This is a genomic window from Nitrosomonas ureae, from assembly GCF_900108305.1.
GTDB classification, from domain to species: domain Bacteria; phylum Pseudomonadota; class Gammaproteobacteria; order Burkholderiales; family Nitrosomonadaceae; genus Nitrosomonas; species Nitrosomonas ureae_B.
Map to the genome: position 1 here is coordinate 115,344 of NZ_FNUX01000003.1, position 104,428 is coordinate 219,771.

Genomic DNA, 104,428 nt, shown 5'->3' on the forward strand with positions numbered 1-104,428 from the left:
GCGCTCAACAATGCCTCCGGCGGAGAAAAATCGACTGGATCGATAATCGCGCGGATGGCGATAAACGGAATACCGGCGTCAGCCGCTACTTTTGCCACAGCCGCACTTTCCATATCAGCCGCACAAGCACCGACCGCCTCACCCAGCGCAATCTTCTCCTGCCTGGAAGTCAAAGGCGTTTCACTGGATGCGAGAATCCCGCCAGTAACAGTCAAATGCGCTGACAGCAAGCCCTCCAGGTGATTACGCCATTCCAGATCTACCGGCAGACTTTCTCCACCCGCTGCAATGGCCTCAGGCAGCACCAGATCGCCGGGAATCAGTTTGTCATCCAATGCAGCAGCAACGCCAAAGCTCACCAATGCATTAACACCAAACTCGCGCAATTTCAGCGCTGCTCCCCGCGCTGCATTGCTTCCCATGCTGCTGAGGCACAGACGGGCTCTCTCTCCTGCATTCACTACCTGATAAACAGGAATGCGCAAATTCACTATACAAGTTGCCTCTGACTTTAACGCTGAAACAATACCGATTACGTTCAAGCAACCGCCTCCTTTGTTAGAGCACGATAGCGCGCCAGCGCCCAAATCGGAAAGAATTTTGAATACCCGTGATAGCGCAGATAAAAAACCCGCGGAAAACCAGGTGCAGTAAACCAGGGATCTTCCCACAAATGATCATCCGTCTGATTATGCAATAAATAATTGATACCCCTGCGTACCGATTCACTATTGACTTCTCCAGCCGCCAAGAGACCCAGCACTGCCCAGGCGGTTTGAAATGCGGTACTGGTGCCAGGAAATTGTCCGGCCAGCTGTGTATCCAGATAGGAATCATTCGTCTCACCCCAGCCGCCGTCGGCTCTTTGCACGGATTCTAACCACTTAACGGCGCGCCGCGCCGATGTATGCTGCATATCGAAGTTGACCAACTGAAAAGCTTCCAGTACTGACCAAGTGCCATAAATATAATTGGTACCCCAGCGTCCGAACCAAGAGCCGTTTTTCTCCTGTTCCCGCAGCAGAAAACTGATGCCGCGCCAAACCTCGCGTTGATGCTTCCCATATTTTCCCAGCAAGCCGACACAACGCGCCGTCACATCACTCGTAGGAGGATCAATCAATGCACCGTGATCGGCAAAAGGGATTTCATTCAAATAATGATAGGTATTATCAATATCAAAAGCCGCAAAACCGCCATTATCCGATTGCATTCCTGCCAGCCAATTGGCTGCGCGATCCAAGGGTTTCTGGTAACGTTGCGCATCGCTTTGATCCAGTGCCCAGGCTACAGCAGCAGTGTCATCAAGATCAGGATAATGCGGATTCGCATATTGGAATGCCCAGCCGCCTCCTGGCAAATCCGGCCGTTTGTCGCGCCAATCACCCGGCTCATCCAGAACCTGTTGCTCAACCAGCCAATCCAGTGCTTTTAGTACAGGCCCCTGATCCGTTGCCGGATCTTCCTGCAACGCCAGACATGTCAATACCGTATCCCAAACTGGTGAGACACATGGCTGACACCAGGCACGCTCCCCTTCGTCAATTAATAATCCCCGCAGCGCATTACGGCATTGCACCCGACTGGGATGGTCATACGCATAACCCAGCAATGCCAGTGATTCATGCGCGTTGACCATTGCAGGAAAAATAGCACCAATCCCGCACTCGCCATTCAAACGCTCAAGTATCCAGTTTTCCGCTTTACGTATCGAATATTGGCGTATAGCTTGGGGAAGCTTGGGTTCGACACGTGACAAAACTCGTTCGACCAGCATGAAAGCACGCTTCAACCAGGTATCTGCTTGCGGAAAATAATTCTTTTCCTGTTCCGGCGGCACAATAAATAATTCACGGATATCCACATTACGAGGATTGATCGCGCGCGCTTTGATCGTACATAAAATAGACAGCGGAATCATTACGGTACGCGACCAGTAAGAAACCTTACTGATATGAAATGGAAACCAACTGGGCAGCAATATCAATTCCGTAGGCACAACCGGCACCCCACTCCACGGAATCTGCTCATACATGGCTAACAGCAAACGAGTAAAAACATTAGCCTTAGCCGCACCGCCACGCTCCAGAATAGCTTCCCGGGCACGCACCATATGCGCTGCATCGAGAGAATCACCCACCAGCTTCAGGGCGTAGTAAGATTTAATGGTACAACTGATATCAAATGCGCCGCCATAATATAATGGCCATCCGCCATGAGCTGGATCCTGCTTTTCACGAATGAAGCGGGCGATTTTATTTTCCAGAATGACATCGATTTCATCCATGAAATGCATCATCAGAATATATTCTGCCGGAATTGTACAATCTGCCTCCAGCGGGAAACACCAATGTCCATCGGGTTTCTGTAGCGACAATATGGCCGAACGAGCTTGTGTAAACTTATTTTCCAGCTCATCAACATTGATTTCATCCTGATTCAGATTGGATACTGAATACGCTGAAGGTATTTCATCATTCACAGTAAACCCCTCCGGCTGCTGCGATATATCCGATATTCCCTGTGATCCGTCCATATATTCCTAAGCGCTCATATCTATTGTAAATTTAAAATAAAAGTGTATTTGTTAACGAATACCGGCTGTATTGTTGTTCAGATACTCAATACCCTATGAAGTAAGATAAAATCAAGAACAGGAACACTATTTCTTGATTTTTACATTGTTATCAAAGGGATTATCCTGAAAAGGATCATAATAAAGGTCCAGAGGCAGTTTGCCATCATGTACCAGGAACTCACGTTGTTGCAGTGATGCTTCACGTACGAACAAATATGGATCCAATGCCGCTTCATCCCGAATCTGCATCGGACCTATCAACCGGGCCCGCTTATCAATAACACCCAGAATAGTCAACGGCGCAGCAAAATACGTACCCACAGCAAGACCCGCGTAAAAAAGCACATTGGTCACAAGCCCTACCGGTATATTGGTCACATCACGTTCACTACTGGGTCCCAATAGCGGAACAAATAAATAAGAGCCTGTATTAACTCCCCACACACCTAGCGTCTGGCCGAAATCTTCATCGTGCTTTTGTAAACCCATGTGAGTTGCCATATCAAACAATCCAAACAGACCAATCGTCGAATTCACAAGAAAACGCAACGTATCCCCGGCGCCCTGCTTTACTTTTCCTTGCAAAAAAGAATTCAGGACGACATTCGGATAGGCCAGATTATCATAGAAATTTCCAATTGATCGTTGCGCGGCATTGGGCACATAATCAGCATAAACATTTACAATGGGCTCAAGGATTGCTCGATCGACCCGGTCCGTGAAATCATAAGAAGCACGATTAATTTTCTCATGCGGATCAACCGGATCAATATCTTCGTCGCTACTTTTAGGTGTCGTCGCGCATCCTTGCAAGATTGTCAGACAGAGAAAAAATATAATAAAAATCAAATAGCGATAGTTAATATTTCTCAAAATTCCGGAATTCTCATTCATTTACTTGCAATACAGCCCATTTTCATGTTTCTTTCAACAAAACCAATAACATGCAACAGGATCATCAATTCTTGATTCAACAATTATCTAATTTTATCGGATTGGCGGCAAAAGCCTCGCACCCCATTTGCCATACATTCTACCGTTATCTCATCAATCCACCTGCACGGCACAAATTTCCTGCCAAAAAGATTCAGCGGAGTATACACTACTAGCTCAGCATCATGATTTGTTACTTCAATTGGAAATTTCCAGATTCTTCCGAAGCTCACAAGATTGAAGTCACTTTTAATCCGTGCTCATAAATTGGAATTTACCGCGCAACGCGATAAAGTCATAAACATCTTCAAGCGCTTTACAAAGAAAGTGCATGTAAGAAAAATCAACCCTCTCTCTCGCCATGCACAATTTCTACCAATTTTAACGCTTGCAATTCCATCTCTATCACAAAATCATCAACCTTTGCTCTGAAGTGGCGATAAAAAATCATGCTGGGAATGGCGACAAGTATGCCAAATGCAGCATTATACAGCGCAACGGATATCCCATAAGCAAGCTGTGCAGGGTTGCTACCGGTAGGAGAGTTTGATCCGAAGATTTCAATCATACCCACCAGTGTACCAAACAGACCCATCAGAGGACTCAGTGCGGCAATGGTTCCCAGCGTAGTCAGGTAACGGCTTAAATCATGCACAATCACCCGGCCGGATTCTTCAATCGACTCTTTCATCACCTCGCGTGTACTTTTGACATTTCTAAGGCCAACCGCAAGAATTTGCCCCAATGGTGAATGCATCTGCAAGCGCGCCAGCATTTCAGGATTGACGCCATTACGCTTATATTCATTTAACACCCTGGGTAACAGCTCTTTCGGCGCAACAACGCTCAAACGCAATGTCCACATCCGTTCCCCGATAATAGCCAAGGCAACTATGGAAGCAATTATGATCGGCCAAATCGGCCAACCCGCAGCTTGAATTAAAGATAACACGAAACAATCTCCTCACTCACTTTAGATTCAGGTATTTCATCCAGGCATTATTCTGCAACCTGTTATGTTACCTGATTTCCATACAATATTACCAAGCAGTTGATACGGCACGCACTGTATCCGGCTCTTGCAATTTTAACAATTCATTTTCTATCCACAATTTCTGTGGATAAGTCTGTGTGTATATTACAAAAAGGAAAATTAAGTGACCAAATCCAAACATCTTTTCTAACTTGATTATTTATTAATCTCACATCTATTCATTAATAAACATGATGTTAATATTTATTGTGACACTTCGGACCTTAATACATGACTCTTTTACGAGACCGGCAAATCATCTCCGCGACCGAGCATTATCAAAATGAATCGAACGATTACAATTGATAACCTTCCCACAAAACATCATCTTATTTCCATCACATGGTGATGCTTTACTCCACCGATCCGCAGAAAACCCAATCGCTGATAAAACCGGTAAGCGTTCTGGTTCACGCGCAAAACTCTCAATCGCAATGGCAAGAAACATGTGCGCGCTCTGGCAATCAATCGTCCAATCACTTCAGTACCGATGCCCTGATTTTGATAGCGAGGATCAATCTGAATTTCATCCAGCCAAAAATGATCCACATGCGCAATCACGATGAACATACCGACAGGCTTGTCATTCTGCAAAAGAACTTCGATTTTCTTCGATTCCCATGCATTTTTGAACAAACCCAATTCCTCATCACTATCCCAATAACCGAACTCTTGTGTTATCAGGTCACGGTACACGGTATGGTGCAATTCAAGCAACCATTGAAAGTCAGAATCCCGAACGGGCCGTATCCGGATAATCATTGAAAATTCACAGGTATTAGAAGAATGGTTTCAACCGGGAAGGCATGCTGAATCTCGTATGATGATCCTGGTTTGCATTTACAGTCCGGCATCATCACGCCAGCGCGATACCACGTGCGGCATGTTATACAAAATCACTTCAACTTGCCTGTATCTCAAACCAGGCAACCCGAATCCTTCTCGCTTACTATTCAACATCATTTGATACATAAGAATCTAATGCGCAACGGGTTCTTAGAATAATTCAAAAAATCACAACCTATGTTCCAACCAATTGATAATTCTTTGATAGCGCGTGACGCCAAGTATTTCTGGAAACACGAGCATACACGTTTTTCTAGCGATTCCTTGTATGTTATAGTGAAAATGGCATCAAATTGCACCACTCCTACCAATACCCTGAGGAGAATCAAGATGAAAAAAAACAAGCCTGAATTACGCGATGCAATCGTGGATACAGCCGTTGCCCTCGCCGAACGCTCATCCTGGGAAGCGGTGCGTTTGTTTGATGTCGCCACTGAATTAAATATTTCTCTGGATGATATTCGTCTTTATTTCCGTGAAAAAGAAGATTTGGTTGACGCCTGGTTTGACCGGGCCGATGGCCAAATGCTCAAGGCAGCAGAAACCGTGGAATTTCTGTCGTTATCGTCGCGCGAACGCTTGCGGCATCTCATCATGACCTGGCTGGATGCATTGGTTGCACATCGCAAGGTTACGCGGCAAATGATCGGCGCCAAACTGGAACCCGGTCACTTACATATTCAGATTCCCGCCATCATGCGCATCAGCCGTACAGTACAATGGATGCGCGAAGCCGCACAACGCGATGCCACCTTTCTGCGGCGCGCACTGGAAGAAACCGCGCTAACTACAATTTATTTAGCGACATTTACTTACTGGATGCAGGATACATCAGAAAATTCACAGCGCACGCGCGATTTCCTGGAGCACAAACTGCTCGTGGCTGAATCGCTGGATCATAGAATTTATGGTGTTCCGCGCAAAGAAACCGCAACCGATTATGCTGAGCAATCTGTATCTGCCCCCGAAACCTCCACAAAACCCCAACCTTCCTCACTGACAGAACCGATTGCCCCTGAAACTCATGCCAAGTCCGGCTGATAATAAAAAATCATGGATCCGCTCACGCATGCTTTAAGCGGTGCCCTGCTGGCACGGGCTGTAGCGCAATCACCGCCGCAACTGCGGCCAGAACACGATACTGTATTACCATTGCGCGTGCAAATTACAGCGGGCTTTACCGCAGCTGCGTTCCCGGATGTGGATTTTGCGCTCCGTCTGATCGACACGCTCACCTACTTGAATTGGCACCAAGGCCCGACGCACTCGCTGATTTTATTACCGTTGTGGGCATGGCTATTGGCCAGGTTATTTGCATGGCTGACTCAAAGACACGATGCCTGGAAATTGTTTCTTCCTCCCATATGCCTCGGCATTGCCATTCATATCGCGGGAGACTTCGTCACTTCGTATGGATTGATGTTGTTCGCGCCCTTCTCAACCGAACGTTTTTCCCTGCCGCTGGTATTTGTCATCGACCCTTGGTTCAGTCTGATCATCATTGCCGGCCTGATCATTTCATGGCGTTATCCGCGACAACGAATCGCGGCTATGGCGGCTTTAGTATGTTTATGCGGATATGTGATTTTTCTATGGACTTTGCACCGGCAAGCCATCGAAATCGGCATCCGCTATGCCGATTCCCAAGCTATTTCACAAGCGCACATTACCGCATTGCCACAACCGCTGTCACCGTTCCACTGGAAAATCATCATTCGGCACAATGAAACCTATCATCTTGCTGATATGAATTTACAGCAATCCTTAGGACAACACCAAACAACCTCGTTCCTGCCAAAGATGGCGTCTGTCTATCGCCCCATTTCGGAAAATAATTGGCATATTCAGCAACAATTCGGTGATGACTTCACACAGAGAACACTCGTCCGTGAAGCATGGCTCAGCCCTGTTTTTGAGCCTTTTCGCGCCTTTTCCCAATTCCCGGTACTGGAGCGTATTGATACTCTTGAGTCAGATTTGTGCATCTGGTTCTACGATCTGCGCTTCAAATTCCCGGAATTGCCGCCCTCTTTTCGTTACGGTGTATGCCGGCAAGATAAACTTTCTGATTGGGAAATTGTTCGGCGGCATGGATTATTTTATATTGACTGATCTGTCATGTCCTCCGATGCCAGTAATCACTCAAACTTAATCCAGCCATCACCCAACCATCAATGAAAAATTTATAATGATTGAAATTACAGATAGAAATTATCAGGATTATATTTATATCAATAGCTTAAATACATTTAACCATACTTATGAAACACACATAATGCGATGAGCTCCTTTGCCGATAAAACAGAGAATCCAACGACTGACGAATACCTGAAGATTAGTCTGAATGAGGTTCTGGATAGATTAAATAAAAATCCAAACGTCTTACAAAGCGAGGAAGCACTCGTTCATGCTGTCATTACTGTACGCAATGCAATGATTAACGAGAAACTGACCAGGTGGTTGATTGGCTTAACCGCGATAGTCGCAATCGCTACCGCGCTATTAGTGATTGTCCCATTCTTCACCCCTTCATTTGAAACCAGAAAATTAGAAACTGAACTGATTGCAACTAAAACTGCATACAATGACTTAAAAATTGAATTAGCGGTATTAAAAAATCAATTGCTTGAATCACAACAAACCATGTTGATCTTGAAGAGTCAGATTGAGAAACATCATCGTGATAATAATCAGAAGAATCAGGAAGAATAAATACAGCATCATTCATCACGAGCACAGGAAGGTTATGTTCTTCCCGACAAGCTTCGTTCCCTGGGAGATACAACTCCATTCGTTATCTATACCGGCTCAAACTTGCCGGAACGCAAGAAACAGGCAAAAAAGCATGGTGCAATTGAATCAATCGGCCGCGCGGACGAGCTCTTTCAGCTGATTATGGGAATTATAGCGAGCGGCTCATAACGGAGAATCTGCCCTCAGTGCTGGGATAATTCGATATTGACATATGGAATTATCCCCACTAGAGTAAGTACCGCCTACGTACTAAAAAGTGCGAAGCAAGCACCATTATACTAAAACATATAATTTAAGAGGAAATATATACTATGAAAATAACCAAAATCATGTTCGTAAGCTCTGTTCTCGGATTGTTGTTATCAGGCGTCACACACGCCGCTGAGCAAGATTTTAAAGTTGTTATCAATGCTTATGACACCACAATTCCAGAACTCAAAGTCGAAGGTGTAACGGTTAACAATATTCGTGCTTTTAATGTTCTCAATGAACCCGAGACATTAGCTGTCAAGAAAGGAACTACAGTCAAAATCACTGTAGAAAATAAATCACCCATTAGCGAAGGATTTGCCATTGATGAATATGGAATTAAAGAAATAATTAAAGCAGGAGAAACAAAAGTTATTTCTTTAGTAGCCGACAAAGCTGGTGCCTTTACTATCTGGTGTCAACTCCACCCCAAAAATATCCATTTACCAGGCTCTTTGAATGTCATCGAATAAAGAGCTTTGATATATTGTGAAATACTTACTTTCTGTTTCACAATGAAATGAGCTCTAATTGAATTTTGAATTCGACTGAATGATTCTCCTATCCTTAGTTACAAATAACATTTGTTCTTGTGATTTGTAACTAAGGATAGAAACCGGGACCAGAATAATATTTAACTTAACAAAACCCCAGATGAAAAGGCAATTTGCAAGCTTCATTTATCGCACGCAAATTGTCTACATCCTTTAAAATTTTCGTAGCAAATCTATGATAGTCTTTTTTACCCTGACTCATGCAGGTGCTTCTTTATTGTGTCCAATAAAATGAGATGTTCGAAAAAATAAATAAACAAAGGATCAACAAACCTTTTTAAGCGTTCATTGAATGCATTTTTCCAGCAACATCTTGCTTGACATGTCATATGGTCAGCTCGTGCTGCATGGATTTTTCAGCGGCTTGATTTTCAGGAAAGGGGGGTAGACTTTATCGTATATCCGCAAGTAATAGATGTAGAGCAGTTTTTCACTTGCCGATCAGTAGTCTCAAATGAGCCACATTCTCTTCTCCGGCATACTTTACCCCGACCAAACCAGAAAACTAAAAAAGCCCCCGAATAACTGTCATTTCACGTGCGGTAATAAATCCATATGATGATTCTAAAAAATTCCTCACTATATCCGAAATGGCAAACAATGTTATTCAGAGGCTCTCCTATATCACCTCAGGACAAAGCCTGTACACATCATTATTTTTATTTGCCTGGCTTTCCAGCGCGTAATACAGGATAGAATTGGGTAAAGATCATATCGTGCGCGGCATGTTCCTTGTGGCAGGCAGCGCATGCTTCATCGTCCTGGATGATACCTTGCTTGGCTTCATACGATTCAAAACCAAAAAATGCCCAATTGCCGGGTCTTTCAGGATAACGTTTGGAATCTTTCACCATAGCGGCAATGCCATTGAACTCGCCCGGAAAATAACCATGCCCGCTAGGCGCTTCCTTGCCTCCTACGCTGGCTAATTCTTTAACGATAACAGTTCCATCCCGGAACTCACCTGTTTTCTTCCAGTGATCCCAGCTGGTAGGGTCAATATAGACATTATGAAATTCTGGGAAAGCTGCTTTATCATCGTTCAATTCATTAGGTGTCACAGATGCACCAATAAAAACCCATTCACGATAGCTTTTAGGAGTCAGCAATACATGTTCTTTAGTAAAACTACCATAATTAAGCCCTTTGTGTGCATGATGCGCATCAGAAGCAATCACTGGACTTGCCAGCGCAATGAACAACACCATGGGTACAATACTGGTTAATAACGTTTTTTTAAACTGTAACATAATAAGCCCTTAAGTTAGTTAAAGAAGCATACAGAAAACAGCAATAGCTTGCGCCGCCTTCCTTTTTTATGGTAGTTAGACAAAGTGTCTTCGTCAAGGAATTATCATTCACCACTGCAACGAATATAGCTCTTCAAGACTGCTAATAAACATTATTGATTATTTTATTTTTAATTGATGCACAGGAAACTTTCAGTTCGACCGCAACCTCTTTATCGCAGTTTTGCTTAAACGAGTTCTTGGAAAAACATCACAATCAAGTGTCTTTTCTACTGAATTTAAAGAATAAGCCTCTGGGTACTATATTCACGCTTTCATACCCTATATAGCCTGATGAAAAACTATTTTTCTCCGATTCACCTGCTATTTTTCATCGCTCTACTTGGCATCCTGGTGATATTAATCCAGATAGAGTTACTGTCTTTTGCATTCGCAAAACTGGGGCTATTGCCAGAATCTGGACTGATGATACTGCTTCTTTCCTTGCTTGGCAGCGCCGTGAATCTACCCGTCACAAGAATTAAAAGAAATACTTCCCAAGCGTTCACACCGCCTGTTTATAAAAGTTTGCTTGGAAGCTACGCACAACCGCTTCATAATGAAACACAGATTTTCATCAATCTTGGTGGTTGTTTGATACCGGTAACACTATCGATTTACTTATTTTCCAATAACGCACTGAATCTCTCACCCACACTGCTGGGAATCTTTATCATTAGCAGCATCAGCTATGTCTTCAGTCGTCCGATCCAGGGATTTGGCATTGGCATGCCGATTCTGATCGCGCCAATTAGTGCGGCATTAGTGGGATTATCAATCAATCCGGAACAAAGTGCTTCGCTAGCGTATATCAGCGGAACATTGGGAGTATTGATTGGCGCAGATTTATTGCGCATAAAGGATCTTTCCCGGCTCGGCACACCATATGCATCGATCGGCGGTGCAGGTATATTTGATGGAATATTCATCACCGGCATTGTAGCGGCTCTGCTGGCCTGACAGGCCATTGGAAAACATTCTCGAAGCACAAGCTATACAAGGCAAAAACAAGTGAAGGAATGCAGTCTATTCTATAAGACCCCAAACCGAGAGCCGCAGCGTCACCGCATAACCGCCCAGTTGCCATGCTATGGTTCTTGCTCGATATGAATTTCAGGAGAAAATGGATGCTGACAAATCTGTCTTTGATACCTCGCCCTCAGTCGCAGGTAATACTTACCGGCTGGCAACTCGTAATACCAATTCGATCTTTTCGTTGACTGTGGTCTTTTATGACCCAGCGCACCTTCGAAATCAAACTAACCGAATATATGGATACATCCGCAATAAAACATCTTCGCGGCTTGCTGCAGGACGTTTATTTAACCATCAATTTCCTAAATGTAGCCCAGCTTATTTGGGTAACATTTTACTGGGCTTACCGAAGTTATATCCCTGCACTAGATCGATACCCAATTTTTTAACCATCCTAAAAGTATCTTCATCTTCAACGTATTCCGCCACGGTTATTTTTCCTAATCCGTGCGCTACATCCACCATAGCTTTAACAAAAACCTGGTTGTCCCGGTTATTGTGCAAGTCACTGATAAATAAACCATCTATTTTAAGAATCTCCACGCCTAAATACTTAAGATAACCAAAGGTGGAAAAACCGCTGCCAAAATCGTCCAGGCAAACTTTACAGCCTGACTGATGAATGGATTCAATAAAACGTTGAGCATCCTGAATATCAGAAACAGCGGCGGTTTCGGTTAACTCAATAATCAGGCGGCTAGGCTCAACACCTCGTTCCATCAATAATTTTCGAATATAAAGCGGCAAGGAAGGCTCATCGAATGTCCGCCCGGAAATATTGATCGCCAGTGGCGGCATACTAAGATCGTTGGCCAATTTCTCGATACACTGTTTTACAACCCAACGATCAATATCCAGAATTTGGCCGCTTTTCTCGGCAATTGGAATAAATTGACCTGGCATGATCAAGTGACCCGATCGTTCCAGATCACGCATTCTGATCAGTGCCTCAATATGACTGAGCATTTTATCACTGGTTAAATAAACACCTTGAAAATGCAGTTCGAACAGATCCTGTTCCAATGCCTGAGCAATCCTGCTACGCCATGTCATTCGTTGTAACATAGCCTCCGAATCATCACGTGCCGAATCATAAATTGCCCAAGTGTTTTTGCCTTGGGTTTTGGCCTGATACATGGCGGTATCCGCATGCGCAATCAAATCCTCGACTGTTTCGCCGTGCTCTGGGAAGATCGCCACGCCCAGACTACTGGTCAGACGAATATTTCTGCCGTGAAAACGCAATGGAATCGATGAAATGGCGGTGATAATACGGGAGGGTAAAACATTTACATCCTCGTCCGGCTGAATAATGCTTAGTATGGCAAACTCGTCGCCACCGAGCCGGGCGAAAATTTCGATCTGCCGAATTATGCTGGATATTTCCCCAGCGGCTCTGACTAATACCGTATCACCCGCGCTATGCCCATAAGTATCATTGATATATTTAAAATCATCCAGGTCGAAATATAACAAAGCAAATTTGCCCCGACTACGCAGACAGCTTGCGATCAAAGATTCCAGTTGCTCTTGAAAGCGATGCCGGTTGTAAAGGCCGGTTAACGGATCACGCTCGGCTAGATACAATAATTGCTGAGCGGTTTGACGCTCTTGAGTAATATCCTCATAAACCCATAATCGCCCCAGTATCCTCTCTTCTGTATCAGTAACCGGATAGGACAGCTGGGTCAGCATGCGACCGTCGCTTAGCTCCAGCTCGAAGCGCTCGCTGATTTCCTGCGTATGCATGACATTGAGGACAAATTTAGAGGCATGAGCCGGCTGTGCAAAACGTTCCGTCGATCTTTCCAGAACGGTTTTCGTGGGCAATCCTGTCAGGTCGTCATGTTCATTAACTAGCCACATTCGCAGAAAAGCCGGATTCACGTATTCAACCCGGCGTTCGTTATCTTCAAACAAAATACCAATGTTCATGGCCGCAAGCAAGGCACCCATACGGCTTTGTTCGCGTTCCGCCAAAATACGCAGATCACGCTGATGCTTTTCGGATAGCTTTAATTCTTCCAAAGAGTGATTCAGCGCTTCCTCGCTTCTTATTAAGGCAATTTCTCTGGTTTTGCGTTCTTCAATATCGGTGTGTATACCCAGCATACGCAACGGACGATTTTGATCGTCGTATTCCACCAACTTACCGTGTGACAATATCCATTTCCAAGTGCCTTGCTGAGTAAGTTGCCGAAATTCCGCCTGATAATCTTCGCGCAAACCGCTAATGTATTCTTGATAAATTCGACACACCCGTTCCTGATCATCCGGATGCAAGCGCTCCCGCCATTTACTGTTGGTTTCTACAAATGTATCAGGCGCATAACCAAGCATCAATGCATATTCCGGATTTACTAATACTTCGCCCGTTTGCACATTAAGATCCCACAGGCCTTCATTAGCTGCAGTCAGCGCCAAGCGCAGACGCAACTCGCTGCTATGCAGTTCTCGATCAGCGTTCCGGCGCGCAGTCTGAATGCCGGTGATTGAGCATGCGATCAACATATTGGTAGCAACAAAAATGCACAAAATTAAATGATCTAGCGTAAAAGCGCCTTTTATAAAGGGACCTAGCCCCTGGGCGGTACCCCAGGTGGCTATCATGGAAATAGCCGTTGCTGCTAACACCGCATCAAACGCACCTAAACGCAAACTTCCCCAAATCAAAGGAAGAAACACCAGAAAAGCGAGCGATAATTGAAGATCTCCGATTGCTAAAGTACTTCCGAATACCGTCCATGCAATTACAGCGCAGATAATGATAATCAGAACGGATTCAGCGTTCAAAACTTCATGACGACTCGTCTTGTTTTTATAATAAGCTACCCCAATCAAGATTAGCGGAGCAAAAATCAATATACCCACGATATCGCCGAACCACCAACCTAACCAAGCCTGTTGTACCTGATCCGCGACCAGGTCGTCACTAGTAAATAAAGCCAATACGCCGAGACTGGAAGGCAATAACATGCAGCCCGGAACGATGAAGATAAAAGCCAGCAAATCGCGATTGCGTGAAAAGTCATTCTTGAAATTGACCACTTGTTTAAGCAATATTGCACCTGATATCGGCCCCAGAGTGTTACCTAATGCAATAAGGCTAGCAGTGGATAACGCAAGATCACCGGTGGTTAAATTAACTAGCAGTGCACCCAAAAAAATACCCGGCCAACACCAGAATCCCCAAACCATAAGTGCCCCAAGAGCTATTCCCGTGGGAGGCCAAAATAAAGTGATGTTCGATCCCAGATAGGGAAAAATCAAACCCAATTTTCCGGTTACAAAATAGATTGCAGCTAATAAAACAACCCCTAAAACCTGAAATGCCAATGATGCAATTTTCTTTTTTTTCATTTGCTCGGTATCAAATTTTGAGAATAGAATTTACAAATAAGAATCATCACCTTATGCTATCAAGAAATGCCTCCCGGACTTGATCTCGTACTTGTCATTGCGGACTATACAGCTTATGAAGTTACATAAAAATAGTTATCATGTACTGGTGATGTAGGTTATTCTGAAAATTGTGATAAGCAGTCTTTGATATAAGTTCTGAGAACATCAGACGTTGCAAAGACATTAACTTCCCGGACGTCAAACTGGAGCACGATTCACTTCTCACAACCGATCCACCGAGTTGACTGAGCTGTCACAAATCTCTTCTAACTATAAATAAATGCCAAGCCAGTTTACTTGCGCGGATGAATCGAACTGCCGCCGCATATGCCGAGTTTCACGATTCTGAGAAACTCGCTCAAGACCATGGGTATCAGAAAATACCATTCCTCGCGCAACGCTTGCCCCGGTTGCCATCAATTGACGAGCAACCAACGAGTTGCTCAAATAGCGGGAATACAACAGCTCGTGTCAATTATTGCATCTCAATTTTTAGTGTTATTGTTTTGCAGCGATGTATGATATAAAGAATAGGTGTACTATGAGCTATGCGAAAGTACCCAGCAAGTCGGCCCTTTCCATGACAGCTGTCATGTGCAGCCAACTGGCACGATCTTTTAAGGATGTTTAGATATTATTTATCTTCAATATCATAAGGAGTAATAGTCATGAGAACGATATCAAATATAGTTGCAATTGGAATATTGGCGTTTTTCTTAAGTACTCAGGCTACAGCATCGGACGCGCCCGAGAAAATGAAAGCCATGGAACATATTGACGAAGCTATCAAGCACGGGAAAATGGGGCATGCCAAAGAATTGCTCGAGCATGCCAAGGAAAGCAGGGATCAAGCTAATGCTGCATTGGCAGCAGGTGCTGATGCTCATATGGATCAAGCTGTCAAGCATTTAGATGAGGCCATCAAGCACGCAGAAATGGGACATGCCGATGAAGCCACCAAGCATGCCGAAGAAGCCCATAGCCATATGCATCAATCCGGTGGCAGGGCTCATAATTAAATTCTAACTTTGACACATATGATGTACCCTCAGTATCACGGGGATACATCATAGACAAGAAATTAGTCAATAATATCATTAATAATTATTACCTTGCATCCATAATAACTATCGATATTTCGGCAATTCATCCGGATTTTCTGCACGATTCTTGATAGCACGATTGAAGCATGTCACCCGATAGAGCTTCTTCAATACCAGCGCACTATTTACTTTTTCATTACAAGCAGGCATTCATGCGCAATCTCGGCTCATGTAGATTTCTAACCAACAGGACCTGCAATCGCAAAACGGCAGTAATTCCCTTTTTTGACTATGCATTCTTTATGCTCGATATCAGCCTTTAACAATGAAGCCAAGAAACTCAAATCAAGTGCGCAGAACCCCTGATACTCTTCCGCAAGTTTATAAAAAATACAGTTATTAGCGATAATCTCAGCATGCCCCCCCGAAATCTGCTTCACGCTTGCATCATAACCAAGCTCACACATGATGGTCACTACCTCACGCAGTCTATCAGTAGATGACAGCTGTTTTGTCATGCGACTTTCAAATTCTCCGGCCATTTGTTCCCCAAGCGTGCGCAAACACAGCTGTGACTCCTGTTCGCCCAGGTTTTTATCAACCCATGAAAGGAGCAGCTTTGCAATAAACGAATAGTGTCTTTGGAATAACTCCAGGCCGCTCGGAGATAATGAATAAATTTTGCACGGCCTGCCTCCTGTACTTTCCAGCATAGCGCTCTGAATAAAACCGCTGCTGCCAAGACTGGAAAGATGCTGATTCACTGCATTGCGAGAAATGGATAATAAATGCGACAGCTCATCCACTGTAAGTCCATTACGATGGCGAAGTAATGCAGTGACTAATGATTGTTGACTCTGGCCTAGCAATGATAAAGAGGACATTCTAGTTTTTTGTAATGATTGATCTTGAAAGTTTCGGCATATTTTTATTGCAAAAGCTCCAAAATATAAAGTAAAGTACAAGTCCTCATAATATTATAGGAAGAGAGGAGAAATTAATGCTTACATATTTAATCATAGTTTTAGCAATTGCGGCTGTAGGCGGCGTTGTATTAGCCATGAAAATATTTTCCGGGCAGTTAGCGCCATGGCCTTTGTCCATAGTACACGCTTTATTAGGCGCAACAGGCCTGGTCATGTTAATCATGCTGGTTTTGGAAGGCTCGGGAGACGGGCGTTTGACGGCTGCGCTTGGTTTGCTTGTAGTGGCTGCATTAGGTGGATTCTATCTCGCTTCGATCCATGTAAAGGGTAGCGTTGCACCGAAAAATGTCGTGCTCATCCACGCCGGCGTGGCGGTAGCTGGTTTTCTCACATTACTGAGTCTGTTTATTTAGCTAACCAGGAAATAATCCACATGAAACACCCTATCCACCCAATGTTAGTTCATTTTCCAATAGCAACCTGGTTTCTTGCGACGATAGCGGACATTACCAGTCTGTTTACAAATGAACAAGTAGGTTGGGTAGCTGGGGTGTTACTTGTCATTGGAACGATCACCGCATTGCTTGCCATGATGACCGGCCTATTGGAACTTGGAAAAATTGATCAACAGAGCCCTGCACTCAAGATTGCGAATCAGCACATGATACTTATCATGATCAGCTGGTCTTTTTATGCGGTCAGCTTGTTTCTGCGTCTAAATGACACACAGCTTGAGCAACCAGGTTTAATGGCCATTTCTTTTTCGATTATTGGATTCATTTTTCTTTGCAGTGCAGGTTGGATGGGAGGAAAACTCGTGTATGAACACGGCGTAGGTATAAAGAAAGAAAATTTAAATTAATAGCTTTACTGAACACCTTTCTTGTAATTTGATTTATTAACTCTCCATCAGGGTTTAACTGTAATCAATCTGGATAAATTTTCATCCAGTTCTGCTAATTTGGTTAAGTTGAATCAATCAAGATACTGTTTCTCTCAAATAAACAACCCCGTGACAGGACTGCGGGGGAGCCACAAGTTTAACTTTATATCCGGAATTAATTTAGGGAATAATTGGACATGCCGAGAGCGGCAACTATACTAATGAAGTAGTTCCGGGGTCGCACACGCTGACATACAGCCGCGACAATCGATGTTTTAAGGAAAATTGGAATCTCATTGAGTAATACTTACTTACGCAACCACCACATAATTAGTGTCAGCACAACGGAAATCACCAAACCGGTCATCAGCGGAAAATAAAAGTTAAAATTTTCGCGCTCGATATGAATATCGCCGGGTAAGCGTCCTAATGGTAACTGCGATAACCAAGGCCACAACAAACCCAGCACGAGCAAAATGATTCCCAAGGTAATCAGTACCTGTTGCATAGCGTTTTATCTCCAGTCATTATACGAAACTTATCGCTTTCACTAATCCTGCCGCGGAAATATCAGCTTATCCGTTGCAAAACCCAATTCTGCGGCTCGTTGCATGAACTGATCAACTGATAGCATCACTGACCGTAGGTGTTCTTGCCAGCAATCACAGATACGATTTGTCATAGCTGGTCACAAAAACGTATTGATAGTTTTCCCCATCCAATTCAAACACAATATAGGCGTCGACGGCCACTCATCCACTCTCCTTACAGCAATATTCTTACCCGCTTCCTCGCCGATATCACCCATAATGATGCCATGAAGATACGGTTTGGCACAGTCGACATATCCAGCTTTAGTGATGAAAACGACATAGCTGTTGATTGCATTTCTGGAAGTGTAAATGGAATTGAGATGCACAGATAAACAAATATTTATAATTTTAGAATAATCGCCTTTTTCTCCACTTTTTCTTAATTACACTCCAGGGCATCAAGATATAAAATGCAGCTATACAGTTAGTTTGCTTAGTCTCTCAGTCTTTCCGATGCGATTTCTTGCCTTTTGGAACAGGAATTTCTCACAGCGAGTTTGAAGAATCTGGCAGCAAATCATCGCTGAAATTTGTTTATTTCTTATTTTTATAAGTCATTTAGATTTACCAAACAGTTATTATTATCAAATTAAACAATTAATTGCGACATGACAAAGCCAAACTTCCAAACATCTAGAAATAATGTGAATTAAATGTGAAATAAGTGTGAACTTTTTGTGAAGTTATTCGTCGAATGATCAGCAACGTATTTTTAAACAATTTCGATAATTTTTAATCAAGGAGATTCTCATGACTACCAATCAAATTTTTACTATTACAGCATTAGTCATCAGTGGAGTTTTTTTTGGAATTTTATTCATGGTCGGATTGCCACAATCAATTTTAGAGTGGGTAATTACAGATGGCGCGCTTGCCGTCATTCTTTACATAAGTTACCTGGCGATAGGTGTGTTCAAAGGAACATCCACACGAAGAATGCGCTGATTTAAAAAGGCAATAGAAAAAAGCATGTTTATTAAGGTGAGCACCTAATGTGAAGTCCTCTTAGTACACAATCTTAATAAACTTTATTTATAAGGAGATTTTATGAAAACGAATCAAATTTTTGTTATTTCAGCGATAGTCATTACGACCACATTTTTTGGTGCTTTATCAGTGTTTGATTTACCAGAGTCTGTAACAGACTGGCTTATTTCTGATGTCATTCTCGGCGCAATACTGTACATCAATTATCTCGTGATTGCTATGTTAAGTGATTCACCAAAAAGCAGAATGCACTACACGAGAAAAAAAGTTACTGTATAAAACTCTTCTAAGACTCTCCAATTTAATGGGATTAAGGCAATTAGTTCAATTGCCTTAATCCCATTTTTTTATTCAAAAATTAAACTGTGTCGGATCAATCATAGCTGCTTAAATCGTTCAGGTGATTGATCAAGCCAATGAATCAATCCTTGTGCATTCAGACGGATATCCGTGTTCAACAGATCATTTATTTCATTTCGCGGCAATTGACAACCATGCTCTGACAAGTTTTGCAAAAGCAAATTTCTTAACGCCTCAGAAATGATCGACTGTCTCTCAACTCCATCATCTTTTGCGCGTTGCGCAATCGTAACGTGTGCATCAATCAGATCATGCAGAGATTGCGCATGACATGCTAAATTACCAATCCGACTATAGTGCGTCAAATACGCATAGCGTGGTTTATAACTCATGATGCGGTCAATTGAAGTATGTGCCGCAACAGGATCAAATTGAACGGGCGAAGTGGTCGGAAATACAAATTCTTTCCCATTGACATCAAACTCCCGATACGAAACTCCAAAAGTATCACCTGTAAAAAAAGACTGGCTACGCTCGTCATAGATGCAGTTATGGTGACGCGCATGACCAGGCGTATCAAGAAACAATAGCGAACGTCCATTAAGATTAATGCGGCTTTCGTCAGGCGCTTCCACGATACGCTCGATATTAATCGGAATAATCTCACCATATACGCGTTTAAATTCGGCTTCTCCATAAACACTCATTGCACCGGCAACAAGCCGTATCGGATTTGCCATATGGCTCGCGCCACGAGGATGAACAACCAGCTTGGCATTCGGGAAAAATTGCATACACTGGCTTGCACCGCCGGCATGATCAAGATGAATATGCGTCAAAATTACGTAGGCTACGTCTTCAGCAGCAATATTCTTTTGCTCGAGCGCTGCAACTACACCTGGAACGGAAAAGGATGTACCGGTATCCACCAGTGCAGCCACCCCTTTCTCGGCAATCAAGTGTATCGCTGCTCGTCTAGGGCGGTGAAATTGTGCATCAATGGCACTGATACCATATTCATAATCGGTAATAAGCGGTAATGACATATCTCTCCGGTTGTTTAAAAATCTTTAATTCGAAAAATCCTATTTTTCTGGATATTTTAATTGTTCAAGGATAGCCGGATTCTCCAGCGTGGAAACATCCTGGGTGATTTCTTCACCTTTGGCAAGACTGCGCAATAGCCGACGCATAATTTTTCCGGATCGGGTTTTCGGTAAATTTTCTCCAAAACGAATTTCATCAGGCTTGGCAATAGGACCAATTTCTTTCGCCACCCACTCACGCAATGTATGAGTAATTTGCGTAATTTCCTCTGCGTGTGGATATTGGCCTTTTAGCACCACAAAAGCTATTACGGCTTCTCCTTTTATTTCATGTGGCTTACCAACCACGGCAGCCTCTGCAACTGAAGGGTGCGCTACCAGCGCCGATTCAATTTCCATCGTTCCCAACCTGTGTCCGGATACGTTCAGCACATCGTCAGTACGCCCCATGATCCAGAAATAACCTTCTATGTCACGATATGCGGAATCACCTGACACATAATATTTACCGCAACCAATATCCTTTGAAAAATACGCCTCTTTGAAGCGTTCAGAATCACCCCACAGGGTACGAATCTGTGAAGGAAATGGTTTCTTGATTACCAGAAAACCGCCCTTACCGTTTTCGACATCATGCCCAGCTTCATCGACTATCGCTGCCGAAATTCCCGGCAAAGGAAAAGTACATGAACCCGGCTTGAGCGCAATTGCACCCGGCGCCGGTGCAATCATATGGCTGCCTGTTTCCGTTTGCCACCAAGTATCAACGATCGGACAACGTGACCGGCCTACTTTTTCATAAAACCACATCCAAGCCTCCGGATTAATCGGCTCACCTACTGAGCCCAGCAATCGCAATGATGAAAGCTCGTATTGTTCGGGCAAATCCGCACCGAGCTTAATCAAGGAGCGAATTGCGGTGGGTGCCGTGTAAAATGTCGTAACTTTGTGTTTCTGTATAATTTCCCAAAAACGCCCGGCATTAGGATAAGTCGGTATTCCTTCAAAAATCACTTGGGTGGCCCCCATCGCAAGAGGTCCATAAGCCACATAACTGTGACCGGTAATCCAGCCGACATCCGCAGTACACCAAAACACATCGGCAGGCTTGTAGTCAAAAATCCATTGCATGCTTTCTTTGGTTCCAAGCAAATAGCCCGCGCTGGAATGTTGAACACCTTTAGGTTTACCCGTGGATCCAGAAGTATAAAGTGTAAATAATGGGTGTTCGGCACCTACCCATTCAGGTTCACATTGGAGGCCGGCATTTTCCGTAAACTCATGCCACCAAACATCACGCGCGGGATCAAATCGAATATCGGCACCCGTACGTTGATAAACCACGACCAATCGCACGAAAGCCGTATCAGCCTTACTCAAGGCTTCATCAACAATTAATTTGAGTGGATTGCGTTTACCCCCGCGCACCTGTTCATCGGCCGTGATAACTGCTACTGCACCCGCATCTTGGATGCGCTCATGCAAGCTTTTGGCTGAAAATCCGCCAAATACCACTGAATGAATTGCACCAATACGTGCGCAGGCCTGCATTGCAACAACCGCTTCAATACGCATCGGCATGTATATGACGACTCGATCTCCTTTGTTAATGTTTTGTGATTTCAGCGCATTGGCAAGCTTACAAACACGCTGATGAAGATCGTGGTACGTTGAGCGTATTATTTCTCCGTCATCGGATTCAAAAATGATAGCAACCTTATCGGCTTGCGTTTCCAGATGCCGATCAAGGCAATTATAAGAAACATTTAACTCACCATCACTGAACCACTGAAAAAATGGAGCCATCCGATCATTCAACACTTGCGTAAAAGGTTTATGCCATGCGATCTGTTCTTGTGCCCGTTTTGCCCAGAAACTCAGATTGTCGTCCTCCGCCTCCGCACATAAAGCTTGATACGCCTCAAAACTGGGTATGTTGGCTTTGCTGGAAAATTCTTTCGCAGGTGAGAAAATTCGGGTTTCTTTTAATATTGATTCAATGGTCGGCATGCTTGGTCTCCAGTACTTGCAGTTCAATACACTGAATCAGAATTGTATCATTGGCACTCTAATAGATACGGCATTCTTATTTCAAGAGCAGATAAACCGAGCCCATAATCCTACAAAAAAGCTGACAGCAGAGACACGAACAATAAACGTTGAAAATCGCTAAGGCAGTACTCTTTTGCGAAGTTTATATTCCATATTTTATAAATATTTGTTAAAATTGATGTAGTAGATGCGATGGGCTTTTTCAGCCCATTTTTTATTTGTGGTGGAGCTATGGCACTGGAAGAATTACTGGAATCAACTCTGCGTGGTTTAGGTTATGAGTTGGTCGAAGTGGAACGATCAGCACACAACAAATTGCTAAGAATATTTGTAGATAAGGCTGAGGGTATCTGCATTGACGATTGCGTAACGATCAGCAACCACTTAAGCCGATTATTAGCAGTCGAAAATATTGATTATGGCCGATTAGAGGTTTCATCACCAGGATTAGACAGGCCCTTACGGAGAGAAGCGGATTTTCTTCGGTTTAGAGGAGAAACAATAAAATTAAAGTTGCGCATCCCCTTAGAGGGTCAAAAAAATTTTGTAGGGATATTACGAGAAGTGGATAATGGCATAATAAAACTTGAAATCGAAGGAAAGTTATTAGACCTTGAATTAAGTAACGTCGGAAAAGCTCGTTTGGTTCCAAAATTGTAGGATAAGGATTTAACTGGAGGATTATGAGCCGCGAAATTTTACTGTTAGTTGATGCATTAGCGCGTGAAAAATCAGTTGAAAAAGAAATTGTTTTCACAGCCTTGGAGCTTGCATTATCATCCGCCACCAAGAAACGGTTTCAAGAGGATATTGAAACACGCATTTCTATCGATAGAGAAACAGGAGATCATCAATCTTTCCGTCGCTGGTTGGTTGTAAACGACGATTCCGTGGAAGATTCAGCGCGCCAAGTCGTTTTAAGTGATGCAATAAAAATTGATGCTAATATCCAAGTGGGCGATTATCTTGAAAAACCCCTGGAGCCTATCGAATTCGGGCGTATCGGAGCACAAGCGGCAAAGCAAGTGATTTTCCAGAAAATACGTGAAGCAGAACGCGAACAAACTCTGAATGATTTTCTTGAACGAGAAGATTATTTAATTAACGGCACGATTAAGCGCATGGAGCGCGGCAATGCCATTATTGAGTCCGGAAAAATTGAAGCGGAATTGCCACGCGACCAGATGATACCTAAAGAAAACTTGCGCGTCGGTGATCGCGTGCGTGCCTATTTATACAAGGTTGATCGTGCGGCCAGGGGGCCACAACTAAAACTTTCACGCATCTCTCCCGAATTTCTAATGAAGTTATTCGAATTAGAAGTTCCAGAGATTGAAGAAGGTCTATTGGAAATTAAAGCAGCTGCCCGTGACCCAGGATCACGCGCCAAGATCGCCGTTAAATCGAACGATCAACGCATTGACCCTATTGGAACCTGCGTAGGCATGCGCGGATCCCGTGTACAAGCAGTGATTAGCGAGTTGGCGGGTGAGCGCGTTGATATCATTTTGTGGTCCGATGACCCTGCCACTTTCATTATTAATGCATTGGCACCTGCAGAAATCAGCAGCATCATGGTCGATGAAGAAAAACACAGCATGGATATTGTCGTCGACGATGATAATCTCGCGCAGGCTATTGGCCGGGGCGGGCAAAATGTACGTTTAGCTTCCGAGCTAACAGGCTGGGAGCTCAATATCATGACCATTGAGGAATCTAAAACCAAGCAAGAACAGGAAACATCACAAATCTGTCAACTTTTCATGCAAAAATTGGATGTTGATGAAGAAATTGCAGAAATACTTATGCAGGAAGGTTTTGTTTCTCTTGAAGAAGTAGCTTATATCCCATTAAATGAGATGCTGGAAATCGAATCATTAGACGAAGAAACAGTCAATGAGATAAGAAATCGGGCGCGCAATGTATTATTGACAGATGCTATTGCTAATGAAGAAAAAGTCGAGCATGTTGCCGAAGATTTGCTTTCAATCGAAGGAATGGATATTAATATTATTCGAGAGTTGGCAGCAAAGGGTATCATTACCCAATCTGATTTGGCTGATTTAGCTGCTGATGACTTGGTTGAGATAACCGGTATTGATATTAAACTTGCAAGTCAATTAATTATTAAAGCACGTGAACCCTGGTTTACTTAATTTTAATAACTGGTTAGTAATAGATTAGCCGACATGTTTTATTTTAGTGGAACCATCTGTAGTTTTGATTGTTGAAAGGTTATAAATGGCTCAAATGAGTGTGGAACAATTTGCGAATGAACTGGGTTTGCTACCGGCAGTGCTGCTGGAGCAGCTTAAAGCTGCCGGTGTAAAAAAGATGCTGGCAGAAGACAGTTTAACTGAGCAAGATAAAGCTCTACTACTTGATTATCTTAGGAAAACCCACGGCACAACTGAGACCAAAAGCAAAGTTACTCTAACACGCCGACAAACCTCTGAGATTCGAAAATCTGACAGTACCGGCCGAGCACGGACCATTCAAGTAGAAGTTAGAAAAAGACGCGTCCTGACAAAACCAATGATGACTGGAGATGCTGACGCTACACCGGCAATGGCGAGTAAATCGGCGGATGTCACAAAGCAAGCTGCTGCGGGATCCATCATTGATGAAAATCAATTGGCTCTGCGCAATGAAGAAGCAAGAAAACAAGCTGAGCTAATTGCACTTCAAGCTGAGGAAGTAAGACAAAAAAGAGCGCGCAAAAGCACTGAAGCAACTGATCATGCACAAAAGAAAGCTACCAAAGCGGAAATAATTACTGAAACCAGTCCGACAACAATCAATCCGCAGTCTTCAGAAACTGCTCAACCCATTACGGATGTACACCCGCCAATCACCGCCAAGAATAATGAAATTGAACAACAAGGCAATACAGATTCACAATCCAGCCCGACTGGCGGGACATTACATAAACCTATAGTAAAAGCTGAAGAAAAAACGGATAAGAAAAAGAAACAAGCCAAGCAACAAGTCGTTTGGAAAGATGAAAATACCAAAAAACGGGGTGTCAAAACCCATGGCGACCTTACGGGCGGACAAGGATGGAGAACCCGTAGAGATAAGCATAGTAAGCCTACCCATACGGAAGAACAGAATATTCATGGATTCTCCGCTCCGACGGAACCGATTGTGCGCGACGTTATGGTGCCGGAAACCATTTCGGTAGGTGCACTTGCGCAGAAAATGTCGGTTAAGGCTGCTGATGTCATTAAAGTATTGATGAAAATGGGCAGCATGGTGACGATCAATCAAATGTTGGATCAAGATACCGCCATGATCGTTGTGGAAGAAATGGGACATACTGCAAAATATGCCGAATTGGATAACCCGGAAAACTTCCTTGCCGACCGTGAATCTTCAATTACTGAAGTAGAATTGGTTGCGCGCGCTCCTGTAGTTACTGTTATGGGCCATGTTGATCATGGAAAAACTTCATTATTGGACTACATTCGTCGCACGCGTGTTGCTGGCGGAGAGGCTGGCGGCATTACCCAGCATATCGGCGCTTACCATGTAGAAACTGATCACGGCATGATCACCTTCTTAGACACGCCCGGCCATGAAGCATTTACCGCAATGCGTGCACGTGGCACCAAAATTACCGATATCGTTATTCTCGTAGTCGCCGCAGATGATGGTGTTATGCCTCAAACTATTGAAGCGATTCATCATGCAAAAGCGGCAAAACTGCCTATTATTGTGGCAGTCAATAAAATTGATAAGCCTGACGCGAATGCTGAACGCATTAGACAGGAATTGATTGCCCACGAGGTTTTACCTGAAGAATGGGGGGGCGATACAATGTTCGTTGAGGTTTCGGCTAAAACAGGTCAAGGTATTGATACCTTACTGGAAACCATATTACTACAAGCTGAAGTACTGGAACTCAAAGCACCGGTCAATACCCCCGCCAAAGGGATCGTGATTGAATCACGCCTGGATAAAGGCCGCGGTCCCGTCGCTACAATTCTGGTGCAATCAGGAATACTGAAACGCGGCGATGCGCTGCTGGCTGGCGCGGTGTTTGGTAAGGTACGAGCCATGAATGACGAAAATGGTAAAGCAATCAAACAAGCAGGAACATCTATTCCGGTTGAAATCCAGGGTTTATCCGAAGTTCCTGAAGCTGGCGAGACAGTTCTTGCATTGGATGACGAACGAAAAGCACGGGAAATCGCATTATTCCGGCAAGGTAAATACCGGGATGTAAAATTTGCCAAACAACAGGCCGCAAAACTCGAAAACGTTTTTGATCAACAAGAAGATGTGAAAATATTATCATTGATCATTAAAGCGGATGTTCAGGGATCCTGTGGCGCATTGGCATATGCTTTACAGAAACTGGCAACTGATGAAGTTAAGGTCAACATTATCCACAGCGCAGTGGGCGCGATTATTGAATCAGATGTCAATTTGTCGATAGCATCAAAAGCTGTGATTATTGGTTTTAATGTCCGCGCAGATGCAGGCGCGCGCAAATTAATAGCTTCCAACGGCGTCGATGTGCGTTATTACAATATCATTTACGAAGCCGTTGAAGAAATAAAAGCAGCACTCTCAGGATTAATGTCACCTGAACGCAAAGAAAGTATTTTAGGCTTGATTGATATTCGTGAAATCTATCGTATACCTAAGGTAGGTGCAGTAGCCGGATGCTACGTATTGGATGGCATCGTCAAGAGGAATTCGTTAGTCAGAGTATTACGGGATGACTTAGTAATTCACAGCTGCGAGCTTGATTCGCTGAAGCGCTTTAAAGATGATGTTAAAGAAGTCAGAGAAGGCTTTGAATGTGGTTTATCACTCAAGAATTTTAATGATATTCAAGTAGGCGACCAATTGGAAGTCTATGAAATTGTCGAAACTGCACGCTTCCTATAGCAAGTGCTCACACGACATATATAGCACACATGCCCAAAGATTTTTCCCGTAGTTTACGTATAGCTGATCAAATACAGCGTGAATTAGCAGACTTAATACAAAATGAAATCAAGGATCCACGCATCAAACAAATTACCATCACCGCTGTCGAGGTAACGCGCGATTATAGTCACGCCAAGATTTTTTACACTACGCTAGTGCATCAGGATGAAGTTCTTTTGACAGAGAAAGGCTTGGAGCACGCCAAAGGTTTTTTACGCTCAAATTTATCTCACCGCATGAAATTGCGCCTTGTACCACAACTCCATTTTATTTATGATGAGTCAGTTGAGCGCGGTGTTCGCTTGTCAAAATTAATCGACGAAGCCATCGCCCAAGATAAGGCAATCCATCAAACAGATTCAGATAAATAATCAATTTCAGTTGACTCCACATTAGTATTTCACCGAATAATTTGATTAAGTCTAGAAAACGTAATATCAGTGGCGTCTTATTATTGGATAAGCCTTATGGAATTTCTTCCAATAAGGCATTGCAGACTGCAAAACAATTGCTCTTTGCCGCCAAATGTGGACATACCGGCACGCTGGATCCTATGGCCACCGGATTACTGCCGATTTGTTTTGGCGAAGCTACAAAATTCTCATCAATGCTGTTGGGTGCCGACAAAACCTATGAAGCAACATTGAAGCTCGGTTTTATGAGCACTACCGGTGATGCGGAAGGCATAATCAGCCAGGTTGCCGCAACTGTTCAAAACCCGACATTCACAGCGTGTCAGCAAACACTGTCGCAATTTATCGGAAAAATCAAACAAATGCCGCCCATGTTCAGCGCACTCAAACATCACGGCAAACCACTTTATTGTTATGCCAGAAATGGTGAAACCATTGAACGTCAAGCACGCGAAATAACCATCCATGGAATTCAAATTCGATCACTCAACTGCGATGAATTGCAATTAAGCATTCAATGCGGTACCGGCACTTACGTCCGGGTACTCGCTGAAGACATTGGCAAAGCGCTGGGATGCGGCGGAGCCTACTTGACTGGCTTACGACGCACTGCAATTGATCGTTTTAATTTATCACAAGCCTATACTTTATCCGCACTTGAAAATATGAGTGCATCTGAACGCGACAATTCTTTATTACCCATAGATTATTTGCTGCAAGATTACCCTTCAATTACTCTAGATCGTTTGAGCGCATTACATATTCAACAGGGACGCAATATTTTATGCCCATCAGCCATGCATGGCGTTATCAAGAACGGAAGGCAAGTGCGATTGTATACCGAGCAGGATCAGTTCTTAGGACTGGGTGAGATCACAATAGAGCAAACTATTGCAGTAAAACGATTGCTTTCAGATTCCTATTTACTAAAATGCACCGCACAAAATCTCTCCAGTTAATGTCTCCCCTCCAGACCGATCATTGCACCAGGAATCTCGCGCATCAATGCAACAATAATCTTTTCATTAACTCATGAGATTCGTATTGTTTCAACCGAGCATCAAGTTAACGCATTTCTGAATTCAGAGAGCCACCCTGTTGCGAAGGATCGCGATTTAGCATGACGGCAAATAAATCATGCGCATCCGATCCAGTAATTTGCACGTCGATGAACTCACCTGGTTGCAGATGTTCAGCATTTTCCACATAAACCAATCCATCAATCTCCGGCGCATCCGCACTACTTCGCGCAATCACTTGACCCTCAGTTAATTCGTCAATCATAACCGTCATTTTATGACCTACTTTCGCAGCCAATCGTTGGCGGCTGATCTCTTCCTGCCGCTGCATGAAACGCGCTTGACGATCTTGTTTTATTGCTTCGGGGATGTGGTCAGACAATTGATTGGCAGCAGCACCCTCAACAGGAGAGTACGTAAAGCAACCTACGCGATCTAATTGCGCTTCCTGTAAAAAGGCTAGAAGATCTTCAAATTCCGCCTCGGTCTCACCCGGAAAACCAACAATGAAGGTGCTTCGCAATGTAATATCAGGGCAAATTTTCCGCCATTGCTGAATTCGAGCCAAATTATTCTCGGCACTTGCGGGCCGTTTCATCATTCTGAGAATGCGTGGATTTGCATGCTGAAATGGCACGTCCAAGTAGGGCAATATTTTACCTTCAGCCATGAGCGGAATGACTGCATCCACATGCGGATAGGGATAAACATAGTGCAGCCTCACCCACACTCCCAATGACCCCAAAGCATGCGCAAGTTCGGTCAGGCGGGTTTTTACCGGCCTTCCCTGCCAGAAACCGGTACGGTATTTCACATCAACACCGTACGCACTGGTATCCTGCGAAATAATCAACAGCTCTTTCACCCCGGCATTCACCAAGTGTTCGGCCTCCTGCATCACTTGATGAATCGGACGGCTAACCAAATCGCCACGCATTGATGGAATAATACAAAACGTACACCGATGATTACAGCCTTCAGAAATTTTTACATACGCATAATGTTTCGGCGTTAACCGTATTCCTTGCGGCGGTATCAAACTGGTATAAGGATCATGAGGCTGCGGCAAATGCGTATGAATTGCGGACATGACTTCTGGCAGCGCATGCGGTCCGGTAACCGCCAACACCTGTGGATGGGCTTTTTTGACGACGTCTCCATCTTCCCTGGCACCGAGACAACCTGTCACGATCACTTTACCATTCTCTGCCAAAGCTTCGCCAATGGCATCCAGTGATTCTTCAACCGCGCTATCAATAAACCCGCAGGTATTGACCACGACCAAGTCTGCATCCTGGTATGAGGCCGATATTTCATAACCTTCGGCCCGCAACTGGGTCAATATTTGTTCTGAGTCAACCAAGGCTTTGGGACACCCCAGAGAGACAAAGCCAACTTTTTGTGAAAACTGCTTACCTGCTGACATAAATAATTATTTGGAGATAGTTATAGTGAAAACATTTGGATTGTATCTGAATACCGATTCAAACAATTCGTTTCTCTCGATCAGTGACAGAACAATCAAAAGCCCTGCAAATTCGGCAACACCGATAGAAAGTAATTAGCCTCAACTTGTGACTGATTACACGGATCCAGTAAATCGGGCGGCGTCAATAATTGACCAGAGATGAAAAATCCCACCGATGACTGCAGGAATAATCAGCACTGCAAAAAAATAACCTGTGCCACAAATAGCAAAAAACAAAAAAGCCGGCAGCAAACGCCCCTGCACCAGCTGCCCTAATCCCGGTATAAAAAAACTGCATACTGCAGCGATGACATTTCCACCTGATCCTTGTCCTGACATCATTTTCCCTCTTGATATTTTTTTCTACAATCACAGAACTATGTTGCCTTCCCGATGGATGTATCTTCATTCATTGTAGGCTACTCATAATCAATACCTATCATATCACCCGCCATTCTTTTTTCACGAATTTCGTTTAGATTATCTAGTTTAAAAATTCTCTGAGATGCTCTGATTGTTCCCGGAATTCTGGACTGTAATGCGTTCTGGGTAATTTTCTCATCTTTAGCCTCCATTTCATGTTCATCCTTTATGAAACATTGGACTTCATGAAAATCAGCATACCTCAAAGTGCTTGCCGGCTGTACGTACGGGTAGTTTTATGTCGCACCCGTGTGCGATCAGTTACACACCGCAGTACGGCTGCGGATAACTTGCTTCACTACTGTAAATTGAATGTTACAAACCTAGAAAATATATCATGTTAAACATTAAATCACTAAGCTTTTGATAAATATCATATCTTAAGATATTCTTAAATAATATCACAGATATCTGGCGAATCAATTGTACCGATCATAGTACCGTTTTAATCTGGAATAAAAAGCCGCCCATCGCTGAATTGAAAAACCACCGTTTAAACCAGTTTCTTATGCATGCGCGGCGGCAACCTTCGTTTACCTGGCATTAAAGCTATTAAATCAGCTGATTGTGAAACTCTTGATGTCAATCATTCGGCTTGAATTTATTCCTGTTTATGCGCTACGGCAGCGCGAATCAAAAACCCCCAACCTCTAAAGTAAAACATAAAGGCAGGCTACGGGAGCGCTGTAACTTTTTAGTTACAAGTTTAACTGCCCTATCGATAATTTTCTGCTTTTATCCCTACTATTACTATTAAAAATCAACATAATCAGCTACCTATATAACATGGCATGTAAACTGCTAATCGATTATGGACAACCGTCTATTCATTAATCGCCGGGTTGTTTAGGAATTTGAAAAATATGGCAAATAACGGAATCTAAACCAAACTAGTGAGGAAAGCAGAAATGAATGAAATAATCACAACAACAGGTGTAACCATCACGCTTGATGAATCAGCTGGATTGCAGAATTTGACTGCTACTCCTGCACCGGGTGGCGACGCGAACGATAATGACATCGCTAACTCAGCTCTTCCTTCAGTCTTCTCTGCCCGGTTGACAGCGCTTGGACTAGGATCCCCAACAATTGGCACCGCCTTAAGCGGCTATACCGGCGCTGCAGGAAACACGGGCAGCAATATTATCAGCGTCACGCCAGAGCCCGGCGGAACCATTACCGATCTCGGCTTCGTCGGTCCCGGTGGTGCGCCGCTTAATGGGTTAGATAGTGATCTAAACACCCTCACCGGCACTAACATCCTTCTCTATACGGATACGAACAACAACATTGTCCTGGGCCGTGCGGGTGCTGCTGACGGTCCGATCGTGTTCGCTCTTTATTTGGAAGAAACCGGAACGCCGGTGTCGGGCGCCAAAATCTGGTCTGTACAGTACGCCCCCCTCGAGAATATAGACCCCACCAACCCCGACGACTCGCTGAATCTACTGGATAAGGTCTTTGTTGCCGCCAGTCAGGACCTGGAATTCAGTCTTGCCAATGCGCCTTCCGGACAGAACCTGTTCCTGATGTTTACGACGGCGAACCCGACAACCGTAGATGATAACGGTGTTACCCGGATCACAGATCCCGCCATCATAGCCACTGGAAAGGATCCGGCAAACCAATCTACCGGGGCGAATATAACCACTGGCGACACGGTCAATAGCAGCCAAGGGGGTGGTACGACAACCTTCGGCACCAACAGCCAGATGATCGTCGAAGGCGATGGTATCCATTTTTCGTTCGTAACGGGTGCGCGACAGAACGTGACCATTCCCAACCTGGATCAAAACGAGGCGGATGTCGAAGCCAATATTGACTTTACCGATGTTTTCGATGCAAGAGCGGCCACTTTCGACGTTGTCCAGTTACAGAGCGGCAAGAGTGCCGTGGTTAAAGTCAGCGCCTTGAGCACTGATTCGGAACCAGGCGTAGATTTCATTGACGGATATGGGGACGATAACTCAGTTCCCATTACGCACGTCAAAGTCGCCTTGCAAAATGGAACTGTCCTCATCGATACGAGTACCGGTGGAACGGCTAACGGCGTGACGGTAGCTTTCAATACCGGAGTCGCGACAATATCCGGAATAAAAGCCGGTTACAATATTGAATACACCACAACCGCCGATCATAACCGCGTACTCGTCGAGAATGCTGGTTCAGGCAGAGGAAATGCCAGCGCTGATTTTGATATCGGCGGCTTCCAGCTGCTCCAGGTCTCCGCGACAACAGTCGAAGTCGGCTCCAAAGTAAACTTTGAGGATGATGGGCCGAGCATCAATACGACGGGTACAGAGCCCACGCTGACGGTGGACGAAACGGTGCTGGCGACCAACGACACGAAGAACTTTGCTGCCAATTTTACCTCCGCGTTTGGGACGGATGGAGCGGGTACGTTGACCTTTGCGCTAGGCATCAGCGCCTCGGGGGTGGACTCGGAACTGGTGGATACGGCCACCAATAACCCAGTATTTCTGTTCCTGGAATCCGGAGTGGTGGTGGGCCGCGAGGGCACGGACGCCGCCAATGCGGTCGGCGGGGACGTCGTGTTCACGGTGGGTGTGGTCCCCTCGGGGGTCGATGCGGGCGACGTCACGCTCGACCAGCAGCGGGCGGTAGTGCATCCTGATGCGACCAATCCCGATGACGCGAAGAGCCTGTTGGTGGACACTTTGGTGACGCTGACCGGAACCATCATCGACGAGGACGGCGACAGCCAGAGCGCCACGCTCAACATCGGACAGAACTTGGTATTCGAGGACGATGGGCCGACGGTGACGGCGAACAGCCTCGTGAAGCTGGATGACGATGCGCTGGCGGGCAATCCGGGCGGCACGGGCGATGACATCGATGCGGAGAATGTCTCCGGCACGCTGGCGCATAGCTTCGGTGCGGATGGCGCGGGCTCGATCGCCTACCTGACCACGGGCGCGCCGGCGGGCTTCAGCTATGTGGCCGACGGTGACAACCTGCTGGTCCAGCAGGGTGGGGTCACGGTCTTGACGCTGACGCTGAACACCGCGACGGGGGCCTACCTGGTGACACAGAATGCGCCGATCGTGCATGCGGCGGGCCTGGACGAGAACAACCAGGCGTTCACCATCAACTACCGGGTGACCGATGGCGATGGCGACACGGCGGATGGCACGCTGGCGCTCGATGTCGATGACGATACACCGACGGTGGCGGCGAACAGCCTCGTGAAGCTGGATGACGATGCGCTGGCGGGCAATCCGGGCGGCACGGGCGATGACATCGATGCGGAGAATGTCTCCGGTACGCTGGCGCATAGCTTCGGTGCAGATGGCGCGGGCTCGATCGCCTACCTGACCACGGGCGCGCCGGCGGGCTTCAGCTATGTGGCCGACGGTGACAACCTGCTGGTCAAGCAGGGCACGACCACGGTCTTGACGATGACGCTGAACACCGCGACGGGCGCCTACCTGGTGACACAGAACGCGCCGATCGCGCATGCGGCGGGTCTGGACGAGAACAACCAGGCGTTCACCATCAACTACCGCGTGGCCGACGGCGATGGCGACACGGCGGATGGCACGCTGGCGATCGATGTCGACGACGACACGCCGACACTTGATTTTGGCAACCTGGTAGGCACCGGCACCATCGCCCCGCAATACGGGGAATGGAACGGGTCTGTTGGCGCTGATCAACCAGGTAATCTTGACATTTCTTTGAGTCAATTCCAACTTGTTAGACCGGATGGTTCGACGATCGCTGGGTCGAGTTTCACATTCAATGAACTGGCTGGTTCTCCTAACCCCGCCGGTGATTTCCTCTTTGCAGGTTCGCTCACTGCCGACTTCGACAACAATGCAGGCACGGCTGATACGACGGTTGACTTCACGCTTACGGCGCTGCAAAACGGGCGCTATGTATTCGACTTGATACAGGGATTTGGCTCGACGATCACATTCAGCAGTGCCAATGGATCCCTTGATGCGGGCGGTCCGGATGCCGTGCGAACCTTGACTATCCCTCCTGACGAGCAAGTAGTCTTTTTCGGTTTGCAGGCTACAACCTCTGATAGTGACATAGTATCCGCCATTGGGTTGGGAGAACCCGATCTCACCGAGGCTCAAATCGAGGCGGGAGGTTTTTCATTTCTTGGTTCCGCAAACATGAATGTCAGTACTTCCGGCATAGGAATCGGCAATAACAACCTTGATGGGAACGGCACGGCAGGAATAAACGCCGGTGATGAAAGCTTTGTCATCAATCCTGAAACTTTATTAACCGGTGTGAAAGTTTTCATCGACAATTCGGTAGGAGGTTATGATCCAGCGACCGAGGAGTTGTACTACAAGATTTTCTTCGATGACGGCACTAATTCAGGCAGCATAAAAGTGTTGAGTGGTGATTTGACTTCCGAGGCTGGAGGGCAGAAATCCTTTGCCATCGATACACAAGGTGCAAAGCTGATCGACTCTGTTCAACTCACCATGGGCAAGGGCGTTATCAAGGTGCCGGTGATTGAGTTCATCAAGTCGACCGAAAATCTTGCCAGCGACGTTAAACTTGACTTCAGCGCGTCGCTGACGGATGCCGATAGCGACACGGCAACCAGTAATTTTTCGGTTGACCTGTTCGCCAACGACTTGGGTCAGACTTTTGACTTTACACTGGTCGGTGCTTCCAGCGACCTGGACGGCTTCGATGTCGATCTGTCTGCTTCTCAAGTTTCCTACAAGATCGAGGGTTTTGATAAGCCGGCTGACAAACTGTTTCTTCTTGGGGATTCAGGTGCTGGTGTTTCGATTGACAATAGCGGGGCTAACAGCATCGTTTCCGTAACTGAGACGACCGGAGGGCAAACCACTGTTATTACCGTGGTAGGTGTGGACCTTGCTTCATCGGATATTGTTCTTATATAGAGCATCATCCTATTTGACATCATCCGAGGGAACCGGGGATACTCAAGTCCCGGCTTGGATAAGGAAATAATAGTAGATTGTAAAAAACGCTCCCCCGCCAACCACCACTGTAGTTGGCGGAGAGAGTGCAGCTTGGGAAGAAACTTTCCAGGCGATAGTTCGTTGCTTAAAGCGGCTTAAAGTAGAGAGCTTTTCCAGCTTCGTCTCACTCGCCAAGGACATAGGCGTTCAGTGAATAGAGCGCGATGTTGTTAACGACCAGTTAGTCGGTACGGATCCCTTGCACGGCTGAGCGAGAACGATCCGAGTGTGATACCGCCATTGTTTGTCAGACACGGCATTGAGGATCTGTACGCGGATTAGATTTTAATCCCGTATTTTTCTATCAGTCGATAAAGACTGACTCGTGAGATGCCCAGTCTTTCAGCAGCGCGGCTCATGTTGTAGTGGGCGCTTTGAATATTGCTTATGATCGTTTCACGATCGGCTTCGGCGCGGGCTTCCTCGAGGGTTTTTATACTGCGTTCCTTATGCCTCTTATCCAAATTCAGATCGGCTGGCGTCAGCAGGCGATTTTCCGACATGATGACGGCATGACGAATGCAATTCATCAATTCACGGATATTGCCGGGCCAGTCGTGTTGTTGTAATAAATAAAGCGCCTCCGCATTGAAGCCTCTCGGTTTGCGACGGATGTTTCTGGAAAACTCCCGGAAAAAAAACCACACCAAAAGTTCGATATCGGTACCTCTTGTACGTAATGGCGGGATTTCGAGATGAAGCACTCTTATGCGGTAATACAGGTCTTCGCGGAACTTTCCGGCCTGGACGGCCTGAAGCAGATTCACATGGGTTGCGGAAATAATTCGTACATCGATCAGAATTTTTTCCGTGCCGCCAACGCGGACTATCGATCGTTCTTCAAGAAACCGCAACAGATTGACTTGCTGCAGCAATGGCAAGTCGCCAACTTCGTCGAGAAACAAGGTGCCGCCTTGCGCCGCTTCAATGCGGCCGATTCGGCGGCTGTGAGCACCGGTAAATGCGCCTTTTTCCCAGCCGAATAGCTCACCTTGTACCAATTCAGGCGGAAAGGCGCCGCAATTGATGGCGACAAGGGGTTTGCCGCTCCGGCGGGAATGCTTATGAATTGCGTTGGCAATCAGTTCCTTGCCAGTACCGGTTTCACCTTCGATCAGCACCGACAGATCTTCCTTGCTGACTTTTTCTATTTGTTTGTAGAGTTTGTGCATGACCATGCTAGTGCCGATGATGCCCTCAAAACTTTGGCAATTGGTAAATTTCGGGTAACAGCTATAGGCTAATTCGGCCATGCCGTAAGCATGACCGAGCAAAAAATTCAGATGTTCTATATTGATAGGCAGAACGAAGTAATCAAAACAATAGTCAATGATGAAACAGCTACTGTTTGAATAAATCGATGTGTCAATCAGACATTCTTTGGAGAGCCCCATGACCCAATTGATCTTTGGAAATTTGTCACAAAATTTTCTCAGTTCCTGCCAAAATATGTCATCGTGTTGGTTTTCGATCAAACAAAATCCCACCAAGAATTTATTTCTGCTCAACAGAGCAAACGTTTCATCGAAATTGTGGGCAATATAAATTTTCCAATTATTGGCTGTAAGATCTTTGTAGAAATCGGCTTTCGATTGCTGATATTGAAAAATCAGAAGATTGCGTTCCGTGTTGGTCATGATCGTTGCCTTTATTAGATTTTTTTTGAGTTTCACAGTACAACGTAAATAAGACATTTCTAAACAATTGTATGTATCGTGGTGCGAATAATATTTATATCTTGCGATCAGTATTTTTTCAAAACTTAATTTGCTTATCTAATCATTTCATTTCTTTGATTCAAGCATTAATTTCTCGGCTTCTGTTAATAAAAACTCCCTAAATGCATTTGCAACACTGGATAAGCGTTTATTCTTACGATTGACGACATACCAATAACGAACAATGGGAAACCCTTGAACATTAAGAATTTTCAATCGACTCGTTTCCAGCTCCAGTTCCACTGTATGCAACGACATGATACCCAACCCCATGCCCGCCTGCACCGCTTGCTTGATCGCTTCAGTTGTATCTGTTTCCATGCCTTTGTTGATAGCGACCTTATGTGCGGCGAAAAAACGCTCCATGGCACTACGTGTGCCAGAACCGGATTCCCGTACGAGAAAAATTTCCTTGGCCAATCGTTTTACCGGAATAAATCGCTCTTTACACAATGGATGATCCGGCGGTGCCACCACAACCAATGGATTCTCCATAAAAGATTCGCTATCAATATCCAGATTCTCAGGAGGCTGCCCCATAATCGCAAGATCAATCAGATTATCCGCCAGCTGCTTTAACACTGCTTCACGGTTGGAAACATTTAAGCTCACGGTTACACCCTGGTAACGCTGGCAAAATTTCGCTAATAAATGGGGCGCAAAGTAATTCGCCGTGGTGACTACTGAAATATTCAGCTTGCCACGCTCCATCCCTTTTAATTCATCTAAAGCCACTTCCATATCGGATAGCTGTTGAGCAATGGAGCGGCTGTATTGATACAATTCACGTCCCGCTTCGGTCAGATGAGTTCGTTTTCCCAATTGCTCCAATAACGGCAAACCAATATTGTCTTCCAATTGCTTGATTTGCATTGAGACCGCGGGTTGAGTCAAGTGAAGCTCATCGGCTGCGCGCGAATAGCTCAAATGCCGGGCGACTGACTCAAACACTTTCAGTTGGCGTAAGGTAAGGTGCAGCATTTAAGCGATTCAGAAAAATTAAAATATGATATAAGCATAACCTTATTATACATATCAATATTACTTATTTGTTCTTATGTATAAATAGCGCTATAGTGCAATCCATAGGTTTAAATAGTCATGTTTGTTGTTTGTAACACAATCCCCTCTCATTTCTGTCGGGACGGTTGGCTGGAATTGAGCGGAATTTAACTGGAGGAAGAAGCTATGGCAGTAAAAATATATAACGCTGGTGTAAAAGAGTATAGACAAACTTACTGGACTCCTGATTACACCCCATTGGATACTGATATTCTGGCATGTTTTAAAATCACACCACAACCCGGCGTACCTCGCGAAGAAGTAGCGGCTGCGGTAGCTGCGGAATCTTCCACAGGCACATGGACCACGGTATGGACCGATCTGCTGACCGATCTGGACTACTACAAAGGCCGTGCTTACAAGATTGAAGACGTACCTGGAGATGACACCTGTTACTATGCTTTCGTAGCATACCCAATTGATCTTTTTGAAGAAGGCTCTGTCGTTAACGTATTGACCTCGCTGGTAGGTAACGTGTTTGGTTTTAAAGCGCTGCGCGCACTGCGTCTGGAAGATGTCCGTTTCCCGATTGCTTACGTCAAAACCTGCGGCGGACCTCCCGCAGGTATTCAAGTGGAACGCGATCGTTTTAACAAATATGGCCGCGCATTGTTAGGTTGCACCATTAAGCCCAAGCTGGGTCTGTCCGCCAAAAACTATGGCCGTGCCGTATACGAATGTCTGCGTGGCGGCCTGGATCTGACCAAGGACGATGAGAATATTAACAGTCAACCGTTCATGCGTTGGCGCGATCGTTTCCAATTCGTGGTGGAAGCTTGCCAAAAAGCCGAACGTGAAACCGGAGAACGTAAAGGCCACTACCTGAACGTAACAGCGCCAACCCCGGAAGAAATGTACAAACGTGCCGAGTTTGCTAAAGAATTAGGCGCACCGATCATTATGCATGACTACTTGACAGGCGGTTTAACTGCCAATACGGGACTGGCTAACTGGTGCCGCAACAACGGAATGCTGTTGCACATCCATCGTGCTATGCACGCCGTGCTTGATCGCAACCCGCACCATGGCATTCATTTCCGCGTTTTAACCAAAGTACTCCGTCTATCTGGGGGTGATCACCTGCACTCCGGTACCGTGGTCGGCAAACTGGAAGGCGACCGTGCCGCAACCCTCGGCTGGATCGATACCATGCGCGACAAATTCATCAAAGAAGACCGCAGCCGCGGCCTGTTCTTCGATCAGGATTGGGGCTCCATGCCAGGTGTATTCCCGGTCGCATCGGGCGGTATTCACGTTTGGCATATGCCAGCGCTGGTCGCAATCTTCGGTGATGATGCCTGCTTGCAGTTTGGTGGTGGTACCCTGGGTCATCCATGGGGTAACGCTGCGGGTGCTGCCGCTAACCGCGTCGCATTGGAAGCCTGCGTGGAAGCGCGTAATCAAGGCATTGAAATCGAGAAAGAAGGCAAAGCTATTCTGACTAAAGCAGCCAAAAGCAGCCCTGAACTGAAAATCGCCATGGAAACATGGAAAGAGATCAAGTTCGAGTTTGATACGGTTGATAAACTGGACATAGCTCACAAGTAAGAATACATAACTCAAGGAGAATAGTTAATGGTTAACGCTGCTTTTCTCCTTCATCTCTCTAAAGTTTAAGGAATAAATTATGAGCGAAGTAATCGATTACAAATCACGTGTCAGTGATCCGGCAAGCCGCAAATTTGAGACATTCTCTTACCTGCCTGCGATGTCTGACAAAGATATTAAGAAGCAAGTACAGTATTTAGTTAGTAAAGGCTGGAATCCAGCTATCGAACATACAGAACCAGAATATATCATGGACTCCTATTGGTATATGTGGAAGCTGCCCATGTTTGGTGAAACTGATGTAGACCGCGTGCTGGCGGAAGCCGCCGCTTGTCATAAAGCGAATCCGAACAATCATGTCCGTTTGATTGGTTACAACAATTTCAACCAATCGCAAGGCACAGCCATGGTGATATACCGCGGCAAGACTGTCTAGGTAACAGCGGGTTCGTACCCGAGAACCCCCTTTACCTGTAACAGGGTCGGGGGTTTTTTTTGATCAAAATAAAGTACTTATCAGATCGCTATAACAGGAGTTCATCATGAGCAAAATCATTGATCAATACCGTGTGACCGCAGAGCCTTATTACCATCCCGTAGCTGATGAAGTGGAATTATATGAAGCGGCCTATTCCGTGCGCATGCCTATGATGCTGAAAGGTCCTACAGGATGCGGCAAAACCCGTTTTGTTGAACACATGGCGTGGAAACTAAAAAAACCGCTGATTACCGTCGCCTGCAACGAAGATATGACCGCATCCGATTTGGTGGGGCGCTTTCTGCTGGATGCCAATGGCACACGCTGGCAAGATGGTCCGTTGGCTGTCGCCGCACGCTATGGCGCTATCTGCTATCTGGATGAAGTCGTTGAAGCACGCCAGGATACCACCGTGGTAATCCACCCGCTAACCGATAATCGCCGTGTCCTGCCATTGGAGAAAAAAGGCGAACTTGTTCATGCACATGCTGATTTCCAGATTGTCATTTCCTACAATCCGGGTTATCAAAGTTTGATGAAAGACCTCAAGCAATCGACCAAGCAGCGTTTTGGCGCGCTGGATTTCAATTACCCCAGTCATGACATTGAAAGTGAAATTATCGCGCATGAAACCGGCGTATCCACTGAGATTGCAGAAAAACTGGTATCGATTGCCGAACGTGCACGTAATCTGAAAGGGCATGGATTGGATGAGGGCATCTCAACACGTATGCTGATCTACGCCGGCAGTCTCATCGTCAAAAAGGTAAATGCCCATGCTGCTTGCCGCGTTGCCTTGGTGCGCCCCATTACCGATGACCCTGATATGCGTGACGCATTGGATGCCGCTGTATCAACTTTCTTTAATTAAAACTGGACTGATTCATTGCGTACAGTTGCTCAATAATCTTATATAAGAGTGTGTCACGATGAGTATTAATCTGGATGACTACAAAGAATTGCTGGAAGATCTGGAACCGGAATCGGTTGAATTGCTCAGTCATGCCTGGCCTGAGGTAGTGAAAACTTTCTCGGCACGGGGATTGGATAATTATCTGAAAGGCGTCTCGGCACTGGATGGATTGGGCCGCGGACGCAGCCTTGTGGACTGCTGGATTGATGAAATCCCATTGGTCGCCAAAGAAATTGGTGAGGATATCATCAGCGATCTGGCGACTTCCGTGCTTTCACTGGCCTCAAGAACTTCAGGTGCGGTGATCGAACTGGTATTGGCCACCTCCCCGACAGCCGCCAAACGCCTGGGTGATGCCCAGTTATTCCAGAATTACCTGCAATTTCTGAATACCCTGATTGCACAAGCACCGCGCGGCATGCGCCCCATGCTCAACAAACTGGATATCCTGTTCGGGCAACTGACTCTGGGAGGCTTGCGCCGTTGGGCGATGTGGGGAGCCCATGCTCATCGCACGAATTATGAAGAGCAAATGAAGTATTTTGGATTGGAATCCAAGGAATCGCTCGCAGTTCTGCAAAAAGAACGTAAAGGTACGCTGTTTGTCGATGTGCAACGCCGTATCAACATGTATCTGCGCGCACTGTGGGGGCGGGACTTTTTCATGAAACCCACTTCCGGTGATTTTGAATCGCGTGAGGGCTACAAACCTTATATTGAAAATTATTTCATCTACTTACCCGATGCTTATGACAGCCATGGCGATGTCACCGCCACCGAAGTTTATCGAGCCGCCGCCGCACATGCCGCCGCACATCTGGTGGAAACCAGACAGCCCATTTCTGCGGAAGGATTAAATCCGATGCAAATGGCGATAATCTCCGTGATTGAAGATGCACGTATCGAAGAACTTGCCATCCGCCGCTTTCCCGGTCTGCGCAAAACCTGGGCAGCGTTGCATACCGCCACACCGGATATGGCTGCCACGATGGGCGATTATCTCAATCGCCTGGCGCGCGCGCTGCTCGATCCGGATTATCAGGATACGGATCGCTGGATTACGGAAGGCCGCCATCTTTTTGCCGCCACACAGGACAAGCTGGATAGCTATCAAATCTCCTGGGAGATCGGGGTTCAACTGGCCCACAGCTTTAGAGAAAAAAACATTCCCTTTGCCATGCTGACGGATCACCTCACCGCCCCCTATCGCGATGACAACCGCTATTTCTGGGAATTCGAAGAATTTGATTTAAACAAATCATTATCGGCTGGTTATGATGCACCGAAACAAGTGCGCAAATACGTCAACGTGATGGAATTCGCCAACGAAGTCGAAGTGGAATCAGCCGGAGACGATGCGCAGGAAATTTGGGTCATGGGCACCGAATTCTTCCCGTACGAAGACATGGGTGTTTCGTACAACGATATGGAAGGCAAGGAGCCGGTGTCAGCGCCATACCACTACTCCGAATGGGATTACCAGATTCAACTGGAACGCCCTGACTGGGCAACGGTGCAGGAAAAACGCGCCAAGCTGGGCGATATGCAATGTATTGACGACATCGCGCAACAATACAAACGCGAGATTGCGCGCATGAAATTTTTACTGGATGCGATGCAGCCACAAGGAACGCGCCGCATCCGCAAACTGGAAGATGGCGATGAGATCGACATCAACGCAGCGATCCGCTCGATGATCGATATCCGCATGGGCATGCAGCCCGATCCGCGCATCATGATGCGCTCGGTACGCAAAGTGCGTGATATCTCGGTGCTGGTGCTGCTGGATTTATCCGAATCCACCAACGAAAAGGTCGCCGGGCAGGACTACTCGGTGCTGGATCTGACCCGTCAAGCCACCGTATTACTCGCGAACGCCATCAACAAAATCGGCGACCCGTTTGCGATTCACGGCTTCTGCTCGGATGGGCGGCATGACGTGGAATATTACCGTTTCAAGGATTTCGAACAACCCTACAACGAAATCCCCAAGGCCCGCCTTGCCGGCATGACCGGGCAATTATCGACGCGCATGGGCGCCGCCATGCGGCACGCCAGCCATTACCTGAAACTGCAGAAATCCGCAAGAAAACTGCTGCTCGTTATCACCGATGGCGAACCGGCGGACGTTGACGTGCGTGACCCGCAATATCTGCGCCACGATACCAAGAAAGCGGTGGAAGAAGCAGGTCGATCCGGAATCCTTACCTACTGTATGAGCCTGGATCCACGCGCCGATCAATATGTGTCGCGCATCTTCGGCGAACGCAATTATCTGGTAGTGGATCACGTAGAGCGCTTGCCGGAGAAATTACCGGTGTTGTATGCGGGATTAACAAGGTAGATTGCCAAAGTGAATCATATTCCCTGAATCTTATTGAGGTCGAAGCCCCATTTAGCTGAATCTTCGATATTCTCAATACTATCCATCCCCTTTGATAGATCTATAATTTCAATCGGAATATGTGTATTGGCGCGTGTGGAGAAAAAAATTCTAACAATGGGAGTAGTTAATTTTTTTGCCGATTGCTCTATCACTACGCCCAACCGTCCGGACTGGAGCTTTAACAAAGTGCCGGATGGATAAATACCAACCGTCTTAACAAATGCTTGAAAAATCGACTCATCAAAATGCCCTTCTCTCCAAGAAGCCATTTTCCGAATGGACTCAGCTGGCGACCAAGCCGGCTTATAGCAACGATCTGAAGAAATTGCATCATAAACGTCACAAACTGCACCCATGCGCGCAAACAACGTCAATGCATCACCGGATAATTTTTCCGGATAACCTTTTCCATCCACACGCTCATGATGATGCAAGCAAACATCCAAAACCGATTCATGAACCTGGTAACAGGATTTCAGAATTTCCCAGCCGCGTACCGGATGACTTTTCATAATGACAAACTCGTCATCCGTCAGTTTTCCGGGTTTGTTGAGCACCTCATTCGGAATCACCATTTTTCCTATGTCATGCAGCAGTCCGGCAGTACCCGCTTGTTTGATTTGTGCCTCACTTAAGCCTAAGTGCCTCCCCAGCGCAACCATCAGCACGCAAACCGCAACGGAATGCATGTAGGTATATTCGTTAACATTTCTTAACCGGATCAATGTAAGCAATGCATTTGGATTTCGTTCCATTGATTGATTGATTTCATTCACCAATGATTTCGCTTCCTCAATTTCGAGTGCCTTACCCATGCGAACATCGCCAAACATTGCAGCGACCGCTTCTTTAGCTTTATTTTGGATTTTTTTGGCAACATGCAGCTCTTCCTCGACCGAAACCCGTGCAACCGGCTTTTTTATTGACTGTAGCGGCTTAGCGGAAGTCACACCATCAAGGTTCTTCACTTGATTAATTTTAATAACATCCAGGCCTTTACCGGTATCAATCCATATTTCATCCAGATTGCAGCTCACAAGCTTATCCAGATCCTTTTGCTGAACCAGTTTAAAGGACTTTCTCCAGAATGGATGTTCCATCCAATTGCCGCGGATCTCATGAATATACATCCCCAGCCGGACCTCATTGGCTTGCACTTTCTTTATCATCAGGCTCAATATAAAAGTAGAAAATAAATTAATATAATTGATTGATTCAACCCTCAGGCATCAATCACTGATCTGCAAGAAAACAATATATGTACACTTTCTGGTGGAAAAACTAACGACAGGAATGCGGTATTTTATAGATGCATTTATACCGAATACATATTATCTTAATATAATACAGATACTTATACAATGTTAAGTAGAAATCTGCATAATTGGATATTGTTGTATATTAATCAAGCGCATCAATTTTTTTAATTGATTTTTAAATCATGGCGCGTGAATTTGATTCTTCAAATAATACAAACAAAGTTAAAGTTAATGATACTTGACGTGCAACTACTCCAGGCAATCCGCCCCATTTCTTAAAGTACGTCGTGCATAGTATGCAAAAGCCACGGTACTGCGTTGTCCGCGCAGAATCCAGTCGCGTGCTTCGCGCCCTAAATCGGGATCAATCGGCTGAATCTTGCCCGCGCATGCTGCCAGCAAATGCATACGCGCCGCCCGTTCAAAAGCAAGCGCCAGTATACATCCTTCTTCAATACTCGAACTGGCGATCAATAAACCGTGGTGGGCTAACAATAAGGCATGTCTGTTACCGATAGCCTTGGAAATCATTTCGCCTTCATCATTGCCGACCGGAACACCCGGCCACTGGGGCAAGAAAGCCACATCGTCATAGAGCACGCAATTATCCATGTGCGATATTTGCAGCGGCACTTCCAGCATGCTCAACGCAGCGGTATATACGGCGTGCGTATGAATAATGCACTGCACATCGGGCCGTGCGCGATACAGCCAGGAATGGAAGCGATTGGCCGGATTGGCCATGCCATCGCCTTGCAGTACTTCCAAATCTTCATTGACGAGCAATAAATTGCTGGCGCAAATTTCGTCAAAGCCAAACCCCAGCCGTTGCGTCAAATAAGTACCCGATTGCTCACCACGTGCGGTAATTTGTCCGGCTAATCCTGAATCATGCCCGTTATCAAACAAAATCCTGCAGGTCAACGCCAATTTTTGCGCTTGCGTATAATCCGCACCTTGCAAATGTTTATCCATTTGCTTCAGCGATTGCTTGATCAATTGTTCTTTGTTTAGATTGAAAGTGTCATTGCTCATGTGCACTCACTGGATTCTCAAAATTCGCCGGTGTTTGAAGTTAATCGCTCAATCTCCCGCCGGTCGCGCTTGGTTGGGCGTCCTTTGGTAACAAAAGGCTGTGGCTGGGCTTTTAACCGTGCGGCCAGCAGCGCCCGCTGCTCCCGGCTCTCCGCAGTTTCACGATAAAGCTGCTGTGCTTGTGGTGCGGAGCCTCTTTTATTCGACAACTCCAATACTTCAATCGTATATTGATAATTATTAATACGAATTTCCACTTTATCCCCTACTGCAACTGTTTTTGCAGGTTTGACTTTCTGATCATTAAGCGCAATTCGGCCACGATCAATCGCTTCGGCTGCTAATGCACGTGTTTTGAAAAACCGTGCCGCAAACAGCCATTTATCTATACGATATTTCTCACTATTTTCATTGGATTGCATACAATATTAATCTGCAAGATTAGTATTTATTTGAATCTTGTTTTGCAGCGTTTTATGCACCGGGCATTTATTGGCGATCTCCAATAATCGGGCGCGCTGCTGATCGCTCAAATTGCCTGTCAATCGAATGTTCCGGGTTAAGAGTTCAATTTGTGTCTTCTGTTTCTCGCAATCGGCGCAATCTTCGGCATGAATCCGGCTATGCTGCAACTCGACCTGAATATCCTGCACGTCAATTTGCTTGTGATTCGCATACATGCGCAAGGTCATTGAAGTACAACTACCCAACGCAGCAAGCAATAATTCATAAGGATTCAATCCAAGATCAGAACCACCCAATGCAATGGGCTCATCGCTGATCAAACGGTGATGCTGCGTCAAAATCTCACGGGTGAATTTTTTATCGCACTCGCGCACAATCACCATACCCTGCTCGATCGGTGGCCTTGCGGCTTCTTCTTGTCCAACTGATGCTGGATTTGTTTTTAGGTAACGACTGACCCACGCGGATAAGACCTCCGCGACATACTGGGAATCTTGCGGGTTGGATAGCATATGGTCTGCCTGATCCAGCGACACAAAGCTCTTAGGATGCTTGGCCGCAGTAAAGATGCGCGCCGCTTCGTCTATCGAAACGGTGTCATCCAGCGGCGCGTGAAAGATCAGCAGCGCTTTTCTTAACGCGCCAATATGCGCCACAGAATTATATTTTTCCAGATCATCAATGAATTGACGGCGAATGTTCAAACTTCTTCCGCCCAACTTAACCTGCACCGATTGCTGATCTTGTAATTTACGATACGAATTCGCGAACAAATGCTTGACATGCGAGGCGGTTGCCGGCGCTCCGATGGTAATTACCGCCTTAACCGATGACAAATCCTGTGCTGCCGCTAATATGGCGGCGCCACCCAGACTATGCCCGATCAGCAGCTCAGGTGTAGCATAGTGCTGCTCAAGATACTGTGCCGCGGCTAATAAATCCTGCACATTGGAAGAAAAATTGGTATCCGAGAAATCACCTTTGCTCGTACCCAACCCGGTAAAATCAAATCGCAATACTGCGATTCCCCGATCAGCCAGTGCAAAGGCTATCCGTGCTGCCGCCGGATTATCTTTGGAACAAGTAAAACAATGGGCAAATAGTGCATACGATTTAATAGTGCCGGACGGCATTTCCAACAAACCCGTTAATGACTCACCCTGAGAATTCTCAAATACTGCTTTAATACGTGGCATGGACTATCGACCTCTTCACAGCAAGTTAACTTAAATCCTGTTTACCTCCAAGCTATGTCTGAATAGTACCAAAAATGACTGATTAAAACCCGCTCATTTGCATGAATAAAAAACCATTAAATTGCTTAGGGCAGAAATTTAGTGTTCCAAAGGCGTGCTCATGCTCCCAAAACGCCAGGTAAAGCCCTATGACAAGACCAGGGAATTTGCGTGCCACCTGGTCTCAGGCAAATTTTAATTCCTGTACGGAGGATAAAACAGAGCCTTGTTTCTTATTTTTCAACGCCTCATCCAAGTGAAATGTGTTCAAATGTTGAATTCGCATGCAAGAATGATCCTGTAATCTGTCAATTGCGGCTTTTGCGGTCATGATTGTTTCGGAATTCACCGTAACACCGGATAAAATTTGTTGCAAAGTTGCAAGATCTGTAATGATGCCATTCCTATCGATGGAGTGATATTTCGCAACTTCAACTCGATGATTGAATAACTTTGCCGCATTACCCCAAACAGGGTTACTGTGATCGACATTCACTAAGGTTCTGATACCCCACACGATCATTGCGCCGAAAGTTTTTCCAGCCTTCATCTGAGTCAAAATAAATTCGATCACAACGGCTTTGTTTTCAGCAGTAAAGGCATCGCCTAACAAATGATCGACAATTTTTGTGACATTATGGCCATTGTAGTGCAGAGCCGCTTCGCCCCAGTTGGAGTCGGAGATAGAAACCTAGGATAAGACACTGATAAATTACGAAATTAATTCCTCCTGAGAAGATCCGGCTGACATTTTATTAATCATATAATCGCTGATTAGTGCCTTATTTTTATCTGATATTCGATTACCAAACAAATCCTTTATCAGGGCTTCGGAAAAATCGATTGGAGAAAGGTTATCATCATACTGTTTATCAAAAAACAGGATACTTTCCGCCAATGATTGCGCCAAATTTTCCAGCGCTTGACCATTTTTCAGTTGAATGGTGAGATAATTAAGATTGCTTGCGCCTGGAGGCGCGTTGAACATTGCCAATATAAGCTGAAGAATTGAGGTTTGTTGTGTAATAAGCAGTGGCATAGACTGGTATTCCCCGCAAGAATATAAGTACTAAAAAGAATAATGAGATGGATACCACTTTTGGAATTTAAGTTTCATTTTCCTTCCAGTAGTTCCAGAAAATCGACAAATAATTATTCAATGCTCAATTGCAGTTTTTTGGAAATTATCGACAAGCAAATGTAATACACTATCGATAAATCATTACATAGCAGCAGGCGTACTATTGCATTATCGTTTAAGGCGCCCCTATTGGCAATGTGGCATATTGTCGCACTCGAAAACCGACAGGCTTAACATATTCAAGTAAAAAAATTTTTATGACATCGTTCCGAATACTTATTAGAGAATGTATAAGCAATGGCGTTTGGCATGGCCGATGAACTGCAAATGGGCGATAGCATGCGTGGCTTTCCTGCTGTAGCTGCTTTGCAAGAACTGCGTCAAATTGTACTTGAATCAGGCCGAAAACTGGCAAGAGAAGAAACTGATGCGATTACTGGAGAAGAACCGCATACTTTAAAAATTGAACAAGCGGTTAATCGTTGACATCAGCCGAAGAGGATCAATGAATCTTTGCCAGTCTGACACCTAGTGATTTACAGAGTATTCAAAAGAGCACGCAATGTTTTGCAAAAGCTCGTTTGATTAAAAATAACCCAAGGAGAGCAGCGTGTTCTTTACCAAGGATGTTCACAAAATCAGCATCGTAGGGGGTCTATTGTTATTGGGATTGACACTGACAACCGGAATCACAGTTTATAATGCGATGCGCCAGCAGATTGAAACTGTATTGGGCAGGGGGTTGACTGGAGCCCTGGAAGGTAAGGCTTTATTATTTCAAACGAGAGTAGAAAAAGGAATAGAAGACACCCGTGCACTGGCTCTCAGGCCCTTTATTGTTCAGTTTATGCAGGATTTAAATGATAATATCGATAATGAAACCGCCAGTAACAATCTTACTCGTAATGTAAATTCCCTTACACTGATAGGTTTCAGTGCTGCTGCAGTTTATGACCGGAACAACAACGTATTATCCCAGGTTGGCGTATTCAGCTCGAACGAGAATCCCATAATACCCTTGGATAGTGACGAAAACTCCAAGCTTATTTGGGATAATGTTTTTGTACTGCGCGTAACCGTTAACGTCTTTAACCAGGGAAACAGAATTGGAAGGATCACTACGGAAACACGATTGCCTAATTTGACCCGAAGTTTCAGGGACATTCAATCTATTGGAAAGAGCGTGGAATTTCTAATCTGCGCCAAATTGTCAGAAAATCGTCAAGCCATCGCATGTCTTATCAATAGTCCCGGTTCTATCAGATTTACACACTTAGGGATAAGCTATAACAAAGAAGGAGGTGTTTCCCCAAAAGAAATGGCGCTAGAGGGGAAGAGCGGTGTTGCTTCCGCAGTCGATTATAGAAATGTTCCCGTTATTGAGGCATTTACTCCATTACCCGCTTTTGGCATTGTGATGTTGCTGAAATTGGACCAGGATGAATTATTTATGCCGGTTACTGATCGATTAAAAGATATCACTTTCTATTTGGTCGCGTTGATTCTTGCTGAAATTCTATTATTGAACTGGTTTATCAGAAAACTCATAAGCTCTGAAAAGGAAGCGCGTCAATCAAAGGTTAAAGCTGAAGAATATTCTATTGAATTAACCAATAAAGAGAAGGAATTACGTAAAAGGCTAAAGGAAATAACCTGCCTTTATGAGATACGCCAGGAAATGGAACTGGAGGTATCAATCGACGGAGTATGTCAGAAAATTTTCAAGCATCTGATCCCCGCTTTACAATTTCCGCATACCAGCGTAGCCGAAATTTTAATCAATGACAAGCGATATATTTCTCAGAATTATGATAAAAATCAAGATATTGAGTCAAAATCTACTAATCTTATTGAAATAATAAGACCCGTCAGATCAAGCGATAGAAAATCTATTTTTAATTTTTTTATTCATTCCGACATCTATATTAATCATAAGAATCATGGATACTTACGGGTTTACTACACGCAGGATGCGCAAAGCTCCAATACTGAAGAACAAAAACTTATCGATGCTATCGCAAGTGTTCTAGAAGGTTGGATCGAGCTTAGGCAGGTGGAGGAAGCTTTGGTATCCGTTGCTGAAGGCCAGGTTCATAAGATTGGGCAAGAATTGCACGATAATATTGGTCAGCAAATAGCCGCGGTTGCATTTCAAGCAAGCGTACTGGAAGTGCAAACCGGTGATACGAATGTACCGCGCGCGAGAATTTCGGAATTGGCAGCATCCATTGCGCTACAAACTCAAAATCTCGTGGTAAATATTAAGCAACTTTCAAAAGTTCTATTACCTTTCGAATTAGAAACGAATGGATTGATTTCCGCTCTGCAAACACTCGCAACTAGAATAAGCGAGACGTATAATGTCACCTGTAAATTTACCAACAATATTAGCGATGAGGACGTGGGTAGCGTAATAGCGCTGAATATGTATAGAGTTGCCCAAGAAGCGATTAATAATGCAGTAATTCACGGTAAAGCAAGGCATATATCAATTTCTTTAACCATAGAAGAATCAAATGAAAAACTTCTGCACCTCACGATTAGTGATGATGGTCAAGGTTTCGATGAATCCGAGTCTGGTTCAGAAGAAGATTTATTTTCTGGAATGGGAATAAAGATTATGCATTACCGTGCAAAACAATTGGATGGCAAGTTAAAAATCTTAAGACGAAATGTAAGTGGTGTAGAAGTGCATTTCATAGTTCCAGTAAATCAAGGTGACAATTAGTACCAAATCAAAAATAATGTTGGTTGATGATCACGCCATGATTAGACATGGCATGGCAATGCTGATTAACATGGAAGCGGATATGGAAGTCTCCTGTGAAGCCGGAGATGGTCCGGAAGCCATTGAAATTATCAAGAAAAATATCAAGGAAAACATTCCTATTGATATATTGATATTGGATGTTTCGCTTAAATCAGTATCCGGACTTGAAATAATCAAAAGCGTCCAATCCTTGGCCCCTTCATTGCCGGTATTATTTATTTCGATGCATGATGAGTCTGTCTATGCTGAACGTGCATTAAGAGCCGGCGCCCGTGGATATGTTATGAAACAGGAGCCCAGGAATGTTCTGATAGCAGCGATTCGTGAAGTATTGAAAGGTAATATTTTTCTGAGTAAAAGTATGCAAGAACAGGTATTAAAGCGAATTGCAGTGAGAGGCTATGAGCAAGAAGCTACGGTAAGTGCGCTGACTCCCAGTGAATTCGAGGTATTTCACTTAATTGGTCTTGGCTATAACAGCCATGAAATTTCGAACTTATTATCCCGTAGCGTTAAAACGATCGAAACACATCGATTTAATATTCGTACTAAATTGAAATTGAGAGATACGGGGGATTTAATACGCTATGCAACTAAATGGTTTGCGGATAAATAACAAAACCCATGGCTCTGAAATCTCAGCACTGCAGAACGAAGAAAACTGCCGCAAAAGTACCTGCTGGATATTGCTAGACCGCCCGTAAATCTGGTGATCTTTTAGATAAGATGCTGAAAAGGCCGCTTGCTGACATAACAATTAACAGCCAGTAGTCCAATAAGTTATCTGTAGTAATGCAAACCTGATCTGACAGGTTGTTTTATCAAAATGAGCATCTGCCGGATCTGGTTTGCACTACTACAGATTATGTCGCTGTCAGTCTAAAAAAGACTAGATATTTATTTTATGAGACGACGTGACGCTTTTTTTGGATAAAAACTACTCAATAATAAGTAGATAATAAACAGGGCCGATCCCATCAGAACTTCGTCACTTAACAGAGCACTGCCCATATTAACGTTGATCGCAGGATGCTCAATATTCACATACATTACAAATAATGTAAGCAACATCGTCATTAAAGAAAAAACAAAGATTTTTTGAATTGTCATTTTAACCTCCCGTTATAAAATAAAATAATTTGCGGATAGTGATCTGAATCGTAATTAATTGATCCTTACCAGCATTATTGAACAATCCACTTTCTTAATTAGCTCCTCTGCTACAGAGCCAGAGAAAAAACGATCAAGCCCTTTTCGGTTTGAGGTGCCAACTACGAGCAAGTCCGCTTTCCATTCAGTTGCTGATTCCGCAATTGCCATACTGATCGCATTCAGGCCGTACTGATCATCAACGACGAGAAGTTTTGTTTCGATTTCCAGGTCATTGATATTCGATTTTGCCTTTTCCAATACTGCAAGCCCTGCTTCCTGGCTGGACTGAAGATCATCATTATTAATACAATGCGCTATACATAATGATGCCTTGAAAGTTCCAGCAATTTTTGTGGCCGTTGCCAGAGCCTGTTTCGAGAATTCACTCTCATCGATTGCAATATAGACTTTTTTATACATAATTAACTTTTTATGAGATTCATTGATTGGTTTTTGTAGTAACAGCGCATTTGGAACATGTTGCGCGCTGCTACTACAAACCTTACTAAAACATTTCTACTGCAAATTCGAGCTATCATCAGTTTTCAAGCTACGAAAATATCTTTTTACAACTTCTTTGCCAGGCATATTGTCATGCTTCGTATAAACCATATAGTGAATGACAGCATGGATTGCCATGGCAGCCAACAACCCTTCAAAGATACCTACCTTAAACACCAGACCTGCAGTAATCACTGCCAGAATCAATGCATATGAACCATAATGCGTAACGTGGACCAGTCCTGCTATCATCTTGTAGCCGGTGAAAAGCATGATCGCCGCCAGTGCAAATTTTGGCAGAAAATCAAGATATTGCACATTAAAGGTGAAAAAACAAACAACACAACCGATGATCAAAACCGAGAACTTGGTCATCGCGCCAGCCAGTCTGTTAGTTGTACTCTTGGCAAGACCATCCAGATTTGTCATACCATGGAAGAAGCTTGAACCAAGATTGGCAACCCAGATCGCCAGCAAGCTATTGTTGCTGTCGGTTTTGCGTTTCAACGGGTCAATTTTCTCAATCGCCGCATTACTCATTACTTGTTCGATCACATCGACGATTGCCAGCATGGCGCAAAACAGAAGCATGTAAACCATCATCATTACGGTGACATCTGCCGCAGGTAACGGTAGTTTTAAATAAAGATCCACATCTTCTACAGAAATCATAGGAACGCTTACAAATTGCGCTAGAGCTACCCCTCCTATGATGAGCGCGAAGTAAGGAATTGCAGGCTGCTTATCTTTAAATTTTGAAAAAAGAAATAAGAAAAGAGCAACCCCTGTAGCGGATATTCCCACCATTTGTATCCGTGCTTCATTCCAGAAATCCTCGGTAACCATTTCTACTGGAATTTCGTAGGTAAATTCAGAGAATTTCAGAAAAATTTTCAACCCAACACCTGCCAGTAAGCCCTCTACCAGATACACCGGTACCGCCACCAGCAAATACCTCTGCCAATTAAACTTCCATATAACCGCCTGCATTACCGCAGTCATGAAAACACAAAACGCCATATTCTCCCAGCCGAAACTAGCCACTCCAAGCGCCAGAACGGGAGCAAGTCCGGCGGCGATGCCTGGCGACCCTATGTAATTGCCTGGTTTGAACCACGAGAATAACCATCCTATCAGTGAAGCAAACACTACGGTCGCCAAGCCCACTTTAATAGGATAATCAGACATGATCGCTATTCCGATTGTTAACGGAATAGCCATTGCACCCGTTATTAAGCCAGCCGCAGTGTCACGAAAAAAATACTGGGCCTGAAAAGCAGCAGACCCATACCCGCTCGCGTTTATATCTTCCAGATGGCGATTGCTTGCTGAAGACTCTTTCTCTATATGCGTTGCCATAAGTTAATTCCCCTCTCCAAATACAACTAATTTATTAAAAATTATAATTAATGGATTAAGACCCATTTTTTAGTTACCAGGATATTTTTTGTTGCCATGTTCATCAATTTGCCATTCCATTTTTCATGAACTAATTCATAAACATAGATAGTGTTAATGACAAAATTATCCTTTTGCGATACGAGAGCATACTAATCCCGCGTGCAATTGGCTGTACATTGGGCAAAGTATTAAAGTAAACAGGGGAATTAATTATCCGAACTAAAACTATTACTTAGGTTTTCTAAGCATTTCTATTAGATTGGGTAAAAAAAGCGGACGAAGAATTTTGTAAGTGATAGATTTATCAGATTAAAATAGAAAGGGATTGTTGCTAACGATAGCTCAGAAGCTCCGACAAACACTCTATAAAAACCATAGCACCACTTATGATTAAGTCAATGATTATTAAATAAATACCTCCATATCGTCGTGTAAATGAATTTATTTTTCCAGGAAATATTTTCAGTTTGAAATTCTTCTCGAATGAACAAAAAGCTTTATCCGAACTCTCTATATTTCCCTATATAAACTGTGAGCATATAAACTTCCACTGCATGGCATTTTTGAATACCCTCAAAACTCTTTTGTAACTACGGTACGTATAAAGAAGGTTTTGATCAGATAACTTACATATAAGGCGAGAACAATATCGGACAAAAGATAACCCGCAGCAATGCTGGATAATTCTGAAATTAATATAATTGCAGAAACAATCAAAATGATCATATAAGTCTGATTATGAATCATGAAATTACCCTCACATAAAAGCTAATAAAAATTACCTGAGAAACCCGATGAAGCTCATGTACATAACATTATAGACCATATATTAACAAAAAATTCACATTTATTTCACAAAAAATTCACAACATCATAAAACTTCTTGTTTATTAATCACATACGCCCTAATCTCATAACAAATATTTTGATTACCTCCCACTTTAATGCGCTATCTCGAGCTTGAATCCACGAAAGCAATATTGCTAAAGTAATACGGTAGCTATAATGAACACAAAAATATAACGGGAGCTCATTATTTTGAGCTGAATGAAAATAGCGGTATCCTACCGATTAAGCGGATAACAGATGCTTCTGTATCATTTTCAGCTTAATCTGTAATATTGATTCGTAGTTAAACAATCATTCAATTTTCATTTGACGATGGTATCGTCAAATTTTAGCAAAAAGGAATTAACATGCTGCGCGCACTTTTTATGCTGATAGTCTTTGTAGTCTTTGTGAGTATGCTTCAGGGCTGTGCAACTTCCAGAGAAGTGTTTCTTACCGATGGAGCCAAAGGGTATAACATCAATTGCAGTGGCTCTAGAAGAAACTATAGCCACTGCTTGGAAAAAGCCGGGGATATCTGCGGCATGCGGGGATATCACGTGCTGAACCAACAGGGTGATATCGTTCCTTTTCCTCAGGCAATCCGTGAATTTAGAGCAAATGCCCAATCAACTTCAATCGGATTTTTAACGCAATCGGGTTCGATGGTTACTCGCAACCTATTTATCAAATGCAAATAAACGAAAGTACAATCGAAAAAAATACTTTTTCAAGAAAATCCGTCGCCATATTCACACCAGCCAGCGGTACCCCCATCGTGGATAAGCATATTTCAGTTTATTCACACCATACTTCACGCTGCTCGATAAATCGATAACATATCCTGTGCGCGCAATAAGCAATTCCTCGAGAACTCGCGCTTTAATCGATGAATAGACGCACTATCGCAATACATTACAGTGTTTTTACGCTACGCTAAATTAAGTTAGAATATACGCTTTTTAGAATTTATCTTATGGGGGAGTTCCTGAATGTCAATGGCTGACCGTGATGGTGTAATCTGGTATGACGGGAAGATGGTTCCCTGGCGGGATGCCAATACGCATGTATTAACCCATACGCTGCATTATGGCCTGGGCGTTTTTGAAGGGTTGCGCGCCTATGAAACCGCACAAGGATCAGCGATATTCCGCTTGCAGGAACATACTGACCGCTTGTTTAACTCGGCGCATATTTTCATGATGAAAATACCTTATAGCAAGGATGCCATCATGCAGGCGCAATGCGATGTGGTGAAACAAAACCAATTGACTTCCGGTTATATTCGTCCGATCGCTTTCTACGGTGCCGAGGCCATGGGACTATCCGCCAAAACATTATCCGTGCATGTCGCCATCGCCGCCTGGCCGTGGGGTACGTATTTGGGTCCCGAAAGCCTGGAGAATGGCATTCGCGTCAAGACTTCGTCGTTCACCCGGCATCATGTCAACATTAATATGTGCCGCGCCAAGTCAGTAACCACTTACGCCAATTCAATTCTCGCCAATCAGGAAGTTGGACTGGATGGATACGATGAAGCATTGCTGCTGGATGTTGAAGGGTATGTTGCAGAAGGGTCGGGAGAAAATATTTTTATTATCAAACAAGGAAAAATTTATACGCCTGACCTGACTTCCTGCCTGGAAGGCATAACCCGCGCATCCATTATTGAACTGGCGGCAGAAGCGGGTATTCCCGTTATCGAGAAACGCATTACACGCGATGAAGTTTACTGCGCGGATGAGGCATTTTTCACCGGCACCGCTGCTGAAGTAACGCCCATTCGCGAATTGGATAACCGCATTATCGGATCCGGCAAGCGCGGACCGATTACCGCGCAGCTACAAACACTATTTTTTGATTGTGTCAAAGGTAAAGCCAAGAATCACGCCAACTGGCTTACCTTGATTTAATAATGCACCATTGGAGCTAACCTGTATGAATCAACAAACCGATAATAAAGCCCGGGAGATCGAAGTTACTGCTGACGACTTACCACTCCATTGCCCCATGCCGTCGATGCTGTTATGGAATTCCCATCCACGCGTTTTTCTGCCGATTGAGGCCACCGGAGAAGCGCTTTGTCCGTACTGCGGCACCCATTACACGCTGAAAGGCGGGGCCGCACCGGGTCATCACTGAGATCCACTGATTCATGAGGAAACCTGCGTTCTGATGATCCATTGCAATACGATCAATATCGATTTACCATGTTGTATTAACTACTATTTTTCCGGATTTACTAAATAATGCAAACCATTCCTCATGAAATTTTTAAAGCTTATGATATCCGCGGCATTGTCGGTAAAACCATCACTGTAGAAAATGTCGAAAGAATCGGCCATGCCATAGGCTCCGAAGCACGCGCCAGGAATCTGAGCGCGATTGCAATCGGGCGCGATGGCAGGCTATCAGGTACCGAACTTTCTCAGGCGCTTGCACGTGGTATCCGCAACAGTGGAATCGATGTGGTGGATGTCGGCATGGTCGCAACGCCCATGCTCTATTTTGCCGCGCATCAGCTCTGCCAGTATTCCGGCGTAATGGTGACCGGCAGCCATAATCCGCCTGAATATAATGGCTTCAAGATTGTATTGGGCGGTCAGACGCTGGCAGCAGAAACCATTCAGGCGTTACGAATACGTATCGAAAATAATGACTTGACCCACGGCACCGGCAATTATTCCGAGCAAACTATTGTCAGCGCTTATCTCGAACGCATCACCCAGGATATCCAATTGAGCCGTCCGCTCAAAATCGTGGTTGATTGCGGCAATGGCGTAGCGGGTGCATTCGCACCGGCGCTGTATCGCGGTCTGGGTTGTCAGGTCACTGAATTGTTCTGTGATGTGGATGGTTCTTTCCCCAATCATCATCCTGATCCATCCGTACCCGAAAATCTCAATGACGTTATTCATGCGTTAAAAACCACCGATGCCGAAATCGGCCTGGCTTTTGACGGTGATGGCGACCGGCTGGGCATCGTAACCAAGAATGGCAATATCATTAATGCCGACCGCCAGCTGATGCTGTTCGCAGCAGACGTATTATCGAGAAACCCCGGTGAAAAAATCATTTTTGACGTGAAATGCACCCGTAATCTGGCGCCCTGGATTAGTAAGCATGGTGGCACTCCTGTAATGTGGAAAACCGGACACTCATTTATCAAAGCCAAACTCATTGAAGAAAAAGCTCTGCTGGCTGGAGAAATGAGCGGACATTTGTTCTTCAAGGAGCGCTGGTATGGCTTTGACGATGGGCTATATGCCGGTGCACGGTTGCTGGAATTGATGAGCCGCGTAGCGGATATTAACGCTACACTGAACGATCTTCCCGACAGCCTTAACACGCCGGAAATACAGGTACGCACAGCCGAGGGTGAAAATCATGCTTTGATAGCGCAATTACAACAGCGGGCAGTTTTTAGTAATCCGCAACAAGTCATTACTATTGATGGACTACGCGTCGAATACAGCGATGGATTTGGTCTGGCGCGCGCTTCCAATACCACACCCGTGATCGTGTTGCGCTTTGAAGCGGATAATGAAGCCGCGCTCAAACGTATCCAGGAAGATTTTCGCCACAATATTCTACAAGTAAAGCCGGATGCTCAATTACCTTTCTAGTTTGCAATAATACCGCGGCAGATCATGTACATTGCCATTGCTCAGATTAATTGCACGGTAGGGGATATTGCAGGAAATGCAGCCAAAATACTGGCTGCGGTGAAACAAGCCCGGAAAGCGGGCGCAACGTTGATCATCACGCCCGAACTGGCTTTATCCGGATATCCTCCCGCGGATTTGCTGCTGCGCGAAACATTTTGCCAATTGTGCCAGCGCGCCCTTACAGAACTGGCACAAGCGATTGACGACATCACGCTGATCGTGGGTCACCCCAGTTTCGACGAGAACAAGCTTTATAACGCCGCCTCGATCATTCATAAAGGTCAGATTCAACATACCTATCACAAAAGAATTCTTAATAAATCGCCTTTCTTTAACGAAACCTATTACTTTGATGCCGGCACTCAACCCTACTTGCTTGAACTGGAAGGCGTCAAATTCGGCATTGATATTTGCGCCGATTTCTGGCTCGGTCATTTGCCCGCGGAAACAGACCACCCCCAGCCGGATATCGTATTGGTGCTCAATGCTTCAGCCTATCATATCAACAAGCAAGTATCCCGCTATCAAACCACGCACCAATTCATCAAGCATACCGGCATCCCCGTTATTCACACCAACCTGATCGGCGGGCAAGATGAACTGGTTTTTGATGGCGCATCGTTTGCCATGAATGGACAAGGCGAACTTACGCATCAACTGGATGAATTTTCTGAAACCATCGAGTTAATCGAAATTCGGAACAAGCAACCGGTAAAAGGCAAATTAATGCCGGCACAATCCCCTGTCGCCAGTATCTATCAGGCATTATGTTTAGGCGTTCGCGACTATGTCCGGAAAAACGGTTTCCCCGGCGTGTTACTGGGACTCTCCGGCGGGGTGGATTCGGCGCTCGCACTCGCGATTGCGGTGGATGCATTAGGCGCAGACCAGATCAGAACCGTCATGATGCCAACGCGATATACCGCCAGCATGAGTCTGGAAGACGCCAATGAAATGGTGGAATTATTAGGGGTTAAGCATATCGAATGCGACATAGAGCCCCTATTCGACTTATATCTAAGGAAAATTGCCGGGGATTTTCATATTTCACCGGACCTGGCTGATTTTAATACCATGCCGGAAAATATTCAGGCGCGCATCCGCGGCACCTTATTAATGGCGCTATCCAATTATACCGGCTCAATGGTGCTGACTACGGGCAACAAATCGGAAATGGCAGTGGGCTATTGCACCCTGTATGGTGACATGGCGGGCGGCTTTGCGGTATTAAAGGATATCAGCAAGACCCTGGTTTATCAGTTATGTGAATACCGGAATCAAATCCAACGTGTTATCCCTGAACGCATCATCCACCGCGCGCCATCGGCTGAGTTGCGCTTGAATCAGACCGATCAGGACAACTTGCCAGCGTATGAAATTTTGGATGGAATCATCGAAGCCTATGTAGAGAAAAATCTTACTCCGGCTGAAATCATTGCATTGCATTACGACGAAGCCGATGTCACCAAAGTCATCCAATTAATCCATAGTAACGAATACAAACGCCGCCAGTCTCCTCCGGGCATACGCATCACGCACTGCGATTTTGGAACAGCATGGCGTTATCCCATCGTATCGTATTCCAAAACTTGGGCAACCTTCACTGCAGAGTAAGCATCCACGGAACTCGGAAAACAAATCGATATCCTATTATCATGAAATTAGCGTGTTTGATAATTGTGCTATCGATCTTTTTTTCGATCAATGCCTTAGCACATGAATTGCCCGAATTAGGAGACGTATCGCAAGCTTCCATTACACCCCACCAGGAACGGCAGCTGGGCTTGAGAATCATGCGTCAGATCCGTGCCGATCCAAGTTATATGGATGATCCCGAGATCGCCAGTTATCTTGGCAATCTGGGTCATAAATTAATCGCCAATTCAAATGAAGCCAATGCAAATCAATTATTTGAGTTTTTCGCGCTCGATAATCCGGCAATCAACGCATTTGCATTACCCGGAGGTTTTATGGGGTTCAACAGCGGTCTGATTATTGCCGCGCAAAGCGAATCGGAATTAGCCGCCGTAATGTCGCATGAAATTGCGCATGTCACGCAAAAACACCTGGCACGCATGATCGCTGCGCAGAAATACGATCTGGTCAAATACATAGCAGCGCTGGCAGTCGCCATCGTCGCCTCGCGCGCTGATGCACAGGCAAGCCAGGCCGTATTGATTGCCTCACAAGCCAGCATGATCCAATCAAAACTGGATTTCACCCGTAACCATGAAAAAGAAGCTGATCGTATCGGTTTAAGCATTCTATTAGACGCAGGATTTGATCCGCAAGGCATGGCAGCTTTCTTTGAACGCTTGCAACGCGCTGGACGTTTTCATGAAAATGGCGCGCCTTCCTACCTGCGCACACATCCGATCACCTATGAACGCATCGCGGATATTCAGAATCGCACGCGTGAAATGCCTTACCGGCAAGTTCCGGACAGCCTCGATTTTTTACTGGTACGCGCCAAATTACGTGCATTGCAAGGAAATGCACGTGATACCGCACGGCAATTCAAAGCCCGCTTGGCCGAGAAACGCTATGGCAATGAGGCGGTTGAACATTATGGTTATATTCATGCGCTACTGCGCGCAAAAAAATACAAGCAAGCCGACGCTGAACTCACGCTCCTGTATCAGGTTTTGCATAACGATCCAACTGCATCTGCGCTGACTAATCATCAGTTGGGAAAAACCGTACGCATCGAATCCAGAAATGTTATCGCCGGTGCGATGATTGAAACACTTTCGGCTCGGGTTAAACTGGCCAATGGAGCAACAGCCGAAGCTTTCAGTGTCTACAAAACAGCATTAAAAATTTATCCGCAATACCGGGCACTGATTCATGGCTATGTACAAGCATTAATAGAAAACGAAAAAATTGAGGCAGCGCTTGAATTTATTACCCGGAAATTACAACTGATACAAAATGATCCGCAATTGTTTAGCCTGCAAGCCCAATGTTATGAGCTATTAGGTGATAAAATGCTCAAGCATCGTGCGCTCGCCGAGTCTTATCTGCTAAAAGGACACTACGCGGGTGCTGTTGATCAACTGAAAACCGCGCTACAAAATAGTAATGGTAATTTCTACCAACTTTCCAGTGTGGAAGCACGTTTGAAGCACGTAGAAATACTCCGGGAAGAAGCAGATAAAGCGGAAAAATAACAGAACCCGGAGAGTTTTCAACCTTATATTTGCCGTGCATTCCCGAGCATCCTATTGCTGATGATCGGGCGGCCCAATTGAATTTAAACTAGATCTCTCAAATGGTTATTGCTGGCACGAGAAAAATTATCATTGTTCTAATACTGATTACCATTGCCGCCGTCTATTGGTATAGCGGTGACTCCAAAGAATCTTTAGCGAACAAATACAAAACCCGGAACATAGAACGTGGCGATATCATACAAACCATCTCCGCCAATGGTACGCTTACACCTGTCGTGCTGGTCAACGTAGGCACGCAGGTTTCCGGAACGGTCGCTAAATTGCATGCGGATTTTAATGATCAGGTAGAAATCGGGCAGATTCTGGCTGAACTCGATCCCGCCATACTGCGCGCGCAATTGCAGCAATCCAAAGCCAATCTTCTCAATGCGCAAGTTACGTTGAGAATCGCTGAAAGTAAATTAAGGCGCCATCGGTTATTAAAGGAAAAGGAATTCATTTCACCCGAGGCATTGGAAATCATTGAGCAGGAAACTGAAGCCGCACGCGCGCAACTGGCCATTAACCAAGCTCAGGTCGAGCGAGATCAGGCCAATCTTAATTACAGTGTGATTCGCTCGCCGATTTCAGGTGTCGTCATCGCACGGGATGTCGACATCGGTCAAACCGTAGCCGCCAATTTTCAGACCCCGATTTTATTTCAAATCGCCAAAGACCTGCGGCAAATGCAAATCAACATCAGTGTGGCCGAAGCGGATATCGGTCAATTGCACATCGGTCAGTTGATTAATTTCACTGTAGATGCCTTTCAGCAGCGGAAATTTTCCGGTACGGTCAAGCAAGTCCGGCTCAATCCGACCATCCAGGAAAACGTCGTGACTTATAACGTCGTGGCGATGGTCGATAATGATGACGGCACATTGTTACCCGGAATGACCGCCAACATCCATTTTGTCGTCAAGCAAAAAAACGACGTGCTGCGTGTCCCCAATGCAGCTTTAAGATTCCAGCCGAAAAACATGGAGTCAGGTGAGGGCGGAAAATCAACTCAATCCTCGCAACAACCCACGGTATATCTGCTGACGGAAAATCACCCTTTACCGAAGACCGTTACCCCAGGAATCACCGATGGCAATTTCACCGAAATTATCAGCGACGAAATCAAAGCGGGTGATAAGGTGATCCTCAGTGAAGTTGCCGATAAAAAAGAATCCGAAAGCAAGTTCAAATTACGGGTATTTTGATGTCTTTGACTCAGCCCACGCATTCCACTCAGTCGCTCATTCAATTAGAGCATCTTTGCAAAAGCTACAGTTTGCAGGATGCGCATGGCCATACCATTACCACCCAGGTTCTGCATCAGATCGACCTGACCATTCGTCAGGGTGAGTTTGTCGCCATCATGGGGCATTCGGGGTCGGGCAAATCCACCTTGATGAATATACTCGGCTGCCTGGATACGCCGACCAGCGGTTCATACTGGTTATCCGGAAGGAACGTTGCGACACTTTCCAGTAATGAATTGGCGCAAATTCGCAATCGAAACATCGGCTTTGTATTTCAGGGATTCAATTTGCTCAAGCGTATGACGGCTCTCGATAATGTTGCAACACCCTTGCTCTACGCGGGGATCAGCCGCTCCAAGAGCCGCCAGCAAGCATTGGAATTCCTGCGCCGCACCGGCCTGGAAGATTTTGCCATGCATCAACCCAACCAGCTTTCCGGGGGGCAGCAACAGCGAGTCGCCATCAGCCGCGCCTTGATCAATCATCCCTCGTTGATCCTGGCTGACGAACCGACAGGCAATCTGGATACGCAAACCAGCAATGACATTATGCAGTTATTCGAGCAACTCAACCGCGATCAAGGGATTACCATCATATTGGTCACACATGAGAACGATATTGCAGCCTACGCGAAACGTTTGATCCATTTGAAGGATGGGCGCATTACGATTGACAATGACACTACCGCAGCAGCACCCTTACATGAAGCTGAATAATTGGTTAATGCCATCCGGCATTGCATACCGCGGCAAGATTAATTTATGAATCTATCCGCGATTTTTGGCGAAGCACTGCGCGCCTTACGGCAGAACCGTCTGCGTACAGGATTGACCATGCTGGGCATGATCATCGGTGTTGCCGCTGTCGTACTCATGCTGTCGATTGGTCAAGGCGCGCGCACCAAAATCAACGAAACCATCGCGGCGATGGGTAGCAACTTGCTGCTCGTAGTGCCTGGCGCCATGTCCTCTGGCGGCTTTAGTTTCGGCAGCGGCAGTGTCAGGACTTTAACCATCAATGATGCGCACGCCATTGCGGAACTCGCATCGATCCGGGCAACTGCGCCGGTAACGAGCGGAACAGTGCAACTCAACTATGCCGCCAAGAATTGGAGCACCCTTATTACCGGCACCACACCGGAGTATTTTGAGGTCGGCAACTGGACAATGGAATCCGGTACGGCCTTTACCGAATCCGAAGTGCGCTCGGCGGCACGAGTCGTTGTATTGGGATCGATCACGGCGAAAAATCTCTTCGGCGATGAAGAGCCCGTGGGCAAAACCATACGCATCACCAATCGTCCGTTTCTGGTTGTGGGGGTGTTAATGGCCAAGGGCCAAAGTCTCACGGGGCGGGATCAGGATGATAATGTGTTCGTTCCGATCTCTACCAGCGAACGGCAAATCACCGGCAACCAGTTTCCCGGTTCTATCCGCTATATGCTGGTACAAGGCGCATCAGCGAACGAAATGGATATTGCCGAAATTGAAATTACGCAATTATTACGTCAGCGTCACCGCATCCCCAACGGCAAGGATAATGATTTCACTGTCCGCAACTTGACCGCCATCGCGGATGTTGCGACCGATGCCGCCAAGATCATGTCCATTGTACTCGGCGCGATCGCATCGGTTTCTTTATTGGTCGGCGGCATCGGGATCATGAACATCATGCTGGTATCGGTGACAGAGCGTACGCGTGAAATCGGCATTCGCATGGCGATTGGCGCCAATCAACGTGCCATTCTGACGCAATTTTTATTGGAAGCGATGATGATTTGCATCATGGGCGGCTTAATTGGCCTGATCATAGGTATTGGCGGCGCCTGGCTGGTCAGTCAGGTGGCTGATATGTTGATTGTTATTACTGTGGGAATGATTGGCCTGGCATTTTTATTTTCTTCCGCAGTCGGCATTTTTTTTGGCTTTTACCCCGCTCGAAAAGCGGCTTCACTGAAACCCGTCGACGCGCTTCGATACGAATAAATTGCTGGCATAACGATTCTCTATCAGCACGCCAGTAATTTATATGTTCATGATTATATTTATTATTATATGGATATAGTATGCCGTTACCTGCATTTAATTCGATTTATTAACCGTTTTCCAAAGGGTAAACGTCCGCAATGTGCTATAGTCTTGGTGTGACAAATTCACAAATGTAGTACTTATTAATTTATTAAAGAGAACATTAATTAAATGAAACTTTTAAAATTTCTTACAGTAACAATTTTTGCATTGACATTAGTAGCTTGTGGCAAACCTACGGCTCCGGAAAGTGCTAAAGAGGAAGGTTACGGCACGACTCATGAAGGCAAACCGGCTGAAGGCCGCAATGAGCTTCCTGCTGATTAAGTAGTCACGCTTAAAAGCATTACTGGTATTGTTTATCGTTCAATGTCAGTTAATTGACTTAAGACCTCTGTAGGATCGATTTATCGTTCCTACAGACTTTTAATACCAGCAACAAATCGAAATACTTCATGCGCTAACGCGATGCTCTGCATAAGCCACTTCCGGTTGCATTAGACTTTCCTGCTGTATACGTTTCCTTAAATTCCTGCTCTCCTCCGTCGCCGCTCAGTACGTTTCATCCGCAATCCTCCTTGGAATTCATATAAAACCAAATCAAACAGGTTTTTGCCACAAATACCAATAAATATTATAATTAGGTATTCATCATTTTTTCATGGGAATTGTTATGCCTATACAAAAAAATACAAGCGTGACTTTGGGTGAACATTTTGAGAAATTTCTGGTGCAGCAGATTAAAACGGGACGTTATGGCTCAACCAGCGAAGCCATACGTGCGGGGCTGCGTTTGCTTGAGGAACGCGAAACCAGGCTGGAAGCATTGCGCCATGCTTTGATTGAAGGTGAACAAAGCGGCACGTCCGACTATTCCTTGCAAAACGTCCTGGATGAATTGGAAAATCAGGATTAGATGAGGTCATTCACCCTCACCCAAAAGGCAAGAACCGATATGCTCTCGATTGGCCGTTATACACGCAAACAATGGGGAAAGGTGCAACAAAGGCGTTATCTGAGTCAGCTCGACTCAACATTCCATGATCTGGCGGACAACCCAACATCAGGTCGCGCATGCGATGGTATTCGTGTAGGCTACTACAAGTATGGCGTCGGCAAACATGTGATCTTTTATCGACATGCGGAAAAAGATCGCATTGAAATTGTCCGCATCCTGCATCACCGTATGGATATTGAACAGCATGTGTAATGCTGCTTCTCAATTCGATTAAACTCTAACAAGAAACGACGCAATAACCTCGAATATACCCGCAGCATGGATGGATCCATCACTCACCTCTTCAATATTTCAGAATATATCGATGACTACTTTCTAAAGACATCAATAGACAATTCTCGCCATCTCCCGCCCTCTTTCCTCATTGACTGTAGCCAACAGCATCAACCCGATGATAAAAAATGCCAAGGTACTGAGCAACGCAATGCGGTGATCTCCCGCAAATAGATAGACCATGCCGCCATACGTCAGCGGACCGATGATCGCGGATAGTTTCGTCGCCAATCCCCACAACCCGAAGAATTCCCCTTGACGCCCGGCTGGCGTGAATTGACCCACCAACGCCCGTCCTGCGGATTGTGCGCCGCCGAGCGCGGTACCGATCAAATTGGCCGCGACCCAGAATAACCATTCATCGGTGGCCCAATAGGCGCAGACAATCGCTGCTATCCAGATCAGCAATGTAATGGCAATGCAACGGCTTGACCCGATACGGTCTTGCAGATGGCCAAACAGGAAAGCGCCGATGGCTGCGGTGACATTGACCACCATGATCAGCACAATGGTATCTTGCGTTTTGAATCCCATCACTTCCTGCGCGTACACCGCCGCCAGCACGATAACGATGTAGATGCCGGAATAGTAGACCGTCAATGACAGCAGAAAACGGAACAAATCGATATGCAAGCGGGCCTGGCGCAGCGTATCGCCTAAACGGCCGAATCCTGCACGGATCAGATGCTTGCTGTCAAAAGACTCGGATACCTCCACGCGCTCGCGCAGCCAAAGCAATGTTGGCAATGCCGCAACGCCAAATAATGCGGCAACGATCAGGTTGGTAACCGGGACATATTGCGCGGCTTCCAGCCCCTGCTTTTCCGCATGCGTCACATAAATCAGACACAGCCCCAGCGTCAGCAAGCCGCCGAAATAACCCAGCGCCCAGCCATAGCCGGAAAGCCGCCCCATGGTTTCCGGCGTACTGATCTCGGGTAAAAACGCCGCAATCAGATTTTCACCGCTGGCAAACATGAAAGTCGCCAGCATCACCAATATCATGGCCAAAACGATGTCACCCGGACCGGCAAAATACAACAGCGCAGTAAACGACACACAACCAACTGTGGTTACCGTCAGGAAGCGTTTCTTTGCGCCGGAACAATCCGCGATCGCGCCTACGACCGGCGCACTCAGCAACACCAGCACATTGGCAGCCGCCATGGTCATCGACCACAGCAGTGTGGCGTTTCCACTACCGTGCTCCGCAGCGATGACGCCGACAAAGTAGGCATTGAAAATGGCCGTCAGAATAACCGTGGTATAGCCGGAATTGGCGAAATCGTACATGCACCACGCAAAGCGCTCGCGCCGCGTGGCCGGATGGGGATGGTTGGAAGTCAATGCCATAGTCGGGACGGATCAATAGGTAAATGCGGCGTGTTTATTGTCCTGTCATGGTTTCCGGCACCACCCAGGCGTCGAACTGTTCCGCCGTCACATAACCGGTCGCAATCGCCGCAGCCTTCAGGGTTGTACCTTCACGATGCGCTTTCTTGGCAATCTCGGCGGCCTTGTCGTAACCGATATGCAGATTCAGCGCGGTCACCAGCATCAACGAGTTGTGCATCAGGGTATCGATGCGCTCCCGGTTGGCTTCGATACCCACCGCGCAATGATCGTTGAAGCTCACCATCGCATCGGCGAGCAAGCGAACACTTTGCAGGAAATTATGAATGATCAGCGGTTTCATCACATTCAATTCGAAATTTCCCAGCGCGCCACCCATGTTGACTGCAACATCGTTGCCCATGACCTGGCAGCACACCATCGTCATGGCTTCCGATTGCGTCGGATTGACCTTTCCCGGCATGATCGAACTACCCGGCTCATTTTCAGGAATGCGCAATTCGCCGATGCCGCAGCGCGGCCCGGAAGCCAGCCAGCGGATGTCATTGGCGATTTTCATCAATGAAGCGGCCAATGTTTTCAATGCGCCGTGCGCGTGCACCAACGCATCGTTGCTCGCCAGCGCCTCGAATTTGTTCGGCGCGGTGACAAACGGCAAGCCGGTCAGACGCGACAATTCCGCCGCCACGCGCACCGCAAATTCCGGATGCGCATTCAAACCGGTGCCGACCGCCGTGCCACCCAAAGCCAGCTCGCATACATGCGGCATCGCCGCTTCGACATGGCGCAGGCCATGATCCAGTTGCGCCACGTAGCCGGAAAATTCCTGCCCCAGCGTCAACGGCGTCGCATCTTGCAAATGCGTGCGGCCGATTTTGACGATACCGTCGAATGCCTGCGATTTGGTCGCCAACGTGCCACGCAATTGCTGAATCGCCGGAATCAGCCGCTGCTGCATCTCCTGCACCGCAGCAACGTGCATCGCGGTCGGAAACACATCGTTGGACGATTGCCCTTTATTGACATCGTCGTTCGGATGCACAATGCGGCTGGCGCCGCGCCCACCGCCAAGAATTTCCGACGCGCGGTTCGCGAGCACTTCGTTGACGTTCATGTTGCTCTGCGTGCCGGAACCGGTTTGCCACACCACCAACGGAAACTGATCGTCGAAATGACCGCCGGTCACTTCGTCGGCAGCCTCGATGATCGCCGCAGCACTGGCGGCGCTGAGCAACCCCATATCGTGATTGACTTTGGCGGCGGCGCGCTTGACCATGGCCAGCGCATGAATCAGCGCCAGCGGCATGTGCTCACCGGAAATCTTGAAATTCTGCAACGAGCGCTGCGTTTGTGCACCCCATAATGCTGCGGCGGGTACCTCGACCACGCCCATGGTGTCGTGCTCTTCACGGGTTTTCATGGGTAATTACCTCACTATGTGGATAAATTGGGGTGCTAATTTATTAAGATTCCGGTTTAACATTTTATTCATTGCAATTTATAACGTTGGAATTAATCGACGTCGCCTAGCAGAGTTCGGTTAGGACTTGTTGGGTCACCACAATCTTAGAAGGGGAGATCGTCATCTTCGTCTGCTGCTGGCTTACGCTTTTTAATTTCTTCTATCAGCCGTTGGTAAACTTCTTCATCAATCTCTTTTTTGTAATCAACCGCGAACTTTGTTATGAACTCGAACACATCATTATCGCCCAAAATCCAGTTCACCTGATTATTGGTAAGTGCTGCATCGATTATTTCGCTGACTTGCGACTGACTGAAGTTCTCAAAACCAGAAAGTTTTGCTACGGCGCTATGCGTAGTCACAAATGAACGACTACCGACTAGCTGTTGAACAGCCATTTCCTTTTCAAATTCGCTAGCCAGCTTAATGTTCGGATAATGTTCTTTGAAGAAAGGAGCAAGCCTACGATAGAAAAATACATCGGCACTCTTCTTCATCTTCCACTCTCTTATCAAGAACTCTTTGGGCTTGTTTTCATCGAGAATTGAGAAGTAATCTCTGTCGTCTGCGATCAGGTATAGGTCTTTCTCATCCGGAACGCTTTCAAGTAACGCCTCCCAGTTAATGGCATCACCTAGAGATCCATTCTTCCCTGGGGGATTACCAACGCTCATCCGAAATTTTGATTTTGAAACCAATTTCTCTGATAATTTGATTGGCGTGGATTTTTCAAAAAGCTCTTCGATAACTACGTCGGCTTTAAGAGAATTGTTTTCAATATCTTTGGAAACCTGATCAACGAGTGAGGAGTGCTGCCTCTCAAAATCTTTCTGAAGACCGCGGAGTGATATGTATTCTTCATAGTCTTTACAAATTGCCGGGAACTGGAGATTAAGCTTTTGATCTTTCAAACTCTTAAGAGCTGCGGCAATCTTAGTTTCACGATTACGCCAGTACTCGTCTACCGTTTGATTCGGAAGGTGCAAAACAACACTCCCTTTTTCCAATAACGCCTTCAGCTTCCGTAGTTCTTCCAAGTCATCATTTGTCAGATGATAGAAAGAAAGGAAAACATTTGTATCAATGAATACATTCATTTGACTCATGATTTCCTTAGATCTAGCTTAATATACACGACAAAAAATGTCGTACAAACTGAAATAGAATGTCGCGTAACACAAGCATTCCTAACTATTTATTACTCAGTTAATTGCAGAAAAAATTTCTAAATAAAGTAAAAACGCACCACTTTGTTTTCTTCCATTTAAATAACCCCGGGAGGCTACCAATGCACACATTGGTAATCAGCACATCACTCTTAGCCCTCCAGACAATCAATCCCAACTCAACGCTCCACCGGTTTGATACTCGGTCACGCGCGTTTCAAAGAAATTCTTTTCTTTCTTCAGATCCATCATTTCCGACATCCACGGGAACGGGTTATTGGCATTCGGATACAGAGTATCCAAACCGATTTGCTGGCAGCGGCGATTGGCGATGTAGCGCAGATATTCCTTGAACATCGGCGCGTTCATGCCCAATACGCCGCGCGGCATGGTGTCTTCCGCATAGCGGTATTCCAGCGCCACGGCTTTTTGCATCAATGCGGCGATTTCTTCGCGGAACGCTTTGGTCCACAACTGCGGATTCTCCATTTTGATCTGATTGATCACGTCGATACCGAAATTACAGTGCATCGACTCGTCACGCAGAATATATTGATATTGCTCCGCCGAACCGGTCATTTTGTTCTGCCGCCCGAGCGCCAGAATCTGCGTGAATCCAACGTAGAAGAACAGACCTTCCATGATGCAGGCAAACACGATCAGGCTTCTGAGTAACTGCTGATCGGTCTCCAACGTGCCGGTCTTGAAGTGCGGGTTCGTTAGCGTGTCGATAAACGGAATCAGAAATTCGTCTTTGTCGCGAATCGAGGATACTTCGTGATAGGCGTTGAAGATTTCCCCCTCGTCCAGACCCAGCGACTCAACGATATATTGATACGCATGGGTATGAATGGCTTCCTCGAACGCCTGTCGCAGCAGATACTGGCGGCACTCGGGATTGGTGATGTGACGGTACGTACCCAGCACGATGTTGTTCGCCGCCAATGAATCCGCCGTGACAAAGAAACCCAGGTTACGCTTGACCAGGCGGCGCTCATCTTCGGTGAGGCCGTTGGGGTCTCGCCACAACGCAATATCGCGGCTCATGCTGATTTCCTGCGGCATCCAATGATTCGCACAGGCACCGAGATATTTATCCCAGGCCCATTTGTATTTGAACGGCACCAATTGATTCACGTCCGCATTGCAATTGATGATTTGCTTATCTTCCACCGCAATGCGGCGGTTGGCGCTGCCCGCAACAGCTGGCTCATCCGCGGCAGTGTGGGATTCCTTAAACAATCCTTGCAGCGGCGCGTCCAAACCCGGGATTGATGGCTTTTCCTTAGATGATTCGTCTTCAAATGTCAGCATCGTAAACTCCTTATATTGGGATATTGGGATTATTGGCAGGATTCGCAGCTTTCGTCATCGATCGCGCAATATTTGATTTCAACCGTGGATACTTCCACCGCCGCCTTAACGACTCCGCCATCGGCAGGCACGGCATTCAACGATCCTGCGCGCACGGTCGATTTTTCCGCCGCGGTGGCGCCCATCGAGCGTAGATAATAGGTGGTTTTCAGACCGCGCAACCACGCCAGTTTATAGGTTTCATCCAGTTTCTTGCCGGACACGCCCCCCATATAAATATTCAGCGATTGTGACTGGTCGATCCATTTCTGCCGCCGCGCGCCCGCTTCGATCAGCCATAGCGGGTCCATTTCAAATGCAGTCGCGTACAGGGTGCGGATATTTTCCGGAATGCGGTCGATCTTGCTGATCGCACCATCGAAATACTTCAAGTCGGAGATCATGACTTCATCCCATAAGTTGAGCTTCTTCAGATCATTCACCAGTGAGCGATTGGTAATCGTGAATTCCCCGGACAGATTCGATTTAACGTACAGATTCTGATAAGTCGGCTCTATGCTCGCAGAAACCCCCACAATGTTGGATATCGTCGCAGTCGGCGCGATCGCCAGGCAGTTGGAATTGCGCATGCCATGCAATTTGATGCGCTGCCGCAACGCTTCCCAATCCAGCGTTGCTGAGAGATCCGCTTCGACATAACCGCCGCGCTCCTGTTGCAAGATCGTCAGCGTATCGTGCGGCAGAATGCCGCGATCCCACAGACTGCCTTTGTATGTGCTGTAGCAGCCGCGCTCCTGCGCCAGTTCGGTCGATGCCCAGTAGGCCTGATAAGCCACGGCTTCCATTGAGCGGTCGGCAAACTCCACCGCGGCTGGCGAACCGTAGGGAATGCCCAGTTGATGCAGGCAATCCTGAAACCCCATGATGCCCAATCCCACCGGACGGTGCTTCAAGTTAGCGTTGCGCGCTTTCGCCACGGCGTAGAAATTGATGTCGATGACATTATCCAGCATGCGCATGGCGACATGAATGGTGCGTTTGAGCTTGTCCATATCCAGCGCGCCGTCTTTCAAATGCGCGACCAGATTGACCGAACCCAGATTGCACACGGCGATTTCCTTATCGTTAGTGTTCAAAGTGATTTCCGTGCACAAATTGGAACTGTGCACCACGCCGATATGGTTCTGCGGTGAACGGATATTGCAAGGATCCTTGAACGTGATCCACGGGTGGCCGGTTTCGAACAACATGCTCAGCATTTTGCGCCACAATTGCACTGCCGGAATTTTTTTGTACAATTCGAGTTCACCGCGTTCAATCCTGGCTTCGTAGCCTAAATACGCTTGTTCAAATTGCTGGCCGAACTTCTCGTGCAAATCCGGAACATCCGAAGGTGAGAATAATGTCCAATCCCCGCCTTCCATGACACGCTTCATAAACAAATCGGGAATCCAGGTGGCGGTATTCATGTCGTGCGTGCGGCGGCGATCGTCACCGGTATTTTTACGCAATTCCAGAAATTCCTCGATATCCAGATGCCAGCATTCCAGATAAGCACAAACCGCACCTTTGCGTTTACCGCCTTGATTGACCGCTACCGCGGTATCGGACACCACTTTCAGAAAAGGCACCACGCCCTGTGATTTGCCATTGGTACCTTTGATACGCGCGCCCATGGCACGCACCGCTGTCCAGTCATTGCCCAATCCACCGGCATACTTGGCCAGCAGCGCATTTTCCTTGATGGATTCATAAATGCCGTCCAGATCGTCCGGAACCGTGGTCAGGTAACACGATGACAATTGCGAACGGCACGTGCCGGAATTGAACAATGTCGGCGTTGAGCTCATGAAATCAAAACTCGACAACACCTGATAGAATTCGATGGCGCGCGCTTCCCGGTCGATCTCATTCAACGCCAGCCCCATCGCCACGCGCATAAAAAACGCTTGCGGCAATTCGATACGCTGTTCTTTGATATGCAGAAAATAGCGGTCGTACAAGGTTTGCAGTCCCAGGTAATCAAACTGCAGATCGCGATCCGCATCCAGCGCTTCGCTCAAACGCGCCAGATCAAATTGCGCCAGGCGCTGATCCAGCAACTCAGCCTCTATGCCGCGCTTGATGAAAGCCGGAAAATACTCCTGATAATGCGACTGCATCATCTGCTGCGAAACTTCCGCGCCCAGCACTTCGTGGCGCACATTATCCAACAGCAGACGTGCCGTGACGTAGCTGTAAGCGGGATCTTTTTCAATCAGCACGCGCGCCGACAAGATCACGGATTTTCTGACTTCATCGATGGGTACGCCGTCGTACAAATCCTTCAATGTGGCTTTCAGAATCAACGCAGGCTCGACGGCATTTCCCAATCCTGCGCAGGAAGTTTCAATCAATGCGGACAATTTGGCCACGTCCAGCGGCACTCTTTGCCCGTTATCCATAACGTACAGCACTTCCGCCGCCGTCTCTGCTGCCGATTTTTGCTTCAGCCTGGCTCTTTCCCGCGTGCGCTCTTCACGATACAGCACATAAGCGCGCGCCACATCGTGTTCGCCGGAGCGCATCAAAGCCAATTCAACCTGATCCTGGATATCTTCGATATGAAAGGTACCGCTATCGGGTTGCCGGCGCAGCAAGGCGTTCACCACATCCTGAGTTAAATTGACCACGACCTCACGCACCCTGACCGACGCAGCACCCTGGCCACCATCAACAGCGATAAAGGCTTTCGTCAAAGCGACCGAGATCTTGCCGGGCTCAAACGTGACCACCGCACCATTGCGGCGAATGACTCTATGTTGGGGAAAACGGGGATTCTGTGCTGGCATATCGGTAAAACTTGAAGTTCCGGATACAGATTTGAGGGTGGTATGTTCTGTCGCAAGTTGCATTGACGATTCCTCCTGGCTGAATATTCATCAAAGAAAATACAAATTTCCATGGATTCAATGAAATAGTATTATTCTCACAAAACCACAATATCTAGTGTTTAATGACAAACACTACAGCACGGATGGTACACCACAAATTATTTTCCTGCTGCAAGTTTTTTAATCTTTTTTAACCAAAGAAAAATAATCCGCAGCCATTTTGGGTTAAGAATGAATCCGATCAGGAAGTTGAAGAAAGTTGTCTGATACACAACAAACACGACACGCGGATAAACTAGCGATAGTGGAAAAGATTACAATGTCAGCGTGCGTTATTATCAGTAGCAAGCAAGATTGGTTGCTAGCACTGCGTCAATAGTTTATCCAATTGATTGGCAAAATATTTACGGTCATTCTGACTCAGGGCAGACTGACCACCCGTATCAACGCCGCTATTGCGCAAAGCTTCCATGAAATCGCGCATGCTTAATCGCGCGCCGATATTTTCCCGGGTATACAGTTCACCCCGCGGGGTCAGCACCAAACCATCTTTTTTGATGACTTCCGCGGCTAGAGGAATATCGCTGGTAATCACGAGATCCCCGCTTTCCAGCCCTTTGACGATTTCATTATCCGTCACATCAAACCCGGATTCGACCTGCTGCATGCGGATGAACGGCGAGGGAGGTATATACACGGGATGATTGGCAATCAATATTAACTGCCGCCGCGTCCTTTCGGCCGCTCTGAATAAAATTTCCTTGATGGCAACCGGGCAGGCATCGGCATCAATCCATATTTTCATTCATTATTGCCCGGGTTGAATCAATGCTCATCGGAATCTCCTTTGTCACTCGTCAACACTTGCGGCAATGCGGCTTTTAAATAATAAAACATCGACCATAGCGTTAACACTGCGGCAATATAGATCAACCAAGTACCGATTTGCTGCGCATTGAAATATTCGCCGACATTCTCATGGTACAGCAATAACGGGATGGCGATCATTTGTGATGTCGTCTTGATTTTACCCAGGAACGATACCGCGACACTTTTGGATTGACCGATCTGCGCCATCCACTCACGCAAGGCGGAAACGGTAATCTCCCGCCCGATAATAACTAACGCGATGGGCGCATCCAACCGACCCAGATAAACCAGCACGATCAATGCGGCGCATACCATTAATTTGTCAGCGACGGGATCCAGAAACGCGCCGAATGCGGAAGTTTGATTGAGCACGCGCGCCAGATAGCCATCCAGCCAGTCGGTAATGGCTGCGCCAGCAAAAATCAGTGTAGCCACAAGATTCTGATTGGATGGCGATAACCAGGAGTGGGGCAAATAAAAAATACCCACAAACAACGGGATCGCCAGGATGCGTAACCAGGTTAATAAATTTGGCAGGTTAAAAGGCATGGAAGGCTACTTAAAAATAAATGGTAATGGCGTCAATGCAGCTCCCGATAGATCTTTTCCGCCAATTTGCGGCTGATTCCTTCGGTTTGCTGCAACTCCTCAATGCTTGCAGTCAATACACCTTTCAATCCGCCAAATCGCCCCAGCAGATGCTGCCGCCGTTTGGCGCCGACGCCCTCAATATTCTCCAAACTGGAACTGGTTCTGGCTTTGCCGCGCCGGCCACGATGCCCCTGAATCGCAAAACGGTGCGCTTCATCACGGATTTGTTGGATTAAGTGCAATGCTGCATGCTCACTGGGCAATTGTAACGGCTTTTCGAATAACGGAGAAATCAATTGTTCCAATCCGGGCTTGCGCTGTTCACCTTTAGCCACACCCAATAAACTGGCATCGTTGATGCCCAATTCCTGCAATGCTTCCTGCGCGGCGCTCACCTGTCCTTTACCCCCATCGATCAGAATCAGATCCGGCAATTGACCTTCGCCGCTGGTTACCTTCTGATAGCGGCGAGATAGTGCTTCCCGCATTGCGGCATAATCATCGCCAGGTGTTACGCCTTCAATGTTATAGCGGCGGTATTCGTTATTGCGCATGGCGAAATTGTCGTACACCACGCACGATGCTACGGTCGCTTCACCCAAGGTATGGCTGATGTCAAAACATTCGATGCGTTGCAAACCGGGCATCTGCAATTCCTGCTGCAATGCCAGCAGGCGCTTTTCCTGACTGGCGTGACGACTCATCATTTGTTTTAAAGCCAGGCGAGCATTCTCAGTGGCCATATCAAGCCAAACACGCTTCTCACCGACCGGATTGAGTTGCAGCGTAATTTTATGGCCGCACTGCTGTGTCAATAATGTCTGCAACGCTTCGCGTTCTATTTTCTCCTCCATAATAATCAATGGAGGTACGCTACGATTCAGATAGTGCTGCGCCAGGAATGCTTCAACCACGTTTACTGCACTGTAATCATCCGCATTTTGCGGGAAAAAACTTTTATCCCCCAAATGACGCCCTCCCCGAATCATCGCCAGATTGACACACACCTTCCCGGAGTCATCCGGTGATACCACGCAAACCACCACATCGGCATCGAGCGCTTTTCCGCTATCGACAAACTGTTTCTCGCGAATCCGGCGCAATGCCTGGATTTGATCGCGCAGTGCCGCCGCTTGTTCATATTCCAATCGTTCGGAAGCCTGTTGCATCTTGACATTGATCATTTCCATCACCTCGGTTTGCTTGCCTTGCAAAAACATCTCAGCATTTTTGACATCCGTTTGATATTCCCGCCGGCTGATTCGGTTGATGCATGGGCCGCTGCAACGCTTGATCTGATACAACAAGCACGGGCGCGTGCGATTACTGAAAACACTATCTTCGCAGGTACGCAGCCGGAAGATTTTTTGCAGCAATTGAATGCTCTCGCGCACCATGCCCGCATTGGGATAGGGTCCAAAATACTGATGCGTTTTATCCAGTGCGCCACGATAAAACCCCAAGCGCGGGAACTCATGCCCGCTCAAAATCACATAGGGATAGGATTTATCATCGCGGAACAGGATGTTATAGCGCGGTTTCAGACTTTTGATCAGATTGTTTTCCAGCAGCAAGGCTTCGGCCTCGGAACGCGTCACGGTGGTTTCGATTCCGGTTATCTGCGAAACCATCAACTGGATTCGGGGTGCCAGATTGCTTTTCTGAAAATATGAAGCGACGCGCTTTTTAAGACTGACCGCTTTGCCGACGTAGATCACTTCACCTTTAGCGTTGATCATACGATAAACCCCCGGCTGCAAGGGCAGGCTGCTACAAAATTCCCTGGCGTCAAAACTGCTGTTCGACAAACTGTTTAATCCTCGCCGCCCAATAATTTTCCTGCCACGGCCCAATTTTCGTCAGGAAGTTCGTCAAAACTAATGTAAGTATAGGATTTCGGTTTATTCGCGACGCGCTCCAGCGTATCGGTTAATTCGGTGGCGATCCGCTGCTTTTGCTCGCGGGTTAATGTACCGGCAACACGGATATTGACATAAGGCATAAAATTCTCCTGGTAAGTGATCGAATCATGGTTTGATATCGGCAATAATTTGTGCAAACACCTGCGCAAACATCTCTGCAGTCAGACGTTTGGTCTGTGTATTGTAGCGGCTGCAATGATAGCTGTCATAAAATCGCAGGCCATTGCCCGATGATGAAGGCACTGCGTGTACCGCACCGTGCGCAAACGGATAGTCTTTCGCTTTTAGCTGCAAACTCATCAAAACCGCTTGATGCGCCACCGTACCCAGCGCCAGCATAGCAATACCACCACCTTTCATAAACTGATTGATTTCAACCGACAGATATTGATTACATTGCTTGATTTCCTGCGGCATCGGTTTATTTTCCGGTGGCAGGCACTTCACCGCATTGGTAATACGGCAACCCATCAATCGTAATCCGTCGTCCGCTGCAATCGAGTCATTCCGGGTAGCCAAGCCGAATCGATGCAAGGTCTGATACAACAAGATCCCCGCATAATCTCCGGTGAACGGCCGTCCGGTACGGTTCGCGCCATGCATACCAGGTGCCAATCCTACAATCAGAAGCTTCGGCATGGCTTCGCCAAATGCAGTCACCGGACGCGCATGATAATCCGGATACTGATCCTTCACGGTTTGCAAGAAGCCGGACAAACGCGGACATTGCTGGCAACTCAGAATAGCCTGATCAAAGGCATGCGATGAAACATCAGTCATGATGGAGAAATACTGAAAGCAAAAATGATATTGTATTATTGTATGTGCGCGCACCGGATTAATCGAGGATTAAATTTTTGCTGGTTCAGTTCATCTTATCATGGACGAGAAATTGACGTTTCCAGCCTAAGAAGGTATAGTGTCGCCTTTTCCGGGGTGTAGCGTAGCCTGGTAGCGCGCCTGGTTTGGGACCAGGATGTCGGGAGTTCAAATCTCTCCACCCCGACCAATTAAACCCTGATATTTAGAGCAACCCGACTTGGTGCCCGTAGCTCAATCGGATAGAGCACCAGCCTTCTAAGCTGGGGGTTACAGGTTCGATTCCTGTCGGGCACGCCATAAATATTTCTTCGCCGTGTGGTTTGAATTTGCCTTTCAGTTAGCGCAGAAATAACCACAGCATGTCTTTATATGGTGGCTGTAGCTCAGCTGGTAGAGTCCCGGATTGTGATTCCGGTTGTCGTGGGTTCGAGTCCCATCAGCCACCCCAAAATACCACTCAGTCAGATCAAGAACAAAAAATTCTGCAAAATGGAAACAAAATTTTGTAAGATGAATCAAATGATATTATTTTCTCAATTGTAATTTAATGAACAATAGACACATGATTCAATGGCTACTAAAGGTAGCGATTCTTTTTATTGTACTGACATCAATAATCGCTATAGGGAAAGCACTTAAATCTGACCAAGGCTTGGAAAGCAGAATATTTTCCAGTTCGTTCAATTACGCAAATCCACTCCCGGACAATCATTTCACGAATAAGAAACATTTCTACCAGAGCTAATGACAATCAGAAGAGCCATCCCAAAACAGGTTATTGAGGACTATAATCGCAGAGCATGAGCAATAATTACATGCTGTTATGAGTGTTGTCGTTATTTCTTAATATCTGCCAAACTGTTTTAACATTCACGCGTTGACAGCGAATCAGTAGTGTGATGGCAATTTCCTCTATGGCTGCATATATGCAAAACAAGGTAGCTATTCTAAAGGGCCAGTCTAATATTTCAGCGAAAAGCAAGATATAGCTAATAGTAGTTATAGCTACGGCAAGCTTTACACTCCATGTATGGTAGCTGATTATTGTATGAAACTTGATAAGACCGACCAGGACAGGCAAAGTAAAACTAAGAACAATGGTAATAAAGTAGAACCGCTCTCGCAGCATGATATCCGGCCATAATATCCAAGCACATATCGCCATTGTTGAATAGATAATAAAATCACCCCAGCTATCAAGGCGCGATCCTAATGTGGTTTCTTGATTTAATATTCTGGCCAGTAATCCATCAAGCACATCAGTAAATATTGCAAGTAACAATACGCCAAAGAACCAGTAGGGTTGCTGTTTTAATGCAAAATAAAGCATTACCGGTGCCAATAGTATCCGGATTACGCTGATCAAGTTAGGCAGATTGACTATCTGTTCTTTAGTTCTATCCATAACAATAACTCACTATTAATCAGCAGGACTTCCTGAGCACTCTCCAGTGATAAAGAAAGTACGTCATAATCATGTCAATGACAGTAAACGCAAAAACTAAAAATAGAATCCCTGATAAAGAGAGGTCAAAAATATGCATCATCATCAGCGCAGGAATAAGCGATTCCGGGATTTGATCAAGTAATGGCGCTTTGCTGCTTGGTACCATTCCCAATCGACGCTTGACGAAACTGGAGAATAAATCCCCGGAAATTGTGCCAATAGCAATTAGAATGCCTACTTCCGCAGTGTAACCAAATATCAAGGCAACACCAGGTAAGACCAGCAGCGTAGCAAGAATACCTCGCCAAGTTTTTGAGGCACCCAATACCGGGTTACCATCTGCCATTTTGGCACCAAAATCAACTGCGGCATTCCACTGATTATTGAGTAGCATTCGCGCCAATATTGGCGCACCATTTGCTATTATAATCAGCAATAGTAGTTGAAGTAACTCGATAGTCATTGATAGCCCATGCAATCGATTATATTGAGCTATTTTCGACTCATGAAAAGCCTAAAAATTCAGGAATCGTATGACTGATATATCGCTGAAAGTTTTAACCTATAATATTCACAAAGGATTCAGCGCAACGAATTTGCGTTTCATCCTACATGAAATAAAGAATTTTCTACGCCATATTGACGCTGATATCGTTTTTCTACAAGAAGTACATGGTGAACGTAGGATATCTAATCAGCGATTTGATAATTGGCACAATACTCAGCAGTTTGAATTTCTTGCCGATCAAGTTTGGCATCACTATGCTTATGGTAAAAATGCCATTTATAATTCCGGGCATCATGGCAATGCAATACTAAGCAAATACCCTATTATTGAATGGGATAATATTAATGTTTCAATGTTACGATCGGCCAGTAGAAGCCTGTTGCATGGAGTTATCAGCATTCCTGAATCCGGTCAGAGAATTCACATCATTTGCATTCATTTCGGGTTATTTGGACACGAAAGGAAGCGCCAACTCTCAGCATTAGTCAAGCGAATCAGTACGCATGTCTCAACCAGTGAACCGTTAATTATTGCAGGCGACTTTAATGACTGGCGGGAACAGGCCGAACACTATTTGCATCGCGACCTGGGCGTTAACGAAGTATTTAAAATTACCCGTGGGGCATACGCACGCACATTCCCAGCCTGGATGCCGGTATTGTCGATGGATCGCATCTATTATCGAGGACTCGATATTATCGACTGCAACCGTCTGCATGGTCAGCCCTGGCACCGATTGTCAGATCACATCCCACTTCTTGCCGAGTTTAAACTCTGATTCTAATGTTTAATGACAGATTCTATTAAGTTTTCTTCGTTATTTGATGATAAAGCTGGTTGTACAATCGAAGTAGAGTGCAGCTCTGGCTTATGCTCCAATGCTAAATCAATCACTTGATCTATCCATTTAACAGGGTAAATGGTTAAATTATTTTTTATATTTGAAGGAATTTCGGTTAAATCCTTCACATTCTTGTCAGGAATAATTACCGCTTTTATACCACCCCGATGCGCTGCCAGCAATTTTTCTTTTAGTCCACCGATCGGTAGCACTTCACCTCTTAAAGTAATTTCACCTGTCATAGCTATATCAGCACGCACTGCAATATTTGTTAAAACCGATATCATTGCAACGCACATACCAATCCCCGCGCTCGGGCCATCTTTCGGTGTTGCACCCTCTGGCAGATGTATGTGAATATCATTCTTTTGATAAAAATCCTCAGAGATACCTAACAGATGAGCTCGTGCCCGAACTACAGAAAGAGCCGCCTGTATAGACTCCTGCATCACCTCTCCCAGCTTACCCGTTGTAATGGTTTTCCCTTTTCCTGGCAATACCGCAGCTTCTATGGTCAATAATTCGCCCCCTACTTCTGTCCAAGCCAATCCGGTTACTTGTCCAATTTGATTTTTTTCTTCTGCAACGCCATAAGTATAGCGTCTGACCCCAAGGAATTTATCCAGATTACGTGACGTCACAGAAATTTTACTTTTTGTTTTTTTAAGTAATAGTGCTTTTACAGCTTTCCGGCAAATTTTTGAAATTTCCCGCTCCATTGCACGCACACCAGCTTCTCTCGTGTAATAGCGCGCAATATCCCGCAATGCAGAATTGGAAACCACCAATTCGCTTTCTTTAACACCATGATTCTGCATTTGTTTAGCCAATAAATATTGCATAGCAATATTTAATTTCTCATCCTCCGTATATCCAGACAATTGAATTACTTCCATACGATCCAGCAATGCCGGAGGAATATTTAAAGTATTTGCTGTCGCCACAAACATGACATCTGATAAATCATATTCGACTTCAATGTAATGATCCACAAATGTATTATTTTGCTCCGGGTCTAGAACCTCCAGTAAAGCCGAAGATGGATCCCCGCGGAAATCCATACCCATCTTGTCAATCTCATCAAGTAAAAATAATGGGTTCTTAACGCCCACTTTACTCATATTATGTAAAATCTTACCCGGCATGGATCCAATATAAGTCCTTCGATGACCACGAATTTCAGCCTCGTCGCGCACGCCTCCCAGCGACATTCGCACAAACTTTCTATTGGTTGCATGAGCAATCGATTGACCAAGCGAGGTTTTACCGACACCTGGCGGCCCCACCAAACAAAGAATCGGCGCTTTCATTTTACTCACACGCTGTTGCACAGCCAGATACTCGACGATTCGTTCTTTTACTTTTTCAAGACCATAATGGTCTTTCTCAAGAACAGCTTCCGCTGATTTTAAGTCGCTATTAATTTTGCTCTTTTTTTTCCATGGCAAGGCAACCAGCGCATCAATATAATTTCGAACGACAGTGGCTTCGGCCGACATAGGAGACATCAAGCGAAGTTTCTTTAATTCTGATTCAGCTTTTACCAGAGCATCTTTAGGCATTTGAGCAGATTTGATTTTTTTCTCAATTTCTTCAATATCTGCACCATCTTCACCCTCACCCAATTCCTTTTGAATGGCTTTTACCTGCTCATTAAGATAATAATCGCGCTGGCTCTTCTCCATTTGCCGTTTTACCCTACCGCGAATACGTTTCTCGACTTGTAAAATATCGAGCTCCGTCTCCAGCAATCCTAGTAAATGCTCTAGGCGCCTAGTTACATCAAAAATTTCCAATATCTCTTGTTTTTGTTCAAGTTTTAATGGCAGATAGGCTGCAATTGTATCGGCTAAACGCCCTGCTTCATCGATACTGCTGAGAGAAGTAATTATCTCTGGCGGGATTTTTTTATTAAGTTTCACATATTGATCGAACTGAGCCAGAATGGCACGCCGCATTGCTTCGGCTTCGGAATTATCTGTGGTGTCAGGTAATAATATTTGCGATGCCCTGCCAGTAACATGAGTCCCTGAATCGATGAATTCTAAAATACGTGCGCGGTGATTGCCCTCCACTAAAACCTTGACAGTTCCGTCCGGTAATTTCAGCATCTGCAATAAACTAGCGATACTGCAAACCTCATATAAATCCTCAGGAACAGGATCATCTTTCGAGGCTATTTTTTGAGCAACAAGCAGAGTATTTTTATTCGCCTCCATTGCAAGCTCAAGCGCTTTAATCGATTTCTGCCTTCCTACAAATAATGGAATAACCATATGCGGGAAAACCACCACATCGCGCAATGGTAAAAGCGGCAATGTCAATTGTTCAGAGTCTTCGAGTAATGAAATCATATCAACTCACAAATAAAGTTCACAATTAATGGTACATATATGTGCCGCAAACCAAAATTCAAGTCTAATTTATTCTCAACTATCATTAAGAATATTTTCCACTTAGATTAATAATTAAATTACATAACAGTTACTTAGATCGTTTCGCAACTTTAGGTTGATCCGAATAAATTAGAATGGGTTTAATGTCATCACTAGTGGAATTGTAATCAATAACCACTTTTGTAACATTCTCTAATGATGGAAGATCATACATAATATCCAGCAATATTTCTTCTAGAATAGAACGTAAACCTCGGGCACCCGTTTTACGCGTTAAAGCTTTTTTCGCAATTGCTTTAAGTGCTGGTTCCCGAAACTCAAGATCAACTCCCCCTTCCATATTAAACATTTTCCAATACTGCTTGACAAGCGCATTCTTTGGCTCAGTCAATATTTGAATTAATGCAGCTTCATTTAACTCTTCCAAAGTTGCGACGACTGGCAAGCGCCCCACAAACTCAGGTATTAAACCGAACTTGACCAGATCTTCTGGCTCTACTTGCTGTAATACTTTATTTACATCCTTCCCTGAATGGCTCTTTACTTCAACGCCAAAACCAATCCCGCCTTTCTCAGTACGCGCTCTAATTACTCTATCAAGCCCATCAAATGCACCGCCACAAATAAACAGAATATTAGTGGTATCCACTTGAATAAATTCTTGATTGGGATGCTTTCTTCCGCCTTGCGGAGGAACCATGGCAACAGTGCCTTCAATTAGCTTTAAGAGTGCCTGCTGCACTCCTTCACCTGAGACATCGCGTGTAATGGATGGATTATCCGATTTACGTGAAATTTTATCAATTTCATCAATATAAACGATACCTCTTTGAGCCTTTTCTGCGTCGTAATTACATTTCTGAAGTAATTTCTGAATAATATTCTCAACATCTTCACCAACATAGCCCGCTTCCGTTAAAGCAGTAGCATCGGCCATAATAAAAGGTACATCCAAGAGGCGAGCCAAAGTTTGTGCCAGTAATGTTTTACCAGAACCTGTTGGACCAACCAACAAAATATTACTCTTTGATAACTCAATATCATCAGTTTCATCTGATTTTGGTATATTCCTTAGGCGCTTATAGTGATTATAAACTGCCACAGAAAGAGTCTTCTTAGCAGACTCTTGTCCGATGACATACTGATCTAATATTTGGCAAATTTCACGTGGCACAGGCAAATTTGATTTAACGAGTTTTGTTGCTTCATCGCCTTGCATTTCTTCACGGATTATGTCATTGCAAAGATCGATGCATTCATCACAAATAAATACCGAGGGTCCAGCAATAAGTTTTCTTACCTCATGCTGACTCTTGCCGCAAAAAGAACAGTAAAGAAGTTTCTCGCTACTAGCTTTGTCTGGCATATTTTTATCCTACACTAATTGAGTTTGAATACCCATAATAAAAAACTTGCGTATAAATATTTACTTAATTTGCACCATCATTCCTACGAGATAAAACTGCATCTACCAAACCATAATTTACAGATTCTGTTGCGCTCATAAAATTATCACGATCCGTATCCTTCTCAAGATCAGATACTGGCCGCTCTGTATGTTTAGCCATAATTTCATTTAAGCGTGATTTTAGATAAAGTATTTCACGCGCATGTATTTCAATATCTGAAGCTTGACCTTGAAAGCCTCCTAATGGCTGGTGAATCATCACTCTCGAATTTGGCAAGCAATAACGCTTACCTTTTGCACCCGCAGTCAATAATAGTGCTCCCATGCTTGCAGCCTGACCAATACACAGTGTGCTAACATCAGGCTTAATGTATTGCATCGTATCATAAACTGCCAAACCCGCAGAGACCATGCCTCCTGGTGAGTTAATATAAAAAAATATATCCTTTTCTGAATTCTCAGATTCTAAAAATAAAAATTGAGCAACAACCAGGTTTGCACTTGCTTCAGTGACGGGACCAACAAGAAACACAACTCTTTCCTTCAATAAACGTGAATATATATCGTAAGCACGTTCACCCCTACCACTGGTTTCTATGACCATAGGAATTAACCCAAGGTTTCTAGGCTCCATATCACGGATGCTATCAAATATTTGCGCCATCTTAAGATATCCCCATCAACTCATCAAATGTAATAGTTTTATTGATTAATTTAACCTGGCCAAGCGCCCAATCAACAATATTTTCTTCTAGGGCCAACGATTCAGCCTCCTGTAAACGCTCTGGAGAAGCATAATGCCATTTAACGACCTGCTCAGGATTCTCATAACTTTGAGCTGCATTTTCTATTATGCTCCGAACATGCGCTGGATTATTTTTAATAGAGTGCACTTTGACAAGCTCCGCTAAAATTAATCCCAATTTGACACGATACTCAGCTTTCTCTTTAAATAACTCGGATTTAAGAGATATTTCGTTTGCTTTTATCCCTCGTGCTTCAAGGTCACTTTTAGCATCTTGCAATAATCTTTCCATTTCTTGCTTAACCAGAACAATGGGAGCTTCAATTTGAGTAGTTTCCAAAATTGATCTCATAACCTGTTCTTTAAGTTTTGACCTTGAGCGCTTAGAGATTTCACGCTCGAGATCTTTTTTTATTCCTTCGCGTAGCTTCTTTAAGTCTCCATCGGGAACACCAAGTGATTTGGCAAATTCTTCATCCACACTTGGCAATACCGGCATTTCCAGTTCATTCATTTTTACTTCAAATGTAACGGTCTTTCCTGCAACGTCTTTACCATGGTATTCCTGAGGAAAAACAACATCAAAAGATTTGTGATTCCCTATTTTCATACCTATTAGAGAATTCTCAAAATCTTTTAGAAATTTTCCATCTCCTAGTATTAACTGAACATCATCGGCTTTTCCGCCCGCAAAATCATCTCCATTGATAACACCGTGATAATCAATTTTGACCCGATCACCTTTTATTGCCGCGCGACTAACTGGTTTATAGATCACGCGCTGTTTACTTATCATGTCGATAGTTTTATCAATATCGACTTCATCAACTCGCACATCAAACTGATCGACATTCTGATTACTCAAATCACCCAATATGATCTCGGGGTAAACTTCAAATGTTGCGCTAACAGTGTAAAGGGCATCCTGTTCGTTGGTTAATTTATTTTCAAAGCGGGGATAGCCAGCAATTTTTAAATTATTTTCCTTAACAGTATCTGTGAATTCTTTGTGAATTGCATCATTGATTACATCCTGTTGTACTTGCACACCATACATTTGCTTAACTATTGTAAGCGGAACTTTTCCAGGACGGAAACCATGAAACTTGGTTGTCTTTGCTAGCTTCTTTAAGCGAAGGTCAATTTCATCCTGCAATTTTTCAAGAGAAATTGAAATATCGAAACGACGTTCTAATGCGTCGAGATTTTCTACCTTTGATCCCATTAAAAATTCCTGATTGATTAAATTTTTCCAACATAACCCGAATACTAACTGTGTTATTGATTGAGTAACACTTGTAAACAGTAAACCATGTATTAACTTAATTTGGTGCGAAAGGGGGGACTCGAACCCCCACACCTCTCGGCGCCAGAACCTAAATCTGGTGCGTCTGCCAATTCCGCCACTTTCGCATATCATTTTATTTATTATCGATTATACCTTCTAATCCTGCTAACCGCAGCCTGATCACTCGATTCGTTATAAACTAACACGAGATTGTCTGACCACTTATTTCCTTGCTGTCCAGTCCCATCAAATATAAATATACCGCCATCAACTCATCAGGTTGACGCATCTTTTGTTTTATTTCTCCCGGATGCGTAATCACGCGCTGCGGTGAATTCACTAAACCAGGTATAACGGTATTAATACGCAAATTTGGCATCTGACCCCATTCATCAGCCTGTATCTTGACTAATGCTTCCAGACCAGCTTTTGCAACAGCAAAACCACCCCAGTAAGCCGATGGATTATGCCCGTGCGTGCTTGATGTCATAATAATGCTCGCACCAGGAGAGACTTTCAGCAACGGTAAACATGCCTTTGTTAATGCAAAAGGAGCTATCAAATTAACCTGAAACAGGGCTCGCCATTGCTCAATTGTTTGATGCTCTAATGGACTTAAACTAGGCAGATAGGCTGCATTATGCAAAATCCCATCCAGACGGCCAAGTTGCTGCGCAATCGCATGTGACAGAGCAAAAAAATCCTTTTCTTCAGCACGTTCCAAATCAAGCGGATAAATTAGAGCTTGCGCCTTACCGATAGTTTCTATTTCATCGTAAACACTCTCCAGTTTTTTTACTTTACGGCCATGCAAAATAACCGTCGCCCCATGATTTGCATAAGATAATGCCGCTGCACGCCCTAGTCCTTGCCCTGCACCTGTGACAAGAATCACACGGTCTTTCAGAAGATCTTTAGGTGCAGAATAATTTTCGAATTTATCCATATCCAAAAATTTATCACGAATAAATATTTTTTAAGAAAAATATAACGCCTGATAAATATCTCTATTTATTTAGTTAACTTAATAGTAGACATAAAAAAACAGACCTCAATATAAAATTGAAGTCTGTTTAATTCAAAAAGCAGTATAAATAAGTATTTTCCTTACATATCCATGCCGCCCATGCCACCCATGCCGCCCATACCGCCCATACCGCCACCGGCAGGCGCATCTTCCTTAGGCAATTCGGCAACCATTGCATCAGTAGTCAACATCAAGCTCGCAACTGAAGCTGCATTCTGTAAAGCAGAACGAGTTACTTTGGTTGGGTCAAGAACGCCCATTGCCACCAAATCACCATATTCGCTCGTTGCGGCATTGTAGCCAAAATTTCCTTGACCTTCAGCTACCTTATTAACAACAACGGATGGCTCATCACCACAATTCGTTACAATTTGACGCAAAGGTTCTTCAAGCGCACGCAAAACAATCTTAATACCGGCGTCTTGATCATGATTATCACCTTTGGTATTTTTGACAACTGAAATAACACGCAATAAAGCCACACCGCCACCTGGAATAACACCTTCTTCCACAGCAGCACGTGTTGCATGCAATGCATCTTCAACCCGGGCTTTTTTCTCTTTCATTTCAACTTCTGTAGCAGCACCAACTTTAATCAGCGCAACGCCACCGGCCAGCTTAGCAACACGTTCCTGCAGTTTTTCTTTGTCGTAATCACTCGTGGCTTCTTCAATTTGTGTGCGGATCTGCTTGACACGTCCTTCAATATTATCGCCATTGCCTGCGCCATCGATAATTGTAGTATTCTCTTTCCCTACTTCAATACGTTTAGCTTGACCGAGATCATTTAATGTAGCTTTCTCTAGCGTCAAACCAACTTCTTCAGCAATAACCGTACCACCAGTCAAAATTGCGATGTCTTCAAGCATCGCTTTACGGCGGTCACCAAAACCAGGCGCTTTAACTGCACAAGTTTTGAGAATACCGCGTATATTGTTCACAACCAATGTGGCAAGTGCCTCACCATCAACATCTTCAGCGATAATCAGTAACGGCTTACCTGCTTTCGCAACCTGTTCCAGTATTGGTAATAAATCACGAATATTAGAAATTTTCTTATCATGCAGCAAAATATATGGATTATCTAACAGCGCAATCTGTTTCTCCGCGCTACTTACAAAATAAGGCGACAGATAACCACGATCAAACTGCATACCTTCGACAACTTCCAATTCATTCTGCAATCCCGATCCATCTTCAACTGTAATTACGCCTTCCTTGCCCACTTTATCCATTGCATCCGCAATGATCTTGCCAATTTCATTATCAGAATTTGCAGAAATACTTCCAACTTGCGCAATTTCCTTTGCTGTCGCGCATGGCTTTGACAATTTCTTTAATTCACCGACCGCTGTGGTTACTGCCTTGTCAATTCCACGTTTGAGATCCATCGGATTCATACCAGCCGCTACATATTTCATGCCTTCTTTGACGATCGCTTGCGCCAACACGGTTGCAGTGGTTGTCCCATCGCCGGCTACATCAGATGTTTTGCTAGCCACTTCTTTTAGCATCTGTGCACCCATATTTTCAAATTTATCTTTCAATTCAATTTCTTTGGCGACGGACACTCCATCCTTAGTGATGGTGGGCGCACCATAGGAACGATCCAGAACAACATTCCGTCCCTTCGGTCCTAATGTTACTTTTACCGCATCGGCTAAAATATTTACACCGGCTACCATTCTATGGCGCGCTGAATCACCAAACTTCACTTCTTTTGCTGACATATTCTTCTCCTAATCTCTCAATACATTATTTTTGCGTGTCATCGAACTACGAATTAACCTTCAATTACACCCATAATATCTTCTTCGCGCATGACTAAAAGTTCTTCGCCTTGAACTTTGACGGATTGCCCAGCATATTTACCAAATAATACTTTATCGCCGACTTTCACTTCCAACGGACGAATTTTTCCGTCATCCCCTACTTTTCCTTTGCCTACAGCTAGAATCTCACCTTGATCTGGTTTTTCTGCTGCGCTATCAGGAATAACAATACCTGAAGCTGTTTTACGTTCATCTTCCAATCGCTTTACGATAACACGATCATGTAAAGGACGAATTTTCATGCTGCTGTCTCCTTTGAAAATTAATAAACTGATATATACATATATGTACACATCATTTTTAACACTACTGAAAAGTCAAGGTTCTAATATTAGGATTATTAGCACTCCACAACCGCGAGTGCTAATAATAGGGTTTGTGGTTCAAAATTTCAAGAGCGCAAAATAATAAAATTATTAGTTTCATATAACACAATGAATGTAAGAAAGAAAATAAATCCAGGATAAAAAATAAACAACTCCGGAATTAGATAATTGGTTGTAGTGTTTCAAACTGAATTTCGTTTTAATTATCGCCATGATAATCTCTATCATGAGATTTTCACTTAAACCCGATTTAACTTACTAAAGCGTATTTATAGTCTTAGCACAAACTTTCAATCCTGTTATTTTAAAACTTATTTATATTCTCCAGCTTTCAAATACTGATGAACCATGAAGTACGAACTCAAGCCAGCCAAATATGCCACGAACACATGAACATGCACCCATTGGCAAGCGGTGTCACGGTGTTGTAATCGGCATGCCGGAGGTCGCGTCAATGTGATCGATGCGTTGATCGGCAAATGTCTTTTGACGGTGGTGTTCATAAGCAATATTGATGCAGATACTTTTTTCGGCCGGACGATACACGATCTGTTGCCAAAGCTTCCGTCAGCATCAGTCGTGGTCATGGATAATGCGACCTTTCACAAAAGGCAGGATATTCAGAATACAATCACACAAGCCGGATATACGCTTGAATATCTACCGGCATATTCGCCAGACCTTAACCCCATTGAGCACAAATGGGCACAAGCCAAAGCAATCAGAAGACAGCAAAACCAAACCGTTGGGCAGCTCTTTAAAATTGAATCATTCTATGTGATGTAGGCTATAGTTGGGGCAGTACAGCAAGAGATGATTGTCAATTTATTGATGCGATTTTCTGGATTATTCGCGCGGGTGCGCTGTGACGTGGCTTACCACCGGACTATAAAAACTGGGATAACACTCACCGTCGTTTTATCCGCTTGCGTGATAAGGGAGTATGGGAAAAATACTGGAAGTTTTGGGATTACGAATGGCTAATGATCAATGCTAGCCATTGATATCCAAGATATTAAAAACAGAAATACCCAGCACTAAAAATAGCGCCAAAGCATAAAATAAGTCACCCAGATACAGCGTCGCACTATATCTTGATTGATGCTGACACATATCTGCTCCAGTCTTTCCGTCTTCAGATTCAACCACATACATCTACCATATCTCAGAATATGCTTTCTCTACAGCTAAATTGAGTCAATAAAATACCAGATAAATACTGAAGAAATTATTTAATGTAAGAATCCATTAAATAATTCATAAAGTTAAATTCCCCAAATCAAAAAACTCAATATAACAATCATAAAGAACAAATAGGATCACCCTCAACAATTCTTTATTTAACGGATAAATTAGCTATTCAGCAGCTAGCCAAGAAGAACTCTAAAAGGTATGATTCGGCCTGCAGGTTTTGAAAGGAGGCGTGGCTGAGCGGTTTAAGGCAGCAGTCTTGAAAACTGTCGTAGGGGTGACTCTACCGTGAGTTCGAATCTCACCGCCTCCGCCATTTACACTTCCATGCCAGTTCAAGGAAATCCACGAAACACAATAAGCAAGCAGATTTAAAAGAAGTTTGCCTCCGCAGCAATCCAGAATAATTCGCTAGAAGCCAGTAAAAAAATGTGGTAAGTTGCGTGGTAACTATTTTTACCACACCTAAAGTTACCACATTATGGCTTTGAAAGAATTACTAACAGACTTGGCCTGCAAGAATGCAGTTGCTGAAGACGCCAAAATACGTAAGCTTCACGATGGCCAGGGGCTTTACCTATGGATATATGAAGATGGCCGCAAGTATTGGCGGTTGCGCTATAAAATTCATAGCAAAGAAAAGTCTTTATCCCTTGGCGTTTATCCTGTCGTAGGATTAAAACAAGCCCGCCAGCTTGCCCAGGCTGAACGAGTTAAACTAGCCAGCAATATTGATCCTTCGATTGATCGTCAAATCAATAAGCAAAAAGCAAAGGAAGCCACAGCCAATAGTTTTGAAGCTGTTGCCCGTGAGTGGTATACCAAACAAACCCATACATGGGTACCAAGTCATGGCAAGGATGTTTTACGCAGACTCGAAGGGAATGTGTTCCCCTATATTGGCTTGTACCCAATCAGTCAGATCGATGCCCCGCAATTACTCAACATGATCCGTATCATTGAACATCGTGGCTCTTATGACCTGGCGCATAGAGTGCTTGGGGTATGTGGTCAAGTATTCCGCTACGGTGTATCAACCGGCCGTTGCAGTCGTGATCCCACTGCTGATTTAAGGGGTGCACTAACACCGCACAAGAAAAAGAATCAGGCGGCTGTCAAACCTGAAGAGTTACCAGATTTATTACGAGCAATAGCTACCTATGAAAAGATAGGGGATAAACAAACACAACTTGCCTTGCAATTGCTGGCTTTAACCTTTGTTCGCACCAATGAACTGATTGGGGCATTGTGGGCAGAGTTTGATTTAAATAATGCGCTATGGATTGTTCCCAGTGAACGAATGAAGATGAGGAACGAGCATGTAGTGCCCCTCACCAGCCAGGCATTGAGCATACTGACTGAATTAAAAAACATTGCCGGTGATAGCCGCTACCTATTACCGGGGCGTAATCCTAACAAACCAATCAGCAATAACACATTGCTTTTTGCACTGTATCGCCTGGGATATAAAGGTAAGATGACTGGACACGGTTTCAGGGCAGTCGCTTCCACTGCATTGAACGAATCCGGGTTATTTAGTCCTGATGCAATTGAGCGGCAACTTGCACATGGTGAAAGGAATGAAGTAAGGGGAGCATATAACCGGGCGGAATATTTACCGGAGCGAAAAAGAATGATGCAATGGTGGAGCGATCATTTAGAAGCAATGGAAAAAGGAGCCGATGTCATTCCATTATTTGGCAAATCGAATTAATTTTTTCAACACCATTTTATTGTTTTAATCCTATCCCCTCTTTTTCTTGTCGGAAATGTCGGAAATGTCGGGAACAATCTCTGATATCCTTATGGCTATTGGCTTTCACTGTTCCGACATTTTCATTACTTGTATCCGACATTGTCGGGAATTCCCGACATTTTGAAGTATTATGGTAATTTTCAAGGCGAAAATACGGCGCGGAATTATCCTGTTGATCCATACCCGATGCGGATAAAAAGGTTTATTTATCTATCAAAATATTATTACTAGCATCATCCCTTTACATCCAAAAGGAAAACATGCAAATTTTATATTGTAATGACTTCCGCATAATAGATATCCTTCATAAAATTATCGCCATATAAGAAAATTTCAAAATGAACCGCTGCTCAACTTTGATAAATAATACTTTATTTAATTTGAGATTTATTTCTTTTTAAATTCATATGAAAATAACTAAAAACCAAATCAAAACTTTGTGGGGCGCAATTTTCGCTGGATTAGTAATTCCCTTTTTCAATGATTACATAAAAAATTGGGTAAATGACCCAATCGTTTTTAGTTTTCTTTTGTTTTTCACTTTATTAATCATATTATTCAGTGCTGAAAAATATATCGATCTAATTAATAAAGAGCTCAAAAATGAGTACAATTTAATCGTAGAAACTAGGTATTTAACGCCTGAAAACCTAAATTTTACAGAAATGCAGCCAGGAGAAGCATTAAAAAGCTCACTACGTCCTTATTACAAAAAGTATATCAATCGCAAAGCAATTTCGTACGGATCAAGCCCAGTAAACAAGGTTTGTTACACCGAGCAAGACTTGACAGAACTATTGGAACAGGGCCGCAATATCTTATTCATCGGCAATCCCACTGAAGGTAAAACGCGCACTTTATTTGAAGTACTTAAAAAGCTAAATAATTTCTTTGTTATCAGCTTACCCATAAATAATTCACCAAGCGATGAGGCTTTGCAACTTCTTGCAGAAAAAAAAGTAATATGGTTATTCGATGATTTAAATTTATATGAGAATAATTTTTTCGATTTTCAACACACGTTTAATCAATTAAAAAAAATTACAAGTGTCTGTGTGTTAGCAGCAACATGTAGGGATGGGCCAGAGTTAAAAAACAGTATTCTAGACAATACTGGGCAATTACATAAAATTTATGATCTATTTGATTATAAATTAACACTTGAACCTGCAAATAATGATCAAAAAGAGGAATTAAAAAGAGCCATTAATGAAACGGAAGGCCGACTATTCCCTACTTTAGGTTCCATTTGTATGAGTAAACATTTCGAGTTAATGCATCAACGTTTTGAACTTTTACCAGAACTCGATAAAAACACATTTCGCGCCATAGGATTATTATTTTCTGGATTTGTATATCCTTTCACAATTCAAAGAATCAGATGCGTCCTTTTGGATATTTTTGGGCATGAAAAAAATAATATTGATGAACCGATATTACGTGCAAGTCTTAATAATTTAGTCACTAATGGATTTGTTATATCGCCTAAAGATGCAATTCCTATTATTCCAGAAGCAGCTTATATTACTGAACCTGAAATTGAGTTCTATTATCAAAAAAACCGTAACTTACAAAACGACAAAGTTGCTTTAATAAATTGTTTCAAAAAAAATAAAGATGCTGATGGCCTAATGAAGTTGGCTTCTTCACAATACAGCAATGGCGATGTAGCTTCTGCCATGAATATTTGGGATGGTGTTATAAATGAATTTACAGATAGTGAAGAAATCTCTTTGCTTCTTCCTGTTGCAGAAGCAATGTTCATTAAAGGCTGGATATTCGATCAGATAGGAATACCACCCTATGCTATTAAATGCTATGACGATCTTGTAAAACGATTTGAAAATAGTCAGGAATTAGTTCTGCAAATAATGGTTGCAAAAGCACTTTTTAATCAAGGTTGTGCTCACCATCTGCTAAAGGAATATGATAATGAAATTAAATGCTATGACAATCTAATACAACGATTTAGCACTAGCGATGTAATAGATATTAAACAACAGGTTGCTAATGCGATTTTTAACAAAAGCAATTGTTTCTACATACTCGGAGAGCCCGAAAAGGGACAAAAATGCTTAGATGGAGTGAAAGAGATGTTTTCTATAAACTGAAGAATTAAGCATTATCGTAAATTCGCTAAGAAAAATCACTTTGATCCGTGGCTATAGTGAAATTTAAACATAACTTTCAACGAGGGATCGATAACAATGTTTTTTTCGGCGTGCATGATTAGTTCTCTCTATTCTACAAGAAATTATTAGAAAAATAATAAATTGAAAAATCGGATTATACGTTAGAATAATTTCATCATCCCATAGCCCGGCCAGGCGAAAAGCGGAAACCTTCACCGCCTTGGGGTGACCTATCTTGAAGGGTACACTTGAAGGGGTGTTATATGGCCAGGCTTTTTGATTATTCCGAAGAGTATATTGATGAATCAATGGTCGCTATTGAAGAGTTAGCCGATCTTTGTCAATTAGAAAAAAATGAATGCCTTACTGTGGCTCAGTGCGCTTCTCTGCTGTGCGTGCATAATAAAACTGAGAAATTGGATCGTTCCGAGGATATTGGAACATACATCATGGTCGCTTTTAACGATATTAGATTAGGGGAGCTACAGGTTTTACATCCTGAAACACTGCTATCGTGGACGGAATATCTGAAATTGTTAAAGGCGGGGATGTATAGCGGTGAGAATAAAATGTTAGCTCCTATGGTTACAGCCAAGTGGCTTGTTCCTCTTGATGAGTGTGAGAGGTGGTATCGCACCAAAGGGCTTGATATTGATTTGTCAGCTGTTAAAGCTGATCTTGATAAAATAAAAGCAGGAACATCATTTAAATTTTTAACTCAAAAACACTTATCGCTTTCTGAAAATCCCTCGATTTACAACATAAATCATCAGAGCCCAATCGATGATTGTTTCAGTGAAGAGGAATGCTCACTGTTTGATCCTTTAACAAAGAAACAAATTGGGCAATTGTTTACTGTAGTTCATGGTGAAGATTGGATAAAGTTTTTTGATAAAGCTTCACGTAATGGTTTAGATAGCGCCAGATACGGCAAAAAGCCATATAAGTACAATCCAGCCGGAGTTGCTAACTGGCTCTACCGTGAAGGTAGATATCGATCAAATACTTTAGCAAGAATATTAAGCGAGAATCTTCCCGCACGTAGTAGGCAGCATCGAGAAAATTTACTAGATAGCAGAGGATTGCTTGAAGAAAATTAATTGAACCGCCATTTTTCCGCCACTTATTTATCGTTCTGTCCGCCAATTCTCCGCCACATTCGCCAAAATTCCACCAATTACCCGCCACGTATGACAGTATAAGTTTGACCATTTAGTCTCCCTAAGTATTCCGCAATCATGGAGTACGGAAACATATAGATACGTTAAGGAGAATCAATGAATCAAACTATATCCACTCCGCAACATCAGTTGCAGCAAAAAAAACATCAATCGACATCACAGCTTGAACGGCTCTTATATCTTGCTGAAGTCGAATTCCAAACCGGTTTTAAAACTAGCTTTCTATATCAGTTAATGAAAGAAGGTAAATTCCCCAAGCCGGTAAAAATTGGCAATGCCAGCCGCTGGCGTGAATCTGAGGTGCAGCAATGGATTCATGATCAAATCAACGTGGCATCCAGCAAACATCCAAAGGCATAAAGATATGAATAATTTTGCACCGGCAAATGGAATAATTGAAACCCATAGGCTGCACAGCGAAGGATGCGCGTGCAGAATTTCACCGCCTGCCCGTGGTTCTACTGCTGAGCAAATGTTGAAGGCGTGGCTTAAGGATCATCCTGACCATATCAGAAAAGAACATCTTGCTGCTAAAGAGTTCTGTAAGTGGTTTGATCGCCGGTTAAACGGGAGGCGTTCAAAATGTTCCCGTTGACTTTATCCCCTTACAGGGATTATTCTTTCGTTCAAGTGCTCAACACACTTCCAAAAGCGGAATGTCCCGCGCCCGATAGTCGTGGTTTTTTTACGTCCATAGTTTTTAATGGCCGAGTAGTGGGCAACGATACAATACTGGAGAAATCCGGGAAAGTTGTCAGCCGACTTTTGGCGGTGTTGAAGTACTCGGTCACCTTCTCAACAAGGGTGCAATTCAACAAAACCAAAAGGAGGCCAATCATGGCTGCTCAATCAAAAAGTACGTCCACACGCCGTAAATCCAAATCAGCCTCACCCGCCGCAACACCCGCCAACGTCTCACACATCGATCCAGAGTGTAGGAAAAAATATGCAATGGCAGACTGGGCAGAAGAGTTTGTAAATTTCCTTCAACCATTGAAAGAAGATGAATTTGCACTGGTTCAAAAAACCCTCGTCCTTATCCTCAAGAAACCTGAAAGGAAAAAGCCCATAAAAAGCGAAGTGATTAAATTTTCTGCCAGAAAAGAACAACCCGTAATGGGGGAGGTTTAACCATGAATAATTTAAGAGAATAATGGTGCATATAACCTACATTAAACGGGTTGCATTCGCTGCACTGGGTAGCATCGATCCCGTATTAAGTCATTGGCTACCCGGTGGCAGGCGTGAAGGTGATGAATATCTTCCGCTGAATCCCAAAAGATCGGACAGTAAGCCGGGTTCGTTCTCGATCAACCTACATACCGGCAAATGGTCAGACTTTGCCACCGGTGACAAAGGACTTGATCTGGTCAGCCTGATTGCTTATTTGGAAGGTGAGTCACAATCTAAAGCAGCCGAGCGGCTGGCCGCATTTCTTGGGATTGAACCGGAGCAAAGCAGCCCGCCAAAACGCGCCGGAAGCAATTCCAAATTATCCGGCAATGGTAAGCCATCACTCAGTAAGAAAGAATCGAACATTACCTCGGTTTCACAGGGTAGTGATGGTGACGGCTGGCATTGTGTAATGCCGATTCCCGGCAATGCACCCAAGCCACCGGCTGCACACCCAAGACACGGCAAACCAACAAAACGCTATCCCTATCATGATAAAAATGGTTGCATTAACTTTTATCATTATCGATATGAAGAAACCAACGGTGAGAAAAAACAATTCTCACCGCTGACACTTTGGGAGAAAAACGGCAAGCCTGAATGGCGGTTCAAAGCGCCGCCAGGCTTACGCCCGCTCTATGGATTGCCTTCCCTGCTGCAATATCCTGATGCTGATTGCTGGTTTGTCGAAGGTGAGAAGGCAGCGGAAGCCCTGCAAAAACTTCTGCCCGATCATCCGTTACTGTGCTGGCAAGGTGGAAGCCAGGCTGTAAGCAAATCCGATTATGCACCGCTTGCCGGGCGTGATTGCGTGATTTTCCCTGATAACGATCTGGCCGGAAAGAAAGCCGCCAATGATCTGATAAAGCAGTTGACCGCAGCGGGCGCGCATTCGGTTCGGATGCTGGATGTCGAGAAACTAGCATTAACAGCAAGTTGGAAAGATGAGGGCAACACCAGGGCAGCGGCGCTGGATGATGGTGAACGTATGGCCATCGGTGATGATGCGGCTGATTTGGTTGGTCGCGGCTGGGAAGCTTCGCATTTCGCCCTGTTGCTGAATCGGGAAGATATTTTTGTATCACCAGGTACCAAGGAAAAAGAGCCAGCCAGCTCACAAGATGAACAGCAAGCCGAAACAATGCAGCGTGTCTTTGAATTGTTCGATGATGGCCTCTATTTTATGGAGCCCACCAAAGACGGGCGATTACGCCGCCGTAAAATCAGCGGACGGCTTGAAGTGCTGGCATTGGCGCGTGATGTCGATTCCAGGGAATGGGGTACGTTGGTACGTTTTTCCGATCCGGATAATAAAGTCAAGCGATTGGTTATTCCTGCCCGTTCGTTTAATGGTGATGGTTTGGAAGCTTCAAGCCGTTTGTTATCCGAAGGATTAACCATTGCGCCCAAAGCCCGGCAATTAGTCATTGAATACCTGCAAACACAAAACCCTGAGAAACGCGCGCGAACCACTAACCGTACCGGCTGGCATGGTGTCAATAATGATCTGGTTTTTGTATTTCCGGATGGTTCCATCGGTCAATCCGATGATGAATGGTTATTCAGTGATAACCGTCCTGATTCCAATCTGTTCCGGCAGCGTGGCACATTGGCCCAATGGCGCGAACATGTGGCGGCTTGGTGTGCAGGCAATAGCCGTCTAACCTTCGCAGTATCGATTGCATTCGCTGCACCGTTGCTGCATTTGATCGAGATGGAATCAGGCGGCTTTCATTACCGGGGCGAATCATCGAGCGGTAAAACCAGTGCGTTATATGTGGCCGGTAGCGTGTGCGGTTCACCGGAGTATTTGCAGCGGTGGCGATCAACGGATAACGGGCTGGAAAGCACTGCCCTATCCCACTGTGATGCAATTCTGACATTGGATGAATTAAAAATGATCGAGGCCAGGATTGCCGGTGAATCCGCCTACATGCTGGCCAATGGGCAGGCCAAGGTTAGAGCAAACCAGAATGGAGGCTCACGCAATACGGCCAAGTGGCGGCTGCTGTTTTTATCCTCAGGTGAATTGAGTTTAAGCCAGCATGTAGCGGAAGCAAACAAAAAAACACCCGCCGGGGCTGAATTGCGTATGGCGGATATCCCGGCTGATGCCGGGAAAGGTTGGGGCTGTTTTGAGAATCTACACGGTTTCGATGACGGCGATAAATTCGCCAAAGCTTTGGGGCTGGCAGTTAATAAATATTATGGTACCGCCTTCCCTGCTTTCATTGAACAGGTGCTCAAGAATCGTGAATCCTTACGTGATTCCTTAGCTGATGCGCGATTGAAGTTTGAAAAGGCGACACTGACCAATGCGGCCAGTGGGCAAGCACAGCGAGTAGCGGCACGGTTTGCCATTGCCGGTGCTGCGGGCGAATTGGCTACCGATTGGGGCATTACCGGATGGCAGCCAGGGGAAGCAATGCAGGCCGCCATCACCTGCTTTAAGGCATGGCTTCAGGCATTTGGCGGTGAAGGCAATAAGGAAGACCGAACGATGATTGAACAAGTGCGGCATTTCCTGGAACTGCATGGTGAAGCCAGGTTTACTGATATAGATCGATCTGTCACTAAAGATGATCATGCACCCCGAACGATGAATAAGGCTGGATTCCGGGATAAAGATGCTGAGGGCAATCTTGAATATTACTGCTATCCGGAAGTGTTCAAGGCTGAAATATGTAAAGGTTTTGATTATCGGGCAGTTGCACGTTTACTGATTGAACGTGGCTACATGCGAAAAGGTGAAGGTAGGAATCTGCAACCTAAGGTAAGACTCCCCGGTGATGGTGATAAGCGAGTATTTCACATACTGCCTGCAATCTGGGGTACTGAAAATGATTGATTGGGATGCGATGATCAAGCCAGAAAACGGAAGGAAAGATGCCGTAAATAAAGCAGAATGTCGGGAATTCCCGACAATGTCGGATACAAATAATGAAAATGTCGGAACAGTGAAAGATAATATCCATGAGGGTTTCATCGATTGTTCCCGACATTTCCGACATTTCCGACAAGAAAATGAGGGGGTAGGAGTAAAACAAGAAAAAGATGCGCCCATTGAAGGGGTGGCTTCAGATAATTTTAGCGATGCAAAAACGTATCCTGTAAATCCGATTGCAATATGCTTGCTGCTTACCTGTTGTAATAAAGTAACAGCCGGTAGTGATGAGATTATGGAACAAATCATGAAGCTTCAAACCATGCCACAATCCGAACAAATCAGAACATGGGCGATGACCTGCCAGAAATACGGCATTGATCCATACAGAATTATTTATCCCTTCACTCAATCATCCAGCAAAGGCGTAAGCTGTCAAGGGTGTAAGCATATCAGCATGGAAAAAATACTTACCGATAAACGTCCGGTATTCCGGTTTGTTTGTGGCCAGCATCATCCTATGCTTGAGGCTTTCTATGTTGGAGAACGTGTACTGATTGCACCGGAATCATGCACTGACTACCAGTCTACTGCTGGTACTGGGGCGGGTTAATTCTCTACAGCTTCTTGCTTCCAGTACCGCGCCTAGACATCACTTGCAAAAAATAGAATTAAAGGTAGGGGGGGGTGAATCTCTATAGCTTTTAGCTTCCAGACCGTTCGCTTATTTATCTGTACATAACCGCGTAATTTATAGGGGGGTGATCAAAACTCTACAATTAACATTGAATAGACCGTTCGCTTAATCAGATTTTTATGTGCGGGAGTTTTGGAGGGGGGGGGTATACTTTCAGAGTGATTAAAAACTATGCAGAGAAACTGCCTAAAAACCGGGCAGCGATTAAAAAAATGTGGTAAGAAATGTAGTAACTTTTTAATAATGAAAAATAAATTCTTTTAATTACAATACATTATTGATCGAGTGTGAATGACACCGCCGCCATAACATCAATAAAATAAACAAGTTACAAGCAGTTTTATGACTTGTCCCACATAAAATGCCACAATAAACAATCCGGTTTTTTGAGAGATTGCTTGGCCGGTTCGCTGCAATGTGAACAATACCAAGTGCGTTTAAACGCTGCAAATTATCGCTGTCAGTTCAGGTAATGAGAAGGTGAGAACAACAAGATTCTTTTTGCCTGCAGGATATTCATGCCTCGCCGTCAGTGCTGGCAATAAAAAAGCCCAGCGTTTTACCGGGCTTCGTTTTCTGGCTTCATGGGATTATCTAGTAATGGGTCATTCACATTGATGTTTTACTTAAAAAAGTAAGACTATACTGCTTCCCAATGAGCATAGAAACGGCAAAACAATGAACAATAACACCATCCTGCTTGCACTCTACCGGCTTGGCTATCGCTCCCGCAGACAGGTCATGGATTCAAAGGAGTAGCTTCAACGATCCTGCATAAACGTAGCCGCTAACCCTTTACCTTCCTGGATATATATAAAATCTGAGTGTTATAGCAACCATTAGCGGTTTTATATTATTTGGCCCAAATATTATGATAAATGACATCAGGGTCACTCATCATTTTTTATTAGCTTCCTCATAATATCTTCCACACAAACCATTAGAGGAGCACTACAAAAATGCAATTCACGCAAATCAGAAATGCAACACTTAAAATTAATTATGGGGGTAAGAAAATTCTAATTGACCCTTGGCTGGCAGAAAAAGGAGCCTTACCTGGATTTGGCGGGACGATCAACGAGCATATTCACAATCCAACATCGGAATTACCTATGTCAATCGATGAGATAATTGATGTGGATGCGGTTATCTTAACGCATGATCATCCAGATCATTGGGATGATGCGGCTAAAAAGGCAATTCCTAAAGACATGTTGATTTTTACCCAACATGAAAAAGATGCAAAAGCCGTAAAATCCGCCGGATTTAATAATGTTCAGATACTCAATGAAGTTAACGATTATGAGGGTATTACGCTGATTAAAACCCTGGGGCAACACGGCAGGCCGAAGGTAGTAGAGAACATGAAGGAATTGCTGGGCGAAGTGAGCGGCATCATTCTCAAACATCCCAATGAAAAGACATTTTATATCGCTGGAGATACGGTCTGGTGTGAAGAAGTCGACAAAAGCCTGAAAAAATATCATCCTGATGTGGTTGTATTAAACAGTTGTGATGCACAAGTTATTGGTAATGAATCGATTATTATGGGCAAGGAAGATATTTATGAGATCTATAAAGCCGCTCCTGAGGCAACTATTATTGCAAGCCACATGGAAGCAGTGAATCATGCCACTTTAACCAGAAAAGAGTTGGGTGAGTTTCTCAGAGCAAAGGAAATGACGCAACGAGTATTAGTACCCGATGATGGTGAATCATATACGTTTTAAGGCCCGAACAATGCATCAGCCTTGTCTGATGCATTATTTTTTACACATATTGTCTGATTATTTACAAGCTTTCATCATAATACTATTTGAACGATAAAAAAGTTTAACCTGCGAGGTTTTAATATGGCTGTCCCATTAGTTGCGGTTGTCGCCTTTAATCATTTCAGTCCTTTTCACTCATCGGTACCATGTATTATTTTTGGTGATCTCCTGCACGATCAGAAATTATTTGAACTAAAGATCTATGCGGAGGAATCCGGCCCGCTACTTTCGAATGAGGGATTGAGTGTTCAATCGTCACTTAGTGTGGAGGAATTGGCAAGAGCAGACATCATTATTGTTCCTTCTTGGCGAGATCCCGCTTAAAAACCAAACTGAACCGCCCCGATTTTTCCGGAGACTCGTTAGTTTGAGTCAAGCTGTGATGCCTGACACTTTCAGTTGCGAATAATACGCTCTTTCCAACTCTG

General features: G+C 44.8%; 90 protein-coding genes, 5 tRNA genes and 1 pseudogene (1 of these 96 running past the window's edge). 50 read left to right on the forward strand and 46 right to left on the reverse strand.

Features of this window, described 5'->3' with window-relative positions; genetic code table 11:
* The 5 genes from C4S39_RS03065 to C4S39_RS03085 all read right to left on the reverse strand — a co-directional run.
* A protein-coding gene (locus C4S39_RS03065) for a phosphorylase family protein (RefSeq protein WP_103965580.1) crosses the window boundary here: on the reverse strand, positions 1-542 show its 5' portion. 220 nt of this gene lie to the left of the window's left edge; only the first 542 of its 762 coding nucleotides appear in the window; the start codon lies at positions 540-542; its stop codon lies beyond the left edge, outside the window.
* Positions 539-2,536, reverse strand: coding sequence for a squalene--hopene cyclase (shc, locus tag C4S39_RS03070; protein WP_103965581.1), 1,998 nt, complete (start codon positions 2,534-2,536; stop codon positions 539-541). Before shc ends, C4S39_RS03065 begins: the two co-directional genes overlap by 4 nt.
* A gap of 126 nt (positions 2,537-2,662) precedes the next feature.
* Positions 2,663-3,472: an MlaA family lipoprotein gene (locus C4S39_RS03075; protein ID WP_103965582.1), complete on the reverse strand. Its 810-nt coding sequence runs from the start codon at positions 3,470-3,472 to the stop codon at positions 2,663-2,665.
* Positions 3,473-3,854: 382 nt separating this feature from the next.
* The gene (locus C4S39_RS03080) at positions 3,855-4,463 is read right to left on the reverse strand and encodes a MotA/TolQ/ExbB proton channel family protein (protein WP_103965583.1); all 609 of its coding nucleotides are present in this window, start codon (positions 4,461-4,463) and stop codon (positions 3,855-3,857) included.
* Positions 4,464-4,868: 405 nt separating this feature from the next.
* Complete coding sequence (locus tag C4S39_RS03085) at positions 4,869-5,306, reverse strand: GNAT family N-acetyltransferase (protein WP_103965584.1); 438 nt, start codon at positions 5,304-5,306, stop codon at positions 4,869-4,871.
* A gap of 414 nt (positions 5,307-5,720) precedes the next feature.
* Here C4S39_RS03085 and C4S39_RS03090 point away from each other — a divergent pair, with 414 nt between their 5' ends.
* The 4 genes from C4S39_RS03090 to C4S39_RS03105 all read left to right on the forward strand — a co-directional run bounded on the left by C4S39_RS03090 (position 5,721) and on the right by C4S39_RS03105 (position 8,866).
* Positions 5,721-6,431, forward strand: a complete 711-nt coding sequence (locus tag C4S39_RS03090) for a TetR/AcrR family transcriptional regulator (protein ID WP_103965585.1) — start codon at positions 5,721-5,723, stop codon at positions 6,429-6,431.
* Positions 6,432-6,443: 12 nt separating this feature from the next.
* Complete coding sequence (locus tag C4S39_RS03095; RefSeq protein ID WP_103965586.1) at positions 6,444-7,502, forward strand: metal-dependent hydrolase; 1,059 nt, start codon at positions 6,444-6,446, stop codon at positions 7,500-7,502.
* 168 nt (positions 7,503-7,670) lie between these two features.
* Positions 7,671-8,102: a hypothetical protein gene (locus tag C4S39_RS03100; RefSeq protein ID WP_103965587.1), complete on the forward strand. Its 432-nt coding sequence runs from the start codon at positions 7,671-7,673 to the stop codon at positions 8,100-8,102.
* 353 nt (positions 8,103-8,455) lie between these two features.
* Positions 8,456-8,866, forward strand: coding sequence for a nitrosocyanin (locus C4S39_RS03105; protein ID WP_103965588.1), 411 nt, complete (start codon positions 8,456-8,458; stop codon positions 8,864-8,866).
* A 740-nt stretch (positions 8,867-9,606) separates the two neighbouring features.
* Here the strand turns inward: C4S39_RS03105 and C4S39_RS03110 are convergent.
* Positions 9,607-10,197 carry a cytochrome P460 family protein gene (locus tag C4S39_RS03110; protein ID WP_103965589.1) on the reverse strand — a complete coding sequence of 197 codons (591 nt, stop codon included), beginning with the start codon at positions 10,195-10,197 and terminating at the stop codon, positions 9,607-9,609.
* A 333-nt stretch (positions 10,198-10,530) separates the two neighbouring features.
* Here C4S39_RS03110 and C4S39_RS03115 point away from each other — a divergent pair, with 333 nt between their 5' ends.
* Positions 10,531-11,196 (forward strand): DUF1614 domain-containing protein, encoded by a 666-nt coding sequence (locus C4S39_RS03115; protein ID WP_103965590.1) that lies wholly within the window; start codon positions 10,531-10,533, stop codon positions 11,194-11,196.
* A gap of 393 nt (positions 11,197-11,589) precedes the next feature.
* Here C4S39_RS03115 and C4S39_RS03120 read toward each other — a convergent pair whose 3' ends face one another.
* Positions 11,590-14,631 carry a bifunctional diguanylate cyclase/phosphodiesterase gene (locus C4S39_RS03120; RefSeq protein ID WP_103965591.1) on the reverse strand — a complete coding sequence of 1,014 codons (3,042 nt, stop codon included), beginning with the start codon at positions 14,629-14,631 and terminating at the stop codon, positions 11,590-11,592.
* A 710-nt stretch (positions 14,632-15,341) separates the two neighbouring features.
* On the opposite strand from C4S39_RS03120, the gene smbP reads away from it, so the two are divergent.
* On the forward strand, positions 15,342-15,692 hold the full coding sequence (gene smbP, locus C4S39_RS03125) for a small metal-binding protein SmbP (RefSeq protein WP_103965592.1): 351 nt from the start codon (positions 15,342-15,344) through the stop codon (positions 15,690-15,692).
* Positions 15,693-15,955: 263 nt separating this feature from the next.
* On the opposite strand, the gene C4S39_RS03130 is transcribed toward smbP, so the two are convergent.
* A complete protein-coding gene (locus tag C4S39_RS03130; protein WP_258039263.1) occupies positions 15,956-16,681 on the reverse strand; it encodes a helix-turn-helix transcriptional regulator in 726 nt (241 codons plus the stop codon).
* A 35-nt stretch (positions 16,682-16,716) separates the two neighbouring features.
* On the opposite strand from C4S39_RS03130, the gene C4S39_RS03135 reads away from it, so the two are divergent.
* Together C4S39_RS03135 and C4S39_RS03140 are read left to right on the forward strand one after the other, a co-directional pair.
* Positions 16,717-17,055 (forward strand): hypothetical protein, encoded by a 339-nt coding sequence (locus C4S39_RS03135; RefSeq protein WP_103965594.1) that lies wholly within the window; start codon positions 16,717-16,719, stop codon positions 17,053-17,055.
* Between the two features lie 20 nt (positions 17,056-17,075).
* A complete protein-coding gene (locus C4S39_RS03140; protein ID WP_103965595.1) occupies positions 17,076-17,504 on the forward strand; it encodes a DUF2231 domain-containing protein in 429 nt (142 codons plus the stop codon).
* A gap of 328 nt (positions 17,505-17,832) precedes the next feature.
* On the opposite strand, the gene C4S39_RS03145 is transcribed toward C4S39_RS03140, so the two are convergent.
* Positions 17,833-18,033: a DUF2905 domain-containing protein gene (locus C4S39_RS03145; protein WP_103965596.1), complete on the reverse strand. Its 201-nt coding sequence runs from the start codon at positions 18,031-18,033 to the stop codon at positions 17,833-17,835.
* Positions 18,034-18,868: 835 nt separating this feature from the next.
* Between C4S39_RS03145 and C4S39_RS03155 the strand changes: the two genes are divergently transcribed.
* Complete coding sequence (locus C4S39_RS03155) at positions 18,869-19,063, forward strand: C4-dicarboxylate ABC transporter (RefSeq protein ID WP_103965597.1); 195 nt, start codon at positions 18,869-18,871, stop codon at positions 19,061-19,063.
* Positions 19,064-19,165: 102 nt separating this feature from the next.
* Complete coding sequence (locus C4S39_RS03160) at positions 19,166-19,384, forward strand: C4-dicarboxylate ABC transporter (protein WP_103965598.1); 219 nt, start codon at positions 19,166-19,168, stop codon at positions 19,382-19,384.
* Positions 19,385-19,482: 98 nt separating this feature from the next.
* On the opposite strand, the gene C4S39_RS03165 is transcribed toward C4S39_RS03160, so the two are convergent.
* Complete coding sequence (locus C4S39_RS03165; RefSeq protein ID WP_103965599.1) at positions 19,483-20,451, reverse strand: MBL fold metallo-hydrolase; 969 nt, start codon at positions 20,449-20,451, stop codon at positions 19,483-19,485.
* 39 nt (positions 20,452-20,490) lie between these two features.
* Positions 20,491-22,461: an acetate--CoA ligase gene (gene acs, locus C4S39_RS03170; RefSeq protein WP_103965600.1), complete on the reverse strand. Its 1,971-nt coding sequence runs from the start codon at positions 22,459-22,461 to the stop codon at positions 20,491-20,493.
* A gap of 273 nt (positions 22,462-22,734) precedes the next feature.
* Here acs and rimP point away from each other — a divergent pair, with 273 nt between their 5' ends.
* The 5 genes from rimP to truB all read left to right on the forward strand — a co-directional run bounded on the left by rimP (position 22,735) and on the right by truB (position 28,816).
* Positions 22,735-23,163 (forward strand): ribosome maturation factor RimP, encoded by a 429-nt coding sequence (gene rimP / locus C4S39_RS03175; protein ID WP_181023741.1) that lies wholly within the window; start codon positions 22,735-22,737, stop codon positions 23,161-23,163.
* 23 nt (positions 23,164-23,186) lie between these two features.
* The gene (gene nusA, locus C4S39_RS03180; protein WP_103965602.1) at positions 23,187-24,659 is read left to right on the forward strand and encodes a transcription termination factor NusA; all 1,473 of its coding nucleotides are present in this window, start codon (positions 23,187-23,189) and stop codon (positions 24,657-24,659) included.
* Between the two features lie 85 nt (positions 24,660-24,744).
* Complete coding sequence (gene infB / locus C4S39_RS03185; RefSeq protein ID WP_103965603.1) at positions 24,745-27,402, forward strand: translation initiation factor IF-2; 2,658 nt, start codon at positions 24,745-24,747, stop codon at positions 27,400-27,402.
* Positions 27,403-27,431: 29 nt separating this feature from the next.
* The gene (rbfA, locus tag C4S39_RS03190; protein WP_103965604.1) at positions 27,432-27,815 is read left to right on the forward strand and encodes a 30S ribosome-binding factor RbfA; all 384 of its coding nucleotides are present in this window, start codon (positions 27,432-27,434) and stop codon (positions 27,813-27,815) included.
* Positions 27,816-27,856: 41 nt separating this feature from the next.
* Positions 27,857-28,816 carry a tRNA pseudouridine(55) synthase TruB gene (gene truB, locus C4S39_RS03195; RefSeq protein WP_103965605.1) on the forward strand — a complete coding sequence of 320 codons (960 nt, stop codon included), beginning with the start codon at positions 27,857-27,859 and terminating at the stop codon, positions 28,814-28,816.
* A gap of 106 nt (positions 28,817-28,922) precedes the next feature.
* Here truB and rimO read toward each other — a convergent pair whose 3' ends face one another.
* From rimO to C4S39_RS15225, 3 genes are all read right to left on the reverse strand, one after another.
* A complete protein-coding gene (gene rimO, locus C4S39_RS03200; protein ID WP_103965606.1) occupies positions 28,923-30,302 on the reverse strand; it encodes a 30S ribosomal protein S12 methylthiotransferase RimO in 1,380 nt (459 codons plus the stop codon).
* 156 nt (positions 30,303-30,458) lie between these two features.
* Positions 30,459-30,686: a hypothetical protein gene (locus C4S39_RS03205; RefSeq protein ID WP_219817909.1), complete on the reverse strand. Its 228-nt coding sequence runs from the start codon at positions 30,684-30,686 to the stop codon at positions 30,459-30,461.
* 77 nt (positions 30,687-30,763) lie between these two features.
* Complete coding sequence (locus C4S39_RS15225) at positions 30,764-30,919, reverse strand: hypothetical protein (protein WP_181023744.1); 156 nt, start codon at positions 30,917-30,919, stop codon at positions 30,764-30,766.
* Positions 30,920-31,675: 756 nt separating this feature from the next.
* Between C4S39_RS15225 and C4S39_RS03210 the strand changes: the two genes are divergently transcribed.
* Positions 31,676-35,665, forward strand: a complete 3,990-nt coding sequence (locus tag C4S39_RS03210) for a DUF5801 repeats-in-toxin domain-containing protein (RefSeq protein ID WP_219817910.1) — start codon at positions 31,676-31,678, stop codon at positions 35,663-35,665.
* A gap of 359 nt (positions 35,666-36,024) precedes the next feature.
* On the opposite strand, the gene C4S39_RS03215 is transcribed toward C4S39_RS03210, so the two are convergent.
* Positions 36,025-37,383: a sigma-54 dependent transcriptional regulator gene (locus C4S39_RS03215; RefSeq protein ID WP_181023737.1), complete on the reverse strand. Its 1,359-nt coding sequence runs from the start codon at positions 37,381-37,383 to the stop codon at positions 36,025-36,027.
* 147 nt (positions 37,384-37,530) lie between these two features.
* Positions 37,531-38,445, reverse strand: coding sequence for a LysR family transcriptional regulator (locus C4S39_RS03220; protein ID WP_103965609.1), 915 nt, complete (start codon positions 38,443-38,445; stop codon positions 37,531-37,533).
* Between the two features lie 207 nt (positions 38,446-38,652).
* On the opposite strand from C4S39_RS03220, the gene C4S39_RS03225 reads away from it, so the two are divergent.
* From C4S39_RS03225 to C4S39_RS03240, 4 genes are all read left to right on the forward strand, one after another.
* Positions 38,653-40,074, forward strand: a complete 1,422-nt coding sequence (locus C4S39_RS03225) for a form I ribulose bisphosphate carboxylase large subunit (RefSeq protein ID WP_103965610.1) — start codon at positions 38,653-38,655, stop codon at positions 40,072-40,074.
* A gap of 79 nt (positions 40,075-40,153) precedes the next feature.
* On the forward strand, positions 40,154-40,510 hold the full coding sequence (locus tag C4S39_RS03230; RefSeq protein WP_103965611.1) for a ribulose bisphosphate carboxylase small subunit: 357 nt from the start codon (positions 40,154-40,156) through the stop codon (positions 40,508-40,510).
* Positions 40,511-40,616: 106 nt separating this feature from the next.
* Positions 40,617-41,423 (forward strand): CbbQ/NirQ/NorQ/GpvN family protein, encoded by an 807-nt coding sequence (locus C4S39_RS03235; RefSeq protein WP_103965612.1) that lies wholly within the window; start codon positions 40,617-40,619, stop codon positions 41,421-41,423.
* A gap of 58 nt (positions 41,424-41,481) precedes the next feature.
* Complete coding sequence (locus tag C4S39_RS03240; RefSeq protein WP_103965613.1) at positions 41,482-43,809, forward strand: nitric oxide reductase activation protein NorD; 2,328 nt, start codon at positions 41,482-41,484, stop codon at positions 43,807-43,809.
* Positions 43,810-43,823: 14 nt separating this feature from the next.
* Here the strand turns inward: C4S39_RS03240 and C4S39_RS03245 are convergent, their stop codons facing one another.
* The 6 genes from C4S39_RS03245 to C4S39_RS03270 form a co-directional block, all read right to left on the reverse strand.
* The gene (locus C4S39_RS03245; protein WP_103965614.1) at positions 43,824-45,020 is read right to left on the reverse strand and encodes an HD-GYP domain-containing protein; all 1,197 of its coding nucleotides are present in this window, start codon (positions 45,018-45,020) and stop codon (positions 43,824-43,826) included.
* A gap of 339 nt (positions 45,021-45,359) precedes the next feature.
* Complete coding sequence (locus C4S39_RS03250; protein ID WP_103965615.1) at positions 45,360-46,145, reverse strand: aldolase; 786 nt, start codon at positions 46,143-46,145, stop codon at positions 45,360-45,362.
* 17 nt (positions 46,146-46,162) lie between these two features.
* Positions 46,163-46,567 carry an RNA-binding S4 domain-containing protein gene (locus C4S39_RS03255; RefSeq protein ID WP_103965616.1) on the reverse strand — a complete coding sequence of 135 codons (405 nt, stop codon included), beginning with the start codon at positions 46,565-46,567 and terminating at the stop codon, positions 46,163-46,165.
* A gap of 6 nt (positions 46,568-46,573) precedes the next feature.
* Entirely contained in the window at positions 46,574-47,806 is a 1,233-nt protein-coding gene (locus C4S39_RS03260) for a bifunctional alpha/beta hydrolase/OsmC family protein (RefSeq protein WP_103965617.1), read from the reverse strand.
* A gap of 223 nt (positions 47,807-48,029) precedes the next feature.
* The gene (locus C4S39_RS03265; RefSeq protein ID WP_146059736.1) at positions 48,030-48,419 is read right to left on the reverse strand and encodes a hypothetical protein; all 390 of its coding nucleotides are present in this window, start codon (positions 48,417-48,419) and stop codon (positions 48,030-48,032) included.
* A 138-nt stretch (positions 48,420-48,557) separates the two neighbouring features.
* Positions 48,558-48,884 carry a hypothetical protein gene (locus tag C4S39_RS03270; RefSeq protein ID WP_103965619.1) on the reverse strand — a complete coding sequence of 109 codons (327 nt, stop codon included), beginning with the start codon at positions 48,882-48,884 and terminating at the stop codon, positions 48,558-48,560.
* A 351-nt stretch (positions 48,885-49,235) separates the two neighbouring features.
* Between C4S39_RS03270 and C4S39_RS15230 the strand changes: the two genes are divergently transcribed.
* The 3 genes from C4S39_RS15230 to C4S39_RS03280 all read left to right on the forward strand — a co-directional run bounded on the left by C4S39_RS15230 (position 49,236) and on the right by C4S39_RS03280 (position 52,312).
* Positions 49,236-49,412, forward strand: coding sequence for a hypothetical protein (locus tag C4S39_RS15230; RefSeq protein ID WP_181023738.1), 177 nt, complete (start codon positions 49,236-49,238; stop codon positions 49,410-49,412).
* A 124-nt stretch (positions 49,413-49,536) separates the two neighbouring features.
* Positions 49,537-51,654, forward strand: a complete 2,118-nt coding sequence (locus tag C4S39_RS03275; RefSeq protein WP_103965620.1) for a sensor histidine kinase — start codon at positions 49,537-49,539, stop codon at positions 51,652-51,654.
* 16 nt (positions 51,655-51,670) lie between these two features.
* Complete coding sequence (locus tag C4S39_RS03280) at positions 51,671-52,312, forward strand: response regulator (protein ID WP_181023742.1); 642 nt, start codon at positions 51,671-51,673, stop codon at positions 52,310-52,312.
* 281 nt (positions 52,313-52,593) lie between these two features.
* On the opposite strand, the gene C4S39_RS03285 is transcribed toward C4S39_RS03280, so the two are convergent.
* From C4S39_RS03285 to C4S39_RS03295, 3 genes are all read right to left on the reverse strand, one after another.
* On the reverse strand, positions 52,594-52,806 hold the full coding sequence (locus tag C4S39_RS03285; RefSeq protein ID WP_103965622.1) for a hypothetical protein: 213 nt from the start codon (positions 52,804-52,806) through the stop codon (positions 52,594-52,596).
* A gap of 54 nt (positions 52,807-52,860) precedes the next feature.
* Positions 52,861-53,268 carry a universal stress protein gene (locus C4S39_RS03290; RefSeq protein WP_103965623.1) on the reverse strand — a complete coding sequence of 136 codons (408 nt, stop codon included), beginning with the start codon at positions 53,266-53,268 and terminating at the stop codon, positions 52,861-52,863.
* A gap of 96 nt (positions 53,269-53,364) precedes the next feature.
* Positions 53,365-54,708 carry a SulP family inorganic anion transporter gene (locus tag C4S39_RS03295; RefSeq protein ID WP_103965624.1) on the reverse strand — a complete coding sequence of 448 codons (1,344 nt, stop codon included), beginning with the start codon at positions 54,706-54,708 and terminating at the stop codon, positions 53,365-53,367.
* Between the two features lie 1,238 nt (positions 54,709-55,946).
* Between C4S39_RS03295 and C4S39_RS03300 the strand changes: the two genes are divergently transcribed.
* From C4S39_RS03300 to C4S39_RS03350, 12 genes are all read left to right on the forward strand, one after another.
* Positions 55,947-56,279, forward strand: coding sequence for a hypothetical protein (locus C4S39_RS03300; RefSeq protein ID WP_103965625.1), 333 nt, complete (start codon positions 55,947-55,949; stop codon positions 56,277-56,279).
* A 291-nt stretch (positions 56,280-56,570) separates the two neighbouring features.
* Positions 56,571-57,491: a branched-chain amino acid transaminase gene (locus tag C4S39_RS03305; RefSeq protein WP_103965626.1), complete on the forward strand. Its 921-nt coding sequence runs from the start codon at positions 56,571-56,573 to the stop codon at positions 57,489-57,491.
* 25 nt (positions 57,492-57,516) lie between these two features.
* Positions 57,517-57,720 (forward strand): zinc-finger domain-containing protein, encoded by a 204-nt coding sequence (locus C4S39_RS03310; protein WP_103965627.1) that lies wholly within the window; start codon positions 57,517-57,519, stop codon positions 57,718-57,720.
* 107 nt (positions 57,721-57,827) lie between these two features.
* Positions 57,828-59,204, forward strand: coding sequence for a phosphomannomutase/phosphoglucomutase (locus C4S39_RS03315; protein WP_103965628.1), 1,377 nt, complete (start codon positions 57,828-57,830; stop codon positions 59,202-59,204).
* A 24-nt stretch (positions 59,205-59,228) separates the two neighbouring features.
* The gene (locus C4S39_RS03320; protein WP_103965629.1) at positions 59,229-60,860 is read left to right on the forward strand and encodes an NAD+ synthase; all 1,632 of its coding nucleotides are present in this window, start codon (positions 59,229-59,231) and stop codon (positions 60,858-60,860) included.
* Positions 60,861-60,901: 41 nt separating this feature from the next.
* Entirely contained in the window at positions 60,902-62,416 is a 1,515-nt protein-coding gene (locus tag C4S39_RS03325) for a M48 family metalloprotease (RefSeq protein WP_103965630.1), read from the forward strand.
* Between the two features lie 101 nt (positions 62,417-62,517).
* Positions 62,518-63,663, forward strand: a complete 1,146-nt coding sequence (locus C4S39_RS03330) for an efflux RND transporter periplasmic adaptor subunit (protein ID WP_103965631.1) — start codon at positions 62,518-62,520, stop codon at positions 63,661-63,663.
* Positions 63,663-64,421 carry an ABC transporter ATP-binding protein gene (locus C4S39_RS03335; RefSeq protein WP_103965632.1) on the forward strand — a complete coding sequence of 253 codons (759 nt, stop codon included), beginning with the start codon at positions 63,663-63,665 and terminating at the stop codon, positions 64,419-64,421. Before C4S39_RS03330 ends, C4S39_RS03335 begins: the two co-directional genes overlap by 1 nt.
* Before the next feature lie 45 nt (positions 64,422-64,466).
* Positions 64,467-65,690, forward strand: coding sequence for an ABC transporter permease (locus tag C4S39_RS03340; RefSeq protein WP_103965633.1), 1,224 nt, complete (start codon positions 64,467-64,469; stop codon positions 65,688-65,690).
* Positions 65,691-65,903: 213 nt separating this feature from the next.
* Complete coding sequence (locus tag C4S39_RS15235) at positions 65,904-66,059, forward strand: hypothetical protein (RefSeq protein ID WP_181023739.1); 156 nt, start codon at positions 65,904-65,906, stop codon at positions 66,057-66,059.
* Between the two features lie 346 nt (positions 66,060-66,405).
* The gene (locus C4S39_RS03345; RefSeq protein WP_103965676.1) at positions 66,406-66,648 is read left to right on the forward strand and encodes a type II toxin-antitoxin system ParD family antitoxin; all 243 of its coding nucleotides are present in this window, start codon (positions 66,406-66,408) and stop codon (positions 66,646-66,648) included.
* The gene (locus C4S39_RS03350) at positions 66,649-66,942 is read left to right on the forward strand and encodes a type II toxin-antitoxin system RelE/ParE family toxin (RefSeq protein WP_103965634.1); all 294 of its coding nucleotides are present in this window, start codon (positions 66,649-66,651) and stop codon (positions 66,940-66,942) included. It abuts the gene before it with no gap.
* Positions 66,943-67,074: 132 nt separating this feature from the next.
* Here C4S39_RS03350 and C4S39_RS03355 read toward each other — a convergent pair whose 3' ends face one another.
* The 10 genes from C4S39_RS03355 to C4S39_RS03400 form a co-directional block, all read right to left on the reverse strand.
* The gene (locus C4S39_RS03355; protein ID WP_103965635.1) at positions 67,075-68,376 is read right to left on the reverse strand and encodes an MFS transporter; all 1,302 of its coding nucleotides are present in this window, start codon (positions 68,374-68,376) and stop codon (positions 67,075-67,077) included.
* A 34-nt stretch (positions 68,377-68,410) separates the two neighbouring features.
* Entirely contained in the window at positions 68,411-69,796 is a 1,386-nt protein-coding gene (gene fumC / locus C4S39_RS03360; protein WP_103965636.1) for a class II fumarate hydratase, read from the reverse strand.
* Between the two features lie 146 nt (positions 69,797-69,942).
* Positions 69,943-70,944, reverse strand: a complete 1,002-nt coding sequence (locus C4S39_RS03365) for a PIN domain-containing protein (RefSeq protein WP_103965637.1) — start codon at positions 70,942-70,944, stop codon at positions 69,943-69,945.
* A gap of 228 nt (positions 70,945-71,172) precedes the next feature.
* Entirely contained in the window at positions 71,173-72,318 is a 1,146-nt protein-coding gene (locus C4S39_RS03370) for a ribonucleotide-diphosphate reductase subunit beta (RefSeq protein ID WP_103965638.1), read from the reverse strand.
* Between the two features lie 29 nt (positions 72,319-72,347).
* Complete coding sequence (locus C4S39_RS03375; RefSeq protein ID WP_103965639.1) at positions 72,348-75,212, reverse strand: ribonucleoside-diphosphate reductase subunit alpha; 2,865 nt, start codon at positions 75,210-75,212, stop codon at positions 72,348-72,350.
* Positions 75,213-75,552: 340 nt separating this feature from the next.
* Positions 75,553-75,996, reverse strand: coding sequence for a YaiI/YqxD family protein (locus C4S39_RS03380; protein WP_103965640.1), 444 nt, complete (start codon positions 75,994-75,996; stop codon positions 75,553-75,555).
* A 20-nt stretch (positions 75,997-76,016) separates the two neighbouring features.
* A complete protein-coding gene (gene pgsA / locus C4S39_RS03385) occupies positions 76,017-76,610 on the reverse strand; it encodes a CDP-diacylglycerol--glycerol-3-phosphate 3-phosphatidyltransferase (RefSeq protein ID WP_103965641.1) in 594 nt (197 codons plus the stop codon).
* Between the two features lie 32 nt (positions 76,611-76,642).
* The gene (uvrC, locus tag C4S39_RS03390) at positions 76,643-78,460 is read right to left on the reverse strand and encodes an excinuclease ABC subunit UvrC (protein WP_103965642.1); all 1,818 of its coding nucleotides are present in this window, start codon (positions 78,458-78,460) and stop codon (positions 76,643-76,645) included.
* Between the two features lie 5 nt (positions 78,461-78,465).
* Positions 78,466-78,654, reverse strand: a complete 189-nt coding sequence (locus tag C4S39_RS03395; protein ID WP_103965643.1) for a tautomerase family protein — start codon at positions 78,652-78,654, stop codon at positions 78,466-78,468.
* Positions 78,655-78,679: 25 nt separating this feature from the next.
* Positions 78,680-79,354, reverse strand: a complete 675-nt coding sequence (locus C4S39_RS03400; protein WP_103965644.1) for a uracil-DNA glycosylase — start codon at positions 79,352-79,354, stop codon at positions 78,680-78,682.
* Between the two features lie 152 nt (positions 79,355-79,506).
* On the opposite strand from C4S39_RS03400, the gene C4S39_RS03405 reads away from it, so the two are divergent.
* The 3 genes from C4S39_RS03405 to C4S39_RS03415 all read left to right on the forward strand — a co-directional run bounded on the left by C4S39_RS03405 (position 79,507) and on the right by C4S39_RS03415 (position 79,844).
* A tRNA-Pro gene (locus C4S39_RS03405) sits at positions 79,507-79,583 on the forward strand.
* Positions 79,584-79,616: 33 nt separating this feature from the next.
* Positions 79,617-79,693: transfer RNA gene (locus C4S39_RS03410), tRNA-Arg, on the forward strand.
* A 75-nt stretch (positions 79,694-79,768) separates the two neighbouring features.
* Positions 79,769-79,844, forward strand: a tRNA-His gene (locus C4S39_RS03415).
* 363 nt (positions 79,845-80,207) lie between these two features.
* Here C4S39_RS03415 and C4S39_RS03425 read toward each other — a convergent pair.
* Positions 80,208-80,801, reverse strand: coding sequence for a CDP-alcohol phosphatidyltransferase family protein (locus tag C4S39_RS03425; protein WP_103965646.1), 594 nt, complete (start codon positions 80,799-80,801; stop codon positions 80,208-80,210).
* A 19-nt stretch (positions 80,802-80,820) separates the two neighbouring features.
* On the reverse strand, positions 80,821-81,306 hold the full coding sequence (locus C4S39_RS03430) for a CDP-archaeol synthase (RefSeq protein WP_103965647.1): 486 nt from the start codon (positions 81,304-81,306) through the stop codon (positions 80,821-80,823).
* A gap of 70 nt (positions 81,307-81,376) precedes the next feature.
* Between C4S39_RS03430 and C4S39_RS03435 the strand changes: the two genes are divergently transcribed.
* Entirely contained in the window at positions 81,377-82,129 is a 753-nt protein-coding gene (locus C4S39_RS03435) for an endonuclease/exonuclease/phosphatase family protein (protein ID WP_103965648.1), read from the forward strand.
* 2 nt (positions 82,130-82,131) lie between these two features.
* Here the strand turns inward: C4S39_RS03435 and lon are convergent, their stop codons facing one another.
* From lon to groES, 8 genes are all read right to left on the reverse strand, one after another.
* Positions 82,132-84,546, reverse strand: a complete 2,415-nt coding sequence (gene lon, locus C4S39_RS03440) for an endopeptidase La (RefSeq protein WP_103965649.1) — start codon at positions 84,544-84,546, stop codon at positions 82,132-82,134.
* 130 nt (positions 84,547-84,676) lie between these two features.
* The gene (gene clpX, locus C4S39_RS03445) at positions 84,677-85,954 is read right to left on the reverse strand and encodes an ATP-dependent protease ATP-binding subunit ClpX (RefSeq protein WP_103965650.1); all 1,278 of its coding nucleotides are present in this window, start codon (positions 85,952-85,954) and stop codon (positions 84,677-84,679) included.
* 64 nt (positions 85,955-86,018) lie between these two features.
* Positions 86,019-86,660 (reverse strand): ATP-dependent Clp endopeptidase proteolytic subunit ClpP, encoded by a 642-nt coding sequence (gene clpP / locus C4S39_RS03450; protein WP_103965651.1) that lies wholly within the window; start codon positions 86,658-86,660, stop codon positions 86,019-86,021.
* A gap of 1 nt (position 86,661) precedes the next feature.
* Positions 86,662-87,966, reverse strand: a complete 1,305-nt coding sequence (gene tig / locus C4S39_RS03455; protein ID WP_103965652.1) for a trigger factor — start codon at positions 87,964-87,966, stop codon at positions 86,662-86,664.
* A 103-nt stretch (positions 87,967-88,069) separates the two neighbouring features.
* Positions 88,070-88,154: transfer RNA gene (locus C4S39_RS03460), tRNA-Leu, on the reverse strand.
* 74 nt (positions 88,155-88,228) lie between these two features.
* Positions 88,229-88,975, reverse strand: a complete 747-nt coding sequence (locus tag C4S39_RS03465; protein ID WP_103965653.1) for a YciK family oxidoreductase — start codon at positions 88,973-88,975, stop codon at positions 88,229-88,231.
* Positions 88,976-89,136: 161 nt separating this feature from the next.
* Entirely contained in the window at positions 89,137-90,786 is a 1,650-nt protein-coding gene (gene groL / locus C4S39_RS03470) for a chaperonin GroEL (protein ID WP_103965654.1), read from the reverse strand.
* Positions 90,787-90,839: 53 nt separating this feature from the next.
* Complete coding sequence (gene groES, locus C4S39_RS03475) at positions 90,840-91,130, reverse strand: co-chaperone GroES (RefSeq protein WP_103965655.1); 291 nt, start codon at positions 91,128-91,130, stop codon at positions 90,840-90,842.
* 498 nt (positions 91,131-91,628) lie between these two features.
* Here groES and C4S39_RS03480 point away from each other — a divergent pair, with 498 nt between their 5' ends.
* The 7 genes and pseudogenes from C4S39_RS03480 (at position 91,629) to C4S39_RS03505 (ending at position 97,834) form a co-directional block, all read left to right on the forward strand.
* Complete coding sequence (locus C4S39_RS03480) at positions 91,629-92,000, forward strand: transposase (protein WP_219817911.1); 372 nt, start codon at positions 91,629-91,631, stop codon at positions 91,998-92,000.
* A 5-nt stretch (positions 92,001-92,005) separates the two neighbouring features.
* A pseudogene (locus C4S39_RS15680) lies at positions 92,006-92,215 on the forward strand (transposase); the annotation flags it as partial.
* A gap of 416 nt (positions 92,216-92,631) precedes the next feature.
* Positions 92,632-92,721 (forward strand) — tRNA-Ser (locus tag C4S39_RS03485).
* Positions 92,722-92,886: 165 nt separating this feature from the next.
* The gene (locus tag C4S39_RS03490; RefSeq protein WP_103965656.1) at positions 92,887-94,119 is read left to right on the forward strand and encodes a tyrosine-type recombinase/integrase; all 1,233 of its coding nucleotides are present in this window, start codon (positions 92,887-92,889) and stop codon (positions 94,117-94,119) included.
* A gap of 449 nt (positions 94,120-94,568) precedes the next feature.
* A complete protein-coding gene (locus C4S39_RS03495; RefSeq protein ID WP_103965657.1) occupies positions 94,569-96,272 on the forward strand; it encodes a tetratricopeptide repeat protein in 1,704 nt (567 codons plus the stop codon).
* 284 nt (positions 96,273-96,556) lie between these two features.
* The gene (locus C4S39_RS15240) at positions 96,557-97,393 is read left to right on the forward strand and encodes a hypothetical protein (RefSeq protein WP_103965658.1); all 837 of its coding nucleotides are present in this window, start codon (positions 96,557-96,559) and stop codon (positions 97,391-97,393) included.
* Between the two features lie 177 nt (positions 97,394-97,570).
* A complete protein-coding gene (locus C4S39_RS03505) occupies positions 97,571-97,834 on the forward strand; it encodes a helix-turn-helix transcriptional regulator (protein WP_103965659.1) in 264 nt (87 codons plus the stop codon).
* Between the two features lie 266 nt (positions 97,835-98,100).
* Here C4S39_RS03505 and C4S39_RS15100 read toward each other — a convergent pair whose 3' ends face one another.
* The gene (locus C4S39_RS15100) at positions 98,101-98,313 is read right to left on the reverse strand and encodes a hypothetical protein (protein WP_146059737.1); all 213 of its coding nucleotides are present in this window, start codon (positions 98,311-98,313) and stop codon (positions 98,101-98,103) included.
* Between C4S39_RS15100 and C4S39_RS15105 the strand changes: the two genes are divergently transcribed.
* From C4S39_RS15105 to C4S39_RS03530, 4 genes are all read left to right on the forward strand, one after another.
* Entirely contained in the window at positions 98,312-98,605 is a 294-nt protein-coding gene (locus C4S39_RS15105; RefSeq protein ID WP_146059738.1) for a hypothetical protein, read from the forward strand. The genes C4S39_RS15100 and C4S39_RS15105 overlap by 2 nt on opposite strands.
* Positions 98,606-98,627: 22 nt before the next feature.
* A complete protein-coding gene (locus C4S39_RS03520) occupies positions 98,628-101,495 on the forward strand; it encodes a DUF927 domain-containing protein (protein ID WP_103965662.1) in 2,868 nt (955 codons plus the stop codon).
* Positions 101,488-102,144 carry a hypothetical protein gene (locus C4S39_RS03525; protein WP_103965663.1) on the forward strand — a complete coding sequence of 219 codons (657 nt, stop codon included), beginning with the start codon at positions 101,488-101,490 and terminating at the stop codon, positions 102,142-102,144. Before C4S39_RS03520 ends, C4S39_RS03525 begins: the two co-directional genes overlap by 8 nt.
* A 1,043-nt stretch (positions 102,145-103,187) precedes the next feature.
* Positions 103,188-103,958 (forward strand): MBL fold metallo-hydrolase, encoded by a 771-nt coding sequence (locus C4S39_RS03530; protein WP_103965664.1) that lies wholly within the window; start codon positions 103,188-103,190, stop codon positions 103,956-103,958.
* The last annotated feature ends 470 nt before the right edge of the window (positions 103,959-104,428 follow it).

What these genes read in the sequence shown, in the direction of transcription:
- C4S39_RS03115 (WP_103965590.1), top strand. Translation starts at nt 10,531, where the DNA reads ATGAAAAACTATTTTTCTCCGATTCACCTGCTATTTTTCATCGCTCTA.
- acs (WP_103965600.1), bottom strand. Translation starts at nt 22,461, where the DNA reads ATGCCGACCATTGAATCAATATTAAAAGAAACCCGAATTTTCTCACCT.
- C4S39_RS03305 (WP_103965626.1), top strand. Translation starts at nt 56,571, where the DNA reads ATGTCAATGGCTGACCGTGATGGTGTAATCTGGTATGACGGGAAGATG.
- C4S39_RS03290 (WP_103965623.1), bottom strand. Translation starts at nt 53,268, where the DNA reads ATGTATAAAAAAGTCTATATTGCAATCGATGAGAGTGAATTCTCGAAA.
- C4S39_RS03370 (WP_103965638.1), bottom strand. Translation starts at nt 72,318, where the DNA reads ATGCTGACATTTGAAGACGAATCATCTAAGGAAAAGCCATCAATCCCG.
- C4S39_RS03205 (WP_219817909.1), bottom strand. Translation starts at nt 30,686, where the DNA reads ATGATGTCAGGACAAGGATCAGGTGGAAATGTCATCGCTGCAGTATGC.
- C4S39_RS03465 (WP_103965653.1), bottom strand. Translation starts at nt 88,975, where the DNA reads ATGGATAAATTCGAAAATTATTCTGCACCTAAAGATCTTCTGAAAGAC.
- C4S39_RS03375 (WP_103965639.1), bottom strand. Translation starts at nt 75,212, where the DNA reads ATGCAACTTGCGACAGAACATACCACCCTCAAATCTGTATCCGGAACT.
- C4S39_RS03525 (WP_103965663.1), top strand. Translation starts at nt 101,488, where the DNA reads ATGATTGATTGGGATGCGATGATCAAGCCAGAAAACGGAAGGAAAGAT.
- C4S39_RS03270 (WP_103965619.1), bottom strand. Translation starts at nt 48,884, where the DNA reads ATGCCACTGCTTATTACACAACAAACCTCAATTCTTCAGCTTATATTG.
- C4S39_RS03135 (WP_103965594.1), top strand. Translation starts at nt 16,717, where the DNA reads ATGCTTACATATTTAATCATAGTTTTAGCAATTGCGGCTGTAGGCGGC.
- C4S39_RS03365 (WP_103965637.1), bottom strand. Translation starts at nt 70,944, where the DNA reads ATGAGTCAAATGAATGTATTCATTGATACAAATGTTTTCCTTTCTTTC.
- rbfA (WP_103965604.1), top strand. Translation starts at nt 27,432, where the DNA reads ATGCCCAAAGATTTTTCCCGTAGTTTACGTATAGCTGATCAAATACAG.
- shc (WP_103965581.1), bottom strand. Translation starts at nt 2,536, where the DNA reads ATGGACGGATCACAGGGAATATCGGATATATCGCAGCAGCCGGAGGGG.
- C4S39_RS03300 (WP_103965625.1), top strand. Translation starts at nt 55,947, where the DNA reads ATGCTGCGCGCACTTTTTATGCTGATAGTCTTTGTAGTCTTTGTGAGT.
- C4S39_RS03280 (WP_181023742.1), top strand. Translation starts at nt 51,671, where the DNA reads ATGTTGGTTGATGATCACGCCATGATTAGACATGGCATGGCAATGCTG.
- C4S39_RS03235 (WP_103965612.1), top strand. Translation starts at nt 40,617, where the DNA reads ATGAGCAAAATCATTGATCAATACCGTGTGACCGCAGAGCCTTATTAC.
- C4S39_RS03090 (WP_103965585.1), top strand. Translation starts at nt 5,721, where the DNA reads ATGAAAAAAAACAAGCCTGAATTACGCGATGCAATCGTGGATACAGCC.
- C4S39_RS03315 (WP_103965628.1), top strand. Translation starts at nt 57,828, where the DNA reads ATGCAAACCATTCCTCATGAAATTTTTAAAGCTTATGATATCCGCGGC.
- C4S39_RS03310 (WP_103965627.1), top strand. Translation starts at nt 57,517, where the DNA reads ATGAATCAACAAACCGATAATAAAGCCCGGGAGATCGAAGTTACTGCT.
- C4S39_RS03220 (WP_103965609.1), bottom strand. Translation starts at nt 38,445, where the DNA reads ATGCTGCACCTTACCTTACGCCAACTGAAAGTGTTTGAGTCAGTCGCC.
- C4S39_RS03105 (WP_103965588.1), top strand. Translation starts at nt 8,456, where the DNA reads ATGAAAATAACCAAAATCATGTTCGTAAGCTCTGTTCTCGGATTGTTG.
- C4S39_RS03120 (WP_103965591.1), bottom strand. Translation starts at nt 14,631, where the DNA reads ATGAAAAAAAAGAAAATTGCATCATTGGCATTTCAGGTTTTAGGGGTT.
- tig (WP_103965652.1), bottom strand. Translation starts at nt 87,966, where the DNA reads ATGGGATCAAAGGTAGAAAATCTCGACGCATTAGAACGTCGTTTCGAT.
- C4S39_RS03435 (WP_103965648.1), top strand. Translation starts at nt 81,377, where the DNA reads ATGACTGATATATCGCTGAAAGTTTTAACCTATAATATTCACAAAGGA.
- C4S39_RS03490 (WP_103965656.1), top strand. Translation starts at nt 92,887, where the DNA reads ATGGCTTTGAAAGAATTACTAACAGACTTGGCCTGCAAGAATGCAGTT.
- C4S39_RS03335 (WP_103965632.1), top strand. Translation starts at nt 63,663, where the DNA reads ATGTCTTTGACTCAGCCCACGCATTCCACTCAGTCGCTCATTCAATTA.
- nusA (WP_103965602.1), top strand. Translation starts at nt 23,187, where the DNA reads ATGAGCCGCGAAATTTTACTGTTAGTTGATGCATTAGCGCGTGAAAAA.
- C4S39_RS15100 (WP_146059737.1), bottom strand. Translation starts at nt 98,313, where the DNA reads ATGATTGGCCTCCTTTTGGTTTTGTTGAATTGCACCCTTGTTGAGAAG.
- C4S39_RS03320 (WP_103965629.1), top strand. Translation starts at nt 59,229, where the DNA reads ATGTACATTGCCATTGCTCAGATTAATTGCACGGTAGGGGATATTGCA.
- lon (WP_103965649.1), bottom strand. Translation starts at nt 84,546, where the DNA reads ATGATTTCATTACTCGAAGACTCTGAACAATTGACATTGCCGCTTTTA.
- infB (WP_103965603.1), top strand. Translation starts at nt 24,745, where the DNA reads ATGGCTCAAATGAGTGTGGAACAATTTGCGAATGAACTGGGTTTGCTA.
- C4S39_RS03325 (WP_103965630.1), top strand. Translation starts at nt 60,902, where the DNA reads ATGAAATTAGCGTGTTTGATAATTGTGCTATCGATCTTTTTTTCGATC.
- C4S39_RS03380 (WP_103965640.1), bottom strand. Translation starts at nt 75,996, where the DNA reads ATGAAAATATGGATTGATGCCGATGCCTGCCCGGTTGCCATCAAGGAA.
- C4S39_RS03350 (WP_103965634.1), top strand. Translation starts at nt 66,649, where the DNA reads ATGAGGTCATTCACCCTCACCCAAAAGGCAAGAACCGATATGCTCTCG.
- C4S39_RS15240 (WP_103965658.1), top strand. Translation starts at nt 96,557, where the DNA reads ATGGCCAGGCTTTTTGATTATTCCGAAGAGTATATTGATGAATCAATG.
- C4S39_RS03165 (WP_103965599.1), bottom strand. Translation starts at nt 20,451, where the DNA reads ATGTCATTACCGCTTATTACCGATTATGAATATGGTATCAGTGCCATT.
- C4S39_RS03355 (WP_103965635.1), bottom strand. Translation starts at nt 68,376, where the DNA reads ATGGCATTGACTTCCAACCATCCCCATCCGGCCACGCGGCGCGAGCGC.
- C4S39_RS03255 (WP_103965616.1), bottom strand. Translation starts at nt 46,567, where the DNA reads ATGCAATCCAATGAAAATAGTGAGAAATATCGTATAGATAAATGGCTG.
- C4S39_RS03075 (WP_103965582.1), bottom strand. Translation starts at nt 3,472, where the DNA reads ATGAATGAGAATTCCGGAATTTTGAGAAATATTAACTATCGCTATTTG.
- C4S39_RS03400 (WP_103965644.1), bottom strand. Translation starts at nt 79,354, where the DNA reads ATGACTGATGTTTCATCGCATGCCTTTGATCAGGCTATTCTGAGTTGC.
- rimO (WP_103965606.1), bottom strand. Translation starts at nt 30,302, where the DNA reads ATGTCAGCAGGTAAGCAGTTTTCACAAAAAGTTGGCTTTGTCTCTCTG.
- C4S39_RS03295 (WP_103965624.1), bottom strand. Translation starts at nt 54,708, where the DNA reads ATGGCAACGCATATAGAGAAAGAGTCTTCAGCAAGCAATCGCCATCTG.
- C4S39_RS03215 (WP_181023737.1), bottom strand. Translation starts at nt 37,383, where the DNA reads ATGACCAACACGGAACGCAATCTTCTGATTTTTCAATATCAGCAATCG.
- C4S39_RS03345 (WP_103965676.1), top strand. Translation starts at nt 66,406, where the DNA reads ATGCCTATACAAAAAAATACAAGCGTGACTTTGGGTGAACATTTTGAG.
- C4S39_RS03230 (WP_103965611.1), top strand. Translation starts at nt 40,154, where the DNA reads ATGAGCGAAGTAATCGATTACAAATCACGTGTCAGTGATCCGGCAAGC.
- smbP (WP_103965592.1), top strand. Translation starts at nt 15,342, where the DNA reads ATGAGAACGATATCAAATATAGTTGCAATTGGAATATTGGCGTTTTTC.
- C4S39_RS15225 (WP_181023744.1), bottom strand. Translation starts at nt 30,919, where the DNA reads ATGGAGGCTAAAGATGAGAAAATTACCCAGAACGCATTACAGTCCAGA.
- pgsA (WP_103965641.1), bottom strand. Translation starts at nt 76,610, where the DNA reads ATGCCTTTTAACCTGCCAAATTTATTAACCTGGTTACGCATCCTGGCG.
- C4S39_RS03260 (WP_103965617.1), bottom strand. Translation starts at nt 47,806, where the DNA reads ATGCCACGTATTAAAGCAGTATTTGAGAATTCTCAGGGTGAGTCATTA.
- C4S39_RS03210 (WP_219817910.1), top strand. Translation starts at nt 31,676, where the DNA reads ATGAATGAAATAATCACAACAACAGGTGTAACCATCACGCTTGATGAA.
- C4S39_RS03495 (WP_103965657.1), top strand. Translation starts at nt 94,569, where the DNA reads ATGAAAATAACTAAAAACCAAATCAAAACTTTGTGGGGCGCAATTTTC.
- C4S39_RS03110 (WP_103965589.1), bottom strand. Translation starts at nt 10,197, where the DNA reads ATGTTACAGTTTAAAAAAACGTTATTAACCAGTATTGTACCCATGGTG.
- C4S39_RS03085 (WP_103965584.1), bottom strand. Translation starts at nt 5,306, where the DNA reads ATGATTATCCGGATACGGCCCGTTCGGGATTCTGACTTTCAATGGTTG.
- clpX (WP_103965650.1), bottom strand. Translation starts at nt 85,954, where the DNA reads ATGCCAGACAAAGCTAGTAGCGAGAAACTTCTTTACTGTTCTTTTTGC.
- C4S39_RS15235 (WP_181023739.1), top strand. Translation starts at nt 65,904, where the DNA reads ATGAAACTTTTAAAATTTCTTACAGTAACAATTTTTGCATTGACATTA.
- C4S39_RS03240 (WP_103965613.1), top strand. Translation starts at nt 41,482, where the DNA reads ATGAGTATTAATCTGGATGACTACAAAGAATTGCTGGAAGATCTGGAA.
- C4S39_RS03160 (WP_103965598.1), top strand. Translation starts at nt 19,166, where the DNA reads ATGAAAACGAATCAAATTTTTGTTATTTCAGCGATAGTCATTACGACC.
- C4S39_RS03155 (WP_103965597.1), top strand. Translation starts at nt 18,869, where the DNA reads ATGACTACCAATCAAATTTTTACTATTACAGCATTAGTCATCAGTGGA.
- C4S39_RS03145 (WP_103965596.1), bottom strand. Translation starts at nt 18,033, where the DNA reads ATGCAACAGGTACTGATTACCTTGGGAATCATTTTGCTCGTGCTGGGT.
- C4S39_RS03430 (WP_103965647.1), bottom strand. Translation starts at nt 81,306, where the DNA reads ATGACTATCGAGTTACTTCAACTACTATTGCTGATTATAATAGCAAAT.
- C4S39_RS03250 (WP_103965615.1), bottom strand. Translation starts at nt 46,145, where the DNA reads ATGAGCAATGACACTTTCAATCTAAACAAAGAACAATTGATCAAGCAA.
- C4S39_RS03530 (WP_103965664.1), top strand. Translation starts at nt 103,188, where the DNA reads ATGCAATTCACGCAAATCAGAAATGCAACACTTAAAATTAATTATGGG.
- rimP (WP_181023741.1), top strand. Translation starts at nt 22,735, where the DNA reads ATGGCACTGGAAGAATTACTGGAATCAACTCTGCGTGGTTTAGGTTAT.
- groES (WP_103965655.1), bottom strand. Translation starts at nt 91,130, where the DNA reads ATGAAAATTCGTCCTTTACATGATCGTGTTATCGTAAAGCGATTGGAA.
- C4S39_RS03245 (WP_103965614.1), bottom strand. Translation starts at nt 45,020, where the DNA reads ATGATAAAGAAAGTGCAAGCCAATGAGGTCCGGCTGGGGATGTATATT.
- C4S39_RS03225 (WP_103965610.1), top strand. Translation starts at nt 38,653, where the DNA reads ATGGCAGTAAAAATATATAACGCTGGTGTAAAAGAGTATAGACAAACT.
- C4S39_RS03425 (WP_103965646.1), bottom strand. Translation starts at nt 80,801, where the DNA reads ATGGATAGAACTAAAGAACAGATAGTCAATCTGCCTAACTTGATCAGC.
- C4S39_RS03340 (WP_103965633.1), top strand. Translation starts at nt 64,467, where the DNA reads ATGAATCTATCCGCGATTTTTGGCGAAGCACTGCGCGCCTTACGGCAG.
- C4S39_RS03330 (WP_103965631.1), top strand. Translation starts at nt 62,518, where the DNA reads ATGGTTATTGCTGGCACGAGAAAAATTATCATTGTTCTAATACTGATT.
- C4S39_RS03095 (WP_103965586.1), top strand. Translation starts at nt 6,444, where the DNA reads ATGGATCCGCTCACGCATGCTTTAAGCGGTGCCCTGCTGGCACGGGCT.
- clpP (WP_103965651.1), bottom strand. Translation starts at nt 86,660, where the DNA reads ATGGCGCAAATATTTGATAGCATCCGTGATATGGAGCCTAGAAACCTT.
- C4S39_RS03395 (WP_103965643.1), bottom strand. Translation starts at nt 78,654, where the DNA reads ATGCCTTATGTCAATATCCGTGTTGCCGGTACATTAACCCGCGAGCAA.
- fumC (WP_103965636.1), bottom strand. Translation starts at nt 69,796, where the DNA reads ATGAAAACCCGTGAAGAGCACGACACCATGGGCGTGGTCGAGGTACCC.
- C4S39_RS03505 (WP_103965659.1), top strand. Translation starts at nt 97,571, where the DNA reads ATGAATCAAACTATATCCACTCCGCAACATCAGTTGCAGCAAAAAAAA.
- C4S39_RS15230 (WP_181023738.1), top strand. Translation starts at nt 49,236, where the DNA reads ATGGCCGATGAACTGCAAATGGGCGATAGCATGCGTGGCTTTCCTGCT.
- C4S39_RS15105 (WP_146059738.1), top strand. Translation starts at nt 98,312, where the DNA reads ATGGCTGCTCAATCAAAAAGTACGTCCACACGCCGTAAATCCAAATCA.
- C4S39_RS03520 (WP_103965662.1), top strand. Translation starts at nt 98,628, where the DNA reads ATGGTGCATATAACCTACATTAAACGGGTTGCATTCGCTGCACTGGGT.
- groL (WP_103965654.1), bottom strand. Translation starts at nt 90,786, where the DNA reads ATGTCAGCAAAAGAAGTGAAGTTTGGTGATTCAGCGCGCCATAGAATG.
- C4S39_RS03140 (WP_103965595.1), top strand. Translation starts at nt 17,076, where the DNA reads ATGAAACACCCTATCCACCCAATGTTAGTTCATTTTCCAATAGCAACC.
- C4S39_RS03285 (WP_103965622.1), bottom strand. Translation starts at nt 52,806, where the DNA reads ATGACAATTCAAAAAATCTTTGTTTTTTCTTTAATGACGATGTTGCTT.
- C4S39_RS03100 (WP_103965587.1), top strand. Translation starts at nt 7,671, where the DNA reads ATGAGCTCCTTTGCCGATAAAACAGAGAATCCAACGACTGACGAATAC.